Here is a 115,343-nt window from a genome sequence, read left to right as displayed (position 1 = left end):
ATAGATCACCTTTAAAGATAAATAAAAATTATAAAGCTAAAATAGGTAATGAAATTATAGCCATAGGAAGTCCTTTTGGCCTAGAAAATACTATAACTACAGGAATTATAAGTGCTGTAGATAGAAACTTTACCATAGGACAATATGAATATAAAAATATGTATCAAATAACTGCTCCTATTGACAATGGAAGTAGTGGTGGTCCTTTATTAGACAAACATACTGGTGATATAATTGGGGTTAATTCCGCTAAAGCTGGTGATTCTAGTATAGGCTTTAGTATTCCAATAAATCAAGTTATAGAATACGTTGAAACTTGGTCTCAAAACCCTGCTGTAAATGTTACTAAGGATACTAGTCCTAAAGCAAGTATAGATGATATAAAAGAAAAAAAATATACTTCTGAGTATTTAGTTAGATACTTTTATGAATGTATAAATGCTGAAAACTATTTAGAAGCATACACTATTTTAGGTAGCGATTTACAATCAAAACTAACTTATGAAAACTTCAAAAAAAATTATGAAGAAATAAAAACTATAGAAGTCAAAAATATTTTCTCTAAAGTAAATAAAGATAAAAGTATATCTATAACTGCTATAATTAAAAATTCCTATGATAAAGTTACTAAAGAAATAAAAATAAATTATATTTTAGATTTTGAAAATAATACTTTAAAAATAATAAATTATAAAGAAATAAAATAAAAAACTGCAATGCAGTTTTTTATTTTATTAGATAATGCTAAATTAGAACTAACTATACAAAATATAACATATTTGTACAAAACATATTCTATTTCATGTTATAATTATTATAAAATAGATTTTTTAAATTACTTTTTTAAAGGGGAGTGTTTTTAATGCAAATGGGATTTGTTCTATCTTTAATTTTTGCTACATTAGTTGCAATATTTGCTATACAAAATTCTGCAGTTATTTACGTTAAATTCTTTTTTACTTCTTTTCAAGTTTCTCAAGCTTTAATTATATTTATATCTGCAGTACTTGGTGCAGTAATAGTCATGTTTTTAGGTCTTAGACGTGAATATGCTTTAAGAAAAAAACTTAAGCAAACTGAAAAAAATCTTTCCCAAAAGGATGAAGAAATAACCTCCTTAACCACAGAAATCAATAATTTAAAAGAACAACTTAATTTCCCCCATAATAAAAAACAAACTGATGACATCGAAGCAAAAGAAAATCAAACCATATAAATAGTGGCTGTCACACTGAAGAATTTAATATAATATTGCGGTATTATTCTTTAATGCGACAGCTCTCGTTTATACAAAATTTTAAGATTGTATTTTATAAAGCTTTATTTTAAATCTTGCTCCTTTGTCAATATCACTTATAAGTTTTATTTCTCCTTTATGCTTTTCTACTATGGCCTTAGTTATTGCTAACCCTAAACCTGTTCCTCCTTGTTTCGAATTTCTAGAAGTATCCACCCTTATAAAAGGATTAAAAATATCTTGTTTTAATTTTTTAGGAATTCCTATTCCATTATCCACTATTTCTATTTCTACACAATCTTTATGTTCTTTTAAAGATACTTGGATACTAGTACCTTCATTATTGTATTTTATGCTATTTTCTAAAATATTTGATATAGCTCTGTACAAACTTTTTTCATTTCCCATTATGAATACTTCATTTTCTGGCAAATAGAAATTGTAAATCATATCTTTTTGTTCCATTTGAGGTATATGGTTTGCTATTATTTCTCTAATTAATTCGCATATATCTATATTGTCAAAGTCTATAGAAAAGCCTATGCTTTCAAATTTAGATAATTCAAATAAATCTACTACAAGATCATTTACTCTAATACTGTTATTTTCTATTATCTTCAAATATTTATCTTTTTCTTCATTAGATATATCTTTATTCTCTATTAAATAATTTGAATACCCTCTAATGCTAGCTAGGGGATTTTTTAAATCATGAGAAATGTCTAACATCAATCTTTTCCTGTTTTCTTCAGATTTTTCTTTAAGTTTTCTCTCCTCTTCTATTTTTTCTACCATTAAATTAAAGGCATCTCTTAACTCTCCAAATTCATTTTGAGATTTTAAGTATATTCTAGTAGAATAATCACCTTGTATAATTTTTTTTACTCCTGCCATAAGTTCTTTTAGGGGTCTAGTTAAATTCTTAGATGTAAATTTTGCATACATTATCATCATAAGTACAAATATTATCATATACCCTAATATTGCTATTCTAAAAAAAGTTTTTGGCTTTATTTTTTGACCTTTTATTGTTGTAATAAAATAATTATCGTTAGGAAGATATACTAATAGAAAAAAATCTTTGTTTTCATTATACTCTATATTTGCTATATAGTTTTTATTTTCAAATAAACCATCGCTGTTATCTTTAATTAATTTATAAAATTCTTTTTTTGTATAACAATTTCTTTTATTTTTTTGTTCTCCTTTAACATTAATCACTTTTAAATCACTATCAATTATTTCAATCCAACCTTCTACTTTTAAAACTTCTGAGGCATCTATTTTTTTATAATCATCTACCATTATATTTTCTGCTAATAATTTTGATTTATCTTCACTAAGTAGATTGTTTATTGGTAAAAACAAAATAATCCACATAACCAACGTAATAACAAAAAATATAATCAATGTTATAAACATCATTATATTGGATACAATATAGTTTCTTAAAAGTAAATTTGATATTTTTTTCTTATTCTTCATTCTATTTCTCATATCATTCTACCTTTTCCAATTTATATCCTATTCCTCTGATAGTTTTTAAATATACAGGTTCCTTAGGATTATCTTCTATCTTGTCTCTTATATGGCTTATATGTACCATTATTGTATTAGCATCACCATAATATTCATATCCCCATACCCTTTCATATATTTGTTTTTTAGTATGTACTCTTCCTTTATTCTCCATCAAAAACTCTATTATTTTGTATTCCTTTGCATTCAATTCAATTGACTTTCCATTTTTATAAAGAGTGCAGGCATCTTTATCTAACAATAATTTTCCATTTTTTATTTTATTATTTTTCTCAATATCAATATCATTTTGAGAATAAGCTTCAATTCTCCTAAATATAGCCTTTACCCTTGCTACCACCTCCATAGGGCTAAATGGCTTTACTATATAATCGTCTGCTCCAAGTCCTAATCCTAATATTTTATTTTCATCTTCTCCTCTAGCTGTTATAAATATTACTGGTATATTACTTTTTTCTCTAATCTTTTTTAAAACTTTAAATCCATCTAATCCTGGCATCATTATGTCTAATATTGCTAAATCTATATCATTTTTATTAAAAACATCCAAAGCTTCTATGCCATTACTTGCCTCATATACAATATAGTCTTCTTTTATTAAATGTAGCCCTAAAAGTTCTCTTATGTCCTGTTCATCTTCTGCTATTAATATATTCATATTAATAAACTCCTTTTCTAAATAATAATTAATTTATTTGATTTTAATTATATCATAGCTTTTAATATAATAATTATGTAAATATTATCTATCTTAATTTTCTTGTATTTTTAAAATATATAAACTTATAAAAAACGATAATGCTCCTCCTGATAATTTAGATACTATAAATGCCGTTATCATACTAGGTTCAATTCCTGAAATAAAGGCAAGTTGTCCTCCAAATACAAAAGCTACACTTACAGTTAAAGATGAATTTATTATTTTACCTCTATAGTCCATTTCCTTAAAAGATTTAAATACCAATATATTATTAGCAAGGTTTGCTAATATTCCTGTAACTGAAAATGCATTTGTTCTAACTTTATTGCCTATTCTTTGTAAAACTTTATAAAAAAGTTTATTTATAACTGATATCATTGGATATGCTCCACCTAATATGAAAGCTATTTTTCCTACCACTTCTATAGCTTCAGAAAAAGATATTATATTTTCAAATATTTTTATATTAAAAATCATATAAATACCTTGAGCTAATAAACCTATACTACTTAAAATCAAAATAAGCTTCCCAATAAAATTAAAAATATTAATAAGTTTATTAGGAATTTTTATAATACTTATAGATAGCAAAAAAGAAAAGAAAATAATAGGCAGCATATTGTACAACATGTATCCCTTGTTTACATCACAAAATAGTCCTCCTACAATGCATCCAAAAGGTGTTGCCATTATCCCTACTATCACTCCTTTAAAAAAATCTTTTAACTCATCCTTTTCTATTATTCCTAAAGCTAATGGAATTGAAAAGCTAAAAGTAGCTCCTATATTAGAAGCTAATACGATTCCTGAAAATAATCCCATACCCTTATCTAGTGCTAAAATCTTAGATAAATTATATCCTCCCATATCAACTGCCAGTATAATTCCTGAAAATATAGAAGGATCTAATTTAAAAATTTTACATATAGGAACTATAAATTTTGATATATACTGAGCTATTACAGGTGTTAAAGAATATATCCCCATCATGCTTAATGCTAACGTTCCCATGGATTTTATTCCCTCTTCAAATTTTTCACCTAGTTTAAATTTATTTCCCAGTAAGTAATCTATACCTCCTATTATGAAAAATACTCCAATTAAATACATTACTAGTTTGTTCAATATTGCTTTATCCTCCATTTATTTATATTATTAGCATTACAATGTTTACAACTCAAATTACAATAGTATGTTAAAATTATTGTACCTAATATAGGCTTTTTCTCTTTAAATATAATTATTTTCATACCAAATAGAGCCAACTTTAAAAAACCTCTTTTTTTCATATGGGCCTCCTTAGTCTATAAACTTATTTCATCTATCCAAGCTTTTTTCATAGAATTTTCCCACAAATTATTTAGATAATATATGGAATACTGTTTTTCTACATAATGATATGCAAATCTCCCCAATTCTGTTAAATAAATTTTATCTTCTTCTTCTTTGGACATACCAAATATTTTTAAAAGATTAAAAAGTAATCTAAATTCTTTTTTCATATCTTTATTAAATAGTGTATAAAATCTATTCTTATCTATAATTCCATCATAGCATCTCCAAAATATCCAGAATATCATCTTTTCTCTATTAGTCATAGTGTTTACTATATTTATAGGTAGTTTGTCTTCATTTAAAGCCTTTATATATTCCTCAACATTAAAGGTATTTAAGTAAAAATAATTTGAAAAAAGAGAACTAGCTCCTGCTCCTATACCTATGAAACTTTCTCTTGTAACAGATGTATATCTATTATCCTCTGATTTTCCATAGGTCCATATAGAACTTCTCTCATAACCACACTCTTTTGATACTTTATCAATTAAATTAAGTATTTTTCTCTCCTCTAATTCACTAAATCTCTTTAATTTATTTTCTCTTATAATTTTATCCATAGGTGTCATAGGAAACACTATCAACGGATATATAGAAAGTTGATTAATATTATAAGAATAGACTTTTCTTAAATCCTGTTCTATATCTTCTATAGTTTGTCCAGGTAAATTAGTCATAATATCTATATCTACACACTTAAAGTTAAATTTGTCTATTTTTTCTAAAGCATTTTCTATATCTTTAACTGTATATCTTCTTCCTAAAAACTTTAACTTATCATCATCAAAAGTTTGTACACCTAAACTTAAAAGATTTACTCCTAAGGATTTTAATTTTGTTAAAAGTTCTTCTGAAACTTCTGTTGGATAAACTTCTATACCTATATCCCCATTAAATTCAAATTCATCTTTTATATAATTAATTACCTCATTTAGTTCATCAACTAAAAGGGTTGGCGTACCTCCCCCTATATATATAGATGTGATATTTTTGTTTTTTAGATATTTTTTATACATTTTAATTTCTTTCATTAAGGAATTTTTATAATCTCTAGCTTTTTCTTTTTCATAAAGCACTTTGTTATAAGGACAATATGGACATATACTTTTACAAAATGGTATATGTATATATATACCTGTATCTTCATCTATTTCTCTAAAATCTACCATATCTTGACTATATCCCTTAAATATAAATTTATCTTTTTTGCCAAGTATTACTCTTCTAAATATATCTGTAATCATTTTTTTCTCCTTATTCACATAATTCTTTTAATCTTTTATAAAAAACATCGTAGAATGATACTATTTTCATTCTACGATGTTTTTATTTGCTCTAAATTATTCTACCACATTTTCTGGATTTCCTTCTATCCATTTTTCTATATTTCTAAATACTATTTCCGCTCTTCTCTCCATTGCCTCTTTTGTAGCAAATCCTATATGAGGAGTTAAAACTGAATTTTTAGTTTTTAATAATTCATATTCCTGTGGTATCGGTGGTTCCATATCAAATACATCTATTCCTGCTCCACCTAATTGTCCTTTATTTAAGGCCTCAGCTAATACTTTATTATCTACAATAGGACCTCTTGCAGTATTTATTAACAGTGCATTTTTCTTCATCATTGCTAATTTCTCACTATTTATAAGTCCTTTTGTTTCACTATTTGAAGGTATGTGAAGAGTAACTATATCACTATTTTTTAAAACTTCATCCAATGTAGTTTGCTTTGCTCCTAATTCTTTAATATGTTGTTTTTCACTTCTATTATATACTAAAACATTGCATCTAAAGGCTTTTCCTATTCTAATAACTTCTGTACCTATATTTCCTGCTCCTATAACCCCTAAAGTTTTTCCGGCTAAATCATATTGAGCATATCCTTGTTTTGTATTTCCCTCTCTAACTTCATCATTTAGCGGAACTATATTTCTTAGTAATGATAAAATTAAACCAAATGTTAGTTCTGCAACAGATGATGTACTATATCCTGCTGCATTACAAACCATAATGTTGTTTTTCTTACAAGTTTCCATATCTATATGGTCTACCCCTGTAAAAGCAACTGAAATCATTTTTAAGTTTTTAGCTGCCTCTATTACTTCCTTTTTTAATGGCATATTAGCTAAAATTAATATATCCGCTTTTTCAACTCTTTTCTTTAGTACTTCTACATCTTCACTTTTTTCATTGTGTAGTATTAATTCATGACCTTTATCTGTTAATTTTGATGCTATATTTTTTATCTTATCTTCACTTACACCCAAAGGTTCTAATACAACTATTTTCATAAAAACATCCTCCTCATACACTATTATCCTACTATTATGATATAAGTTGTATTAAAATATTTCAAGCTATATCAAAAATACCTTATCTAATTTATCTATATTTCCCAACTCAGTCAACACATCTACTATTCTTATAGTTCTAGGTACTAATATTGTATAAACACTTGATACATGATTATTTTTTTTATAATGTTCTTCATTATAGTCTTCTTCATCCTCTATTAAATACTCTATATTTTTTACTTTAATATTATTTTCTAAAAAATATTTTTGTAGTTCATCTCCTATTAATGCACTTTGATCATCATAATCTATTCTCATTCTATATAAATTACTCTTTTCTAAAAATCTATTTTCAAATTTTTTAAGACTAACCAATGTTATAACAACACATACTGCTGCCATTATACTTAAGCTATAAAATCCCCATCCTACTGCAAGTCCAATACAGGCTACTACCCATAAACTTGCAGCAGTAGTTAGTCCTTTTACTGATCCTTTTTCTCTTATTATAGTACCTGCTCCTAAAAAACCTATCCCGCTAATTACTTGAGCACCTAATCTACCTAAATCTGTTTTAATACCTGCTACTGAATTTGGATTTTTTGTACTTAATTCTAATATATTATTCATTAAATTTGCCTGTATCATAGATATAACAGTTGCTCCTACACATACCAATATATGTGTTCTAAATCCTGCTGGTCTATTATTATATTTTCTCTCATACCCAACAGCTCCCCCAATTGCTATGGCAGTCAATAATCTTATGGCTATTACTTCTGTGCTCAAAACAATCTCCCCTTTTTTAGTAATTCATCTATTGTTTAAAACAAGTATATCAAAACAAAAGCTTTTTAGGCAATAGTCCTATAAATTTACAACTTTAAATACAGAAATAAAAGAAGAACTATAAATACGAGGGCACTAAAAAACTTTAAGTTTTTCAGTACCCTCGCAAATACATATACTCTTTTATTTTTGTAGCGCTTTATCTATAGCAATTCTATTAAATCCAATTATAATTTCACCATTAATATCTATTACAGGTACAGATTGTTGCCTTGATTTTTCTATCATTTCTTCTTTTCCATTTTTATCTTCTGATACATTGATATCTTTATACTCTATATCTTTTGAGTCAAAATAAGCTTTTGCCTTATTACAATAAGGACATGTTGGTATTGAATATATTTTAATCATTGTTTTCCCTCCTTTTTTGAGATATATATTTTTCTGCAGATAATGCTGCTATAGCTCCATCTGAATTAGCTGTTACTAACTGTCTAAATTGCTTTGTTCTCACATCACCTGCTGCAAAAACTCCCTCTACATTTGTCTTTGTATTTTCATCAGCTATGATATATCCTCTTTCATCTAAATTTATATAACTTTTATATAAATCTGTGTTAGGAACCATGCCTATATAAACAAATATACCATCAACATTTATCTTATATTGTTCCTTTGTCTTTAGATTTTCTACTAAAACCTGTTCTAATTTATTTTCACCAAAAGCATTCCTAATTTCTGCATTCCAAATCACTTTTATTTTATTATTATTAAATACTTCTTGTTGAAGAGATTTTTCCCCTTGGAAATAGTCAAATTGATGCACCATAGTTATATTCTTTGCATATCTTGATAAAAATATTGCACCTTCTAAAGCTGAATTTCCACCTCCTACTACTATTATATCCTTGTCTTGATAAAATTCTCCATCACACAATTCACAATGATGAATTCCGTTTCCATGATATTTTTTTTCTTCTGGAATAGGAAGTGGTCTATATTTAGCACCTGCAGCTATTATAACTGCTTTAGGTTTATATACGTAATCATAAGTTTCTATTATTTTTTCTTCATCTGTTAGTTTTATATATTGTATTTCATCAAATTCATCTATTTTCGCTCCTAAATCTTTAGCATGATCATATATTTTATTTACTAATTCTTCCCCAGATATACTTCTAAAACCTGGGTAATTTTCTATGGAATAGGTAGATCTTATTTGTCCACCAATTAATTCATTTTCTAATACTATAAAATCTAATCTCATTCTAGCTGCATATATAGCTGCCGTTAATCCTGCAGGTCCAGTTCCAATAATAATTAAGTCTATCATCTTTTCTTCTTTATTCATTTAATCACCTACTAATGAATATTTTGTATCAATTAATATAAATTATTAATTGATATTATAGTTTATATTCTAATTTATGTCAATATTTTTATATTATAGATTTTATAAATTTCCCTATTTTAATATCCTATTATATTATTTGTAAAAAGTGATTTTTTTATTTGCTATTTTTTTTATAAACTATTGATTAATTAATATTTATACATTATAATGTGTGATGTTGTATAAATATTAATTAAAAGGAGTTTGATTAAATGGAAAATGAAGTTAAAGTTCAATATTCTTTAAAAGAATTTTTACAATTTTTTGTACCTTCTTTAATAGGAATATTACTTTTTATGATACCCATATCACATAATAATGAAATTACTATACCTATAGCTGTATTATCCAAATCTCTACAATCTTTATTAGAAAATTTCTTACCAGCTATAATGGTATTACTAATAAGTATAACTTTTGTTTTTAGTACAGTTGCAAAACTTATAAGACCTAAATTTATTCTAAATAATAAGTTTTTAAATTCCTTATTTAATGTTTCTCCATTATGGTTTTTTATTAGAATATTTGGTTTTATATTTGCAATAGCAACTTATTTTAAAATAGGTCCAAGCTGGATTGGAAGTGAAGCTACAGGTGGACTTTTACTATATGATCTTCTTCCAGTTCTGTTTTCTATCTTTTTATTTGCAGGTATGCTTTTACCACTACTGCTAAACTTTGGTTTATTAGAATTTTTTGGTGTTATTTTAAATAAAGTAATGCGTCCTATTTTTACATTGCCCGGTAGATCTTCTATAGATTGTATAGCTTCATGGCTTGGTGATGGCTCCATAGGTGTTTTACTAACTAGTAAACAATATGAAGATGGATATTATAGTAAAAGAGAAGCTGCGGTAATTGGCACAACCTTTTCAGCTGTATCTATAACCTTTAGTCTAGTAGTTATATCTCAAGTAAATCTTTCTCATTTATTTGTACCATTTTATTTGGCAGTCACCTTAGCTGGTGTAGTAGCCGCTATAATTATACCAAGAATTCCACCCCTTTCTAGAAAACCAGATACCTACTATAACAATGCAAAAGTAGATAATTCTGAACTAGTTCCTAAAGGATATAGTTCTTTTCAATGGGGTATAATAAAAGCTGTTGATAAAGCTAAAACTAACACCAGTACTTCTAATTTTTTAAAAGATGGAATGGAAAATATATTAGATATGTGGTTAGGTGTAACTCCTGTAGTTATGGCCATGGGAACTTTTGCTCTAATTTTAGCAGAATTCACACCTATTTTTAAATGGTTAGGAATGCCTTTTATTCCTGTATTAAATCTTTTAAGAGTGCCTGAAGCTGCGGCCGCTTCTCAAACACTCGTAGTTGGATTTGCTGACATGTTTTTACCTTCTGTAATAGGTGCTACTATAGCTAATGAAATGACTAGATTTATTATAGCTTGCGTTTCTGTTACTCAATTAATATATATGTCTGAAGTTGGTGGACTCCTATTAGGATCAAAAATCCCTGTATCTTTAAAAGATTTAATAATAATATTCATTCAACGTACTTTAATTACTCTACCAGTAGTTTCTTTAGTAGCCCATATTATATTTTGATAAAAAGCTGAATGCAAATTTGCATTCAGCTTTTTATTTTTTGTTATAATGATATAATAAATACATATAATTTATTATATAAAAGGAGGAATTTATGAATTATTACGGAATAATTATAGGATTCACTTTTTTGTTTTTAACTGGAATAGGACATGTCATAGTTATTAAATCAGAATATTATTTTGGAACTAAAGTTTGGCCTGTGTTTTTAATGCTTGCTATTATCTCTTTACTTTTCTCTTTAAAAGTAGATAATAATATTCTATCTGGAATATTAGGTATAAATGGTTTTGTGTTTTTATGGGCAATATTAGAATTATTTCAACAAAAAGAAAGAGTTAAAAAAGGATGGTTTCCTGATAATCCAAAAAAATTGCTATAAAACTATATAGTTTTATAGCAATTTTTTATTATTTATTTTCTCATAGCTCTAGCTTTTCCTTGCACTTCAGTAGGATTTCCTTGATTTTTATATCCCGTTTTAGAGTTTAAACTATCCATATCATGAGATATCATAGATTTAATTTTTTCTTTTTCATTTACAGTATCAATTTTATCTCTACCCATAAGTGATCTCTCCTAAAACTATTATATTAATAATAGTTTCCCCTATGCTTATCTTTTTATTCTATTTATCTCTTTAGAAATAATATTAAATCTATTCTCATCTTTATTATCTATTGAGTCATTTAATAGAATATATAAAGTTTCTAAATATAATTCTTTTTTCTCTTCTTTTTTCATATAATCTATTTTTGTGTTTTTTAAATTATTAAGTATTTTTCTTTCCCTATATACTACATCTAAAGATAATATATATTCTCTAAACTCCTCTTTATTTAATAAAAAAAACACTCTATTTTCATCCTTTACAGAAGAAATTTTTATATGTTCATCATTTAAAATAGTTAATATTATTTTTTTGTTATCTATATCAAATTCTTCTTCTTTTTTTTCACTCCATGTACCTTTATAAAAATTATTTAAAAAATCTATGAAATTTTTAAACTTATCTTTAGTAAAGGTAAAATTATTAAAACCTGTGCTCTTTTTAAAGCACATATTATAAAATTCTTTATTTCTAAAGTTCTTTTTTATAACAACTAGCATATAATCAGAATATTTATTCAAAACCCTTTCTGGGGTAAATTTCAGTCCATACTTAAATTTGCTATTTAAAATATTTCTTGACACAACAAAATTATCTATTTTCACAACTTATTCTCCTTTTTTTATTTTATAGCATGACTTATATATTATAACCTAAATAGCTAATTTTCATACCTTTGGCGAAATATTAAAATAATTCAATTTTGATAAGCTTTTCATTTTTATGAATTTTATTATAAAAATTGAATTTTTATAATAATTAAAATATAATTAAAATATAATTATATTTTAATAAGGTGGGGATAAAATTGTCGTATTCTATTGAAGTAATAAAAAAAGAAGAACAAAAAACTAGCACTTGGTCTGGAGGAACTACTACCCAATTATTTATATATCCTAAAAATGCTGAATATAAAAAATTAAATTTTGGATGGAGATTAAGTTCTGCAAAAGTAATTGATGAAGAGTCTACTTTCTCTCATCTTCCCAATATTTGGAGATATATAATGGTTTTGCATGGTAATTTAAAACTTATTCATGAAGATCATCATAGTGTAGACTTGTCACCCTTTGAAGTAGATAGTTTCAGTGGTAATTGGACAACTAAAAGCTATGGAAAAGTAACAGACTTTAACTTAATGTTATCTAAAGACTTTACTGGAAATATAAATGCCATAAGTTTAGAAAAAAGCACTACATTTTCTATAGATAAAAATCTTTACCATGTAGAAGCTTTTTATTCTCTAGCTAAAGACACTTATATTTCTATAAATAAAAAAGATCCTATTAAATTAAATGAAAACGATTTGCTAATTATAACTTTTGATAAAAATAATTCTACAGATAATATTTCTGTATATAATAATCTAAAAGACACCAAAATAATAAGAGCATCTATAAATAATAAATAATTTAAAAATTAAAGAATATGCTTAAAATAATTTAAAGCATATTCTTATATCCATTATATATTAAGCTGATTTTGAATAAGTTAATGCAGTTAATACAATCTTAAAAAGTAAAAAAGATACACAAGCATTAATTAAAGTAGCAGGTAAAACAACGGATAATACTAATGTTTTAAAAGAAGTTGGAAGTCCAACTATATAAAAAGCTGATCCTAAAAATATAGATCCACTTATAAAAGTTCCTATCATAGATACTAATACTATATTTATATTATTTCTAAATTTATTATCTAATATTTTAAACAATATATATACAATCTGACAAGTTATTATTTTGTCTATAAAATTAGGTAACTGTCCTCCTGGAAAAGTAGTAGTCATAGCTGTTAGAACCCCTGAACATAATCCTATTACCATGGCAGTTTTATAATTATCTACTAAATATATAGATATAAACATCATTATTAATAAAAAGTCTGGTTTCATTCCTAAAAATAAAGGTGGAGTAACTTGGTGCAATATAAATCCAATCGCTAAAAATACAGAAGTTAATACTAAATCTTTTAATTTCATTTTACATAACATCCTTTCCAAATTGCATTTTATTTTAAAATTCCAATATAGATTTTTCATCTTTAGCTTTCACAACATAATTACTCCCCCCCTTCTTAAAATTATCAAATAAAAAAACCTTCATCCTAAAAGCTAGGACGAAGGTATTATTCGCGGTACCACCTAAATTGTGCAAAATGCACCTCTTTTACAGGATACTAACATATCCTTCCCTTTTTAACGGTAGGTTTCCGGTAACTACTACTCTCTTTAATTAAAGATTTCGTTTTACTTCTACAAGGCCCATTCATTAAAATCTATATTATTGAGTTCCCACCATCCTCAACTCTCTTTAAATAATCAATTTTAACTACTCTTCCTTGTCAATGAATTTTTTATAATTTTATTATTCTTAATTATATCACTTTCTATATTTTTTTCAAGCCTTATTTTTTTATAAAATCTACTTTCCATACTTTCATTTTATCATATCTTCCTCCAAATTCACCTATATAAGAAAAATTCCTTTTTTTATATACAAAATCTTTATGATATTTTTCTTTCCACAAATCACTCCAAGGAACTTTATATCCTATTTCTGGATCTTCTCCATCTAATATTAAAATAGCCCCATCTACTAATTTATCCAATATAGCATCAAAAGCTATTGGTGATAACCAATTGAAGGGAGATACATCTAATGTATCATCATATATTTGATATGTTCTATAATAAAATATAGCTATCTTATCTATTGAATATAAAGAAATAAATCCTTCAAATTTATGAGAATACACTTCTATTTTAGGATTCTTAGAAAACTTAGTTTTCCATATTTCTTTAGTATTTATATCATCTATTTTAATAAATTTAAAAGGTGTAAAATATTCATCCTCTAATTGTTTTATTATATCATAATTTCTCTTATTTTTTATAGACATAGCAAAGGGAATTGTTTCTATAGAAAATACATCTTCTTTATTATAATACTTATTTCTAAAATTATCACTATTTTTTACTCCACATTCTAATCTAGGTAACATTACACCTTCTCCCTGAGCAAAATGAAACTCTTTTATACTATTGATAAACAACGCTAATGGTTTATATGAATCTGAACCACAGCAAGGATAAAAAAGCGCCCCTTCCTTTATAGGAATATTAAATATTTGATTAAATCTTGTGGTTATATTGTCTGTACTATAATCATCGTCAAAAATTCCATAACAGCATTTTATATATTTGCTTCTATTTATACTAAATTCAAATCCTTGTTCCTCTAATTCATCCAAAATATACTTGTCCAATAAATACAAACCATGTTTTTGAAGTCTCTCAATATGTTTTTTGCTTATTATTATTTCAAATTCTCCCATGAAAAACTTACATACTTCCGTATGTATACTTATATGAGTTGGTAAATTAAATTCTTTACCAATAATATAAGCTACATGTTTAAAAAATTCTTCAGGGCTAAATTGTTTGTTCACAATGGATCTAACCCATATAGATGTATCCATATATTTCTCCTTTTCATACAAATGATTTTACACTAATTAGATTATATAGTATAGTTGAGTAAAGTCAAATTCTATAAAAAAATTTAATTATGGAATATTTTTTTCTTATCTGTTACAATAATAAACATAAATAAACTATTTAAAGGAGGCTTTTTAATGAACATAGTTACCATGAGCGATATCGCTTATGACGAGTTCTTAGACTTTTTAAAAGAAAATGGTGTTAAAGATAATATTCTTAGAATACACTTAGCAGGTATGGGATGTAGCGGTCCTGTATTTAATCTTGTCATAGATGAAGAAAAACCAAACGATGAGGTAGTTAAAATTCATGACGTAACTTTTTTAATAGATAAAAATCTTGTTAGTCAATTCGTTGGATTTGTTATTGAATGCTCTGAGGAAAATGGATTAGGTGGATTTTCTTTAGAACCTATTGTAAAACCTGATACCGGTGGATGTTCTACTTGTGGTGGATGCCACTAATAAAAAAAGTGTGTCGTAGTTTTAAAAAACTGCAACACACTTTTTTTAACAGAGGACAGAGGACAATTGACATAGGACAATGAAGGAAGATTTTCTTCCGCTTTGCTATAGAAAACCTTAAATTTTATAATATAATTGAAAATGGAAAGTGGAGAATGGAGAGTTAAGGATATTTTAGATTTGTCTAATATAAAAAAGGTTTAGCTTTAGCTAAACCTAAGGATCTTATAAAATTAAAAACTTTTAGTAATGTTAATGGAAAAAAGTTGTCAATCATTTTCCACTTTCCATTCTCCATTTTCAATTCTAACTAATAAGATTAAAGATTTTCTGACATAAGGAAGGAAAATCCTCCTAAATTGTTCATTATTCATTGTTAGTTGTTCATTAAAAATTGTTCTTTGTCCTCTGTCAATTGTCCTCTATAAAAATTTTGTCACACAAAATTTTTATTTATCATCGTTTCTTAATATATTTATATCTTTTCCTTGCATAACCTTATTCATATTTCTAACAGCACACATTTTTCCACACATAGTACAACTATCGTTAACTTCTGGGGTAGAACTCTTTCTATATTTTCTTGCTTTCTCATCATCTATAGCTAAATCAAACATTTTTTCCCAATCTAATTCTTTTCTTGCAGCTGACATTTGATTATCCCACTCTCTTGCTCCTTTTATTCCTTTAGCAATATCTGCTGCATGAGCTGCTATTTTAGTTGCTATTATTCCTTCCTTCATATCATCTAAATCTGGAAGTCTTAGATGTTCTGCAGGTGTTACATAACATAAAAAGTCTGCTCCATAGGTTGCTGCAATAGCTCCTCCTATAGCACTTGTAATATGATCATATCCAGGAGCTATATCTGTAACTATAGGTCCTAATACATAAAAAGGTGCATTATGACATAATTTTTTTTCTAATTTCATGTTTGTTTCTATTTCATCTAGGGACATATGTCCAGGTCCTTCTATTATAATTTGAACATTTCTTTTCCATGCTCTTTTAGTTAATTCTCCTAAAGTCATAAGTTCTTTTATTTGACTTGCATCTGTAGAATCATGTATTGAACCAGGTCTACAAGCATCTCCTAAACTTATTGTAACATCATATTTCTCACATATATCAAGAACTTTATCAAAGTACTCATAAAAAGGATTTTCTCTATTATTAAGCTCCATCCATGCATAAAGAAGAGATCCACCTCTAGATACTATATTAGTAAGTCTTTCATTTCTTTTAAATATCTCCACAGATTCCTTGTTAACTCCTGCATGTATAGTCATAAAGTCTACTCCATCTTTTGCATGAGTTTCTATTACATCTAATAATTCTTCTGCAGTGATATCTTTTAATTCTTTATCATAAAATCCAATAGCATCATACATAGGAACAGTTCCTATCATAGCTGGAGACATTTCTACTAATCTTCTTCTAAATTCTTGTGTTTTTCCAAAACAACTTAAATCCATTATAGCTTCTGCTTTCATATCTATAGCTTTTTTTACTTTTTCAAGTTCTCTCTCCACATTACAACAATCTTTTGATATTCCTAAGTTTACATTTATCTTAGTTCTTAATCCTTGTCCTACTCCTTCAGCGCTTAAATTTTTGTGATTTTTATTTGCTGGTATAGCAACACTACCTTTTGCCACACGCTCCATTAATTCTTTTATATCTATACCTTCTTTTTCAGCTACAGCTTCCATTTCCTTTGTAACTATTCCTTTTTTAGCAGCATCCATCTGAGTTGTGTAATTCATTTTATTCCTCTCCTTTTTTATTAAAATAAAAAGGGAAAGTTTTAAACTTTCCCTCAAAATACATATGTATATATATGCTATAGAATTTCACCATAACTACAATACACAATGTTCCCTACGTTGGTATTAACCAAATCAGGTTATGAGGGTCAGAGATAACATCTCTTTCTCAGCCTATTTTATAAGCTCCCCTAAATTTATTTAATTGTTTACATATTCATGGTATCATAGTTATTTTTTATAGTCAATGATTTTAATTATTTAAATCCAGTTCTTAATCTTTTAGCACAAATTTTTTAATAGCATAAGCTGCTCCATCCTCTTCATTGCTTTTTGTTATAAAATCAGCCACTTTTTTAAGTCTTGATGAACCATTTCCCATTGCAACACCTAATCCTGCATATTCTATCATTGTTATGTCATTATCCCAATCCCCTACTGCCATAATTTTCTCTTTAGGTATTTCATATTTTTCACATACTCTCTTTAAAGCAATTCCTTTATTTACTTCTCCGTTAAATATCTCTAAAAATTGGGGTAATGAAAATTGTGTATTTATTCTACTGCCATATTTAAAATCTAATTTTTCTTTAATAGGTTTAAGCTTCTCTTCTTTATGTGTTAAAAGGATTTTTGTTACATTTTCATCTTTATAAAATTTTGAAACTTGTCCAACTTCTATAGAATTAAATACATAATTATCTATCCCCATAAAATCTGAAATTTCATCTACATAGGTATTATTACCTATAAAAAGAACAATATATATGTCTTCTTTTTCACATATTTCTATTATATCTTCTACTATGTCTCTATCTAAATATTCACTATGAATAATGTTCCCTTTATTATCATATATTGTAGCCCCATTTAATCCTAAAAACAAATCTTTTGTTTCTAATTTTTTTATATAAGGTTCAGCAGCAGAATAATCTCTACCAGATACTAAAATTACTCTTATACCTCTATCCATTGATTTCCTTATTACATTCACAGTTTTACTTGAAATTTCATGATCTCTATTTAAAAGAGTGCCATCTATATCTAGTGCTATTAATTTATACATATAATCCCCTCCCTCTATACATTATACTTTACATTATAACTTATATTTGTAATATTTAAAATTATACATTTTCTACAAATTATTTATTATATAAAACAAAAGAACGACTTAACTAAGTCGTTCTTTGTGTCTATTTTTTATAATATTTTATTTAAAATATCTATCTAATAAACCTTTAAATGCCTTACCATGTCTTGCTTCATCTTTACACATTTCATGAACTGTATCGTGTATTGCATCTAAATTTAATTTTTTAGCAAGAGTTGCTAATTCTTTCTTACCACTACAAGCTCCATATTCAGCTTCTACTCTCATTTCTAAGTTTTTCTTAGTAGAATCTGTTACAACCTCTCCTAATAATTCCGCAAATTTAGCAGCATGTTCTGCTTCTTCAAAAGCGATTCTTTTATATGCTTCTGCAACTTCTGGTAACCCTTCTCTATCTGCTTGCCTACTCATTGCAAGATACATTCCAACCTCAGTACATTCTCCTACAAAATTAGCTCTTAATCCTTCTATTACTTCTTCATCTACTCCCTTAGCAACTCCTATTACATGCTCGTCTGCCCAAGCAAGTTCTCCCTCAACTTGTTCTACAAATTTATCTGATGGAACATTACATTGCGGACATCTTTCTGGTGCCGCATCCCCTTCATAAACATATCCACATACTGTACATACAAATTTTTTCATTTTCAATTCCTCCTGTTATATCTCTTATTTACAATTATTATTATATAATAATTATTATTATTTTGCAACTACTTTTCAAAATTATTTATTTTATTCACAGTTTGTTAACATTTTCCATAGCCATACATATTCTATCTAAAGCTTCTTTTAGAATTGTTCTAGAACAAGCTAAATTTATTCTCTGAAAACCTTCCCCTTCTTTTCCAAATACATATCCTTCATCAAAAAGTACTCTTGCTTCATTTATCATAAATTCTCTTAACTGTTCACAATTCATGGATAAACCCCTAAAATCTATCCAAGCTAAATAAGTTCCTTCTGATTTAGTTACTTTTAATTGTGGAATTTTTTCTTCTATATAATTACATAGAAAATTATAATTATCTTCTACATATTTAAGCATATCTCTATACCAACCTTCTCCATGCTTATAAGCTGCTTTCATAGCCTCTATTCCAAGCACATTTATGCCTTCTACTGCATTTTTATATACTGTATTTAAATATTTATCTCTTAAGTCTTTATTAGGAATAATAACATTTGAAACATGAAGTGCTGCTAAATTAAAAGTTTTTGTAGGGGAAATACATATCAAAGATATGTCCTCAAATTTTTTATCTACATTAATTATAGGTATATGTTTATACCCCTTAAATATCAAATCACAATGTATTTCATCAGATAACATTAATATATTATGCTTTAGGCATATATCACCTAATTTTTTTAACTCCTCTTGTTTCCAAACTCTTCCCCCTGGATTATGTGGATTACATAAAATCATCATTTTTACCTTTGAATCTATTTTACTTTCTAAGTCTTCAAAATCCATAAAATATTTATTATTTTCATATTTTAAAGGATTATTTACTATAATACGATTATTACTCTCTATACATCTTTTAAATTGATGATATACAGGAGGTTGTATTATTATCTTATCTCCTTCTTCTGTATAGCTTTGAATCATCCAACTTATAGCTGCAACTATTGTAGGTGCAGTGCATACCCATTCCTCTTCTACTTTAAAATTATGTATTCTATCCAGCCAATTTATTAAGGAATTATAATACTCTTCATCTAAATAGGAATATCCAAAGACTCCATGTTCTGTTCTATTTTTTATTGCTTCTATTATTTCAGGAGCAGTTCTAAAATCCATGTCAGCTATTCCCATAGGAATTATATCGCTCCTATTATATAGTATTTGGGGTTTATCCCATTTAACCGCTGACGTATTTTTTCTTTCAACTATTTCATTAAAATTATACATTTTTTACCTCCTTTTATGTTTTAATATATTAAAATTTTATCATTTAACAAATAAAAAGTCTGCAAGTTTGCAGACTTCTTATAATTATTTTATTTTTTCAAAAGTTCTTTACCTGATATACCTGGTTCAGTCATTCCAAATGGATCAAGTATTGTATCTAACTCTTTTTCTGATAATAGATTTTCTTTTAGTACAAGTTCTTTTACAGATTCTCCAGTCTGTATAGCAGTTTTTGCTACTTTAGCAGCTTTTTTATATCCTACATGAGGACATATTGCTGTAATTATTCCAACACTATTATCAACTAATTTTTTACATCTTTCTTCATTAGCTGTTATATCTTTTATACAATTATCAATAAATGTATCTACACCATTTTTTAATGTTTCAATAGACTCAAACAATTTATAATAAAGCACTGGCTCAAAAGCATTTAATTCTAGCTGTCCAGCTTCAACAGCCATAGTAATGGTTACATCATTTCCTACAATGCTAAATGCAACTTGATTTACCACTTCAGCTATTACAGGATTTACTTTTCCAGGCATTATAGATGATCCATTTTGTTTTGCTGGTAAATTTATTTCTCCAAAACCAGTTCTAGGTCCTGATGACATAAGTCTTAAATCATTAGCTATCTTAGATAAACTTAAAGCACAAACTTTTAAATTTGATGATACTGAAGCAAAACAATCTAAGTTTTGAGTTCCATCTACTAAATCCTCACATTGAATTAAATCCAATGCTGTTACTTTTGATAAATTCGGAGTAATATTTTCCACATACTGCTCATCAGCATTTATACCTGTACCTATAGCAGTAGCTCCAATATTTACATGGTATAACTCTTCTTTTGCTCTCTTAATTCTAACTAGGTCTCTTTTTATAGCATTTGAATATGCTCTAAATTCTTGTCCTAATCTAATTGGAACAGCATCTTGCATTTGAGTTCTTCCCATTTTTATAACATGATCAAATTCCTTAGATTTATCTGTAAGTGCATCTACTAAATTTTGCAATGATACTAATGCTCTATCTAACAATCTTATGGTTGCTATTTTCCCACCTGTAGGAATAACATCATTGGTAGATTGTCCCATATTTACATGATCATTAGGATGAACTATACTGTAATCTCCTTTTTCTCCACCTAATATTTCTATTGCTCTGTTTGCAATTACTTCATTTAAATTCATATTCATAGATGTACCTGCGCCACCTTGTATAGGATCAGTTATAAACTGTTCTTCTAACTTTCCTTCAACTATTTCATCACAAGCTTTTACAATAGCATTACCTATTTTTTTACTTAAAAGTTCTATTTGCATATTTGTCATAGCTGCTGCTTTTTTTACTTCAGCTAACGCTTTTATCATTTCTTTATGAACTTTTCTGCCTGTTATCATAAAATTTTCATGGGCTCTAAGGCTTTGAACACCATAATAAGCATCCTTTGGTATTCTTTTTTCACCTACTGAATCACTTTCTAATCTGTATTGCATATAAATTCCTCCCTTATTTTATTTTAATAAATAAAGTCCGAATAAATAGCTATTTTTTCACCCTCTTTATTGTTTGCTTAGCTAAAATATCTGTAGAAGATATAAACTCAAATTCTTTTAGTTCATTTTCTAACGGTTGAAATATTAAAGGTAGTTCAGTGCAACCTAATATAATTACATTTATATGTTTTTCCTTAAACTCTTTTAACATGTCCATTGCAAATTCCTTTGTAAACTCTCTTTGCCCACCTTTTACTATATATACTGCATTTGATACCTTTTCCCTTATTTCTTTACTTGGTGCAACTATATCTAACCCTAATCTATTACAATACTTTTCATATACCTTGCCTTCATAGGTTCCAAGTGTTGCTAAAAGGCCAACTTTTATTTTTCCATGTTTGTCTAAAATATATTTTCCAACTTCTTCTATCATATTAATAAATGGCACATTAAGTTTTTCATATAATTCATCATAAAAATAATGAGCTGTATTACAGGGCATTATTAAAAAATCTGCTCCTGCATTTTTGAGTCTTTCTCCAGTTTTTATAAGTTCCCCTAAAGGATTTTCTCCTTTCCCCAATATATAGTTTGTTCTATCAGGTATTTTAGCATTCCCTTCGATTATAACATGCAAGTGATCTTGATCTACTTTTGCATCTGTATAATCTACAATTTTATTATAAAGGTCGGCTGTGGCTTTTGGCCCCATTCCCCCAATTATGCCTACTATTTTACTCATAAGCCTTGCCCCCTTTTTTAACTAGTTAAAGTTTTTTTTATACTGGCATTTTCATAACTTATTTCATTTTCACTAGCTCCTACTACAATTGAAGCTGCTACATTTCCTGTAACATTAATAGCAGTTCTTCCCATGTCTAAAACTCTATCTATACCTGCAATTAAAGCTGCTCCTTCTAATGGTAATCCAACTGAACTTAACACCATCATAAGCATCATAAAGCCTGCGCCTGGCACGCCTGCTGTACCTATAGATGCTAACACTGCTGTCAAAAGTATTGTTAATTGTTGAGCTATTGTCAAATTCATTCCATAAGCTTGAGCTATAAACACTGCACATACTCCTTGATATATTGCAGTACCATCCATATTAATAGTAGTACCTAATGGCAAAACAAAGCTTGCAATTCCTTCAGATACTCCAAAAACCTCTCTAACAGTTTTTATAGTAACTGGCAATGTACCTGAACTACTGCTAGTACTAAAAGCTATCATTGTAGGTGCTGATGTACCTTTAAAAAATTCTAAAGGTGATATCTTAGAAAATGCCGCAACTGAAAAAGAATAAGCAATTATACCATGAAGTATGAATCCCAAATAGCAAACAGCTATTAATTTTAATAACGGAAGTAAAACATCTGGACCGTTAACTGCAACTACTGGCACCATAAGAGCAAAAACTCCATAAGGAGCTAGTCCCATTATTACTTCAGTTAGTTTATACATTATTTCTGCTAAACTATCAAAGAACTTTAAATACGCATCTCCTTTTTCTCCTATATAGGTTGCTCCAACTCCTGTAAATATTGCAAAGAATATTATTTGTAACATATTTCCCTTAGCTAAAGAGTCTATCGGATTTGTTGGTACTATATCTAACAAAGTTTGTATTAAAGAAGGTGCTTCTGTCGCTTTTACCTGTGCATCTACCGCTAAAGTTACTCCAACTCCTGGTTTAAATATGTTAGCAGCAACCAATCCTATAACTATAGCAATAGCTGTAGTTATAAAAAAGTAAATCATAGTTTTTCCACCAATTCTTCCTAGCTTTTTCACATCCCCTATACTAGCTGCCCCAACTACCAAAGATGAAAAAACCAACGGAACTATAGTCATTTTTATGAGATTTAAAAATAATGTTCCAACGGGTTTTATATAGTTTACTGCAAAGTCAGGTGACGAATTAAAAAATAAACCAACAATAACTCCAAGTATTAAGCCAAACATAATTTTTGTCACAAGATTAAATTTCTTTTTACCCATAAATTGCCCCTCCTTTAATTTATTATATGAGTTATTTTCAAGATAAATCTTGCTATTCATTAAAAATTCTTACACTACTATAATAACTTATATTAATAAAATTATCTATATTAAGTATTTATTATAACTATTTTGTAAATATATTTTTTATTGTTAAGTTTATAACTAATTTTACAAATATTTCGACTATTCGAATATTATGCTAATATATTTTTAAATTAACTTATATTTTATTCTTGGTCTTCCTATGTCCCCATATTGAACATCTCTTTTAACTTTACCTATTTTGTTCATGTATTCCAAATATCTTCTTACAGTTACTCTAGAAAGTTTCATTTTATCTGCTATTTCTTCAGAAGTATAATATTCATTCTTACTATTTTTCAAATATGTTTTTACTCTTTCTAATGTCCTTTCATTTATGCCCTTTTCCAATTCACCATTTACATAAGAGTTTTTTACAGTTATATTATCTATATCTTCTTGTTTTAAAATTGATTTATTTTTAAAAAACTCATTCATTTTTTTGAATTTATTTAATGCTTCTTTAAATCTTTCATATTCAAAGGGCTTAATTAAATAATCTATAACTCCTAAATTTAATATTTCCTTAAGTTTTTCCCCTTCATCTACTGCTGTAACTATTATAACATCTAATTTAGAATTAAACTTCCTAAGTTCTTTTAAAAATTCAATACCATTTAATTTAGGCATGTATATGTCCAATATTATTAAATCCAATGAACTATTTTTTAAATAATTTATGGCATCCTTTCCATTATCACATATTTTTTTTACTTTAAATCCATTTATACTTTCTGTATATTTTTTATTTATCTCTGCTACCATAGGATCATCCTCAACTATTAAAACTTTAACCATGTAAATCCTCCTTTGGGACCAAAACTATAAATTTACTGCCTAATCCTATATTTGTAGAAAGTTCTATATTTCCATTTAAATTTTCTACAGATTCCTTTACTATATGTAATCCTCTACCTCTTCCTTCTCCTTTGGTAGAAAAGCCTCTATTAAATATATACTGTCTATATTTCTCTTCTATTCCACCTCCTGTATCTTCTATTTCTATAATAATTTTATGTTTTTCATCTTTTATAAATATTTTTACTATTTTCTCATCACTATCGCAAATGGAAACCGCTTCTATTGCATTTTCTAAAAGATTACCTATTACTGTAACTAAAAAATGTGCACTTATATTTTTATTATCTTTACCTAAATTACTATTTTCATCAATTATAAGGTTTACACCCATCTCTTTAGCTCTACTTATTTTTCCAAGCATAAGAGCTGCTATAGTCGGTTCATGTATTCTATTCATCACAATACTTATTTTTTTTTGATATACTTTAGTTTGATTTAATATATATTTTTTAGCTTTATCTAACTCATTTATTTGTATAAGTCCCAGTATAACATGAAGTTTATTAGAAAACTCATGATTATTTGCTCTCAAGGCCTCTACCACTTGTCTTACTCCTGTTATCTCCTCTGCTAATTTTGTTACTTCTGTTTTATCTTTAAGTATTATAACTAGCCCTACAAAATTTTCTCCTTCCATTATAGGTATTTTGTTTACAAGAGCTATAGTATCTTCTATATGAAGTTCCTTATTATATCCAATTTCTTTATTTATATTTGGAATTATATCACTAATATTATAACCTATTATCTCTTTATCATCTTTGTTCAATATATTTTTTGCAGATTTATTTAAAAAATTTATATTCATATCCTTATCTACTGCAATTATTCCATCTTCTAAAGTATCTATTACCTCTTGTTTTTGAAGAAATAATTTAGATATCTGTTCTGCATCATATCCTAAAAGAGAATCTTTTATGCTCCGAGAGATTATCAATGCACCTACAGTTCCAATCAATAATCCAGACAATATAACTAAAAATAATACCATTGCAACTTCATATTTTGATTTTTCTATGTGTTTTATTTTTAAAGTACTTATTACAAAACCAATAGGATCTTCTTTTTCATCTTTAACAACTACAAAAGAAATAATGACTTTCCCAAAACTTTGTATATTATCTTTTATGTCATCTTTATTTTTTTTAATTGCCAACTCTCCCATATTAGCATTATCTATAAAATTAAGTTTCCCTTCCATATTAGATTTTGCATAGGTTGTACCATTTAAATCCATAATCACTATATTATCTATATTCCTTGAAATTATCACAATATCTTTTATATATTCTTGAAGTTGTTTAGTAGTTTTATGCTGCTGTAATGACCCTTTCACTAAAGGTGACTTAGATATAATCTTGCTTACACTCATAAGATTTTCTTCCATATCCTGCCTAAGCCAAGAAAGTCTTAATTGTACCATGTAAATTACAGTTACTATAAGACACACTAATGTTATTACTATATTAAATATAATTATTTTCTTTTTTAATGTAATATCTTTTTTCATATCTATTCATTCCTTTATTTTCTAGATATACTTTTATCTTAATAATAAATGAATACTATTCCATTTTCAAGAAAAAAGAACTAGGAGACTTTTTATTTCCTCCTAGTTCTTTTTCTTACTACTTCCCGCAGTATAACTTCCAGGTTCTACATTAAATTTTATATTTTTACCGTCACTTATTAACACAATATCACCATTTTCATCTGTCCTATAAAGTTTTATATTTTTATCTTTTAATTTTTGCATTATTTCCCTATGGGGATGTCCATAAGTATTTCCCTTTTCGCACATTGCAATTGCATATTCAGGATTTACCTTTTGTAAAAAATTGTTTGAAGTAGATGTACTACTTCCATGATGTCCTAATTTCAAAACATCTGCTTTAACATCTAATCCTTTATTCAATATATTATTTTCTACTAATTGTTCTGCATCACCAGTAAACAAGAAAGTATTTTTACCATATTGTCCTTTTAAAACTATAGAATAGTTATTTGTATTGCTCTGATCTTTTTCATCTGGCCATAATATAGTAAACTTAGCATCTCCTAAATTTAGCTCATCTCCTATATGAGGTACTTTAGCTTTTAAGTTCTTCTTCTTCATGGACTCTACCATGTTTTTAAATGTTTTAGTAGTAGCAACTTTTTTAGGCATATATACATTATCTACTTTAAAATTATTTATAACTTTACTCATTCCACCTATATGATCTTCATGTGGATGTGTAGCTACTAAATATTTTATATCTTTAATATTATTTTGTTTTAAATAATCTACTACTTTTTCTGATGAAGAATTTGGTCCTGCATCTATTAACATATTTTCATTTCCTTGCTGTATTAATATACTATCGCCTTGTCCAACATTTATATAATGTACTTTTAAATTTCCATTATTAGATTTTCCTATGGTATTTTGTTCAGTTATTTCTGAGCAAGCTACCATTGAAAAGATCATAGTTAATATTACAAATATAAAACTTATCTTTCTTATACTTAATCTTATTTTTTTCATAATACACCACCCTATTGTTTTATCTATAAAATCACTATATACATTATATAAATTAATTCTACTTTTGTATACATTAAATGACCAATTTCGCATTTAATATGATTTTTACATAAAAAACTGCCACACTAATTATTTAGTGCGACAGCTCATGATTTTTATTTATAAAATTATTTTTCTTTCTTTATTTCCATCTTTAAACTCTATTTCTCCATAATCTATACATTGTATTGGACACACATTAGAACATAAATGACATCCTACACATTTTTCCTTGTTTACTTCTACTTTTCTCTCTTCTGAATCCCATTCTATAGCCTGATGTCCTCCATCATAACAAGATATATAACATCTCCCGCATCCTATACATTTTTCCTCATCAATTTTAGGATAAATTATATATCCTCTATCTAAATCTTCTGCTGAAATCAAATTATCTAATGCTATACCAACAATTTGTTCTAAATTATTAAATCCTTTTTCTGTCATATAATAAGATATTCCACTTATCATATCTTCTACTATTCTATATCCATATTGCATAACCGCTGTAGTAACTTGAATATTTCTAGCTCCCAACATTATAAATTCTAGGGCGTCTTCCCAAGTTTCTATTCCTCCTATACCACTAATTGGAACATTCTTCAAAACCTCATTTTGCTTCATTTGCGCTATAAATCTTAAAGCTATTGGTTTTATAGCTTTACCTGAATATCCTGATATAGAAGACTTTCCATTTACTATTGGAAGTGATATTTGATTATCTAAGTTTATGCCTGTGATGCATTTTATGGTATTTATTGCTGCAATTCCTGTAGCTCCACCTTGAACGGAAGCAATAGCTGGTATCTCCATATGGCCAATATTAGGAGTCATTTTGGCAAGTATCGGAAGTTTACTGCCTTTTCTTGTGGCTTGTGAGTATTTCTTTACTAACTCTGGACTTTGTCCAACATCAGATCCCATAGTGTCACTAGCCATTTGTGGACAAGAAAAATTACACTCTATAATATCAGCTCCTGCTTCTGTTACCATTTTAGCAAGTTCTGTCCACTCTCTTTCATTTTCTCCCATTATAGATGCTACAAGAACTTTTTGCGGATATTTTTCTTTTATCTTTCTAATCTGTTCTAAGTTATACTCTAATGGATATTCAGCTATTTGCTCCATATTTTTAAATCCTAAGAAAGGTGTACTCTCTTTTCTTAAATTATCAAATCTTGGTGATACCTCTTCTGGCAAATAAAATCCTATAGTTTTAAATACTATTCCTCCCCAGCCAGTTTCCAATGCCTTAGAACACATTTCATAGTTATGTCCAACAGGAGAAGATGATAGAAAAAATGGATTCTCACATTTTATTCCACAAAACTCAATAGATAAATCTACTTTTTTCATTATCTCACACCTTTCTTTCTTTTTATATATTCTTCTATTTCTACAGCAACTTTTTTACCCATTGCAACTGCGTCTACTACTGTTTTATTTCCCCTTACAATATCCCCACAGGCAAATATTCCTTCTATGTTAGTATTTAATTTTTCATCTACTAATACCTCATTATTTTCAATTTTTAATCCATCTATATATGAAATATCCTCTGCTTCCTGTCCTATAGCAAATATAACCGCATCTGCCTCTAATTCTAGATCGGAATTGTCAAACATACCTATACCTTTAAAACCAGTAACTTTTCCGCTAGTTCCTATTAATCTATTTGGCTTTATTCCAGTAAATATAGGTATATTTAAACTATGAGCATATATTCTCTCATTTTTATTTGAAGGCATTTTTTCTATATTTCTTCTATATACAATCTTTACATCTTCTGCTCCAAGCAATTTAGCTGTTACTGCAGAATCTATGGCTACATCTCCACCACCTATAACTATAACTTTTTGTCCTATTTCTAAATTCCCATTACTTAATTTAGCTTCACATAAAAATTCTGTTCCTTTTAATACCCCTTTTAAATTTATTCCATCTATATCTAGTTCTTTACTTATTTGCTGTCCACAAGCTAGTACAATAGCTTCAAATCCTCTTTCTTGTAAATTTTCTACAGTAACATCTTTTCCTACATCGCAGTTAGATTTAAATTTCACCCCTAATTTTTTTATAATATCAATCTCATAATCCACTAAATTTTGTGGTAATCTATATTCTGGTATTCCATAAGTTAACCAACCACCAAATTTTTCTTTCTTTTCAAAAATAGTAACATCATATCCTTTTTGAGCTAGGGATGCTGCTGCTGATAATCCTCCAGGACCTGACCCTATAATAGCTATCTTTTCCTTGTTAATTTCAACTTTATTTAATATATCTAAATCTATACTTTTCTCAAACTCTATTAAATATCTTTGAATGGCTCCTATTTCTATAGGTTTATCAATTTTAGCTCTTGTACAATTTTTTTGACAATACTTGTCCTGTGGGCAGAGTCTTGAACAAACACCACCTAATATATTGTTTTTCCTAATTGTTTCTACTGCTCCTTTTAAATTTTTAAATCTTAAAGATCTTATAAATTCATCTGGCTTTGTATCTGCAGGACAATTTTTACTACAAGGTGCATCATAACACAAAAGACATCTTGAAGCTTCTTCTATAGCTAATAATGGAGTATAGCTTTTTTTAGCTTCTTTAAAATAATTATTTTTTCCCATTTGTTCCCCTCCAAATCCTTGTTAAAAATTAGATTATATTAGAAATTTTTACCTCATGTTCCATATATACTTATACATATAAATTAATATTACTTATATTTTTTATAAAATTAATTTTCTAGGAACATATTTCTTCGCAAACTTTATAGCATAATGTAAATATATAATCTATTTTTCCTTCATATTTTTTTAATCCATTTTTTAAGGCAGTTTTGTATATCTCTATAAGTACCTTTTCATTTTCATTACAAACGAATTTTAATTCATCTAATTTTTTATAATACTTACCATATCTTCCTGCATATTTATATCTTATACACCACATTAAAGGTTTTAATATTCTTCTTTTTATCTTTCTTTTTAATAATTTTTGTTCATCTTCTCCTATAGCTATATAGTGTCTTATTCCCATAATAACGTAATTGGATAAATATCTACTCTCTTCTATAAATTCCTCTTTTTTAGGATATGGAAGCTGAAGTTTACCATGTAATACAATTCCATCTGTTCTATACTGTAATGGACTATATTCCTTTGCAAAATATCTATCTAAACTTTCTTCAAAAGTTGTACATTTAGGTGTTAATTTAGGTATTGGGGGAAGCTTTTTTAATATATTAGCTATAGATTTTAATATATCAAAGTCTATAGATTTAAAAAATAACCACATATCTATATCACTACTTTTACAAACTTCATCTCTAGCATAACTACCAGTAAGCAATATACACTGAATTTCATCTTCAAATTGTAAAATTACTTCTTTTGTAAATTTTCTTATCTTTTCCTCTCCTGTCAAAACCCTCATACCTTTCCTCAATTACTCTTTAAATATTATATGAATTTAATAATATAAAATTTATTAAAATTTAATAGTTTTATAAATTAATTTTAATATTTAGCCAGTATAATATAACCATACAAGAAGATAAATAGATAAAATAAGTTAATACATTTGTTTGTATTAAACCTCCCCCTTTACTGATATACGGAAGTAAATTCTTCCGTATATTTTTTTATTCTTAGTTGCCCCCTTTTCTTATTTTATAATTTATAATATAATATACTTTATTGGTTAACATTGTATTTAACTAAAAGGAGTGTTTTTATGTTACATTTTAAACCTCTAGAACTAGAGGATAAAAAAATTTTTGATAAATATATAAAGCCATATAATTTTAAAACAAGTGAATACTCTTTCACTAATCAATATTTATGGCGAAAAGGTTCAAATGTAACCTATGCAATTGTAAATGATATTTTAATAATAAAGAAAGTTGACTATGATGGTACCACTCAATTTACACAACCTATAGGTTATAAAAAAGAAAATCTAAAAGAATTGTTAGATGAACTTATAAAATATAAAACAGAACATAATATGGACTATCTTTTTAAAGATGCTGAAGAAGAATTTGTAAAAGATTTTAAAGAAATATACGGAGATAAATTTACAATTGAAGAAGATAGAGATAATGCAGACTATATATATTTAAAAGAAGATTTAAAAAATCTTTCTGGAAAAAAGTTTCATGGGAAGAGAAACCATTATAATGCCTTTTTAAAAAATTATGAATATAGAACTGCTAAAATCACAAAACATATAGCAGATGAATGTCTTAATACTGCTATAGAATGGTGTCGTCAAAATGATTGTAAAGGCTATCTTTTACACGAATTTTGTGGAATAGAAGATGTACTAAAAAACTTTGATAAATTAGATGTTATTGGAATGGCTGTTTATGTAAATGATAAATTATCTGCATTTACTCTAGGAGAAAAAGTAAATAAAGACATGGCAATAATTCACATAGAAAAGGCTGATGTAAATATAAGAGGTTTATATCCTTTTATAAACAAAACTTTTGTAGAACAATATCTAGATGATGTCACTTATATAAATCGTGAACAAGACTTAGGTATAGAAGGACTTAGAAAATCTAAACTCTCTTATAACCCCTATAAACTTGAAATGAAATATTGTATAAGATAAAATTTTAGGGCTTATTTTCAAGTAAGCCCTAAAAATTTACATATGTCTATTTAACCAAATTATCATATCTTCTATAACTTCTTCTTTATTTTTTTCATTTAATATCTCATGTCTTCCATTTTCATATATCTTACAAGTCAAACTTTTAATACCTATATTTTTATACATATTATATAAATTTATAAGACCTGTTCCATTCTTTCCAATAGGATCTTTTGACCCTCCAAATATATATATTGGTAAATTTTTTGGTATCTTATTCATCACACTTTTTTTATGTATGTCTTTTAGACCTTTGAAAAAATAATAGTAAAATAAATTATCATAATAAAATCCTAAGAAGTCATCTTCTATAAATTTATCCACTTCTTCTGTATCTCTAGTCAACCAATCAAACTTAGTTCTATTAGGTATAAAAGCTAAATGACAATTTAAAAAACATATTTTATTTAAATTTTTACTTTTATGTTTCCTTCCATGTTTTTTTATTTCTTTTTTAGAAAGTGCAATACCTATATCTAAGATTTTTCCTTTTTTCCCATCTGTACCTGTAAGCATTACCCCACTTAATTTTTTCCCAAAAAGTGAAATATATTTTTGACATAAAAATGACCCCATACTATGTCCTAATAAAAATATAGATATTTCTCCCAAATGGTTTTTTATTATATCAGTAACTTCTTTCATGTCATATACCATTTTTATAAATACATCACCATCACCCAAATGTCCTAAATTTTCTTTTAGTTCTGCTGTCTTACCATGCCCTCTATGATCATGCATATATACTCCATATCCATTTTCAACTAACTTCATAGCTACATGTTCATATCTACCGCTATTTTCTCCCATACCATGGACTATTTGAACTACTCCTTTTAATTGGCTATTAGGGATATATTTAATACAATATATTTTGGTATTATCTCTGCTATAAAAAAAGAACTCTTCTTTCATATATTTAAATCATCTCCCTGTCTATAAGTATGATAAAAGCCCTCAATTGAGGGCTTTTATCATGTCTATTTTAAATTACTTTTCATTAACAGCATTTTCTCCTGCTATTTTACCAAAAACAATTGTATCTGGCAATGCATTTCCACCTAATCTATTTCCACCATGAATTCCACCAGTAACTTCTCCTGCTGCATATAATCCTGGAATTACCTTTCCTGACTTATCTAAAACTTGAGTTTTTTCATTTATCTTTAATCCACCCATGGTATGGTGTACTGCTGGGTATCTTAGTGTAGCATAAAAAGGACCTTTCTCTATTTTATCTTTCCACATTTTTCTTCCAAAACTATCGCTCTTTTTGTCTACTGATTTATTAAACTCTTCTACTGATTTTTTTAAATTTTCAGCAGGTACTTCTATAACTTTTGCAAGTTCATCTAAAGTATCAGCTTTTTTAACTACTCCCTTTTCTATTAAGTCAGAGATTTTATCTCCTAATTCATTAGTTTCTTTTACAATTTGAGAATCATTTATCATATAGTATTGTCCATCTTTTTGTTTTAATATAGCTTCGCATAGTTTATCCCTTCTATTATCTTCATTTATAAATCTATTTCCTTCTTTATTTATGAATATTGAATTTTCTACGTTTATTGTAGGGCCTGTAAGTTGTATAGCCATAGGAAGAAGTTGAATATACTCCATTCCAACCAAATCTGCACCTACTTTTTCTCCCATAACTATTCCATCTCCTGTTGCTCCAGGATGATTAGTAGTTTCCATATCTTTAGTTAAACTTGGTACATATTTTGTTCTCATTTCTACATTAGCTGCAAATCCTCCTGATGCCATTACAACAGCTTTTTTACTTTTTATTTCATATAAATTCTTTTCTCCCTCAGCTTTAACTCCTACAACTTTTCCATTATCCATTATTAATTCTGTAGCTTTAGTATTTAATAGTATTTCAATCTTATGTTTATCTGCTGCTCTTTTTAAAGCATTTATATATCCTGTTCCTGCTGGCTCAGATGCTTGATGTGTTCTTGGCCATAATGAACCTACAACGGATCCTATTTTATCATTAAACTTCATATCATAGGATTCTAACCACTTCTTACCAGACAATGAGTTCTCTACAAGAATTTTTACTAATTTAGGATCTCCTTTTTTGTCTCCTCCTTCATAAGTTTGAGTATAGTGTTTATCTATAGAATCTTCTATTCCTTGAGATTTTTGTCTTTCTACATCTACAGCATTATACGCTCCACCTGATCTTATAGTATTTCCACCAATCATAGGCATTTTTTCAAGAACTATTACTTTAGCTCCTTTTTCTGCTGCTGATACTGCTGCTGACATACCAGCTCCACCTGCTCCAATAACTATAATATCAGTTTCTTTAGTAATTTGTTCTTTTTTTACATCTTCCTTCTTACCTTTTTTCTTTAATTCTTCTATATTTCCACCTGCTTGTTTTAAGGCTTCAGTTATAGCTCCTATAACTGCATTGCTTGTTACAGTAGCACCTGTAATTGTATCTACTGCAAGTGTCTGTCCATCTATTATGTTTTTAGGTATATCTTTTAACGCAGCATCGCTTATTCCAGGTGTTTCCTTATGTTCTAATATTTTTATTCCTTTAATAGATGAATCATCAACTTCAACTTCTACTTTTAATGGAGCATTATGTCCTTTTGCTTCAGCGGTATATTTACCTGCTTTGAATTTTTTCTCTGTACCTGAAGTCCCTTTACTACATCCTAAGATACTAAATGAAAAAACAAGTAACATTAAAAAAATTAATGTTTTTTTTAATTTCATAAAACTTGCCCCCCTTTAAATTTTAGATTTAATTTTTACTTTGTTATTTTTTGACTAATCACATTATTCTTACTACTTTTAAGATCATTTTATCAATATTGACCATTTATTTCAAGTATTTTATTATATTTTTCTTAATATTTAGACTAATATATGCATTAGAAAACACTATCCTGTTAACAGGATAGTGTTTTCAATGATTACATATATATCATTATTCAAAAACATTTAAAGTACTATTAAACACTACTTTATTTTCCCTTATTTTTTCTTCACTTCCAAGCACACAAATATAATTTTTACTCATACAATCATTAACTACTTTTGAAAGTGATCTTATATCATCTTTTTTTACATTTAATATTTCTTCTCTTTCTTTTTGTAAATCTTCATAGCTTATATTGCTAAAATAATTAGCTGCTGCCCTTTCTCCTTTCATTGATGGAGTTAAAGGAGTATCTATATCACTTATGGTGCCTATTATATATTTTGTTATTTCTCTTTCATCCCCTGAGAAGTTCTCTATATACTTACTAATTTCATCATATGCAAATAAAGTATTTTTTAATGCTGGATCTCTATAGGATGTAAAGAACATATTTCCGTTTCTATTAAAAACTCCAAAACATCCATAGGCTCCTCCCTGCACTCTAACTTTATTCCATAGATAATCATAACTCACTATAGATTTTAATACCCTCATTGCACCAGAATACTCATATCCTAACTTTTTAAAATTATATCCCTTTGCATTATATTGTACTTTACCTGAAGTCATCAATCCTTCATTTAACTGTTGTTCTTTAAATTCATATTTACAATTTACCATTTTATTATTTCCTAATTCATTGTATAATATATGAAAATTATTTTTGAATTCTTTATAATCCTCTTCTTCTATTGTTACACTAACAATTAAATTTTCCTTGTTAAATATAATATTACATAAGTCTTTTAGTTTATTCTCTATTTCATTTCCATCAAAATCCCTCTCTAACTGACAAATAAAGTGGTATAATTCCAATCCTGATACTTTTTCAGAATAATCTGCTGATGCTGAAAAATATGCTCCTAATCTACCGGCAGCTATTAAATGACCTTTGTCAAATATAACCATTTCCATTCTAGACTTCATTTCAGATATTAATTCCTTAATTCGATTATGATTATTAAATTTACTATACATTAATTCTTCTTTTAAAAGTTCAAAAAGCTTTGGTAATTTGTCAATCATAGATTTTGATCTCACCTTAAACATAGGTGTAAAATCATCTACTTTTTTACTGTTTGAATATATGTCCACTGAAGAACTTATTCCACCTGTATAAATATTTATTTCCTTTGAAAGTTCTTCATAACTATAGTTTTCGGTATCAATTTTTCCTATTATTCCAGATAAAAGTCCAACATAAGATATATATTCTTGGGGAACATTACAAATATTAAAATATAAGTTTACATATGCTATTTTATTAGTGAATATATTATGCTTTAATATTTTCACACCTTTTTCCTCATTAATTTCTATTGGAAGTTTTTCAGTATCTTTATCTATATCTTCTATAGATAATAGAGGTATTTTCTTTAAATTCTCTTGGCTATCTTCAGTTATTTGCCTTTCTTTTAAAACCTTAGTTTCTTTTATAAGGTTATCTAATTCTTCCTCTGTTAGGCTTTCCTTATATTTTCTTAAATCTTCTCTAATTTTTTCATTTTTCTTTTCTGCAATTCCTTTTGCTGGAGAAACTATTAAAAGAGAACTATGAGAATTATTTAATAAATACTTTTCTATTAGATTTTCAAAATAATTATTATTTAAAGCATTTGTTTTTATTTTATTTAATTGTTTCTCATATCTTAAATGCATTAAAGGCTCTTCATCATACAACCAACTGTCCATACACTTTATGCCATATATAAGCCCTGTTGGATAACCACCAAAATCAGCCTCTCTTAAGGCAAATTCTTTTATATTAATGGAAGCTTCCACTAGTTTTTTATCTATTCCTTCTTTAACTAATTTATTTAAAGTACCCTTTACTATACTTATAAATTCTTGTTTTTTATCATCATTAGAATTTTTTACTATTATACTAAAAAATGGCTGAAATATACTATTTTCATAACTTCCAAATACATCTTTTCCTATACCTGATTCTATTAACGCCCTTTTTAGTGGTGCTGCTTGTGTTTCTAATAAAAGATGTTCTAATATATCGAAAGCTAAATAAAGTTCCTTGTCTGTAGATTTTTCTATAGATAAATTTAAGCTTAAAAATGTTTTATCCTCTTCTTTTTCATCTGGTAGTATAGGATATTCAACTTTTATCTCTTTCATACTATCAAATGGCTTTTGCTCTTCTATTTTAGAATTAATTTTTAATTTTGAGAAATTCCTTAAATAATTTTCTTCTATAAATTCCAGCTCTTCTAATATGTCTCCATCTCCATATAAATATATATAACTATTTGATGGATGATAATATCTTTTGTGAAATTCTATAAATTTATCATAAGTTAATTCTGGTATATGATCAGGATCTCCTCCAGATTCTACACCATAAGCTGTATCTGGATACAATGTTTCCATTATTTTTCTTGATAAAATAGACTCTGGTGAAGAAAAAGCTCCTTTCATTTCATTGTATACTACACCTTTATATTCTATGTCTTCATTTTTATTTTCTATTTCATAATGCCAACCTTCTTGCATGAATATTTCAGGTTGCTCATATATATTAGGATAAAATACCGCATCTAAATATACATCCATTAAATTAAAGAAATCTTGCTTATTTCTACTAGCTATAGGATACATAGTTTTATCTGGAAATGTCATTGCATTTAAAAAAGTATTTAAAGATCCCTTAATTAGCTCCACAAATGGTTCTTTTAATGGGAATTTTTTAGATCCGCACAAAACTGAATGCTCTAATATATGTGCAACTCCTGTACTATCCTCTGGTGGAGTTCTAAAAGATATAGCAAATACTTTATTATCATCTTTATTTACAAGCTTTAAAAGCTTTGCTTCTGTGTTTACATGTTCAAATATCAAGGCTTCTGAATTTATTTCTTCTACTTTTGATTTCTCTATAAGCTTAAATCCACTATATATTTTCCCGATTTCTAACATAAAACTAATTCCTCCTTTTAATTCTAATATTATATAATTATAACATATATCTATTATTGGTAATTACTTTATAAATTAATCCTTTTCTAATATTATTATAGTAATTTATTAAATTTCCCTTAAGTTGTAAAAAAATCATTGACTTTTTATGTTATTTTTGCTATTATTTAATTAAATAAAGTCGAATTTTGTATAAAGGAGGTCGGGATAGATGAAATCAACAGGAATAGTAAGAAAAGTAGATGAGTTAGGAAGAATAGTAATTCCAATAGAATTAAGAAGAAACCTTGATATCGAAATAAAAGATTCCCTTGAAATATTTGTCGATGGAGAACATATAATATTAAAAAAATATAATCCATCATGTATATTTTGTGGAAATGCAAAAGATGTAGTTCATTATAAAAATAAAAATATATGTCAAGGATGTTTAGATGAATTAAAATCAGATAACAAATAATCTAAAAAATAAAGAATGCTTTTTAATGCATTCTTTATTTTTTATTTAACGGAAATCATTACATATATATTAATCTACTCCTTTGCAAATAATATATAAGAATTTGAAATATTATTTATTTTTTTATTGTTTTTTTGATTGTTAATTGCTATACTAATAGTTGTAATAGCAATTATTAGTATAAAAATTTAAGGAGTGATTTTATATGTTACAAACTTTAAAAGCTACTACTAAAAAATTACCTGATGGACTTCAAGTAGAAACAAATTCAAGAGGATTTAAAGTTTTATTAGATGAACCAGAAGAATTAGGTGGTACAAATAAAGGAATGAACCCTATGGAATTAGTTTTATGTGCTCTTGGAGCATGTCAAACTATAGTTGCTTTCGCTTTTGCTGAAAATAATGGAATAGCCCTTGAAGATTTCTGGGTTGATTTAGAAGGTGATTTTGACTCAGATGGCTTCTTAGGATTATCTGATGTAAGACCTGGATATTCAGAAATCAGATACAAAATGCATTTTAAGAGCACTGCTTCTGAAGAAGAATTAAATAAATTCGCAGAATTTATAGAAAAAACTTGCCCTGTAGGAGACAGTGTTGGAAATGGAGTTAAACTTGTACATTCAGGAATAGTTATTGAAAAATAAAAAAACTGTGTCTCAGTTTTAAAAAACTGCGACACAGTTTTTTTAATGAACAACTAACAATGAACAATGAATAATTTAGGTGGATTTTGTTCATTAATAAAAATTTTGATTCACAAAATTTTTATTTAGTTTCTTTTCTTCATATAGTTATAAGCAATATAAGAAGAGCCTATTATCAATACATATCCTATAAAACTATATACATCTGGTATCTCCTGCCAAATAATAAAAGCTATTATTTGAGAAAAAATAACATTACTATAGTTATATATAGATATTTCAGATGCTGGTACAATTTTATATGCATAAGTCAATGAAAATTGAGCAATAGAAGCAAAAACCCCTGACATTAATAAAATTAGTAACTGAAACATATTTAAAGGTTTATATATAAAAATCATAAACGGTAATATTGAAATTACCGATATAAAAGAAAAATAAAATACTATAGTATAATTTTTTTCCTTATTTCCTAAAAATCTTACAAGAGTATAAGCAGCTCCTGAAAAAGCTGCTGAAGCTACTCCCACCAAAGCCGGTATAACACTCATGTCAAATTTAGGTTTTATTATAAATAATGCTCCTATAAAAGATAATATTAAAGAAAAAATTTGTATTGGTGATATATCTTCTTTTAAGAATGATACTGCAAATATTATAGTGAAAAAAGGATGCATCTTATTTAACATAGAAGAATCTGCAAGTATCATATTATCTATACAATAAAAATAACATACTAATCCTATGGTTCCTATAACTCCTCTTAGTATAAGATATTTTCTATTCTCCTTTTTTCCCCAAGGTTTTTGTTTATTTTTAAAAATCATGTATGATGCTACTACTAAACTTACAGAATTTCTAAAAAAAGCTTTTTCTATAGATGGAATATCTCCAGACAGTTTTACTAAAGCTGCCATAATTGCAAAACAAAAGGATGATAGTAGCATAAAAAACACTGCTCTTCTTTTACTTTTTTTTAAATTAATCTGTTCTATTTCAATCTCCTCCTTTTTTCTTAGTTTTCTTCACTTATTTTTAATTTTACGTAAAACGTTATTTCTTCTCCTTCACAGCTACCCCATATTTCTCCACCATGAAGTGAAACTATACTTTTAGATATGGCAAGTCCTAATCCGGTTCCTCCTGTAGTTTCAGCTCTAGATTTTTCCACTCTATAAAATCTATCAAATAATTTATTCACTTCTTCTTTACTTAAACTCTTTCCTTTATTAGTTATAGAAAATTTAGCATATCCATTTTCATCAATTAAATTTATTTTTATTATTCCAGGTTTATAGCTATACCTTATGGCATTCATAAATAGATTCTCAAAAACCCTTACTAACTTATCCCCATCTGCATCTATATTAATACTATGTTCTATACTCTTTTTAATCTCTATTGTGCTTTCTGCAAAAATAGGTATAAATTCTTCTACAAGTTGTTCTATAAGTTCATCTAAAGCTATTTTTTCTCTAACTATTTTAATACCCTCACTAGATAGCCTAGTATATTCAAATAGTTCATCTATTAATACCTTTAGTTTTTCAGATTTGTTATAGGCTATTTTAATAAAATCCATCATTTCCTCTTCACTACTGTATTTCCCATCCTTTATTAAGTTTAAATATCCCAGTATTGAGGTTAATGGTGTCCTTAGATCATGAGATACATTAGTTATAAGTTCACTTTTAGTTTTTTCTATTTGTCTTTCTTTTTCTATCCTTTTATTTAGTTCACTGGTCATAATATTTATATTATCTGCTAGCTTTGAAAGTTCATCATTCCCTTTTTGTTGAACTCTATATTTTAGGTTTCCATTAGAAACTTCTTTAACCGCATCAGCAATTTCTTGTATATAATGAACTTTTTTACCTGTTAAATAAAAAAATAAACCTAGAAAAAACATGGTTGATATAACTAATGATAAAAATGGTTTCCCTCCATTGGTATACTCATGAGTTTTTACCACACCTTCTGGAAAAGCCTTAATTATAACGTATCCTCTTACATCCGTAAATTCTATAGGATAAAAAGTTACAACTTCTTTATTAGTATTTAATTCTTCGTGTTCATTTCTTTCTCCAATAGACATGGCATTTTTTATAACTGTATATATATCTACTTGTGTTTCATAAGTATTTTTTGTTTTATAGATAACTGTTCCTTTTAAATCTGTTATTAATATTTTATATCTATTACCATAATTTCCATCTATTAATTTATTTATTTTTTCACTATCCTTTGAAGAAAATTTACTTTTATCTAAAGTTTCTCCAATTCTAAAAGCATTTTCAGATATCCTTTTTATATCCCCATTATAATCTATAGTTGTATAAACATTTTTATCAGAAAAATGTGACCTTAACATGGTAAAAAGTATAAATGAAAGAAATAGACACACTCCAAAAGTTACTATTAATTGAAATCTTATATTTTTATTTATTTTCTCCATTAAATTTTCATAAACTATATATAATTTATTATATATTCTCTTCACTATAATATATATTTTAGAAAATATATATCTAAATGGTTTGGTAATAACTCTCCATATAAATCTTATCAGTTTTCCTATCATATTTTTACCTCTTTAATTTACAAGTTTTCTACCTTGTAGCCTACTCCCCATACAGTTTTTACGTACTTAGGTTTTCTTGGATTTTCTTCTACTTTTTCTCTTAGTTTTCTTATGTGTACCATAACTGTATTATCAGATTTTAAAAACTCTTCCTTCCACACTCTTTCATATATTTTTTCTATGCTGAATACTATACCTTTATTTCTAGCCAACAATTCCAATATATCGAATTCCCTAGGGGTAAGTCTAACTTCCTTCTCCCCAACTTTTACTTCATGTGTAGCTGTATTAATTATAAGCTCATCTATCTCTATCACATTTTCATTAATATAAGCATTTTGAACATTAAACTTTTTATATCTTCTTAATTGAGATTTTACTCTGGCTATAAGTTCTAAAGGATTAAATGGTTTTGTCATATAATCATCTGCTCCTGCAGTAAGTCCCCATATTTTATCCATATCCTCTGTTTTAGCTGATAACATTATTATAGGCATGTTTTTTTCTTCTCTAATTTTAGTACATGCTTCAATACCATCCATATCAGGCATCATTATATCTAATATTATTAAATCTATTTTTTCTTTTTCTAATATTTCCAAAGCTTTTATGCCATTTTCCGCTTTAATTACTTTATACCCTTCATTTTCTAAATATATGCCTATTAAATCTCGTATTTCCTTTTCATCATCTACTACAATGATAGTGCTTTTATTCACTGATATCTCCTCCTAGAATATTGCCTACAATCTTTATAATATCATAAACCCATAATCTTTTACTAATTTAATTCTTAAAGTTTTCTTAATCAATTGACAATATAGATATTCTTGTATATACTGTTAATATACGATATATACAGTATATACGCAAGGGGATTTTAAAATGAAAATAATTATATCAAATTCTTCGAAAGAACCTATTTATCAACAAATTGTAAATCAAATTAAAAATTTAATATTGTCTGAGAAACTAAAGGAAGGTGAAATTCTACCATCTATAAGAAACCTTGCCAAAGAGTTGTCTATAAGTGTTATAACCACTAAAAGGGCTTATGATGAACTTGAAAAAGAAGGTTTTATAGAAACTACTCCTGGTAAGGGTTCTTTTGTAGCAGGGCAAAATAAAGAACTATTTATAGAAAGAAAGCTTAGAATTATAGAAGAAAAATTAACAGAAGTAATTAATGATTGCAAACTTATGAACTTAAGTTTAGAGGAAATTATAGAAATGATAAAAATAATTTATTAAGGAGGACTATTAAGATGGACAATATTTTAGAAGTTATTAATTTAAAAAAAGAGTTTACAGATTGGTCAAATCACAAAGAAAGTTTTTGCTTAAATAATATAAGCTTTTCTGTTCCTAAAGGATATATAATGGGATTTATTGGTCCAAATGGTTCTGGTAAAAGCACTACTATAAAACTTATAATGAATCTTTTTAAAAAAGATGAAGGTGAAATAAAAATATTTGGAAAAGATAATGTGAAATTTGAAAAGGAAATAAAAGAAAAAATAGGTTTTGTATATGATGAAAATTATTATTATGAAAATTTCACCATGAAAGAAATCAAAAAAATAATAGCTCCTTTTTATAAGTATTGGGATGAAGAGACTTTTCAAAATTATTTAGAAAGATTTGATTTAAAAAATACCAATAAAAAAATTAAAGCACTTTCTAAAGGTATGAAAATAAAATTCTCATTAGCTATAGCCCTTTCTCATAATGCAGATTTAATTATAATGGATGAACCAACTTCAGGGTTAGATCCTGTGTTTAGAAGAGAAATCTTAGATATTTTATTAGAATTAATTCAAAATGAAAATAAAAGTGTATTCTTTTCCACCCATATAACTACTGACCTTGAAAAGATTGCTGATTATATAACTTATATAAATAAAGGTAATATAGTTTTTTCTAAAAGTAAAGAAGAAATATTGGACAACTACGCTATAGTTAAAGGAGATAAAAATATATTAAATACGCATTTAAAAGAAAAATTTATAGGAATAAAAGAAAATGCCTTTGGATTTGAGGCTCTAACAGATGATGTTAATGAGATACAAAATTTATTTGGAGATTCTATTTTAATAGATAGTGCTTCCCTAGATGATATTATGGTATTTACTTCCAAAAATAGTTAAGAGGTGATTTTTGTGAAAAATCTTATTTTGAAGGATTTATATATAATGAAAAGATGGATATTTATAATTCCTATTTATTTAATTATGACATTAATCTTAAATAATGGTATTGAAGCCCTTGGCTATTTTATTCCTTTAGCTTTAGTCCTTGGAATATCAATCATCGTTACGTGTAACGATGATGAAAAGAAAGGTAGCTTTATTATTAATAGCTTACCTGTAACTAGAAAGGAAATAATAATAAGTAAATATATAGTATTAAACTTAATTATTATATTTATAGCTTTTTCCATAATTTTAATCCACTATACAACTCATTTTAAATTTTCTAATTTATGTACTATAAATTTAAGCTTAAAAGATATACTTTCCTTTATATTTTTGTCTAATATAATATGTGCGATAATTATACCTTTATATTATTCAATAAATAATATTAATATCTTACTTATACTACTACTCCCATTACTTTTTTCATTAAATGCAATAAGCTCTAATTTACTACCAAAGTTAAACTTTCTAAATCCTATTAGTATAGTTTTATTTTTATTAATTATGTATTCGTCTATGTATTCCTCTATTAGATTGTTTGAAAATAAGGACATAGAATAATAAGGAGGTGGCTTTCTTGAAAATACTTATATTAAAAGATTTTAAACTTATATTACCAGAAATACTTATATGCTCAACACTATCATTTTTTATGTTTGGTGGTGCTTTTAACCTATCCGCTTTTCATATAACTTTTACTATATTTGTATTGTTTCCTTCTATTATTTGTAATATTTCTATGAATTCAAAAGAAGATAGAAATGATTCCATTAAATTATTCTTAAGTATGCCAATAGATAAAAAAACCATTATTATTTCTAAATATTTATCCTCAATATTAATATTTTTTTATTATTTTTTACTATTTTCAATAATAGTATTTTCAGGCACAAATGTATCTGATGCTATTTTTATATCCATGAATTACTTTTGTTTAACCACATTGATATCATTAACATGGTGCTCTGTGTATTTTTCTATATATTTTATTTCTGGAAGAATAATTAATATAATTTCACCCTTTTTAATATTTATAGGTAGTATGCTTTTAATAAAGTTTTCAAAATGCTTTTTAAACTTCAATTTCTACAGCTATTTTAAATATCTAATTATTGTTTTATGTTTAACAGCTTTATCTATTTCAATATGTATATTGGTATTAAAAAATAAAAACTTTAAACGAAGGTGAGATAAAATGAAAAACCTTATTATAAGAAATTTATATTTAATTAAAAAGCAAATATTATTTCTAATATCAATCTATATACCTATAATATTTATAAGATTATTTCATAATAATGATTTGGATGTATCCTATTATTATAAAATTATATTAACTTTAATACTCATATTATCACTTTTATCCATAGAAAAATCTGATTGTATTTTAATTAGTTTGCCCACAACTCGAAAGGAAATAATTATAAGTAAATATATATTATTAAATATTATTTCTGTTTTTGTTATAAGTTTTACATGGACAATTTGTCATTTTATAAATTATATAAATGTTAATTCCATACCTTTAATTTTTAGTATTAAAGATATGTTTTCATTGATATTATTAGCAAATATTATATTTGGAACACTTATAACACTATACTATTTGGAACCTATGTTCTTCACTTTCTCACTTACTCTTTTATTTTTTATTATGTTTTCAAAATTATATTCTTTATCTAATTTAATGACAAATTTAAATTCAATAAGTCCTTTTGGATTATGCTTCTTTTTATTATTTATGTTCTTATCTATACATTCATCTATTAAATTATTTGAAGATAAAGATATATAAATAACTCTAGTTTAGATAAAATATTTTCTAAACTAGAGTTATTTATTTTATATCATCCCACCATCTATTGTTAAAATTTGACCTGTTATATACCTTGCGTTATCACTGCATAAAAATACCACAGCTTTACCTATATCCTCACATTCTCCAAACCTACATAGGGGTATTTCATCTTTCAAGCTATCCTTTTCTTCACAACTCAGCCATTTATTCATAGAAGTGTTTATAACCCCTGGTGAAATTGCATTTACTCTTATATTTGATGGTCCTACTTCTTTTGCTAAAGCTTTAGTAAAAGAATTCACTCCACCCTTTGAAGCAGAATAAATTACTTCGCAAGAAGCTCCAACATTTCCCCACATTGAGGATATATTTATTATTACTCCACTTTTTGCACTAAACATATGTGGTAATATATTTCTACAGCAATTGAAAACACCTTTTAAATTTGTATTTATTATGCTATCCCAATCACCTTCGTCCATATCTATAAACAATCCAACCTTAGATACCCCTGCATTATTTATAAGAATATCTACTTTACCAAAATCTTTAATTATACTTTCAGTCATTAATTTGGTATCTTCATATGAACTTACATCCCATTTAATTATTCTACAATATCCATTTTCCTCTTCTATTATCCTCTTTGTTTCTTCCGCTCCTTTTAAATCCTTTCTATAATTTACAATAACACTAGCTCCTGCCTTTGCTAATTCAATTGCAATGCCTCTTCCTATGCCTCTAGAGGCCCCTGTTACTAATGCTACTTTTCCATTTAAAAATTTATCTTTCATATGTATACACCCCTTTTAACTTGCAAACAATATAATTATACACAAGTATTAACTTTTTGAATATTTTTTTGTAAAATAATTTGATTTTATAATTTTTATATGGTAATATATACATATAATTAGTGGATAATAACTATTAGTTAATATAAAGTTTAAATTAAGGAGGAAATATTATGAATATAACATTTAAAGGAAACCCTGTTACTCTTGTAGGTACTCAATTAAAAATAGGAGATAAAGCTCCAGATTTTACTGTAGTAGATAATAATATGGAGGACTTCTCATTAAAAAATACAAAAGGAGTAAGAATAATATCTGCTGTTCCATCTTTAGATACTCCTGTATGTGATTTAGAAACAAAAACTTTCAATAAAGAAGCAAGTAATATACCAAATGTAAGTATATATACTATATCAATGGATTTACCCTTCGCACAAATTAGATGGTGCGGCGATAATGGAATAGATAATCTAACTACATTATCAGATTTTAAAGATCGATTATTTGGCAAAAACTATGGAACCTATGTTAAGGAATTAGGACTTCTTGCAAGAGCAGTATTTGTAATAGATAGTAATGACAATATAGTTTATGCAGAATACGTAGAAGAAATAGGTAACCAACCTAATTTTGAAAAAGTATTAGAAGCTGCTAGAAATGCTAAATAAAATTAACCATATAAGAGGCTTGTATTTAGAAATGCAAGCCTTTCTTATTTACAAAATTAAAGTATTTTAAGCTTTTTACGATAACCTTTAAATAGTGAATAACTAATAATGAATAATTAATGAAGGCAGATAGTTGCACTATGGAAAGCTCGTTTAGCGTTACTGAACATCAAAGGGTGATTAAATGTATGTAAACAATGGAAAAAATCTTAATAATAAAATAATATTAACTAAAGAAGAAATTTTAAAAATCAGACAAACTATAAATAATGAAAATATAGATAAAAGTGCTAAAGAAAAAGCTAATATCCTTTCAGAAACCATCCATTGTATTTTAGAAGAACATCTTATAGGTATTAAAAATTGTAATAAAAAGCAAATAAAAATATCTTTACTAAAAAACACTTTTTTTAATAACAAAGATAGTATTTCTTATTCAGATATATATAATACTATTACATCAGATGCATTTAAAGATATAGTTTCTAGTGAAGAAATTTCTATTTGGGAAAATTCCATTATTAAAAATAATAATGGAAGAAATGTGTCCAAGCCTCATTATAATAAATTAATAATATTTTTTATATGCACCTTTTTTATTCTAATTTTAACTCACCGATATAAGTCAATGTCTTCCTATGTTTTTTCTAATAGAATAAAGCATGTAGAAAAAATTAATTATGAATTATTAGTATGTAAAGTTGAAAATAATAATTCTTCTAGTATTCCTAGTTATTTTAAGTATATAGAAATAGATAAGGAAAAGCTTAGGACTTTTTTAATAAATAGAAATTCTCTTTTATCCGAAGAACCGTATTTTTCTTCTATAATAAATTCTGCAAAAGAATTTGATTTAAATCCTTTGATTTTATTTGCTATAACTGGACAAGAACAAAGTTTTGTACCTAAAACAGATAAACATTCTAAAAAAATTGCCAATAATCCCTTCAATGTTTTTCATAGTTGGATGGAGTATAATACTGATATTGTTGACTCTTCAAAAATAGCCTGTAGAACTGTAATCAACTTATGCCAAGATAGACCACAGGGTGAAGATCCTTTTAAATGGATAAATAGAAAATATGCTGAAGATAAAAATTGGCATAAAGGTGTTAAATCTATATATAATGAGTTAATAAATAACCTAAAAGAAAATTAAAAGTGGCAGTTTAAAATCCAAACTGCCACTTAATTATTACTTAAATTTTGCTATTAAAAACATGGTCTTCATCCCCATATTTGTAAATTTACTTTCATATTCTGTCATTATATTATGTTTAAAATCTGATTTATGCAAATCATAGGTTATATATTCTATTGAAAATCCACTTTCTTTAAAATATTCTTGGGAATCTTCAAATAGACCTATATCATCTGTTTTAAACCATATTTCGCCTTTAATTTTTAAAAATTTCTTATATTCATCTAAAAATTTATTATGAGTAAGTCTTCTTTTATTATGTCTTAATTTAGGCCATGGATTACAAAAATTTATATATATTTTTTCTACTTCATCCTTTTCAAATATTTCACTTATAAAAGCTATATTTAATGGTACAATTCTCACATTTTCTATTTCTTTTTCTTTTATTTTTCTTAAAACATAAATTAAAATTTCATCTTTTAAATCTACAGCTACGTAATTTATATTTGGATTTTGAAGGGCTTTTTCTTGTATAAATCCCCCTCTTCCACATCCTAATTCTAAATGAATAGTATTATTATTTTTAAATTCTTCTTTCCACTTTCCTTTATATTCTATTGGATTAGTTATTACTAAAGGTGAAGCCTCCATCTCTGGCCTAGCCCACCATTTTTTTCTAAGCCTCATAATTTCCTCCTTTATTTTAACTAAATAGTCTAAGTATTAATCCATAAGTTATATTAGCAGGTTTCCAAACTAAATATGTAGATAATGGAGTCAATATAAAAATTACAAGTATAACTATTTGATATCTATATATTTGATCTGCATATTTATAAAATTTACTTGGAAATAAATCTCTTAATATATGAAATCCATCTAAACCTGGCAAAGGCATTAAATTAAAAAAAGCTAACATACAATTAATACGTATGGTAAAATCCACTATTAAATATAATATACCAAACACTTGCCCACCATATGCAGGATTAATTTTCTCCATAAGAAACATAATTCCGCCAAATATAAAAGCTATAATTAGATTAGATATAGGTCCTGCTATGGAAACTTTCAAATCGTCTTTATAATAATTTTTAAAAGCTGATGGATTTACTTGTACTGGTTTAGCCCATCCAAATCCAAATAATAATATCATAATAAATCCTATAGGATCAACATGAACAATTGGATTTAAAGATAGTCTTCCCTGAAACTTTGGTGTTTTATCGCCTAATCTATCAGCAACTACAGCATGAGCAAATTCATGAAATGTAAATCCTATTAAAATTGCTGGTATAGTTAAAATCTTACTTAATAATTTTAATGTCAAAAAATCACCTTCTCTTAAATTTATTATATTATTTTAAAAAACTCACTGCAACTTACTTACAGTGAGTTTTTTATTAATCAAATTTAGTTTTTATTAATTTATTTTCACTTATAGAAGCAACTCCACCTTCGTACAATTGAAGAAATTTACCTATATATTTAGTTTCTTTACCTGTTGCTAGCTCTTTTACTATTCCATTTAAATTATCATTTATTATAACTTTACCTTCCTTTGTTATATGAATGTCTTGTTCTTCTATAGGTTGATCAAAAGGAATTGACTTCCACTCATTGGTAGGAGTTTCTAAATTCCCATAATAAACTTTTGTTATCTTGTCATTTTCTCCTTTTCCTATATATACATTGTCATCTATATCTACTCCCAATAATCTAGGTTTCTGCACTTCTTCTATCTCCAAAGCACTATCCATACCAGTAACATATATTTTATCATAAGTTGTACTTTCATATAAAAGCTTATCTTCATGATAAATTAATGCTGTATCTCCTATCATTTGAACTTTAGTAGGTACTCTTTTCATTTCTGCCATTATATTAATCCAATATAATCTACTATTTCCTCCACCTCTAGAAACTTTTATATACATTACATTTGTTATTGTGGATTCTTGAATATCTTCTACAATAGAGTCTTCGTCTCCCCATGTTAAATCTTTAAATTCTTCTTTGGTATCTTTATCCACGTCATAGTATGATAACTTAAATCTATATCCACCATTTTCATTTTGATGTTTTTCTGCAATCAACATTCTATTTCTATCAGATAACCACTTGTAGTAAGATAGATCTACATCTTCATCAAAGGTTATTTCCCTTTTTTCACCAGTTTTAGTATCTGATACTTTCAAAGTATCTCCATCATAGTATGCAGTATATTTTCCATCAAAGGACATAGTAACATTCTTAACATTATCAGGCAATTTTATTTCTAAATCTGATTTCTCATCTTTATTCTTCTTTTCCACTTTAGTTGCTTTTAATTTAGTATTATTAGTTAAATAATATTTATCTATATAAAAATACATAGAAGTCTGAATTATTAAAGATAACATTATCCATACAAATATTTTTCTGAATCTTTTCATTGCTACTCTCCCTTATTGTTCAACATATACAACTGAAGGTATTGATCTTTCACCTAATGGATCACAAGGATTATTAATTACCTCACCATCATAATACATCGTTGTAGAAGATCCTCCATCTAAATTTGTCGCATTATAAGCTCCATATTCTAGCATAATATCCTGTACATCTTTTAATGTAGCTCCAATACTTCTAACTTGTCTTCCATCTACAACTAAGAAAAGAATAGCCCCATCCTTTCTTTGTCCTATAGCCGTTCTTGGAGCAATTCCCCAACCTCCATCACCAGACTTAATAGTAGGTTGTCCATTAACAACTAGTGCTGGACCAAAAGTTATAGCTTCTTTTACATCTAATTCTTTCATTTCATTTAAACTATACTTTCCAACTAACAGTACTCCCTTTGAAGTAATGGCCATTACATCACCCTTTTTGTCTAAGTCTTTAATATCATTATGTATGAATTCACCATTACTCATTAGTATTCCAACAGGCTGTCCTCCAGTACCTGTCCAGTTTCCATCATCGTTCTTATCTGTAAATCCTCCGCCATTTATAGCTGCGATAGCTTTATTATCTTTGGCTATCTTACTTGTTAACTCTCCGGATTTTGGGATTTTACTACTATATCCAACTTTTACTCTGCTAGCATCATGAATAACCAACATATATCCTTTAAATTTTCCACCATCTATATCATATCTTTCAATGTTCTTATCATGTTTATTGGTAAATTCTAAATCTTTTATTGAATTTCCTTGTTCTAAAACTTCCACAACATCTTCTTGTAAAATTTCTTGAATCTTTTTATCTGAAAGAAATGCTGTAGCTATATATTGATGGCTTAATGTACTCATAGCTGCTCCTACTAAAGTTTTTCTTAAGTTTTTAAAAGGTCCATAGTAAATTAAAAAAGGGGCACTTGCTGCAGTAAATACAAATTCAAATAATAAAAAACATGCAAATATTTTAAATGAAAATCTTTTCTTTTTCTTTCTTACCTTCCTATTTTTCACCATATTATTTCTTTCCTTTCACATATACTACATACATCTTATAGCAAATCAACTAATTTTAAAATAGAAATATTTATTATATTCTCCCTAATAATAGTTATATCATATTATTGTCAACTATATTATTAATTTTTTTTGAATTAATACATTATCCCATTAAATTATTATATAGTTATATAAAAGGACTTAGGATTTTTTCCTAAGTCCCACCTACTAGATAAAACTAGCTTTACTCTATCATTTTACATTAAAACTGCTTTTAAATCAATAACTTAATTAATTTAATTCATAAAATAAAATTCCGTCCTTCATAGTTTTGGAAGCTTCTCCATTAAAAAATAAATACTCTAAATGAGCCATGGCTTCTTCTGTGGCAAACCATTTTTGAGCATTAGGAAAGTCATTCCAATGGTCGTATCTTAATTCCCAATCCATCTTAGATGCTGTATCTCTAACTGAATGTTTACAATGTTTTATAATATTTCTTACTTCATTAAGTCTTTTTTCATGGTGTTTAAAAAGTTCTTTTATTCTTTTTCTATAATCTTCAACTGGTCCCCTATGTGCTGTAAATATTTTTTCTATGTCATATTCATATATTTTCTTTAAACTTTCAAAATAAATAGATAGCATATCTTTTTCATAAGTCCAAAAAGCTATATTAGGAGTTATTCTATCTAATATGTGATCACCACAAAAGAATAATTTATGTTCTTTCTCATATAATCCAACCTGACCTGGCGTATGTCCATGTATTTCTGTAACTTCAAAACAATAATCTCCTACATTAATGATATCACCTTGCTTAACTTCATGGAAATTTATGATTTCCTTTGATGAAAATTTATATCCCGGATGATCTTTTAAAGATACATTGTCTTTTTCTAAATCAAAAACTTTTTTAAATTCCTCTAACCTATTCCAATACTCCCAACTGGTCATACTATTAATTACTTCTCCATCATATTTGCTTGCATATACCTTTAATACATCTTTACTAATTTCTGATGCAAGACCTGAATGGTCTGAATGTAAATGAGTTATAAATAATTCTGTTTTTGAAAGGTCAATATTTAATTTTTTAATATTCTCCATAAAAACTTCTTTACATTCTTTTCTATTAAATCCTGTATCAATGATTAAATTCTTATTTTGAGATATAATTATATAACTATTTAAAACTTTTAGTGGATTATTAGGTAGTGTTATCTCCTGTCTATAAATGTTAGGATAAATTTTATTAATCATTTTCATCACCTTCTTTATTATTATAACTGTATTTTATACTATTACCAATATTAAACATTTATGATTGTTTTATAATTTTTATAAGAAAAAAAGCCTATCTTCTTTTGTTTATGATAAAAAAGATAGACTTTTTATTTTATGCATCTTTGTATGAAAAATTATTTTTCCTTCTATAATTTAGTATTGTTCCACAAGTTCCCCCTAATAAAGATGGAACTATCCAAAAGAATCCTTCTTTAGATAAAGGAAATTGATATATTACATCTACTATAAATGGTATTTTTAACCCAATAGATTCTAGTGACATAAATACACTTACAATTAATGCCCCATATACTGCTCCTATATAAGTTCCTCTATTAGGTATAATTTTATTAAATAAGTTTAATAAAATTAATATAATAACCACAGGATAAAGTGTAACTAATACTGGTACCGCTAAATTAATTATAGTTTCAACTCCATAATTGGATATTATACAACTAAATATACTTATAATTAAAACAACAGTTTTATATCTTATTTTATTATTAGATAGTTTATTAAAATAATTACCACAGGTAGCTGTTAAACCTACTGAAGTTGTAAGACAAGCAATTGATATAGCTCCTCCAAATATATACTTACTATATGACCCTAGTATACTTTGAGTTATTTCTATAAGTAAAGTTGTTCTTGACATATTAGCTGGGAAAACTGACTTTGAAGTTGCACCTATATATGCAAGTCCGCCATATACCAATCCTAAACATATAGCTGCTACTACTCCTGCTTTGGATGTTATATTCACTTGTTGTTCTTTGCTTTTATACCCTTTAACTATTAAATTTGCTATAACCATTTGAGCTACAATCATAGAACCAATAGCATCCATAGTTTGATATCCTTCTGTAAATCCTATTGAAAAAGGATTTTGCAAATCTGATGATATAGGTACTCCTATAGGGTTAATAATACCTTTTATTATTATTAATCCTAAACTTCCTAATAAAATAGGTGTAAGTACAATACCTATTTTATCTACTACTTTTGATTCATTGGCTGAGAATATATAACTTATACCAAAAAATATTATAGAAAAAATTATTGGATTTGAATTAGGAAACATAGGCAAAACACCTAATTCAAAAGTTGTTGCTCCAGTTCTAGGTATACAAAATAATGGACCTATTGCCAACATTATTACTGTAAAAAGTATCTTTCCAAAATTTTTACCAACTTTATTTGTAAATTTTTCGATGGTTCCTCCTACCATGGCTATAGATATAATACCTAAAATAGGAAGACTTATACAAGTTATTAAAAAACCAAATGTTGCAACAATCCAACTTTCCCCTGCCATATATCCAAGTGTTGGTGGAAATATTAAATTTCCTGCTCCAAAGAACATAGAAAATAGAGCAAATCCTGTTATTACTATTTCTTTTAAGTTCTTTTTCAAAATAAATCCCCCTTTTCTTATTTTTATATTTAAATTTAAAAAGAGCATCTATCCCTTAAAGGGACGATGCTCCGTGTTACCACCCTAATTGATTTGTATAAAACAAATGAAGGAAATACCTAATAATAAAAAAACGCCCCAGTAAGGGACGATTATTATTCGCGGTACCACCCAATTTGATTAGCACAAATCCTCTTTATGCCCTTATAACGTTAGGGAAACCGGCTCGGCCTACTAAAAAAGTTCGTTCAGCTTGCAATTCAGGAATGAATGTTTCATTGTACTCCTTAAACGATTTTCACCCACCATCGTCTCTCTTTATAATTCATACAATTACTGCTTTCCATCATAATTTTTATCGTATTATTAAGTAATGTTATTACATATACCCTTATATTGCAAATCAATATTTTGTCATTATTCCACTTCACATCATTTATGCTTTTATTTTCATTTATTATGTCCACTTTTCTAAAGATTTTACTTTATATATTTTAACCCCTTTTAATATATTAATATATTTATTAAGTATATCTTTTTTTAGTTCCCCTTCATATATTATACCTAAAGCATCTCCACTATGTGCTCCTATTATCCCCCAAGCTCCTATTTCCCTTTGAATTTTAAGTACAATAGGCAATATTGTATAGTCTAGCCTTTTAGTATTTCTTACTATACTTTCTGTAGAACAATAAGCTATTTTATTTATATCTTTATATTTTATACTTTCTTTTAATATAGGTACTAAATCTTCTATATTGCTTAACGGTGTAAGAACTTTTTTATTAAATTCCACAGTATTAACAATCTTTTCTCCTTCAAAAACTAATATATTAAATTGTGGACATTTTCCAATACCTTCACTATAATCACCTTTTTTATAATCAAATAAAGTTAATTCTTCAAAAATAATACTATCTGTTGGTTCTATTTTTACACAATTGTCTATTAATTCTTTTTGATTGTACGGCCTTTTAAACAAATCTATTAGGCAATTATATACTGCCGCTAAATCAGCTGTGCTACTTGCAAATCCTTTTCCTTTAGGAATTTTTGATTGTATGTCTATATGTAAATCTGAAAAATAATTATAATACCCCCACTCCTTTAATACATTTTCCATAAATTTATAGGACTTATAATGTCTATTCATATTTTTTTCTTCTATACTTTCATAAATTTTAACTTTTGTATATAAGTTTATGGGACATGAACATAATATATCTTTATCTTCAAATCTTCCTTGAATTATTTCTCCAAAACTTCCTGGATAAAATATAACCTTTTCCATTTCCTATTCCCCTTATTTTTTCTTATGCTATGTTTAAAGCTATATTTTATTTTATCAGTATACAATAAAGGTGTAAATACAATACTCTTCAAAATTCAAGATATATTGACACATATATTTTAAAATGTTAAACTCAATTCAAAGTTATGTTTAATAACATATAGACTTATTCCTTTATCTTATCATGGATTTAGGTAATAGATTTTTGTATTTAAAAATTTTATTTTTAGGAGGGCTTCAATGAAAAAGTTAAAAAAAGGTTTAGTATTATTAATTTCAGTATTTTTAACATTTTCAATAGTCGCATGTTCAAATAATAAAAATGACAATATCAAGGAAAGTAAAAACTCTTCTAATATTTCTGAAAAAACTACATATCCTTTAAATTTAAAGGATTCCTTTGGAAGAGAAGTAACTATTGAAAAAGAACCATCTAAAATAATATCTCTAGGACCAAATGTAACCGAAATCATTTTTGCTTTAAATAAAGGTGAAAACCTTATAGGTAGAACTGAATTTTGTGATTTCCCAAAAGAAGTAGAAAAAATAGACACTATTGGAACCCTACAAACTCCAAACATAGAAAAAATAGTAGAATTAAAACCTGATATAGTAATTGCTTCTACTCACGCTACAGAAGAATACTTAAATAAATTAGAACAATTAGGAATTAAATCAGTAGCTTTTTACGGTTCTGAAGATTTTGAAGGTGCCTACGATGTAATTTCAAATATAGGTAAAGTTTTGAATGCTAATAAAGAAGCACATACTATAGTAGATAATATGAAGAAGAAAGTTAATTCTGTTGAAGAAAAAATTAAAGGAAAAGATACTCCTTCTGTTTATTATGTAATAGATTTTGGTAAAAGTGGAGATTATACTCCAGGAAAAGATACTTTTCTACACAAATTAATAAATTTAGCTGGTGCTAAAAATGCAGGTGAAGATGCAGTTCAATGGAAATATAGTTTAGAAAAAATCATAGAAAAAAAACCAGACATAATTATATGTTCTAAATATTATGATTCAAAGAAAAGATTACAACAAACAGAAGGATATAAAGATTTAGAAGCTATAAAAAATGGTAAACTTTTTGAAATAGATAATAATATGCTAGATAGACAAGGCCCAAGACTTGCAGATGGATTAGAAGAACTTGCTAAGATAATTCATCCAGATGCTTTTAAATAATACCTTAGAGAGGACTTTATAAATGAACTCCATAAAAAAAAATAGTTATTATTCCATTACTTTTATCATAATGGCTTGTATACTTTTTATTTCTATAATTTTATCTAGTACTTTAGGCGTTGCTAATATAACTTTTAGTAATAGCATGCAAATTCTTATGGGTAAAATTCCATTTATAAATAAATTAATAAATGTAGATAATATATCTGAAACTCATAAACTTATAATTATTAATATAAGGCTTCCTAGAATAATATTATCAGCTCTTATTGGCGCAGGTTTATCCGTAGTTGGCTGTGTATTTCAAGCAATATTCAAAAATCCTATGGCAGATCCTTATGTACTTGGAATATCTTCTGGATCTGCTCTAGGAGCATCTATATCAATAGTTATGGGCATTAGTAGTATGGCATTTGGTATAGCCGGTACTACCCTTTTTGCCTTTATAGGAGCAATTTTTACAACAGTTTTAGTATATTTTATAGCTAAAACTGGAACTAAATTACCTACTAATACCTTGTTACTTGCAGGAGTATCGGTTAGTTTTTTGTTTTCTTCTATTAATTCTTTAATTATGATATTTAATAGGGATAGAGTTGAACAGATAGTATTTTGGACTATGGGAAGCTTAGCTTCAGCTACGTGGAAACAAGTAATTTCTTTATTTTTATTTGTAATTATAGGATTTATACTAATTATTATATACTCTAGAGACTTAAACCTAATGCTTATGGGAGATGAAACGGCTTGTAACTTAGGAATAGAAGTTAATTTTGTTAAAAAATTTTTACTAATTGTATCTTCTATTATTATAGCATCTTGTGTATCTGTAAGTGGTGTTATTGGTTTTGTTGGACTTATTGTACCTCATATTACTAGAATGATTGTAGGTCCTAATCATAAAGTCCTTCTTCCTTTCTCCACTTTAGGTGGTGCAATCTTTATGATAATATGTGATACATTATCAAGGATTCTAGCACCACCTGCTGAAATACCAGTAGGTGCAATTACTGCTCTTTTTGGTGCTCCTTATTTTATATATTTATTAATTAAAAATAAAAAAAGGTGATATGATATGTGTAATAAAGACTCTAATCCCATTATTTTAAATAATCTAAATTTCTCATATAATGAAAAACATATACTTAAAAACATAAATATATCTTTTGAAAGAAATAAATTTTATAGTATTTTAGGACCAAATGGCTCTGGAAAGACAACACTTTTAAAGAACATTCTAAAGGCCTTACCTACAACTGATAAAACCATATATATAGATGCTTTTGATATAAATAATTATAAAAATAAAGATTTAGCTAAGAAAATGTCTTCCGTTCCTCAAAATACTAATTTGGAATTTGATTTTACTTCTTTTGATGTAGTTTTAATGGGCCGCTCACCTCATTTAAAAAGATTTGAAAGAGAAACTAATAAAGACTATGAAATAGTTAGAGAAGCTATGGAAATTACAAATACTTGGCATTTAAAAGACAAGTACATAAATCAATTAAGTGGTGGTGAACGTCAAAAAATAATTATAGCTAGAGCATTAGCTCAAGAAAGTAGTATTATATTATTAGATGAACCAATTTCTAATTTAGATATACAAAATCAAATAGAAATAATGGATACTTTAAAATTTCTCAATAGAGATGTAACTATAATTTCCGTACTGCATGATTTAAATTTAGCTGCTCAATATAGTGATTATATTCTTTTGTTAAAAAATGGCGAGATTTTCTTTAAAGGAACTCCTGAAAAAGTTTTAAGCGTAAATAATTTAAAATATGTTTATGACGTTAATACATATATAATAAAAAATCCAGTTACAGGAAAGCCTCATATAATACCTATAAGTAAAAATTTTCTTTACAATAACTTAAATATAAATAAAGCATTCTAAAAAACCTTGTTAAAAAAGGTTTTTTGTTTATTATAAATAAATTCTAATACTATTAGTCTAGCTTCATCATATTCTCTAAAAATATTTTTAGCTTCTTCTATATTATTATAAGCTTTCCAATATCCATTTAATAAGTAATCATCTTTAGGATTATTTATAAATCCTTTTATATCCTCTAATGGAATCCCTAAAAACACGCCTAATTCATATGGACACTGAACCTTATATCTAAATTTTAGCGTATCTAAATATCCTTCAATTTTATTGCTTTCTTTATATCCAATATCTTTTAAAAAATTAATATTTTCTTTTTTATATACATGATTCTCTAAAGATTTCTTTCTATAAAATAATTTTATCTTAAAATCTTTTGTATTCTTAAGAGGATAAGTTTCTAAAGAAAAATATCTTTTAAATTCTTCTCCATATTTTCCCCACAACATATATAAATTTCTATTATTTCTAGATAAATTTACAATAGTGGAAGGTTTATTCTTTAAAATAGTAGGTGCAATATTATAAGCTAGTATAGAAAACATATATTCTTTATCATCTAAGTTTTTTATAATATTAAAACTTTGTACTATTTCTTTTTTATTCATAATATTCACCTTTTAAAATAATATTTTTATACAATCCATTAATCCTTATTTTATAGTATGCATATTTAGAAAATTTTCTATACAAAAAAGTCCCTCTTTAGTATAAGAGAGACTTTAGTGTTATAATAACATGATTCCTTTTTCTTTACAGAATTTTATCATTTCTTCTGGCCATATGGATGATTGAACTTCACCTATATGAGCTTTTTTTAAGAAAAGCATACACATTCTAGATTGACCTATTCCACCACCTATAGTATATGGTAACTTTTTCTCTAAAAGCATTTTATGAAATTCTAATTCCTTTCTTTCTTCACAATTAGCTAATTTTAACTGTCTTAAAAGAGCTTCTTCATCTACTCTTATTCCCATAGAGGATAGTTCAAATGCTTTATTTAAAACTGGATTCCAAAAAAGTATATCTCCATTTAGTTCCCAGTCATCATAGTCTGGAGCTCTTCCATCATGTTTTTCTCCTGATTCTAATGTTTTTCCTATTTTCATTAAAAATACTGCTTTCTTTTCTTTAGTTATAGCATCTTCTCTTTCTTTAGGCGTAAGATCAGGAAACATATCTTCTAATTCTTGAGTAGTCATGAAAAATATTTCCTCTGGTAAAACCTTACCTAAAAATGGATATAATTTATTTATGTGTTCTTCTGTTTCTTTAAAGGCTTTAAATATTTTTCTAACTATATCTTTTAAATATTCTTCATTTCTATCTTCTTTTCTTATTATTCTTTCCCAATCCCATTGGTCAACATATATAGAATGAGTATTGTCTAAATCCTCATCCCTTCTTATGGCATCCATATCTGTATATAATCCTTCATTTACATTAAAATTATATCTATAAAGAGCCATTCTCTTCCACTTTGCTAAAGAATGAACAATTTCTACTGCTTCTTCATTATCATCTTTAACAGTAAACTTTACTGGTCTTTCTACTCCATTTAAGTTATCATTTAATCCTTTATCACATCTTACAAAAAGAGGTGCAGATACTCTTATAAGGTTTAATTGTTTTGCTAAAGCTCTTTCAAAATAATCCTTTACTTCTTTAATTGCTATAGCAGTTTCTTTTAAATCTAATTCTGTTTTATAATCCTTTGGTATTATTAATCTTTCTTCAAACTTAGTTTCCATAAAATTACCTCCTAAAATTATCTACTATAATAAATTACTTGTTTCCATGGATTTTAGTAAATAGTTTTTTAATTTAAAAAAGCTCTTCATCCCAAATAAGGGACGAAAAGCTTAAACTCTCGCGGTACCACCCTGGTTAGTCTATAAAAGACTCTCCTCTTTAAGAACATCTAACAATGTTCTCCAGCTTTAACGATCTGGATTCGTCTAAGTCTACTCTCAATATATTGATTTCGGTTAGAGACTCAAGGATGTTCTTCGGTACAAAATTCCTATCGATCTTTCACCACCATCGACTCGCTATAATTACCTTTTATACTTACTCTTCCTATCACAGTCTTTTTTATTTATATTAAAACTATTGACTAATATTATATATTCTATATTTTCCAATGTCAATAGCTTTATGCATTATTAATCCAATCTATCATTTTGTCATACTGATTTTCTGCATCTTTATATCCCATTGTATAGAGTTCTTCTAGTTTTTTTGTATTTTTTTCTATCCTTTTTACTTTTATTTTATCTGTAGGTCTTAAAATAAAAACTTTATTTTCTTTTTCTAATTTCTCTATATAATCTAAAGTTTTATTGTATACTCTATATCTATGTTCGACTGCTTTTATTAGATTTTCATAACCTGAATAAAATCTTCTTAATAATCTTTTTTTCTTAAAAGGCTCTTTTCTATATCCTTTAGGTCTAGTTAATATAATAATATTTTTAGTATTGCCATCTTTTATAGATTTTCCTATAGGAATAGAATCTGTTATACCTCCATCCAAAAGTTCCATACCATTATATTTAACTATTGGACTGATAAATGGTAAACTACTTGAAGCTCTTACTATAGTAAGTATATCATCATCTTTATCTTTATCAAAGTATACTGCTTTACCTGTTTTACAGTCTGTGGCAACTATAATAAATTTTTGTTGAGAATTATAAAAGTTTTTAAAATCAAAAGGTTCCAATGTATTAGGTATTTCATTATAAATAAAATCTATTCCTAATAAACTTTTACATGTAAACATATTTTTAATACTCAAATATCTAGGATCATTTACATAATTTATCGTTACAGCCTTATTTCTCTTTTTTTGTTTTGAAACATAAGATGTAGCATTACACGCACCCATAGATACCCCTATTACATATGGAGTATAGAAGTCTTTTTCCATAAAATAATCCAATATTCCTGCAGTGTAGAGACCTCTCATTCCCCCACCTTCTAATATTAATCCCACTTTATCCATGTAGTATCCTCCTATAACTGCAATTTGTAAAATGAAAAAACTTTATAGATATTAGATTAATATCTTAATTTCTATTATTCTACTGAATTAAGTTTTTCCATAATAGTTTTTTCCATTATTTTTAATTTGTTTTCTGAATCTTTTAAAGTACTTCCTTTAGAATATAAGTATATTTTTATTTTAGGTTCTGTTCCAGATGGTCTAACTGCATACCAAGATCCATCTTCTAATATAAATTTAAGTACATTGGATTTAGGAAATTCTATTGGCTTTTCTTCACCGCTTATAAGATTAATTTCTTTTCCTTCATTTATATCTATATATTTTACAAGTTTCACATCCCCTATAACTTTAGGAAATTCTTTTCTATATACATCCATCATTCTTCCTATTCTCTTTTGTCCTTCTACACCTTCTAATATAAGTGATATTAATTTTTCTCTATAATATCCAAACTCTTTATATATTTCATTTAATACATCTATTAAAGTTTTTCCTTGTGTTTTATAATAAGCTGCCGCTTCACATAAAAACATTGCTGCAATAACTGCGTCCTTATCTTTAACAAAATCTCCAGCGGTATATCCTATACTTTCTTCATATCCAAAAATAAAATTATATCCTTTTTTATTCATTTCCATTTCTTTACCACAGATATTTTTAAATCCTGTAAGAGATTCAAAGGTTGTAACTCCATACTTTTCCCCTATAACCTTTCCCATATCACCAGTAACTACTGATTTTATTATCATTGGTTTTTCAGGTAAAGTTCCTTTTTCCACTTTACTTTCTACAAGATACTTAATTAAAACAGCTCCTGTTTGATTGCCATTTAATGCTGTGAATTCCCCTTCTTTATTTCTAGCCATTACTGCCAATCTATCACAATCAGGATCTGTTGCTAATAATAAATCTGCTCCTTCTTTTTCCCCTAGTCTTTTAGCATATTCAAAAGCCTTTATATCCTCTGGGTTCGGATATCCTACCGTAGTAAAATCTGGATCTGGATTTTCCTGTTCTGGTACTACTACTACATTAGTAAATCCTCTTTCTTTTAAAACTCTTCTTACTGGAATGTTTCCTGTTCCATTTAATGGCGTATACACTATTTTAATATTCTTATCTATGTCATCCCTTATAGACAAGGATTTAACTTTTTCTATATATTCATCATCTATTTCTTTACCTATGATATTTAAAAGTCCTTTTTCTAAAGCTTCTTCTTCAGATATAAACTTTATTTCTTTAAAATCTTTAATATTGTTTATCTCTTCTGTTATAGGTATTGCTATTTTATCTAGTATTTGTGCTCCATCCTCCCAATATACTTTATATCCATTGTAATCCTTAGGATTATGACTAGCAGTTACCACTATGCCTGATATTGTGTTTAATTTCCTTACAGTATAAGATAGTTCTGGAGTTGGTCTTAAATCTTCAAATAAATATGCTTTAATACCATTTGCAGCTAAAACCAACGCTGCAGTTTTTGCAAAAACATCTGAATAATGTCTACAATCATATGCTATAGCTACTCCTCTATCCATTGCCTCTTTACCTTGTTTTATTATAAACTTTGCAAGGCCTTGAGTTACTTTAGCTATTATATATTTATTCATTCTATTTGTGCCTGCTGCAATTTTCCCTCTAAGTCCAGCTGTTCCAAACTCTAAATTTTTATAAAATCTATCTTCTATTTCTTTAGGATTATCCTCTATACTCCTTAATTCTTCTCTTGTAGCATTATCAAAATAATCATTATTTAACCATTCATTATAAACTTTCATATAATCCATAAATGTCTCTCCTCTCTTTTGTTCTATACTCATATTTTATCAGATTTTTATATATTTTATTAGTATATTCTATAATTATTTCCTATAAATAGATATAAAAAACCTTAAGCTTTTACATTTTATAAAAGCTTAAGGTTTTTACAATGTATTTATAATTTATAAATGAAAATTTTTAAAAATTGGACAGGCTAGATTCTAATCTCATCTTTTATATTAGGTCTATCTTTCAAAGTTACTTTTATAACAACGGTATCTGATCCTAATTTTGTAAATTTATTAATAATATTTTCATCCATTTTGCCTAACTCCTCATTATTTACTGTAAATACTAAATTATCCACAGGTATTTGTTGACCTAATTCATCTTGTACCTCAAATTGTATTTCATCTCCGGGTTCAATTCCTTCTAAGTTATTCACTATTCTTATAGAGCTTATTCCTATATTTTCACTTTGTATTTTATTTATTATGTCTCTAATTTCTTTTAAAGATAGTATATTATTTTCATTTAAATTTTCTTCTGAATTTACTTCTATCGTATCATCTTTTTTATTAGTTTTTGCAAATACTGTTCCCATTTCTAATATACCAACATCTCCAATAGTCAAAAGCATTAACACTACAACCAACACACAGATAAAATTTTTGTACTGTCTTTTTTTATACATATTTTAATCCCCTCTTTAATTGAAATAATTTGTCTTTACATATATTCTTTTAATCAGTATAAGACTTATCTCAACCCCCTTTATAAAATTAATATTTTTATAATAAAAAAACCTTATATCCCACAAAATTCCATGAGAGTATAAGGTATTATACTAATCCTTAAAACTTAATATAATTTTCAATACCCAACTTTCTCCGGAAGTTGTATATTCACACTACTATAAAGCAGGTCTCCTGACTTATGATTCATCATTTATTTCCGCCTTCTCAAGAATATCTCAATGGCTTATGGAATAAACTCACCAATTACAGTGGCCGGACCGTGGAGGATTTTCACCTCCTTCCCTTTTAATTCTTTTTTACAAGAAACTTTATAAACAAATATTTAATTTTTAATAGTTTATTAATATTTACCATTTATTTTATCAATTTATTAATTTCATATACATTATAACATATTTTTATAAAAATTACACCTGGTATTGTTAATAATTATAAATAAAATATTAATATGTTTATTTATAATATATATAATTATCATATTTTTATTATTTAAGCTATTTTTTATTATTTTGTTATTTTACTGTTGACATATTAATTTTGAGATGATATACTTTATTCATAAGTTAATAACAAATGAAATTTAGGTGCTCATTTTGTTGTATATAATGGGTGAAAAGGGAATGTGGTTAAATTCCACAGCAGCCCCCGCTACTGTAATAGATGACGAGCCTTTAATAACCACTTCTAAAAAGAAGGAAGGTAAAGGTTAGAATGATTCTTAAGCCAGGAGACCTGCCTAAATTATTAAAAACCTCTTTCGGTGGGAAAGTTGTGGTAGTTTTGTGTGCTATAAGATTATTAATTTCAAAATAATTATCTTATTGTGATAAAAAGCAACCTTTTCCATGGGTTGCTTTTTTTAATAATTTAATATTGCAAATCTCAACTCTTTTCTTACTGTTAAATGATGAGTAATATTCCAAGCACTATAGTCTTTTAATATCGTAAGAATAAGAGTCAATTTTGAAAAATAAGCTGTATGCAATAAAAATAGTTTTAAATAGAAACCGCCTTTCTATTATTTATTATTCTACAGCTTATTTTTTTATTGTATTTTTAAAACATAAGTATAATATATTATATTTATTATTTGAAAAAATACCAATATGGCTACAAATAAATTTAATAAATTATTTTTATACATTTTATTTTTTACTAATATATAAAAATATGGTATGGAAATTATAATACTAATAGCTAATAGTATTATTCTATAAATAGAACCCACTTCAAAGCTTCTACTTATAATCGTTATTACAGTAACTAATATGAATAACACATTTAAAATTGATTGATTATTTTTCATAGTAGACTCCTTTTATAACTATTTTAAAAAGCCTTTTAATATAGTATCTTCAGCTTCTTTTTCAGTAAGTCCTAAGGACATTAATTTTATAAGTTGATCATTTGCAATTTTCCCAATAGCTGCTTCATGTATAAGCTCTGCTTCATTGTGCTTTGCCGCTATAGCAGGAATTGATTCAACTTTAGAATTTCCCATTATAATAGAGTCACATTGTACATGGGCTCTACATTTATTTTTACCTACAACATTAAAATTAAATTTTTGATTTGAATCATCTTTTGCTACAGAACGTGAAATTACCTGTGCTGTTGAATCTTCTCCTTTTAATTCTATTTGTATATCAGATTTTGCCTTCTGCTTTCCTTCTGTCATCATTCTTTCTGTAATAACTAAACTAGCTTCCTTTTGTAAATAGATTTCTGTTTCTCTTTCCGTATCATCTACTCCCTTAATTTGTATTATTTCCATTTCAACCTTTCCACCTTCTTCTACATGAAGAATGGTTTTTGAATTGAAAACTTTTTTTCCCTTTCCCTCTCCTTCTGCGTAATGTTTTTCACTATACTTTAATTTTGCACCTTTTCTTACAAAAAATTCATGAACTCCATCATGCTGCGTTTTTGAATGTCCTGGATTATGTATTCCACATCCTGCAACTACCTCAACTTCTGAATTTTCACCTATTTCAAAAGTATTATATACCTTATCACTAAGGCCTTCTTGAGTTAAAATAACTGGTATATGTACACTTTCTCCTTTAGTGCCAGGTTTTACAATAACATCTATTCCGCTTTTATCTTCCTTATTTTTTATATGTATATTGTTAGAAATACTTCTTTCTAATTTTTCTCCATCTTTTCTTATATTATGTGCTCCAGAAAATATATCTTTAACATTATCTATGACATTTAATATTCTCTCTTCTACTGATCCTAACATATTAATTTCTCCTTTCACAGACAGCATTACAGCCACATTCTACCCCAAAAGTTACTTTAGATAGTATTTCATCTTTTGAAGTTTTCTTTTCTATTTTACCTTCGGATATTATAATCACTTCATCTGCTAATTGAATTATTCTCTCTTGATGAGAAATTATAACTAGAGTTAATTTTTTTTCTCGATTAAGATTTTTAAAAGTTTCCACTAGTTTTTGAAAACTCCATAAATCAATTCCCGCTTCCGGTTCATCAAAAACTGCTAACTTTAAATCTCTAACTAGAATTGTAGCTATTTCTATTCTCTTTAACTCTCCTCCAGAAAGACTATTATTTATTTCTCTATTTAAATAATCCTGTGGACAAAGTCCTACATCTAAAAGAACTTTACAAAGATCTAAGTCTTTTTTCTCATCTGCTTTTGCAGCTATTTCTAAAAGTTCTTTTACCTTTATGCCTTTAAATCGTGCTGGTTGTTGAAAAGCATATCCTATTCCTAACTTTGCTCTTTCATTTATATCTAAATTAGTTATATTTTCTCCATTAAAAATTATTTTACCTGATGAAGGTTTTCTTATACCCATAAGTAACTTTGAAAGAGTAGTTTTACCACCTCCATTAGGACCTGTTATTACATAAATTTTACCCTCTTCAATGTTTAGGTTTATATTGTCTAATATTGTAATTTCTTCTCCATTTTCTTCTACCTTTAAACCTACATTTTGAATATCTAACATACTCTCTATCCCTTCTTATTAAAATTATTGCAATCAATTAAAATTTTAACATATTTGCCTTATTAAAAAAAGATTAAAAGCATATATAAGATAAAACATTAAAAATTCTATCCTAATATATGCTTTTTATATTAGTTATTTTGACTTATTATGCCAAATTCAAAACCTTGACCTTTAAGATATTCTATTAACTCTGGTAAGGATTCTACTGTAGTTTTTTTAGTGGCTGAGTCATGCATTAGTATTACTAAATGATTGTGATTTACCATGTCCCTTTTCACATTATTTAACAACTCTTCTTTAGGTACATTTAATCTTCTTGCATCGCCATTTTCTATATTCCAATCTATATGTTTAAAACCGGCATTTAAAAGTTCATTTTCATAACTTTTATGATTAAAAGATCCCCCCGGAAATCTTACTAAATTAGTTTTAAAATCTTGTCCCAAAACTGACTTAATAGCATTATCACACTTTTTTACATCTTGTACAAAGCCTTGTGGAGTATAATTGCCAAAATACTTTATATTATGACTATAAGTGTGATTACCTATAGCATGTCCTTCTTCCACTTCTCTTTTTAAGTACTCAGGATTTGATTCTACAGAAGTCCCTAGTACAAAAAAAGTAGCTTTTACATTATATTTTTTTAATATATCTAATATTTGTGGAGTATACATGCTTGGACCATCATCAAATGTTAAAAACGCAATTTTCTTTTTATCTGCATTACCCCATATTTCATCAACAGTCATAACAATAGTATTATTTTTATCTCTTTTAAGACCATCTTGTCCAACTAAAAGACCCTTGTCCTCTTTTTTATCATTATCGGTTTTATCCTCTTCTGCATTATCTTTTATTTCTTTATTTTTCTCATTTTCTTGAAGTTTTTCATCATCATTTTTCTCTTTATTTTCTATAATTTCTTGTTGTTTTTCATTATTGGATAAAACTTTTTTCTTATTAATAGAACTTTTAATCCATATGCCTCCTGCAAATACAATTAAAACAGCAAGCAGAAATATAGTTCGTCTTCTTCTTCTTTTTCTATTTTTCCTATTTCTTCTTTTATTTTCCGAGTACAAATTCATTCCATAATCTTTATCTTGCTTCATATTACATCACCCTTGCCTTTAATACTTTTTCATAACCTACTATTATTCTACTACATTCTATACTAAAAAAAATTACAAATCTATAACAAAAACTTTAATTAATGAATAATTATTAAATAACTTTTTTATATTTTAATTTTCTATACCTTTTCTACATTTAACACCTTTATAATAATAGTGTTTTATTTCTGCCATCTCTGTAACTAAATCTGCTCTATCTATTATTTCTTGTGGTGCATATCTTCCTGTTAAAATAATTTCTGTTTTTTCAGGTTTTTTATCTAAAATTTTTATAACATCCTCTGGTGAAAATAAATTATAAAACAAGGCTATATTTACTTCATCTAAAATTACTACATCATATTCCTCAGAATTTATTACTTCTTCAATCCTTTTTAAGCCCTTGACTGCTCTGTTTATATCATCTTCAGTGGGGTCATTATATATGAAACAATTCTTTCCAAACCTTTCTATAACAAAATAGGGTAAATAGTTTATAGCATTTAATTCACTATATTTCATTCCCTTGACAAATTGCCCCATAAAAACTTTTTTTCCTGCACAAGTTGCTCTTAATGCTAGACCTAATGCTGCTGTAGTCTTTCCTTTACCATTCCCTGTATAAACTTGAATATATCCTTTCTCCTCCATGATTTCTCCTCCAAATCATTATTATTCTATATAGAAATAGTCTAACATATCTTTTCTATTTGGTAAATCTATAGCATCCTGCTTGCATACATTTTGACAATCTTTACATAATAATTCACAATTTTCACCTTTTATTTCCACTCTATTTTTTTCATTGTTAAAATAATATACTTTACTACAAACTTCTATACATTTTTTACATTTATCACATCTACTGTAATTTATAATTGGTTTCCAATATCGTTTGCTTTCTATTGAAACAAATTTTATTTTATGTTCTACTAAATTCATGAGTTGAGCAGTCTTTTCTTTATCTTTTTCTGCTATATTAAATAATTTTTCTATATTTGCTCTCATATCATCTGTCATAGCTTGGAATAAAGTTTCCATAGTAGACAAATCCTTTGTCAAATTAATTCCCCCTTTTGCATTGAAAAAACATCTTTCCCTAGGAAAAGATGTTTTAGCTTCACAAAACTACCACATCTCCTATCCTCGTAGGAATGCTTACTTTAATAAAAAGGCAGGTATCCTGACTTACAGTTCATAGTTTTAATAAACTTTACCTTCCCATTATTCAACAGTGGTAAAATCTAACTCCCTGATTACAGTGGCGGGACCGTGATGGATTTTCACCATACTTCCCTTTTAAGAAATAACTATTTCACCTTTTTATTCATATTATTTTATTTTAACTATTAATTTTCTATTCCTTTTCTACAAGGAACTCCTTGAGTATAGTAATGTTTTATTTCTCTCATTTCTGTAACTAAATCTGCTCTGTCTATTATCTCTTGTGGTGCATATCTTCCTGTTAATATTACTTCAGTATGTTCTGCTTTTTTATCTAATAAATCTAAAACTTCTTGAACTGAAAATAATTCATAAAATAAAGCTATATTTATTTCATCAAAAACTACAACATCATATTCACCTGATGTTAGAACTTCCTCTGCTCTTTTTAACCCTTTTTTCGCTTCCTCTATATCAGCTTTTGAAGGTGTACCAAATATGAAAGCATTTCTTCCAAACTGTTCTAATGTGAAATTTGGAAGTATTTCTGGAGCTTTTAATTCACTATAATTCATTCCCTTTGTAAATTGACCAAAAAATACTTTTTTACCAGCACAAGTAGCTCTTAAAGATAAACCTAAAGCCGCTGTAGTTTTACCTTTACCATTGCCAGTATATACTTGAACATATCCTTTATTTGACATATAAATCCCTTCTTTCATATAGTTAAATTTATTTATTCCTTATTTAATAATATAACACAAATAAATACTTATATCTATATTTGTTCTTTTAATGGATTATTATCTATACAATCTTGAACATATTGAGTATAGATATCTTGTATTCCCCTATTTTCTCCTAATCCATGAAGATATATATTTACTTTAAAACCTTCTTTTTCTAATATATTCTTCCATGAATCCTCATCTTCCCCCGCCATATCATTTGTTGCATGATCTCCTGCTACTATCATAAAAGGCATTAATGTTACTTCTTTTATATTTCTTTCTTTTAGCTTACGAACAACTACATCTATTTCTGGAAATCCTTCTACATTAGCTACAAAAATATTTTTCAAACCGCTTTGTTTTAATACATATTGAAATTGTGAATAACATGAATTAGAATGATGTACACTTCCATGTCCCATAAATAGCACTGCAGAATCTTCTCTAATTTCAGGTATTTGTGGTTTTAAAGCTTCTACTACATTAAAATAATCTTCTATTCTATAAAGTAGAGGTCTTCCTAGTGTAAGTTTTTTAAATGCTTTTTTATTTCTAAATCTATGAACAGCTATTTTTATTTCATCGTATTCATCTCCTGGAATTATATGTAGAGATTGTACTATAACCTCTTCAAATCCATCCCTAGCCATTTTTTCTAAAGCCTCTTCTGGATTATCTATGTGTATATTATCTCTATTCTTTAATTTATTAATTATCATTCCAGAAGTAAATGCTCTTCTAACTTCATAATCTTTATAGGTTTCTCTTATTTTATTTTCTATAGCTTCAATTGTAGCCTTTCTTGTTTCCTCATAACTTGTCCCAAAACTTACTACTAAGATACCCTTTTTTGACATAAAAACATCTTTCCTTTCTTTTCACTTTATAATATTTAGGTTTCTTTTTTTATTTCACCTAAAAGATTTATATTTTCTATATTCTTTACCTTTTCATATACTTTTTTTGAAACTGCTGCAATTATAACCGTAGCAGGCCCTGCAGTTTTTCTTATATCCTCATTAATCTTATTTTCTCTTAAATAAAATTTACAATTATTATTTTTAGCTAACTCTTCTGCCTCAAACAATATACCTTTAGATCCTACTGGAACTATTTCATAAGCCTCTTCCTCTTTTAATAAGCTATATATATGATTATAGTTTGCTATTTCTTCATCATAACCTTCTATATTTATTTCTTTTCCTACTTTAGGAGTTCCTATAGAGATAAGCAAACAATCTTTTTTTATATTATTAACTCTCATTTTTCCATCATCTACAATTCCAATCACAGTAATTCCAAGACCTGTGGCCTTAGTAGGAAAATTTTCTTCTGTACTTCCATTTAAGGTTATGTTATTTATATTAGCTTCTTTTAGTTCTTGTTTTATACCTCTTATTATTTCACTACCTGTAGGCTCCATTTCATTGCAAACAGCATCTGTTATAGAAACTATTTCTGCTCCTGTACATAGAACTTCCATTAATGCTACCCTTGCTGTAAATTTTCCTACAATAAATGCTGGTACTTTTAAGGTATCCTCAAGTTTGTTTCCAATACCTCCACAACTGTCACAAGCAACTATTAAATTTTTATCCTCTGTTAACTTAATTAACGTAAGATCCCTAACTTTACTTATTTTCATAGTTTTTTAAGCTCCTTGGTAAAAATTTATAAATTAATACTGCAACTATTGCATTTATGGCAGCTACTGCTGAAAGTACAGGAACTAATGCAAGTATTCCTGCCTTACCCATTATTGGCATTAAAAGAGGTGATAAAACTAATAAATTAATTGGTCCATTTACAGTTACACCTACTATTACTGCTAAAATAATTGCCAATACTTTATTTTTATTTACCAGTAACTTATAAACTAAAGCGAATATAGCCATAGTAACTGCCATAATTACAGTTATTACTAAGTGCACTGGCAAGGAAAGAGGAAAACCACTAGTTAATGCAGTTAAAAAATGTCCTACTCCTCCAATTATTCCACCATACACTGGCCCTAAAAGAAGTGCTCCTAAAAATCCTGGCATGGCATCAAAAGCTATAGTACCCATAATTTTTATATTTGCCCCTATAAAAGATAAAGCTATAAAAAGGGCTGTTATTACTATTTTATTTATTTTCATAATATTATCCTCTCCTAATTACTAATATTTATTTTGATTAATTAGGAGAGTTATTACACTGAATTACCACACATATTTTATTGATACTCCCTTTTATATGTATTGTAACTTTTTTAAATACTTAATAACTTCTTCCTTATTATTAAATTTATTCTTATAATCTAAACTTTTTCTATCTACTACAATAGCATATATATTTTCATCTATGGCAGCTCTTATTTTTTCTTCTGTTCCACCTTCTTTGCCGCTATCTTTAAGTAATATAGCTTTAGCATTGTATTCTCTTATAAAAGCTCTGTTTAAATCATAAGTAATAGGTCCTTTAATAGCTATGATATTGTGTAATTCTACACCTAAATCAAAACATTCTTTTATAACTTTTAAAGATGGCAGAACTCTATGAATTATTCTATTTTCCAAATTTAATTTTATTATTTTATCCATATTTCTACTACCTGTAGTATTTAGTATATTTCCTTTTATATATTTTAATTTAGAATACAAATCCTCGTAATTTTCTACTACTAATATCTTTTCTTCTCCTAAAAATTTTTCAATAATTTTTTCTCTTTCAAATCTAATATATTCTATCCCTATACAATTACAAACTTCCATGGCATTTTTACTTACTTCCAACGCATAGGGATGAGAAGCATCTATTAAAACTTCTACCTTTTTTTCTTTAAAAAGTTTTATCATATTTTCCTTATCCAATGGAGTTGTATTTAAGTATTTGTATTTATAGTCCTTTAATAATTCTCCACCATAGGATGTAGCCGTAGATACTAATATATTATCTGTATACCTATTTAAATTTGAAAGAAGTTCTTTTCCTTCAGATGTTCCACTAATTAAACCAATCATAAAAAATCCTCCAGGTTTTTACAAAGAATATCCTCTTGGTGTTATAAATTTTCCTTCTTTTATATAACTTTGGCTATTACCTATAATTACAATAGAAAACATATCTACAATTTCCTCATTAAAGCTATCTAAATCAGTTACAGTAATTTCTTGTCCCTCTCTTAGAGCATTTTTCACTACTCCAATTGGAGTATTTCCTTTTCTATGCTTTTTTATTATATCTAAACATTCTTTTAAATAGTGAGGTCTTCCCTTACTTCTAGGATTATATAGTGAAATTACAAAATCTCCTTTGGCTGCAAGTTCTATTCTATTTTTTATTAATTCATAAGGTGTCATTAAGTCACTTAAACTTATATTACAATTATCATGCATAATTGGGGAACCTAATACAGATGCTGCAGAAGATGATGCTGTAACTCCTGGAATTATCTCTACATTCTCATCCTTTTTTAATTCTAGTATTAATCCTGCCATACCATATATACCTGCATCCCCAGTACTTATTATAGATACAGTTTTATCCTTTGAAAGTTCTAATGCCTTTTTACATCTTTCTACTTCACCTTTCATACCAGTAGAAACTACTTCCTTATTTTCTATTAAACTTTTTACCATATCTATATACTTTGTATATCCAACAATTATTTCACTTTCTTCTATAGCCTTCACAGCCTTTAATGTCATATGATCAAGTCCTCCTGGACCAATTCCTATTACATATAGTTTTCCCAAAATAATCACCTTTCCTTATGGATTGTGTTCTGTCCAATGCACAACGTCATTCCATTTAATTTTAATTTACCACTTATATTATTCCCACCTTGTAATTTAACACAGGGTTCTGCAACAGACCTAACCCCTATGGTCTTTTCCACAAAGTCACTTCCTTCAAAATCCTTATGAACTTCCTTTATTTCATCTATAGTAAATATTTTCATGGGAGCTTGAAGCTTTTGTGATAAATTAATAATAGCCTCTTCTTCTTTTTTAATTTCTACTGTTCCTATAGATTCTATGGCTCTTTTGTCTATGTTATATTCCCTTAATGTATTAGCAACATTATTCTCCATAGCTTCCTTTGAATAATCTTTTCTACACCCTATACCAAGTACTATATTTTTTCTTATAAGTTTTAACTTTTTCATATTTGATAGTTCATCTGGTAGTTTATAATCAATTTTATTAGTGACATAAACCACTCCCTTACTATCTTTAAAATCCTTTGTATATCCCTTAGGGGTAGATATTATATTTTCTTCATCTAAAAATGCAACTTTCTCTTCCCCTACAAGAAGGGATGCTATATCTTTTGCATCTTTTAAACTATCTATTATAAGGTTATTTTCTTTAGCAATCATATCTGGAGCAGTAATTCCTAAATTATCTGTAGCAGTAGTAATAACAGGTGTAGCCTTTATTGTTTCCGCTATTTTTAAACTTATTTCATTTGCTCCTCCTAAGTGACCACTTAAAAGACTAATAACATAATTTCCTGAATTATCTATAACTATCACTGCTGGATCCTTATCCTTAGATTTTATATAATGCGCTATGGATCTTACTGCTATTCCCGTAGAAGTTATAAAAACTATAGCTTCAAATTCTTCAAAAGCTTTTTTAACTACATCTTTAAAAACAAAGTTTTCACTATTATTTTTAGAAAATATAGTTACATCACCCTTTAAAAGTTTTTCTATGGTAGTTGCAATTTTATCTCCATTTTGGGTAATAGTTATAATAGCCATTTTCATATATTATTTTTCTGCCTTTCTGTACATGTGTGAAAAGCTTTTATCATATAGAAGACTTTTATCATAATCACAATCTATAAAATCTCCAACTAGTATTTGGGCACACTTAGTTATATTAGCTTCTTTAACTTTATCAGCTATATCATCTAAAGTACCAATAATAGCTCTTTCATCTTCCCAAGTAGCTCTTTCCACTACAGCAATAGGTACATTTCTTCCATAACCTTTTCTCAATTTTTCTACTACCTTATCTATCATACTAATAGACAAGAAAATTGCCATAGATGCACCAACAGATGCTAATTTTTCTAAATCTTCTCCTTCTGGTACTGGAGTTCTTCCTTCCACTCTAGTAAGTATTAAAGTTTGAGTTACCTTAGGAAGTGTAAATTCTCTTTTTATAGCTGCTGCCGCTGCAAAACAGGAACTAACTCCTGGAACAACTTCATATTCCATATTAAGCTTATCTAATTCATCCATTTGTTCTTTTATAGCTCCATACATAGATGGATCTCCTGTATGAAGTCTAACTACTGATTTACCTTCATTATTAGCTTTTTTCATAACTTCTAGAACATCCTCTAGAGTCATGGAAGCTGAATTGTATTTTTCTACATCTTTTTTACAAAAATCTAAGTGTTCTTTGCTTACTAAAGAACCTGCATATATAACAACATCTGCTTTCGCTAATATATCTCTTCCTTTTACTGTAATTAAATCCACATCTCCTGGTCCCGCTCCTATGAAATATACCTTTGAAGTATTTTTACTCATAATAATCTTCCCCTTCTTACTCTCTATTTGCAATTATAAGAGACATATAATCTTTGTTATCTATTATCTCTTGTCTTTTTCTAAGTATTTGTTGCCCTTCTCTATAAGCTCTTCTTACACATACATATTTAAAATTTCTCTCCTCTAAGAAATTTAAAACTTTTTCTTCATTATTATATAATTTCATTATAACCACATATTTTTCATCTTTTATGCTATCTAATCTAGTAGATGGTAGTATTAATAATGGTTCATCTCCTATTACTAATTCCTGTCCTGCTAAACTTGCAGCAGCACAAAAAGAAGTTATTCCTGGAACTGTTTCTGTTTGATATCCCTTTGCATTTATGTGCTCTAAAAGATATATGTAAGTGCTATATACAAAAGGATCTCCTATAGTTAGGAAAACTACGTCTTCATTTTTTTGTAAGTAATCCTCTATAGTTTTAAAAGCATTATATATTTTTTCTTCTCTATCAGATTTTCCCATAGGGAAATGTTTTACTATTATTTGGGCATCTTTATTTATGTATTTCTTGCAAGCTTGTAGTGCTATGCTATCCCCTCCATTTTTTGAAGATGGAGCAATAACTACCTTTGCATTTTTTAATATATTTACAGCTTTTACTGTTAAAAGTTCTTCACTTCCTGGTCCTACACCTATTCCATATAATTTAGCCATTTTTCTTTTCTCCTTCTATTATAAATATTGGATTATACCCCATTAACATGTAAGTTTCACCTCTAGTTTTACTTATAGATACTTGAGTACATTTAACCTTAAAACCTAACTCTTTCAAAGTATTCATGGCCTTATATAAATTATTTATTGTTATAAAATTAAGTACAATTTTTCCATTATCTTTTAATTTTTTACTATATTCTTTTATTAAATCTTCTAGGTTTCCACCACTTCCACCTATGAATATAGAATTAAAGTTTTCTTGTATTTTATCTTTTAGGGATAAAGCTTCTCCCTCTATTATTTCTAAATTATGAGCATTAAATTTTTTCTTATTTTCTCTAATTACGCTTATTGCCTCTTCTTCTTTTTCTATTGCTATAACTTTTCCTAGGGGACATAATTTACAGGCTTGAATACTTACAGAGCCAGTTCCAGCTCCTATATCTAAAACTTTGTCTTCTTCTTTTATATCCATTTTAATAGCAGTAAGCATTCTCACTTCTTCTTTTGTCATAGGACAATCCCCTCTTATGAATTCATCATCCTTTATAAAATGAATATCTTCTTTAGTTACAAAATTATTATTTTCAATAATTACTACAGAAAGTTTTGAAAAAATTTCACCCTTTATTTTTTCTGCTTGCCCTTCCAATATTCTTTCATTTTCATAGGATAGTTCTTCTCCTACATACATATAAGGATTTAATCCATTTGTAAACAATAATTCAGCTAGTTTATCTGGACTATTTTTACTGTCTGTAAGCCATATAGATATAGGGTTTTTCTTTACTATTTTTATAAACTCATCTTCTCTTCCATGAAGACTACCTAAATAAGCATTATTCCAACTTTTATTTAATTTACCCATAAGATATTGAAAGGAACTAATGCCTGGTATTATCTCTATATCTTTTTTATATTCTCTTTTTATATACTCTGTAATTCCAAAAAACAGAGGATCTCCTGATGCCACTACCGCTATGTTTTTATCTGTATTTTCATTTAATATTTCCACTACTTCTTTTATTTTTCCCACTTTTATTTTCTTAGTAGGTAAAAAATCTACACTTTCCATAGCTCTACCAAAACCTACTATTATATCTACTTTTTTTAATACATCTATAGCTTTAGGCATTATATAGTCCCTATGACCAGGTCCTATGCCAACTATATATACCATGCTTATCGCCCCCTTTTATTCACTGAATAAGGTCTTTTCCATGGAGAACATTAAAATCTTTGGAGAGATTTCTCCATAGCTATATATTTCTATTCTTTTAGCTATTTTTTTAGCTATTCTTTCATAGAGTTTGTCATAGCCTTCTCCTAGGAATTTTACTGCTCCTTCAGTAGTCTTTTGGTTATATACACTTTTTACTAAATCTATATCGTAGCCCATTAATGCTAATTCTAGGGACAATACTTCTAATCTAACATCACATACCCTGCTATGAGTATTGAAACATCCCGCTGCTATTTTACACATTTTACCTATGTGTCCTATCAATGTTATATCCTTTATTCCATTTCCTCTACAACAATCTAGCGCAAATCCTACGAAATTAGATATAGATACCATTTTATTTGGATCTAAACCCAATTCTATTCCTTTTCTTTCACCTATATTTCCAAAAACCAATATTAAATCCTTATGACCACTGGCTATCTTTTGTTTTATTTCCAATTCTATAGATTGTTTTAAAGCCTCTTCAGACATTGGCATTACAATGCCTGAGGTTCCTAAAATAGATATTCCTCCAACTATATTTAATCTTGGATTAAAGGTTTTTTTAGCGATTTCCGTTCCTTCTGGAGCAAAAATTGTTATTTCCACTCCCTTATCTTTAGGTAATACAGATTTTACTTCACTTTCTATCATAGTTCTAGGAACGGGATTTATGGCAGGTTCTCCCTTAGCTACATAAAGCCCCTCTCCTTGTACTACTCCTACACCTTCTCCACCTTTTAGAGTGTATCCGCTATCTTTTTTCTCCGCTCTTGCCCATATTTCCATGCCATGAGTTGCATCTGGATCGTCCCCACCATCTTTAATAACACAACATTCTACATAGTCTTCTTTTCTATTTATCTTTTTTATATCTAAATGAAGTCTTACTCCTTTTGGAGTGTCTATATCTATAGTTTTTACTTCTTTTTCATTGTAAAGCATATATGTAGCAGCCTTTGCCGCTGCTGTAGCACAAGAACCCGTAGTATATCCGCATCTTAATTTTTTACCGTCTACCATTACATACATATCTAACATAGATTTCACCTACTTATTTTCTATCTACTATCATATACATAAGGGCATTTATAATAGCCGCAGCTACATTACTTCCTCCCTTTCTGCCTCTTACTGTAATCATAGGTACATCTAATGATTTTTCTAATTGTTCCTTTGATTCTGCTGCTCCTACAAATCCCACTGGGGAACCTACTATAAATTTAGGATTAGCTTTCCCTTCTTTAGTTAATTCTATAAGTTTAAATAATGCTGTTGGTGCATTACCAAAAACAAAGAATTCCACACCATCTTCTACTGCTTTCTCCACTCCTGCCATAGAACGAGTTATTCCTCTTTCTTTAGCTATTTTAGCTACTTCTTCATTGGAAACAAAACACTCTACTTTACAGTTTAATTTTTTTAATGCTGACTTGTTAATTCCAGCCTTAGCCATATTAGTATCTGTATAAATAGTTATTCCCTTTTTAAATAATTCTAAAGCTTCTTCTATTGCCCCTTCTTTTATATAAACTATATTTTCATAGTCAAAATCCCCTGTAGTATGTATGGTTCTTTTTATTATTTTTAATTCTTCTTCTGTAAAGTCTTTTCTTTTCATTTCGCTTCCTATTATTTCAAAACTCTTTTCTTCTATTTCCATAGGTTTTTTTACATATTCAATCACTTTAACCCCTTCTTTCATACGGACTTTTATTTTTTTAATAAAGCTTTTAAAAACTCTATATTTCCTAGGAAATTCACATGGGCATAAGCTGCTATGGTATTACCTTTTATGTATCCACAATGCCAATTTTTTGTTTCACCATTGTACATAGTTTTATTTATTTTAAATATTGTTTTTTCATCTAATTCCACAATGGATTTATGAAATTCATGACAGTTTATTGTAAGACCTTTAGGAAATATTTTATTTTCTTTACATACTTCTAACTGAGCATATCCAAAGTTTTGAAGTCTTTTTGTCATTTTAGAAGTTCCCTTAAAATATCCTACAGTATTTCCTTTTAAGCCTTCATTATTTTCTATAGCTTCTGTAAGATACATAAGACCTCCACATTCCGCATAGCATTTAAGTCCTTTATCTAATTCTTCTTTTATGCTTTTTAACATGGATTTATTTTTAGAAAGTTCTTCTATAAATACCTCAGGATATCCACCACCTATATAAAGAAAATCTATATCTTTTGGTAATTCCTTATCATTTAAAGGACTAAAATAAATAACTTCTCCTAGATCTTCTAAAAGTTCTATATTATCTCTATAATAAAAGGAAAAAGCTTTATCATAAGCCACTGCTATTTTTAAATCCTCATTTTCTAAGCGCAAATTATCATCATATACAGGTGTTTCTCTAAATATTTTTAAAAGTTCCTCCATGTCTACATTTTTTAATATATGTTCACTACATATATCTATCTTTTCCTCTAAATCCTCTATTTCACTACTTTGTATAAGTCCTAAATGTCTACTTCCTATTTTTAATCTTTCATCCTTTGGAATATATCCTAAAACTTTAACATTACAATTGTATTCTATAGCCGCTTTTAAAAGATTATAGTAGCTTTCTGATATATTATTTAGTATTATTCCACCTATTTTTATTTCTTCAAAGTTCATAAGTCCATTTATCTCTGCACATAATGTTGCACTTTGAGCTTTTGGAGACAATACTAAAACTACAGGTAGTCCTAATGTTTTAGCTACATGGGCTGTAGAGTATTTAGAATCTATTCCTTTGCCATCATATAGACCCATAACTCCTTCTACAACACCTAAGTCTCCTTTTCCCCTAGAATAAGAAGCTTTTATTCCTTCTTCTTCCATAAGGTATATATCTAAATTTCTAGAAGGTTTTCCTGTTATTTTGCTGTGAAAAGCTGGATCTATATAATCTGGTCCAACTTTATATCCTTGAACATCAAATCCCTTTTTCATTAAAGCTTTCATAATTCCAACAGAAATAGTGGTTTTACCTCCACCACTACTGTTAGATGATATAACTATACTTTTCATAATTTAACTCCTATTAAAATTTTCTCATAGCTTCTAAATATCTTTCAATTTCGTATACATCATGCTTAACCCCTATAAAAGTAGCTTCAAATTGTGATGGTGCTATATATATTCCGCTGTTTATCATATGTTCAAAAAATCTTCCGTAAAGCTTTGTATCACAGGACTTAGCATCTTCATAATCCACTACTTCTTCTCTTTTTGTAAAGAAAGGTGTTAACATAGCACCGCATCTATTTACAACTACAGGAAGTCCCTTTTCTTTAGCAACTGTTTCTATACCCTTTTGAAGTTCTGCCCCTACTTTTTCCATATGTTCATAATAAGAAGGGTTATCATAAAGTTTCTTTAAAGTAGTGTATCCCGCTGCCATAACTACTGGATTTCCTGACATAGTTCCTGCTTGATATACAGGTCCTATTGGTGAAAGTTTTTCCATAATGTCTCTCCTTCCTCCATAGGCACCACTTGGAAGTCCTCCTCCCATTATCTTTGCATAAGTTGTTAAATCTGGTTTAATACCATATCTGCTTTGAGCACCTTTATAAGCTACTCTAAATCCAGTCATAACTTCATCAAATATTAAAAGTGCTCCCTGCTTTGTGCAAACCTCTCTAAGTTTTTGTAAAAATTCAGGTTTAGCTGGAATTGTTCCCATATTTCCAGCAATAGGTTCTATTATTACCGCTGCTATTTCTTCTGGATACTTTTCAAAAAGTGCTTCCACTGTATCTATGTGATTGTATTGAGCGATTAATGTATTTTCTATACTACCTTTTGGTACTCCTGGTGATCCTGGTATTCTTTCTGTTAATACCCCAGATCCTGCCTCAACTAAAAATCCATCAAAGTGACCATGATAGCATCCAGCAAATTTTATTATTTTATCTCTTTTTGTATATCCTCTTGCCAATTTTATAGCACTCATAGTAGCTTCTGTACCAGAGTTAACCATTCTAACCATATCTATATTATCTAAAGTTTCTACCATATGCTTTGCTAATTTAAGTTCCAACTCAGTTGGTGCACCAAAGCTTATAGCATCTTTTACAGTATTTTGTATAGCTTCTACTACTTCTGGATCATTGTGTCCTAATATCATAGGTCCCCAAGAAGCAACAAAGTCTATGTATTCTTTTCCTTCTTCATCAACTATTCTGGAACCTAATCCTTTTTTTATTATTGGTGGATTTATAGATACATTGCTAAAAGCTCTTACAGGGCTATTAACTCCACCGGGCATATATTTTTCTGATTCCCTAAATATCTCTAAATTATTCACACTTATCCTCTCCTAACCATTTTGATGCTTGTAGAGCATAATAAGTTATTATCATATCTGCTCCTGCTCTTTTTATAGAAAGAAGCATTTCCATAGCTACTCTTTTTTCATCTATCCATCCCATTTTAGCTGCAGCTTTTACCATGGCATATTCTCCGCTTACATTATAAGCAGCTATTGGTACATTGGTTTTATCCTTCGCCCATCTTATAACATCTAAATAAGGTAGAGCTGGTTTAACCATTATAATGTCTGCTCCTTCTTCTATATCATTTTCAACTTCTATCATAGCTTCCCTTATATTAGCAGGATCCATTTGATAAGTTTTTCTATCTCCAAATTGTGGTGCTGAATCCGCAGCCTCTCTAAATGGTCCATAAAAAGCTGAACAATATTTTGCACTATAGCTCATTATTGGTATATCTTTATACCCATTTTTGTCTAATACATCTCTTATAAATGCAATTCTTCCATCCATCATGTCAGAAGGTGCTATCATATCCGCTCCTGCCTTTGCATGGGATAGGGCAATTTTTCCTAGGTATTCTAAAGTTTCATCATTATCCACATCATTTCCATGAATTATTCCACAGTGTCCGTGACTTGTATATTCACACATACACACATCTGTAATTACATAAAGTTTAGGAGATAATTCTTTTATTTTTCTTATAGCTTTTTGAATTATACCCTCATCACTAAATCCTTCACTACCTATTTCATCTTTTTTATTTGGTATTCCAAATAATATTATTCCTTTTATTTTTGCTTTTACAACTTCTTCAATAGCTTCATTTAATCTATCTATGGAATAGTGATAATTACCTGGTAGAGAACTTATTTCATTTTTTATATTTTCTCCTTCTGTTACAAATAAAGGATATATAAAATCATTTGTAGTTAATACAGTTTCTCTTACCATACTTCTTATGGCTTCATTTTTTCTAAGCCTTCTTTGCCTTCTAAAGTTCATAATTTTCACGTCTCCTTTATAAAGTTAAAAGTTTTTCTATCATTCCATCTGTAGTATATTCATCACATACAATATAATCTATGGCATTTTTATCTAATTCCTTAGCTGTTATAGGTCCTATAGCTATTGAAGTTTTTTCTTTAAGTTTTTCTAAACCTACTATACTTATCATGTTTCTAACTATACTTGGACTAGTATATAAAACTATATCCACATCCTCAAATATTTCTAAATTAGGAACATCTCCTTTAACCACTTCATAACTATAAACTTCTTCTACATTACATCCTCTTTCTTTTAAAGCTTCTACTAAATACTGTCTAGCTTGTTTGGAGTGAGGTACAAATATTTTATCATTGTCGTTTAAATAAGGTTTTAATTCATTAACTAAATCCTCTGCTACAAATTCTTTAGCAATTATGTCCGCTTTTATACCTCTTTTTAATAATGCTTTTTCTGTAGCAGGTCCTATTACTGCAAATTTTGCTTTTATATTTCTTATATCATATTCTTTTTTCATTAAATAATCGAAAAGTATATTTACTGCATTTACACTAGTTAAAACTATAAATTTATAATCTTTTAATCTACCTAAATACTTTTCTAATTCATCTTCTCTACTTTTTATTTTAATAGCATTTATTTCTGTAACTTGTGCACCTAAATCTGATAATTTTTCTCTTAATTCTTTTGCTTGACCTTTAGAACGAGTTACACATATATTTTTGCCAAAAAGTTTTTTCTTTTCATACCAATTAAATTTATCATTAAATTGTACTACATCTCCAATTAGTATTATACAAGGAGAACTTACACCTTTTTTTTCAGCTTTTTCTGAAATATCCTTTAAAGTTCCCACTACTTTTTTTTGTTTGGCAGTGGTTCCTCTCATTATAATTACACAAGGAGTATTCCCTCTCATTCCATTTTCCATTAATCTATTGCGAATTATATCTAAATTTCTGTATCCCATTAAAAATATTAATGTGCCACCTACATTAGCAACGGCTTTCCAATCTATATTCAATTTTTCTGCGGTCATACCTGTAAATACATGAAAACCTTGAGATATAGCCCTATGAGTTACTGGAATTCCTGCATAGTTTGGAACAGCTATGGCTGAAGTTATTCCTGGTATTACTTCAAACTCTATATTGTCTTCTAAAAGTCTTAATATTTCTTCTCCTCCACGACCAAATATAAAGGGATCTCCTCCCTTTACTCTTCCAACTATGTGTCCTTTTTTAGCTAGTTTTGCAAGCATTTCATTTATTTCATCTTGAGTTTTATAATGACAACCTGGTTCTTTACCACAGTAGTAAATTTCGCAATCTTTATTTAAATATTTTAAAAATCCTGGTCCTGCTAATCTATCATACATAACAGCAGTACACTTTTGTAACATTCTAATAGCCTTTACTGTTATAAGTTCTTCATCTCCTGGTCCTGCTCCTATTAGATATACTTTACCCATAATCTCCCTCCTTAGGCCTTTATTATCTTATCCGCTAGCATTTTTCCTAATTGTTTATAGTCCTCTTTATTACCTTCAATATCTTTCTTTACAATTTTTCCATTAACTTCAAATATACCTGTAATATGCATTAAATCATTTTCAACTATGGCATGAGCTCCTATAGTAGAGTGACAATCTCCATTTAAAGCTTCCATAAAGCTTCTCTCGCCCTCTACACATATTCTAGTTTCTTCATAATCTATATCCTTTATATAATCAATGACATCATCATATTTTTTTATTTCTATACCTAAAGCTCCTTGCCCTATAGCTGGTACCATTTCCTCTGGACTAAAATAATCTGTAATAACATCTTCCATGTTTAATCTCTTCAATCCAGATACAGCTAAAATGGTTCCTGCTAAATTCATTTCCTCTATTTTTCTTAATCTTGTTTGAACATTACCCCTTATAGGAACAACTTCTATATCTGGTCTTAAAAGTTTAAGTTGACTAGCTCTTCTTCTACTGCTAGTTCCTATTTTTGCTCCTGATGGTAAATCCATAAACTTTGTACCATCTCTAGATATAAAAGCATCTCTTACATCTTCTCTTTTAGGAATAGCTCCTATATAAAACATAGAAGGCACTTCGTAGGGAACATCTTTCATACTATGTACTGCCATATGAGCTTTTCCATCTAATAAAGCTTTTTCTATTTCCTTTATAAATAGACCCTTACCTCCTATTTTATCTAATGTTTTATCTAATATTTTATCTCCTAAAGTTTGAATTAAAAGTTTTTCACATTTTACTTCATTATTTTTTTCTATTTCCCTTATTACTAAATCCGTTTGAGTTTGTGCTAAAATACTCCTTCTTGTGGCTACTATTAACTTCAAAATAATTACCTCCAAAAAACATTTCTAATATAATTTCATGCTTACCTGTACTATAAAAAAAATAAAAATCCTCTGAGGCTACAAAATTCATTATTATAGACCTATCTTTAGATTCACTTATGCTATTTCTTAAGTCATAACTATATTCTATAAAAGAATCCTTATCTATTAGATTTTCTTTTATTTTATCTGCTAAATATCTAGCAGTTTTAGGGCTTCCTCCTTTAGTATTTATACCAAAGCTTGTTGTCTTAGTACTCCTTTGGCAAGGTACTACAAAAAGTCCTCTTTCAAAATGTGAACAATCTAAATATAATTTGCATTGTTCATCGCAATGCTTTCTTATAATTTCATTAATACTTTCATCTTCTACTGCAATTATTATTAAGTGATTTTCTTGTATATAATCTTTTTTATATTCACCTTCTATTAACTCCACATTTGATAGTTTTTTTATTTCTTTGAATTCTTTAGAAAAACTTTTACTTACAACTTTTACATTGCATCCATTTTTACTAAGAGTCTTAGCCTTTATAAAGCCTGCTCTTCCTCCTCCTACTATTAGTACTTTTGTTTTATTAGATAATAAGGATATAAAAGAATACTCTATTGGGCGGAGTAAAATATCTTCTCTATTATTTTTAAGCACTCCTCTCCCCTTCCCTTCAATTGCTCTTCTTTTAATACTTCAATGGCTTTATTTATGTATGCATTAGATGTGCTTTTAAGCATAGTCTCTGCTAATTTATCTAAGTCTTTTGTATTTTTTTTATTTCTAAAGGTTTTTAATCTTTTTTTATAAATTTCATCACCTTTTTTTTTCAAATTAACTATATGTGGAGATATCTCCGAAGTCTTTCTCCATTTTTCAAATTCTTTTTCATATTTTTCTATTATAAATAAATTATTGTTCATAATGTCCTCTCTCTTACTACAATTTTCATCATTAATACAACTTATACTATCTATATCATATAATTTTACATTTTTCATATATCTAACTTCCTCATCTACATCTCTTGGCACTGCTAAATCATATACTACCATACTCTTTGTTTTAGGAAGTTCAAATGCATCTACTACTACATGGGGAGCTGATGTACAACCTATTATACAGTCCACATCTTTGTAATATTTTCCTCTTTCATTAAAATTTATCACCTTTATTTTTTCATCCTTTAACTCCACAACAGAAGGATTTCTAACAACTATATATAATTTATCAAACTCACCAGACAATATGTATTTAACCGCTAAACTTCCAACTGCTCCATAGCCTAGTACCATAAATTTTTTTGCTCCATGCTTTCTTCCTTCATTCACTGCTATTGATGCAGAAGATACAGGTATTTTATATAATTTAGATTTATTTCTAAATTCTTTACCACAGGTTATAGCTATTTGAAATAATTTATTTAAATCTCTATTTATACTCTTACTACTTAAAGCTATTTCATAAGCTTCTTTAATTTGACTTAATATTTGATCCTCTCCTAATATTAAAGAATCAAAACCACAAATAACTCTCATAAGATGGTTTATAGCTTCATAACTTTTATAATGAAAAGTATATTTTATGTAATTTTCATCCCAATTTAAAGCTTTAAATATGTCCGAGACTATATTTTTATTACCTTTTTTACACCTATAATATATTTCTGTCCTATTACAAGTACTCAAAACCACAACTTCATCGCATTTTTCTTTCAATTTCGCTAGAGAATTTTCATATCTTTTAGGAATTATTGAAAGTTTTTCTCTTATGTCTAATTTCACTTCAGTTTTTACTCCTAAGACTCCTATCATAAAATTATCATCTCCATAAAATTACTCCATATTAAATAATACTCTATTTATAACCCATTGTTAAATAATAAAATGGAAATTATCAAAAATAGATTATATGAACATGCTAAAATTAAATTTTTCTTAGATAAAATAAAGTCTTGCCCAAAATAAGGCATATATCCTATATAACATCTGCTATTTATACATTCCTTTATACTTTTCCACCTTTCCATTGTATTTACAAATAAAAGTGCTGCTAATTTTCCAGTATCCTTTATTTTAGATGAAAAAGTTCCAAATCCGCCTCTTGATTTCATAGATAGGTACATTATATTATATTCTTCATTTATAAGGACCAAAAATCTTTCCATGGATTTTGCAATATCACACATGTCCTTTAAGTGTTGATTTTTAGAAATTAGATATAATATTTGATCTATAGGTGTGGTTAATGATAAAAAAGACAAGCATAATCCCGCAGATAAACTTTTAAGAAGTATTATACCCACATATTTAATGCCATAATCAAATACAAATGTAAGAGATGAAAATGCGGCAAAAACTGCTATATGTGATGTAAATTTCAATACTATTTTCATGTTATTTTCTGCCATTTTATGCATTATTACAAAAAAGATTATATTGCCAATAATAATAATTGGATTTTTTGTAAACCCAATCATTATTATTGGCATAATTGATATAATCACTTTTTCAATTGGATGTGTGTAGGTTAATTTATTCCTTTTGGACAGCGCCATTATTAATTTTAGCATTTTGTTTCTTTCCTACATAATATCCTATAAATCCAGCACCTATAGCTGCTTGAAGTGCAAATAATAAACTTTCTATTTCTCCAGATGGAGGTTCCCAAACACTTTCAAACCATGGTTCATATTCTTCATTTACTTCTGCTATTGTATCCTCTATTTGGTCATCTGCCCCACCAAATTCTCCATTCTTACTGCTTCCTACTAAATAGGAACCAACTACCAAAAGTATACAGACTAATAAAAGACTTATTGTTCTTTTCTTCATTTTCTAACACCACCTAATACTTCTATTTCTTTTGATGCGTATTTCATTACAAATTCAAATATTATAACAGTTAAAATTCCTTCCATTATAGCTAAAGGAACTTGTGTTATAGAAAATATTGAGAAGAATTTTGTAAAAGATGCTGCTATTCCACCTTGTTGAGCTGGAAATGCTAATGCAAGTTGTACTGATGTAATAAAATATGTAGCTAGGTCTCCTAAAGCTGCTGCTAAAAACACTGCTACTCTTTGGTTTTTATTTTTTAGTCCCTTATAAATTAAATATGATACTATCGGTCCTATAATACCCATTGATAATGTATTAGCACCTAAAGTTGTTATTCCACCATGAGCCAATAAAATAGCTTGAAAAAGTAATACTATAAGTCCTACAATTGCAGATATAAAAGGTCCAAAAATTATTGCTGAAAGACCTGTACCTGTTGGATGAGAGCAACTTCCACTTACTGATGGAATTTTCATAGCAGAAAGTATAAATGCATATGCTGCTACTAATCCTAAAAGCATTTTTAAATCTTTATTATCCTTTGTCCTTTCTTTTATTTGTTTAAGACCTATGATTACAAATGGTGCGGATATTACAAAATATACTCCACTCCACATAGGTGGTAAAAATCCTTCTGCTATATGCATAGCATGAACATTAGGGGTAATTGTAAAAAGTAATGCAATTACCATGAAAAAAGTTAAGTTTTTTTTCATTTAAAATCCCTCCATAATTTATTTAATTTATTTATTAAAATTTTATTAGTACACCTATCTTTTATTGCAACTCTTATAAAGGACTTATCTAATCCTTTATAATTATCACATTTTCTTATGACAACCCCCTCTTTTAAACAAAGGTTATATAATAATTCACAATCTATACCTTTTAATTTACAAAGTATAAAATTGCCATGGGTATCATAAGCTTTTTCTATAAATTCTATTTTTCTTATTTCTTCTAAAAAGATTTCTCTTTCTTTTGTTATCCACTTTAAAGATTTCTTAATATACTCTTCATCTTTTAACACATATTTTGCTGCCACTTCTGCAAAAGCATTTATATTCCAAGGATTTTGCATACTTTTAATCTTTTCTATAATTTTTTCATTTTGGCTAATTCCAAATCCAAATCGTATTCCTGGCATAGCATAAAATTTTGTTAAAGCTCTTATTATAAATAAGCATTTATATTTTCTTATTTTGTCTACAAAACTCTTATTTATATCTCCCACAAACTCTATAAAGGCTTCATCAATTATAACTAATTTATTATTTTGTTCACAATAATCTAATATAGTTTTAAATTCTTCCTCTTTTAAAATCCTTCCATCTGGATTATTGGGATTAGCTACAATAATTCCATCTACTTTGTTTAAATTATTAAATATTTCTTTGTAGTCATAATCCATATTTTCTGTAGAATTTATATAAACTATTTGGCAACCATGCTTTTTAGCATTTTCTTCGTATTCTCCAAAAGATGGGGTTATTATCATTACTTTTTTCAAAGTAGAAATTACTAAATCTATAATTTCCGCTGCTCCATTTCCCAAAACTATATGCTTTTGGTCTACTAACTTGCCATGCCCATCCTTTATAAATTTGGGATCTTTTTTAAATTTACCAAACAATACTTCTCCATTATTTACATACCCTGCTACATAACCTTTTAATCTTCTATATTTTATATCTGGATATTTATTTAAATTATCTATAGCTTCTTGAATATTGTCAGTAAAACTTTTAGGAACACCAAGAGGATTTATATTAGAACTAAAATCTATAAGTTCTTTTCCCTTTAATATCCCATCAGTATAAATATCTCCTCCATGCTTCATGCTATCACCTCAAACTATAAACTATAAGAGCATATATCATAACCATAAGTATTTCTGAGGCATACATAAGTTTTACACTATGATTTATCAATTCATAATGCAAATCTTTTACTTTATCACCAATAGTCGGTTTGTATACCACTTTGCCAAAATAAACATTAGTACCACCAATTTGTATGCCCATAGCACCTGCTGCCGCTGCCTCTGGATATGCACAATTAGGACTTTTATGATTTTTCCTATCCCTTAGCATTATTTTAAAGCTTCTTATTATACTCCCATCTACTACCGGCGCAGATAAGCATATCAAAACACCTGAAATCCTAGCTGGTATAAAATTAAATACATCGTCTACTTTAGCTGGAAAAAAACCTAAATGTATATATTTATCATTCATATATCCAAGCATAGAGTCCATAGTATTTACGCCTTTATACATCATAGCCAGAGGTGCTCCTCCTATCATTCCATAAAATAGTGGAGCTATTATACCATCTGCAGTATTTTCCATTATAGTTTCTATATCAGCTCTTATTATTTCTTCTTTTGTAAGCTCCCTTGTATCCCTTCCAACTATATAAGACAATTTTTCCCTAGCTTCTTGAATATTTTCATTTTTTAATGCATAATAAACCCTTTTTCCCTCTATTTTTAGAGATTTTGCTGCCAAAGTAGTCCAAAGTATAAATATATTTAAAATATGATATATCCAAAAGCTGTCTCTTACTATCCAAAGAATCAAGAATGGTATTCCAAAAGACACAGTAATTATAGAAAGAACAATTAGTCCTCCTAAAATTTTAAGCCCTTTACTACTTTTAAAATATTTTCTTCCCTTTTCTTCTAAATAGCTTATAAGTTTTCCTATATATATTACAGGATGAGGAAACCAATAAGGATCTCCTATTGAAAAATCTAATAAAACCGCAACTATTATATCAATTAATCCCATTAAAATTGAAGTTTTAATGGAAACCACCTCTTTCTTACATGCCCATTATTTTATATATATAATCCATATCTACATTTTTTCTAACTAAATCAGCTAGCATATCTAAGTTCTTTTCTCTTAGATTTTCATATTGGATGGCTTTCTTCTCCTCTATCCCTTTAATTTTTCTTATATTATTTAATACTTTCTCTCTAAATTCTACCCCATCAAATACTCCATGTATGTATGTTCCCATAACATTTTCTTTTTCATTAATAGCACCATCTTGTCTATTAACCTTTTTACCATTCTCATCATATATACTAAATAAAGGTTTGGCTCCTTCTTTATAAGTACATATTCCCATATGTATTTCATATCCATACACTTCTGTATCCTTTGATTTAGCTTTTACTCTAGTAGTTATTTTTTCTTTTTCAAAAACTGTATCTACATTTAAAAGTCCCATACCTTCTGTTTCTAACTCATCTGATTCAACTTTATAAGGGTCCTTTAGAGTTTTACCAAGCATTTGATATCCTCCGCAAATTCCTATAACAGTTCCTGTTTTACTATATTCCTTTATCTTATCTTCCAATCCACATTTTCTCAATTCTAATAAATCTTCTATGGTATTCTTAGTTCCTGGTATTATTAATAAATCTGGATTTCCAAAATCTTCTTTTGTAGTTATATATCTAATTGAAACATCCTCTTCTATTTTCAATGCATCAAAATCTGTAAAATTAGATATACGTGGAAGTTTTATTACTGCTATATCTATAGGTGCATTAATATTTCTATTAAATTCTACTGCTCCATCTTCATCTTCTAATTGAAGTTTTAAATATGGAACTACACCTACAGTAGGTCTTTTTATAATATCCTCCAACATCTTTAATCCTGGTTTTAATATTTCTATATCTCCTCTAAATTTATTTATTAGAGTTCCTTTAACTCTCTTTTTTTCTTCTTCAGTTAAAAGAAGCATAGTTCCAGCTAATGAAGCAAAAACCCCACCTCTGTCTATATCTCCTGCCAATAATACTGGTGCATCTACCATTTCTGCAAATCCCATATTTACAATATCTTTATCTCTTAAATTTATTTCCGCTGGGCTTCCTGCACCTTCTATTACCACTATGTCAAATTTTTCTTCTATATCTTTAAATTGTTCTTTTAATTTCTTACCAAATTTAGTTTTCATATTATGATATTCCATAGCTGTACTATTTCCATAAACTTCGCCATTGAATATTATTTGAGACTTTTTGTCTCCTGTAGGTTTTAAAAGTATAGGATTCATATATGCCTCTGGTTCTAATCCAGCAGCATATGCTTGTAGCACTTGAGCTCTTCCCATTTCTTTTCCATCATGAGTTATATATGAATTTAAAGCCATATTTTGTGACTTATATGGACATACAGTATATCCGTCTTGCTTAAATATTCTACATAATGCTGTTACTAAAATACTTTTACCTACTGAGGATCCTGTCCCCTGTATCATTATTTTTGCCAATTTAAACACCTCTTTATTAATCTTTAGTAAAAAAACTGCTGTGCCCTTGAGTTTGATAGAAGGTTGTCTTCTAGGAGGTTGACAATTCATTCTCTGGACTTTTTAGAAGAACACAGCTTTTAAATAAAATAAGCAGGCCTTTCAGCCTGCTTTATAAACATTATAAATAAAACCGGTACAAAGACCGGATTCTAACGTATTTACTAAAGACTTTCCCGCCGAAAGTATATCTTTCATATTCAGGCAGGTCTCCTGGCTCATGATTCACTCTCCTCTTCCCCTTCCCCTTCCCTTTTTTGAAAGAGTGGTTTGTGGAAGATTCGTCCTCAATTACAGTAGCGGGGGCTGCTGTGGAATTAAACCACATTCCCTTTTAAACCTAAAATGGTGCCTGAATATTTTCGTATTCACTTTTCATGTATAAGTCTAATATATGTATTCTATTTTGTCAACATTTTTTTGTTTAATTTATATATAATAAAGCAACTAAAACTAGCATAGAAAACATTTCCACAATTTCATTATTAGCTCCCAAACAGTCTCCAGTAATTCCACCTATTTTTTTGTTACATAGATTTAAAAATACTAAAGTCACTATAAAACTTACGGCAATTATTATAGCAGAATATTTATATCCTATTAACAATACACATGGAACTATCATAAAGATAAAACTAACAATAAATTCTTTAAGCGATATGTTTTGTATGAATAAATTTCCAGTACCATTTTTTTTAGCATTCTTTCCTATTAAGAAAAGTAAAACCAAAGTACATCTACTTATTACAGGTACAATTATTATGGCATAGGACATATTGTTTTCTATTATAAAACTTAGGGCTGAATATTTTATTAGTATATCAAATATTAATGCTAATACAGCAAAAGTTCCAACTCTACTATCTTTCATAATTTCGATTATCTTTTCTTTATCACCTTTAAATGAAAAAAATCCATCAAATATGTCTCCTAATCCATCTTGGTGAAGACCTCCTATTAACACCATTCCTATCAATATTACAAATATAGCTGTTATATTAGCTGGGAATATCTTAGATAGGATATAAAATCCTCCCCACTGAATAAAACCTACAATTAGTCCTATTAATGGAAGCATAGCTGCTCCCCTTCTGAAATCTTCTTTTTCACATGGTAAACTTCTTTTTACAGGAATCCTTGTTAAAAATTGTATCATTAATAAAAAATTATATATGTATTTCACAATGTCATCTCCCTATTTTATTTTCATTGGTTGTCCACAGCACACTAAATAAATTTCATCTGCTTTTTTACCTATATGTTGATTTACAAAACCTGCAGTGTCCCTAAAAATTCTACCTATTTTATAAGCAGGAACTACTCCAAGCCCTACTTCATTAGTAACCATTACAATGGTTTTATCTTCTTCTCTTACTTTAGATATTAATTTATCGAATTCATGTTTTATGCTTTCGGCTATTTTATCCACTTCCTCCATAGATATTTCTTCTAAATCCTTTTCATCTTTAAACATTATATTTGTTGTCATAATAGTAACACAATCTAACAGAATATATTTTTTATTACTATTTTCTACAGCTTTATCTAAATCTAAATATCCTTCGTAGGTTTCCCACAGTGGATTTCTTCTTTCTCTGTGCTTTTTTACCCTATCTTCCATTTCTTCATCTGTTACTATAGAAGTTGCTATATACAAAACATCATCTTCATCTTTTAAAAGTTCTTCAGCAAAAGAACTTTTCCCACTTCTAGAACCTCCAGTTACCAATATAACTCTACCTGAACCCATTATATTATCCTCCTTAAATCATTATTTTCATTTAAAATTCTATAGGAACTTTAAACTCTAAATATAAATTTCCATACTCGTATTTTATCAAAGATAATTCCCCATTTCTACTGGATACCTTCCAAAAAATATCAAAATCTCCTCCCAATATATAAGTATATATACTTTTTATAACTCCTCCATGAGCTACAATTAGTACATTTTCAACCTCTTCTTTTAAAACTTCCTCCATAAATTCTTTTACTCTTAAATAAAATTCTTTGTAACTTTCACCTTTAGGTGGAGAACACTCTTTCCAGTCTTCACACCAAGTTTTCCATTCTTTTGGATATAATTTTTCTAATTCTTTATAATCTTTTCCTTCAAATTCTCCCATATTCATTTCATTTAATCTATAATCTTTTACTATAGATTTTTTTCTATCTTTAAGTATTATATCTGCTGTTTCTATAGCTCTTTTCATTTTACTTGTATAAACTTTATTAAACTCTATATTTCTTAGTTTTTCTCTTAAATGCTCACATTGCATTTTTCCATTTTCATTAAGACCAACATCTAAATTTCCGTAATACTTTCCTAAAGTATTTTTTTCAGTTTCTCCATGTCTCACCAAATATATATTCATTTTTATCCTCCTTCTATCTAATTATTTATAATATCATAAAATTTAATATGATAAAATTTTTATTTTACAAATTAAATTCTATTCCATTTTTATGGGAATACTGCAATAATAGAAGGAATTTTCATAATTTTATAGAATATTACATATATTAACTAGTTTAAATAAAAAAATAATCTAGGGGGTAAAATAAAAATGCATTTCACGAGTTTTCTTGAACTTCATGAAGATTTATACGATGAAAATGATTACTTTAATAATTTTTATAGAAATTCTCTTTTATTCAAAAATATAATCGATAATACGTTAGATTTAAACAAATTGGAGTTTTCTTATTGCTCTATAAATTTATCAAATATCGATATAATTTCTTCTGTAAAAAGCGTCATAGATTATTTTGAAGATATTATTTGTAGTAAAGAAATTCAGCTAGAGTTTATTAATGACATGGATAAAAATATTGTAGCCTGCGATGAAGAAAAATTACAAAGAATAGTTTTTAATTTAATACATAATTCCATAAAATATACTAATAAAAATGATAAAATAATAGTTTCCACAAAGGAAAAGGATAACAAAGTATATATATCTGTAGAAGATACTGGAATAGGAGTACCATCAAATGAACTTCGTAAAATTTTCAACAAATTCTTTCAAGGATCTTTTTCTAAATCTAATATGGATGGCGGCATGGGAGTAGGACTCTTTATAGTAAATAAATTTGTGAAATTTTTAGATGGCAAAATATATGTTTATAGTAAACCAAATAAAGGAACAAAAATAATGATTGAATTGCCCTTCTTTCTCGTAGAAAAACCTACTAAAAAATTAGTTGCTATTTGATTAATAATGTCTAAGGCTATAAAAAAATATTAACAGTAATAACATATATTCATATAATATATTATACTCAACAAAAGATAATAAAATAATTTACATGCCTTTAGGGGGTGAGATAATGTTTAGTTGTTGTTTTATATGGCCTTGGATATCATGGATTATATGTATTCTAGTTGCATTTTGTGTACTTTGCACTATTATAAGATGTCTATCTAATTGCTGTTTCCATCATTGTTGGTGTTAATATTAGAATCTATTCCCTGTGCTACCCATGCACAGGGTTCTAAATAAGTTCTAAATAATATAATTTTATAAAATATAAAAACAAAAATCCCTGGCTTTTTTATTTTGCTCAGGGATTTTTATAATAGACTTATCTTTTGTACATTACATCCTTCATCCATAAAAACTTTAGGCACAGAAAAGTATTCCATGCACTTTTTTCACTCCTTTTCCTTATTAGCTTTATACTAAAGCTATATAATTCTTATTTGAGTTACATTCTTTGTTTTCCTTCTTAGGTGCTTCAATACTTTCTTTTAGACACTCTTCTATTACATCTTCAGTTATTTTAAATACTTTTTCATTATTCAATACATTTCACCTCCTTATAATATATCCTATTCAAAACTTCAGCTTTTGACCTACTAATTAGTATATCAGTAAATTAAATAAATGCAAGTTTTTTTCATCAACTTGCATTTTTGTAATCCTTTTCTTTACACTCTTCTTTGTTAAGTTTTCATTAACTTTTTATAAAACCACTTATTTCAAACATTTACATTCTGAACAATTATGCTTAATTTTTATGTAATATTTTCTTTTCCTCCATTTTTTGCAGGTATTTTTATAATAAATTCACTTCCTTTTCCAATATCACTATTTACAATAATATCTCCATTATGCATATCTACTATTGTTTTAACTATATATAGTCCTATTCCACTACCTTCAATTTCTTTACAATAATTATCTAATCGTATGGATCTTTGAAATATTTTATCTATCTTATCTTTAGGTATTCCTATTCCCGTATCTCTTACAACAATTTCTACAAAATCAACCTTATCATATACATTTACCTGTATTTTGCCATACTTTGGAGTAAACTTTATAGCATTAGAAATCAAATTAAATATAACACTTTCTATTTTATCCACATCGCATTCAATAATTTTTTCTTCTGTACTAGTATCAAAAATTAATTGTATATTTTTATTTTTTAAATAATCAGCAAAATATAGCGTACTTTCTTCAACTACATTAACAATATTACACTCTTCAATATTTATTTCATTAAAATCTTCTATATTAGTATTATTAATAAAATCATTTATTATTTTTATTAATTTTGTGGAGCTATTTTTTAATATTTTTATTTGTTCGTTTAAGACAAATTCTTCATCTATTATTTTTCCTTCTTTTAGTTTAAGTTCAATAAGTTGAATACTACTATTGATAATATTTAAAGGAGTTTTTATGTCATGGGCTATATTCATAAATGGAAGTACGTTTTCTGTATAATTCAACATTTTACCACCTCTCTTACATTATTGACCAAATTAGGACAAATTAAACTGCATAGCTTTATATAAACATATGCAGTTTAATTTAAAATATTACCTTCTATATTAAATTATTTCTAGCCTATCTATATTAAACAAATATAGATACTTTTCTTTTACTTTTTTCCCTGTTATTTTTTCTAAAGCTTTTTTATAATATTCTATTTGTAAATAATATTTATCTTTGGTCTTTTCTATATCTTCTATGTAATCTGTTTTATAGTCTAATATTATTAAATCTTCTCCATCTTGAAAATATAAATCTATTACACCTTGTATTAATATTTTTTCATCCTTATATACATCTGATATATTTGGCATTAATTCTTTGCTACTCATTTCTATATAAAATGGTTGTTCTCTTTTAACATTATGTGATTTTTTTATTCTATCTACTATAGGATTTTGTGTAAACTTAAATATTTTTTTTATATTAATTACTTTTGCCTGTTCCTTTGTTAAAAATTCTTTTTTTATAAGCTCCTCTATTTGATCTTCTATATCCTTTATAGAATTTGTCCTTTGAAAATCTATATGCTGCATAACCAAATGTGTAAAAGTTCCAATTTCTGCTGATGAAAATTTTTTAAATTTCTCTAAAAATTGCGGTTTTCTTAAAAAAATATTTTCTTCTATTAAAGCCTCCGAATTTTCCATATCTAATATTTCAAATCTGCTTTTTATTTCTGATACAGATAATTTTGCAGGTATTTCTGAAGCCTTTATATATTTATACTTCCAATTTAACCTTCTATTTACTTCATCTTTATATAAATCATCATAATTTTTTTCCTTATTTAGTTCTATTTCTTTTATTATGTCTCTTTCTTTTGGATCTTCTAATTTATTCTCTAATAATTGCTTTTTGTTCCAAAATCGTAAGCTCCACGAAGAATCATCTTCTATGCCATTTTCCATTTCTATTTCAGGTAATTCTTTTTCTATATACTTTTGAAAATCTTTATGTCTTGCTAATGCTGGCATAATCCAATCAAGGTAATTTTTACTTTTAATGATCTCATATTCTGGAATCCTTTGTTCTGATTGTTGTCCTATAGAACACCATTCTCTCATAGATTTTTCTATATCTTTCACAGCTCCGCTTATTATAAGCTTTTCTTTTGCCCTAGTAAAAGCTACATATAATATTCTCATTTCCTCTGATAGGGTTTCTAATTTTATCTTTTGGGATATTATTTTTTTCATAATGGTAGGATACTTTATTTTTTTATTTAAATCTACATATTCTGGTCCAAAGCCTAGTTCATGATGAAATAATATATCCTTTCTTATATCTTGGAAATTAAAGCCTCTACCTGCTCCTGCCATTATAACTACAGGAAATTCTAACCCCTTACTTTTATGTATACTCATAATTCTTACTACATTTTCATTTTCTCCTAATATTTTAGCACTTCCCATATCTCCACTAGTATTTTTCAACTTATTTATAAAGCTAATAAAATTAAAAAATCCTTTATAACTGGTATTTTCATATTGCTTTGCTCTCTCAAATAACAATCTTAAATTAGCCTGTCTTTGTATGCCACCTGGCATAGCTCCTACATATCCATAATAACCGGTTTCCGTATATAGATACCAAATAAATTGATCTATACTCATATGAATAGAATTATCTCTCCATAAATTTAATTTTTGTAAGAAACTTATAATTCTTTCCTTTAAATCATTATTTATTTCATCTACATATAATTTTTCTTCTTCTAAACAAAGCTCTGTATTTGCTATTTTTTCTAAACACTCATATATACTTATATCTCTATTTATAAGCCTTACATCTATAATATCTTCTGGTGAAAAAGAAAATATAGGACACCTTAATACAGATAACATAGGTATATCCTGTCTTGGATTATCTACTATTTGTAATAATGACATTATAGTTTTTATTTCAATGGTTTCAAAGTACCCAGAAGAAGTATCAGCAAACACAGGTATTCCTACATTATTCAACTCTTCTGTAAATATATTTGCCATAGCTGATGTAGCTCTCATAAGTATTACAATATCTCTATATTGCACTTTTCTATATTCTTTAGTAGCTTTATCTTGCACCATAAAAGAATTATCATTTTCATCTTTTATGAGATTATTTATTATCTTTCCTACCATTCTAGCTTCTAGCTGAATATTATCTATATTTTCTTCCTCATCTAGCCCTAGTTCTTCACTATAGACTTCTATATTTTCTTCCTTATCCATAAGATGTATTTCTATACTTCTTTCTACCTCTTTATCTTCTTCTACTTCTTTGAAATCCGCTCCATAATTTAATTTTTCTCCTTCTCCATACTCAAGTTCTCCTACATTTTTACTCATTATCTGTTTAAATATAAAATTCACGCCTTCTATTATATTTTTCCTACTTCTAAAATTTTTAAATAACTTAATCTTTCTATATTTATTACCTTCTTCTTCTGAATAATTGTCATATTTTTCTAAAAACAATTCAGGCTTTGCCTGTCTAAATCTGTATATACTTTGTTTTATATCCCCAACCATAAACAAATTAGGAATAATTAATTTTTCATCTTCAATTGTTTCTTCAAGATTATCCTGTCTTGATATGGAATTTAATATGGCCTCTTGAACAAAGTTACTATCTTGATATTCATCCACTAATACCTCTTCGAATTTATTTCTATATTCTAATGCCACAGATGAAGGGATTACTTTTTCTTCTTTATCAAAATCTGTTAGTATCTCTAAGGCAAAATGTTCTATATCATTGAAATCTATTATATTTTTCTCTCTTTTCCTTTTATCATATTCCATAGTAAATTTCATAACCAAATCTATTAAACATTTCATTCTAGGATATAATTCTTTCATATTTTTTTCTACATTTTCATATCCTAAATTTATATCTTCTTTTAATTTATTTATACTTTCTTTGGCTTTATCCCTTAATTTTATTGCTCTATCTTTAGTATCCTTTACTTCTCCTTTTAATCTCTTTCCAGGAAGTCTACCTAAATCAAAGTATAATAATCCTTTTATAATGTCAGTTTCTTCACCTTCCAACAATTCTTTTACATATTTTAATTCATTCTCCACTACTTCTATATAATCTATTAATTCCTCGTTATATTCTCCTAATATATTTAAAGAACTTTTAAGTTGATTTTTTACACCATTTAACTCTATTTTTATATTTTCTTTTAATGTAGTTGCCCAAATAGATTTACTAAAATCATAATTCTTTCCTATGTTAAAACTTTCAATTTTTTCATTTAACCATTTAAAAGGCCAAGAAAGACTTTGAGAAAAGTTATATAGGCTTTCAACTACTTCTAAAAGTTTCCTGTCACTTTTCCCTCCAAATGAATCAAGTAATTCTTTGAATTCTTTTGTACAATTTTCCTCATAGTAAATATTTTCAAAAACCTCTTCTAATGCTTCTTGCTTTAATAATATACTCTCGGTTTCATCTGCTACTCTAAAAGTAGGATCTATATCTATAAGATGAAAATTATTCTTTATTACTTTTAGACAAAATGAATGTATTGTAGTTATATTAGCTCTATTTAGCAATGTCAATTGCCTTTGCAGAATTTTTGAATCTGGATTTTTATCTAATTCTTCTGATATTGCAGCTCCTATTCTTTCCTTCATTTCAGATGCTGCTGCCTTTGTAAATGTAACAATTAAAAGTCTATCTATATCTACTGGATTTTCTTTATCCATTATTTTTTCTATTATTCTTTGCACTAACACAGCTGTTTTCCCTGAACCTGCTGCTGCAGCTACTAAAAGGTTGCAATCTTTAGTTTCTATAGCTTTTCTCTGTTCATTTGTCCATTTCATCTCTCTCAATACTCCTTTAAAACATTTTAATTATATTTATTTTATCACAATTAATAATATATATAAAAAAATGTCCATACTGAGAGTTTTAATCTCAATATGGTCTATTTTAAAATTAATAACATATTCTATTTTTCCCTGCTCTTTTAGCCCTATAAAGAAAATCATCTGCAGACTCTATAATTTCTCTACAACTTTCATTTTTGTATTCTTTTACACCACCACTTATAGTTACTTTTAAATATGGTAAAATTTCTAACCCTTCTATGGATTTTCTTATCCTTTCTGCTATAGTAACAGCCTCATCTAACTTTGTATTATTAAATATTACTATAAATTCCTCTCCTCCATACCTTCCAACGTAATCATCTTTTCTTACATTTTTATTAATTTCATTACATATTTTCACAAGTATTTCATCTCCAAAAACATGTCCAAACTTGTCATTAATACTTTTAAAATCATCTATATCTATCATTAGTATAGAAAAAACTTCTTCTCTGTCCTTAGAATATTTAGTTTGATTTTCTATTATACCCATTATTGTTCTATAATTATATACTTTTGTAAGACAATCATACATACTTATTTCTTGTAAAAATTTATTTTTTTCAATTAAATTTCTTTCCATATCCTTTAAATTTTTTATTAGTTTTTCTAATTCATTAATTCTTTTAACTAATTGTTGTTTTGACCAAGTATTATAACATTCCATATTAATTAAATTTTCGTTGTCAACCACAATTTTCACCCTCTTTTAAATGCTTTTTAATTTTATAAAAACATTTAGAGCATAATTAACTATATATATCTAACATATCTTTTATTATATTTTTTATTTCATTTCTTACTTCCAAAGGTTTTATTACTTCCAAATAATTTTTTTGACTTAATAGCCACATAATAATACCCTTACCAAAAACCTCTGCCTCTATTAAATATTCCCCATTTTTTTTATCTGTAATCTTTGCTGTAGGAAGCCTGTCTAAAATAGCTTCCAATGAAGGCCCCCAATATCTAAATTCTATATTTATAAGTTCCCCTGCACTCATAAATTGTATTTTTTTCCTAAAATCACCTTCTTCAAATCTATTCTTCTCTGGTATATAAAAATGTTCATCTAAAATTTTATATTGATTTATTCTGTCCACCCTATATGTAGCTGGAAATCTTTCCTCCTTACCATCAATATATGCAATTAAATAAAAATAGAACTCATTAAATATAACTCCTACAGGTTTTAATTTTCTATTTACTGATGATTTATCCATTCTTGTATATTTTACATTCATATACTTTCTTTTTCTAATGCATTCTCCTACATCCCAGAGAATATCAATTAAATTTTTTCCATGCTGTAATTCTACATAATGATATCTCTCATTTTTTAATATATTGTTTATATTTTCTCTCTCCTCTGGAATACATTGTTGAATCATTTTATTTAACAGTAAAGACATTTCCTCTTTTATAAAAGCTCTACTATCCAATAATATTTTTGTTATAGCTGTTATTTCCTTATAATTTAAGTATCCTAGTCTGCCTTTTTCTAATATATAACCTTTTCTAGATCTACAATATTTTAATTTCATATCTCCTCCCTTGTAGCAATCCTGAAAATAAGCTCTTAAATCATTAATGTCTCTCTGAATAGATTTTTCATCTACTCCAAATTCATCTGCCAATTGTTTTTTATTTATTATTTCACCCTTATTTAATCTTTCATATAATATAAGTATCCTCATAACTTTAGAGCATCTAACTTTAATAAAATTCATGCAAATCACCAATTCTTTATTAATTAACATTTATATATATTATATTGTACTTACTATTATAACTTTTTTCATAGACATATGCTGTCCATCTACTTTAATTATTTGGAAAATTAATGTATTTAGGTTTTTTATTAGAAATTTCACATAAATAAAATAGAGATTAACCCAATTTAGGATTAATCTCTGTATACATATTTCTATTTAACTTTTTATTACATAGTTATACCTAATATCTCATCTCTTATACTAGCTATATTTTTCTCAACATTTTCAATACCTTCTACTTGTTCTTTACTTTTAGCTAGATTTACATCTACTATATTAGATATTTTTAATATGACTTCTTTTATTTCTTTTAAAGTATCCTCTATGTCTTTTAATGAATCTGAAGAATTTGAAGATAATTTCCTTATCTCACCAGCTACTACAGAAAATCCTTTTCCATTTTCTCCTGCTCTTGCAGCTTCTATAGCCGCATTAAGTCCTAAAAGATTAGTTTGTTTAGCTACATTCTTTATAAAATCTAAGACCTTATTTATATTGCTTATTTCCTCTTCTAAATTATAAGTTATACTTTGCACTTCTTTACTTATATTAGTTATATCTTCTGCTGAACACCCTATTTGTTCCATTACTGATGAAACTTCTTGAATTTCAGCAGATAACTTATTAATAGTTTCTTGTTTTCTTTCTTCTTCCATTCTTTTTAAAATTTCTTCTTCTATTATTTTTGATGCCATTTGTTGAAGTGGTTTTACCATTTCTGGATTACCTGTAAGCCCAATGCAACCTATTATCTCATCATTTACCTTTATTGCCCCATTATATCCTGGAAGAACTCCTTGTAATTGCCTTGCTTCTTCCTCTGTAGTAGAAGAACACTCTATTTCACCTTTCATTATTCTACTTGCAACTTCATGAATATTACCAAGTCTCTCCTTTTGAATTGTAGCTATAATTTCTCCATTTTCCCCCATAACATTTACATTCTTTCCTGTAATATCGTGGAGTAATTTTACGGTTTTTTCCGATATATCTTTTGGTATTTTATGTTTCCAAGTCAAAATTATTCCCCCTACCCTTTTGTTGCTAAATCTACTTAAATTACATTAATAATAATAATTTCTATATAATTACATAGTTCATATTAGAATAGCATATTTATTTTGTCAATGTGTTTTAATAAATTTTGTAACTTTTTATGTATTTTTGTTATAATGAACTAAAATTAACCTATTATAATTGATTGTTTAAATAATGATTATTAGAGCATACTATTATATAATGTGATAAATGTATGAATTTTCATGCATATTTTTTTAGAAAGGATGTAGTAAAATATATGAAATTTGTATTAGCTCCAGACTCATTTAAAGAGAGCATGACTGCAAAAGAAGTGGCAAATTCCATGGAAAATGGACTAAAAAAAATTTTTCCTAACGCCGACTATGTAAAGGTACCCATGGCTGATGGTGGAGAAGGCACTCTTCAGGCTTTAATCGATGCTACTAATGGTGAAATATTTAAAGTAGAGGTTTTAGGTCCATTAGGTAATCCAATAACAGCAGAGTTTGGAATATTAGGTGATGGAACTACTGCTGTGATAGAAATGGCTAGTGCTAGTGGATTACAGCACATAGCACCAGAAGATAGAAATCCTTTAATAACTACAACCTTTGGTACTGGTGAACTTATAAAACATGCTTTAGATAAAAATGTTCAACAAATATTTATAGGTATAGGTGGCAGTGCTACTAACGATGGTGGCGCTGGCATGATTCAAGCTTTAGGAGGAAAACTTTTAACTAAATCCGGGGAAAACATTGCTTTTGGTGGTGGTGCTTTAAATACACTTCACAGCATTGATTTAAGCGGCTTAGATCCACGACTTTCAAAAGTATCCATTGATGTTGCCTGTGATGTAAATAACCCATTAACAGGTGAAAATGGAGCCTCTTATATATTTGGTCCACAGAAGGGTGCAACTCCTGAAATAGTAGAACTCTTAGATGAAAATTTAAAACATTATGCTAAAATAATAAAAAAAGATTTACAAAAAGATATAGAAAGCATCCCTGGATCCGGTGCTGCTGGTGGTCTTGGTGCAGGGCTAATGGCCTTTTTATCTGCTAAATTAAAAACAGGAGTAGATCTTGTAATAGAATATACTCATTTAGAAGAAATATTAAAAGATGCAGATTTTGTTTTTACTGGTGAAGGTGCTATTGATTATCAAACTAAATTTGGTAAAACTCCTTATGGTGTAGCATCCGTTGCTAAAAAATATAATATACCAGTAATAGTCTTATCAGGTAAAATTGGACATGGATGTGAAGTACTATATGAAGGTGGAATAACATCCATATTGGGTATATTACCTGGTGCAGTAGATATAAAAGAAGCTTTAAAAAATGGTATGGAAAATGTAGAAAGGACTTCTGAAAATATAGGTAGATTAATAAAGTCTATTGTAAAATAATTTAAACTAAAAGGGGTATCATTATGAAATTAACAAAAGAGCTTGCTCAAAATATATCCAATAGAATGATGGAAATAATACCTTACAATATAAACATAATGAATGAAAAAGGTATTATTATAGGCAGTGGTGACGTGAAAAGACTAAATACTGTACACCAAGGTGCCATAGAAGCTCTTTCACAAAAAAAAATGATTGAAATAAATAAACCTTACAAAGGAGTAAAGCCTGGAGTTAACACTCCCATATTTTGGAGAGATACTCCCATAGGGGTTATTGGTATAACAGGAACTCCTAAAGAGGTAAAACCCTTTAGTGAATTAGTAAGAGTAACTGCTGAACTTCTTATAAACCAGCAGTATACTTTTAATCAAAGAAAAACAAAAGAAAAACTTAAAGAAGAACTTTTATATGAATTAGCTTATAATACTTCAAAGTATTCTAATAGCTTAATTGCAAGAAGCAGTTCCTTAGGAATAGACTTATCCATTCCTAGAATAGCTGTAATACTTAATTTCGAAGAAATTCATGCTAAAAATATAAAAAGTGTAGTTTTAGATTTTTTAGATAAAAACGAATATAGTATAACTTTAAGCGGTACAAATATACTTTTATTCATGCAGTATAATGTTTTTCTAAAAGAAAGAATACAAAGTCTTTTCAAACTTATAAAATTCAATGTATTTATAGGTATAGGGTTACAAGAAATTATATTAGGTAAATCTGTTAAGCAAGCTTTTGATGCTATTAAAATAGGTAAAAAATTATCTTTTAACACAAATATATTTGATTATAAAAATTTATCCTTTATATCTACTCTTTCAAATTTCAAAGGAAACAGTGAATATATAAATTTAATAAATAAACTAGAAAAACAAGGTAAACAAACAGATTTAATTAAAACTCTTTTAGTTTATGTACATTTTAATGGGGAACTTCAAACTACAGCAGAAGCACTCCATATACACAGAAACACATTAAATTATAGATTAGATAAGATATATGAAATTACAAATAAAAATCCTAAAAATTTATTAGATCTTTTAGAACTCTATACTGCTTATATAGTATCAAAATTATAAAATGGGAGGGATTTTAATGCAAATAACTGCATTAGGGGCTATAATTGGTCTCATTATCGCTATTTTTCTTATATTAAAAAAGGTTCATCCTGCATATAGCCTTATATTAGGCTCTTTTGTAGGTGGAATTGTAGGTGGAGCAGGTTTAGTACAAACTGTAAACTTTATGATTGATGGTGCTAAAGGTATAATGCCTGCTATATTAAGAATATTAACTGCTGGTGTACTAGCTGGTATTTTGATTGAATCTGGTGCTGCTGCAAAAATTGCAGAAACTATAGTAGAAAAAATAGGTGAGTCTAGATCTTTAATTGCTCTTATTATAGCTACTTATGTTCTAACAGCTGTAGGTGTATTTATAGATGTTGCTGTAATAACTGTATCACCTATTGCCCTTGCAATTGCTTATAAAGCAAAACTTTCAAAATCGGCAATATTGCTTGCTATGGTTGGTGGAGGAAAAGCTGGCAACATAATTTCTCCAAATCCAAATACCATAGCAGCTGCTAATAATCTTAATGTTCCTTTAACATCACTTATGGGAGCAGGATTAATACCTTCAATATTTGGAATAATTGTAGCTATTATTTTATCCAAGAGGTTAATAAATAAGGGTTCTTTTGTTAAAGAAGAAGAACTTTCTATATCCTCAGAAGAAAAACCAAGCTTTTTTGCTTCTATAATAGGGCCTTTAGTTGCTATATTACTTTTAGCTCTAAGACCTTTATTAGACATAGCTATTGACCCCTTGATTGCTCTTCCTGTTGGCGGAATAGTTGGTATAATTGTTATGGGTAAATTTAATAAAGTTAATGAATACACTATATCTGGATTAAATAAAATGAGTGGCGTTGCAATACTACTTATTGGTACAGGTACTATTGCTGGAATTGTTTCTAATTCAGCACTAAAAGATTTAATTATATCTGGTCTTCAAGCTTCAGGACTTCCAGCTTATGCTCTAGCCCCTATTTCAGGTGTACTAATGTCAGCTGTTACAGCTTCTACAACTTCTGGTACAGCTGTAGCTAGTTCAGTTTTTGGAGAAACTATTTTATCACTTGGAGTACCCGCTTTATCTGGCGCTGCTATGATTCATGCTGGTGCAACAGTTTTAGACCATTTACCACACGGCAGCTTCTTCCATGCTACTGGTGGAAGTGTATTCTTAGGTATGAAAGAAAGATTAAAACTTATACCTTACGAATCCTTAGTTGGACTTACTTTAACTATTGCATCCACTATAATATATGGTGTAATATTATAATTTATTTAGTTTTTAACAAAAATGCACAGTTTAAAAATTATAAACTGTGCATTTTTATATGCAATATAAATATCTAAATTATATTTATATCTAAACTTTTTAATTCTTCTATATTTTAGCACATGTTATGTACAGATGTATATACACATATCATGCAAAAGAGTTTTTTTAATTACATAACATTATATATAAATACAGCTTTAAACATAGTATCATCAGAGGATAATATTATCTGTAAATCTTTATCTGGTTCTTCAAAGAATACTCCTACAATATTGTTATCTTGTAAAAGTTCAAATTTAGTATGAACTTGTTCTCCCATTTCTTCTTTATATACCCTTATTTTATTACAAAGCACCATTCCCTCATTATTTCCTACAAAAAATATAACTCCTGATGGAAAAGATAACTCTAAATTCTCACCTGCTTTATACTGTATAAATTGCTCTACATCTCCATAATTAAATTCTATATGCTTTTCTTCTGCCATTTAAATTTCCACCTTCCTAATTTATAATATTCTTTATATTCATCATATCATAATTTTACATAAATTTGTGGTAAAATTTGATTAGTAACAAGTTTAATTAGTGAATGAGGAGGAGTACAAATGAAAAAAACATTGATTTTAGTTCTTACAATTGCCATATCATTGAGTAGCTTTACTAAGACTTATGCTAGTAATGCAACTAATATCAAAAGAATATACGGAAAGGACAGATATAAAACCTCTATAAATATTTCTAATAATTTTAAAAATGGAAGTTTGCAAAATATCATAGTTACTAGTGGCAAAAACTTTCCAGATGCCCTAGCTGGAAGTGTACTTTCTAAAAAACTAGATGCTCCAATAGTTCTAGCTGGGAGCACTATAAAAGAAAGTGCAGACTGCATAGAATACATAGATAATAATTTAAGTAAAAGTGGCACTATTTATTTATTAGGTGGACAAGGTTCTATAAATAGTTCTTTTGAAAATCACATAAAAAACAAAGGTTTTAAAAATATAGTAAGGCTTGGTGGCAAAGATAGATTTGAAACCAATATGTCTATTGTAAACTTTATGAATGTGAAAAAAAATACTCCTATATTTATAGTAAATGCCTTTGGATTTGCTGATGCGCTGAGTATATCAAGTATAGCTTCTATAAAAAGCTATCCTATAATAATGACTTCTGACTCAAAACTTTCTTTACAAGCTAAAGAAATGATTGAAAAAATTCAACCTAAAGAAATTTATATTATAGGTGGACAAGGTTCTGTAAAAGATATTATCAAAAATGAAATTAAAACTATTTTACCTTGGCTTAAAGAAAACAATATAAATAGAATAGAAGGACAAGATAGATATGCCACTTCCCTTAACATATGCAAATATTTTAATTTAGATGCAGATAATGCAGTAATTGCCAATGGTTCGAATTTCCCAGATGCTCTATCTGGAAGTGCCTTAGCCTCTAAATTAAATTCACCTATAATCCTTACAAATGGCAGTGATATATCTAATCAAAAATCCTTTATAGACAGCAAAAAATTTAAAACTGTATATCTTCTTGGTGGACTTTCATCTATAAATTTGAAAATAGAATATTCTCTAAAAGGTTCTGATAATATTACAGAAAAGGAAAGGGACTATATTAATTCTTTGATAAGTTACTGTTCTAAATTTTATTATGAGAGCAATAAAGCCTCTCTTTATATCTTGGAAACTTTTGGAGACATTTTTTCAAATAAGACCATAGAAAATTTATCTCAAGAGGATAAAAACAAGGAATTGTTAGATAATATAATAAAGGGTTATGATGACTTAGAAATTTATTTTAAAACTCACAGAAAAAATTTAATATCTTTAAGAAATGATGTTTATAATTTACAAGGTCCTGAAAATATGATATCTTTAAAAGAAAATTATATTAAAAATATAGATAACTATATTGATAATGTAGACAAAATAACTGAAGTATGTAATTCTTATAAAAAGGCTTTAACTAATATAAAATTTAATTCCAAAATAAATACTTTTCAAGATCTAAAAAATGAATTAAAAAAAATTTCCACAACAGAAAAAGCTTTTCTAAATATTAATAAAGAACTAGAAAAATCTGAGCAATCTATAGGAAAATTAATGGAGGACCTATCCAATATAAGAAGTTCTATAGAATAATTTATAATATTTTATTTGAAATATTATAAAAAAGTGCTTGCATTATTAAAACAAATGTCTTATAATAAAATACAATTATTTAAAAAACAAAGAAAGGTAGCAGTAAACAATCCTTTATTTAAGAGAGTCGATGGTAGGTGTAAATCGATAATAAAGCTTGTTGAATCCGACCTAGAGTTGTATAGGAGTAACAACCTATACCGGATTAATTCCGTTATAATTTTAAAGTCTACTTTTATTAGTAGAAAATTAAGGTGGTACCACGTGATTATGTAAATCTCGTCCTTAGCTTAAAGCTAAGGACTTTTTTATTACCAAAAATTATTAAGGAGGATTTTAACATGAATAAACTTTTAATGACTCCTGGACCTACAAATGTACCCAAAAGAGTACTTAAAAAAATGTCAGAAACCATGCTTCATCACAGAACAGATCAATACAGTGCAATTTTTGAAGAATTTAACGAAAGATTAAAATATGTATTTCAAACTAAAAATCCTGTTTTAACTTTCCCTGCTTCCGGTACTGGAGGATTAGAAAGTGCCATAGTAAATCCATTTTCTAAAGGAGATAAAATATTAGCAATATCTATAGGGGACTTTGGAAATAGATTTATTAATATAGCTAAAATTCATGGTCTTGAAGTAGATGAAATAATTGTACCTTGGGGAAAGGCGGTAACTTTAGATGAGATAAAAAACAATTTAAAACCTGAGCATAAAGGTTTAATAATAACTCACAATGAAACCTCCACAGCTGTAGTAAATCCAATAGAGGAAATAGGAAAATTCCTAAAAGATAGAGACATATTATATATAGTAGATGCAGTAAGCTCACTAGGCGGAATTGATATTAAAATGGATGAATGGAATATAGATATTTTAATAACTGCTTCCCAAAAGGCATTAATGAGCCCTCCTGGTCTTGCATTTATAGGGGTTAGTGAGAAGGCTCTTAATAGCTGTAAAAGTTCCAATATTCCTAAGTATTATTTTGACTACCTATTAGCTAAAAAATACATGGATAAAGAGCAGGCTCAAAATCCATATACTCCAGCAATATCATTAATACTTGCTACCAATGAAGCCTTAAAGATGATTGAAGAAGAAGGTCTGCAAAATGTATTTTTAAGACATGAAAAATTAGCAAATAAATTTAGAGAAGGAATAAAATCTATGAATTTAGAACTATATGCACAAAATCACTGTTATTCTAATACAGTTACCGCAGTATCCTTTAAAGAAGAAGGATTAGCTTCTAAGATAAAAAATAAACTTGACGAAGAATACAATATAATAATATCTGGTGGCCAAGGTTCTACTAAGGGAAAACTAATAAGAATAGGTCATATGGGTTGTATAAATGAAGAAATGATAGATAAAACTCTTTATGCTATAAGAAAATCACTTTAATACGTTATTGCGTTACTAAATAAAAGGGGGAAATTTTTATGAATAAAGCTAAAATATTAATTGTAGATAAAATAGATAAAAAAGGAATAGAACTTTTAGAAAAGGAACCTAATTTTGAAGTAGATATACAAATGGGAATAGAAAGAGAAAAACTTTTAAATATAATAGAAGACTATGATGGTCTTATTATAAGAAGTGATACCAATGTAGACGTAGAACTTATGGATAAAGCCAAAAAGCTTAAAGTAGTAGGTCGTGCTGGAAATGGTGTAGATAATATTGATATACCCGAAGCTACTAAAAGGGGCATAATAGTAGCTAATACTCCAGACAGTAACAGTATATCCGCATGCGAACTTACCATAGGACTTTTACTTGCTCAATCAAGAAATATAGCAAAAGCAGATAGATTCTTAAAAGAAGGAAATTGGGATCGTGATTCATTTATGGGAACAGAACTTTTTAATAAAACCTTAGGTATCATTGGACTTGGAAGAATAGGTGGACTAATAGCTACTAGAATGAATGCCTTTGGCATGAAAGTTATAGCTTATGACCCTTATATATCCGATGAAAGATTTAAAAGATTTAATGCGGAAAAGAAAGATACTTTAGAAGATCTTTTAAAAGAAGCAGATTTTATAACAATTCACACTCCAAGAACAGAAGAAACCATTAATATAATATCAGAAAAAGAAGTAGAATTAATGAAAGATGGCGTTAGAATTGTAAATGCAGCTAGAGGAAAATTAATAAATGAAAAAGCACTTTGCAAAGGCCTTAAGAGTGGTAAAATTGCAAGTGTAGGTATAGATGTTCACGAAAAAGAACCTAGATATAGTGCAGGACTTTATGAATATGAAAATGTGGTAGTTACCCCTCACATAGGTGCAACCACTGCTGAAGCACAACAAAATGTAGGTGTAACCATAGCAAAACAAGTAATAAATGGAATTAAAGGAGATATAGTTCCAAATGCTGTTAACCTTCCTACCATTCATAGAGATGAATTAAAAGAAATAAAACCTTATATTGATTTAGCTGAAAAATTAGGTAAAATATACTATCAAATAAATAAGGGGGCAGTTAAATTAGTTGACATTACCTATTGGGGCGATATAGGTTGTCAAGATACAGAAATGGTAACCATAGCTTTTGTAAAAGGACTTTTAGATCCTGTAATGGCTGATAAAGTAAACTATATAAATGCTATGATTAAAGCTGAAGAAGCTGGAATTGGGGTTAATCATACAAATATTTGTAAACACCATAATAATTATTCAAATTTAATAACAATAAAAATAACCAATAGTGCTGGAAATACCTTTACTCTATCAGGAACTATATCCAATAGAAATGAAGGAAAATTAGTAGAAATTATGGGCTATGAAGTAGACGTTAAACCAACAGAATGCATGGTATTCCTTCAAAACTATGACGTACCAGGTGTTATAGGCCATGTGGGTACCTTCTTAGGAACTCAAGGCGTCAACGTTGCAACTATGCAAGTTGGTAGAAAACTAAAAGGTGACAAAGCTCTAATGTTATTAAATGTAGATGATAAAGTTACCCAAGACACTTTGCTAGGACTTCAAAAATATGATGATATACTTTGGGCAAAGTTTGTTCAACTTTAATATAAAGGAGATATGTATATGTTCAAATATATAGGCTATGCTGCTTCTGTTGGGGAAAAATCTATATATGATTCCATAGACTTTGCTAACAAAAATGGTATGACCGCTGTGGAAATAAACGCAAATGTACCAATATATTTCCCAGAAAATTTTTCTCTAGAAGAAAGAAAAAAAATTAAAGAATATGCTAAAAATAAAAATGTATTATTAACTATCCATGCACCAGAAGATATAACTCTACTACAACTACACAAAACTGTACGTGAAGCTGGAATTTGTAGGCTTAAAGAAATTATAAACTTTGGTAAAGATATTGGGGCACGAAGTCTAACCCTTCATGTGGGACCTGCTGTAACCTTTACTCTTGTGGATAGTAAAAGTTATATGGATGAGTTTTACGAAGATGACTTTAAAAAAATTCTAGAAGATACTCTTTTAGAACTTATAAAAGAGGCTGATAGTAAAATAAAAATTGCAGTAGAAAACTCTGGTAGGTTTCCTAAAAAAGTTGTTCAAGAAACTCTTCAAAAACTTTTAGATAGAAATGAAGATATTTATTTAACCTGGGATATAGGACACTCCTATGAAAATAAATATGGTGAAGTAGAATTTTTTATAAAAAATATAGATAAAATAAGAACTTGCCATATTCACGATAACAACGGAAAAAGTGATCATCAAATTATTGGTGAAGGCAACGTGGATTTCAATAAACACTTTGACCTTATGAAAGATAAAGATATTGTTTATATAATAGAAGTAAGACCTAGAGAAAATGCTGTTAAATCCTTCAAAGTATTAAAAACTTTATATTCTTAAAATAGTAGTATAATTAACTTATTCACATTTTTTAATTCTAATTCTCAAGCATCTATGTTTATTAAGTTAAAATGGCCTTAATTTTCCAAGTTCATAAAATTCTCCAAGTAGTGTATAATAATAATATGATTAATTTTTTAGGAGCTGATGCAATGGAAAATACTAAAATTGAATCCCTATTAATACAGATACTTGAAAATCAAACTTCAATGAAATCTAATATTTCCACCTTATCAAGCAAAGTTGATAAAAACTCTTTAATGCTTGAAAAAATTCAAACTGATATAAAAACATTAGCTGAAGTTCAACAATCCTTTTCTGAACAACTAGATAGAACTAAAGATAAAGATGGTAAAACTTTAGGTGAAAGATTAGATATTATTGAACTTGCTATTTCCAATACTTCTAAATCTGTTAATAATGTTGTAGATGCTATTGACGTTATTAAAGAAACTACCGGCTCCCATGAAATGGACATTAAAATTCTTAAAAAAATTAGAAACAACCATTCTTTTTAGACACTTGAAAAACGAGTGTCTTTTTTTTATTCTACTCCCTTCTGTTTATAATGCGTGAAAAGTGTGGGAAAACAAAAATGCAAGAACCTCAAACTCCTTTGAAATCCTTGCATTTACTATATTGGCAGCCTCTAGGAGGATCGAACTCCCGATTCCACCTTGAGAGGGTGGCGTCTTAACCACTTGACCAAGAGGCCATATTTTATTCAACTCTAATATTATATAATACATATCTTATTTAGTCAAGCTATGACCATAGGTTTGTGGTAAAAATTCTAATATAAATATACTCATGAATAATTTTGTCAATAAATGTTATAATAACTATTGATTTGTCGTTTATTATATGATAAATTGTTGCTGTTATTTATTATTATGGAGGTGAATTAGTATAATGAAAAAAGAAAAAATTAATAGAGAAAGTTTTTCTGGTGCAATTGCTGTTTTTTTGCTACCTTAGGCTCTGCTGTTGGCTTGGGTAACATTTGGAAATTTCCTTATGTTGTAGGCGAAAATGGTGGTGGTGCATTTTTATTAATTTATCTTATATGTATAGCATTTGTAGGAATACCTGTTATGGTAAGTGAATTTTATATAGGTAGAAAAACTCATAAAAATATTATGGGATCTATAAAAGAATTATTCCCTAACTCTTCTTGGAGAATAATAGGTGTTTTTGGAATACTTGGTTCATACTTTATTATGTTCTTTTATTCCTGTGTAGCTGGTTGGGTTTATTCTTACGTATTTAAAGCCTTAAAAGGAGATTTTAGAAATGTAAATGTTGAATCTACTAATGCACTATTTAGTAAAACAGTAGTTGGCCCATTACCTCCACTAATATGGCAATTTATTGCTATGGCAGTTGTTTCGTTAATTCTTATTAAAGGTGTAGAAAAAGGAATTGAAAGGATTACTAAAACTCTTATTCCTCTATTATTTGTACTAATAATTGTATGTGGTATTAGAGCATTAACTCTTCCTGGTGCTTCTGAAGGGTTATTATTTTTATTTAAAGTTGATTTTTCAAAAATTACTCCTAAAGTAATCTTAGCTGCAATGGGACTATCCTTTTTTAAACTTTCTTTAGGTATGGGAACTATGATTACATATGGAAGTTACTTTACAGATGATACTAATTTAATTACTACATCCGCTAAAGTAGCCATTGCTGATACTATAGTATCTTTACT

The 115,343-nt window shown here is 27.6% G+C and carries 114 protein-coding genes, 1 tRNA gene, 2 pseudogenes, 5 riboswitches and 4 other annotated features (2 of these 126 running past the window's edge); of the genes and pseudogenes, 29 read left to right on the top strand and 88 right to left on the bottom strand.

The window, feature by feature from the left end; all coding sequences use genetic code 11:
* Together CKV72_RS03355 and CKV72_RS03350 are read left to right on the top strand one after the other, a co-directional pair.
* Window positions 1–707: the 3' portion of a S1C family serine protease gene (locus CKV72_RS03355; RefSeq protein WP_089863053.1), read on the top strand. 424 nt of this gene lie to the left of the window's left edge; only the last 707 of its 1,131 coding nucleotides appear in the window; the start codon falls outside the window, past its left edge; the stop codon is at window positions 705–707.
* 155 nt (window positions 708–862) lie between these two features.
* A complete protein-coding gene (locus CKV72_RS03350) occupies window positions 863–1,216 on the top strand; it encodes a LapA family protein (RefSeq protein ID WP_089863054.1) in 354 nt (117 codons plus the stop codon).
* A gap of 81 nt (window positions 1,217–1,297) precedes the next feature.
* Here the strand turns inward: CKV72_RS03350 and CKV72_RS03345 are convergent, their stop codons facing one another.
* The 9 genes from CKV72_RS03345 to trxB form a co-directional block, all read right to left on the bottom strand.
* Window positions 1,298–2,734, bottom strand: coding sequence for a HAMP domain-containing sensor histidine kinase (locus tag CKV72_RS03345; protein ID WP_095177495.1), 1,437 nt, complete (start codon window positions 2,732–2,734; stop codon window positions 1,298–1,300).
* Window position 2,735: 1 nt separating this feature from the next.
* Window positions 2,736–3,434: a response regulator transcription factor gene (locus tag CKV72_RS03340; protein WP_089863056.1), complete on the bottom strand. Its 699-nt coding sequence runs from the start codon at window positions 3,432–3,434 to the stop codon at window positions 2,736–2,738.
* Between the two features lie 93 nt (window positions 3,435–3,527).
* Window positions 3,528–4,601: an ethanolamine utilization protein EutH gene (gene eutH, locus CKV72_RS03335; RefSeq protein WP_095177494.1), complete on the bottom strand. Its 1,074-nt coding sequence runs from the start codon at window positions 4,599–4,601 to the stop codon at window positions 3,528–3,530.
* Complete coding sequence (locus CKV72_RS03330; protein ID WP_181814537.1) at window positions 4,598–4,765, bottom strand: hypothetical protein; 168 nt, start codon at window positions 4,763–4,765, stop codon at window positions 4,598–4,600. The genes eutH and CKV72_RS03330 overlap by 4 nt, the downstream gene beginning before the upstream one ends.
* A gap of 15 nt (window positions 4,766–4,780) precedes the next feature.
* Entirely contained in the window at window positions 4,781–6,055 is a 1,275-nt protein-coding gene (locus CKV72_RS03325; RefSeq protein ID WP_095177493.1) for a coproporphyrinogen-III oxidase family protein, read from the bottom strand.
* 96 nt (window positions 6,056–6,151) lie between these two features.
* Window positions 6,152–7,105 carry a 2-hydroxyacid dehydrogenase gene (locus CKV72_RS03320; protein WP_095177492.1) on the bottom strand — a complete coding sequence of 318 codons (954 nt, stop codon included), beginning with the start codon at window positions 7,103–7,105 and terminating at the stop codon, window positions 6,152–6,154.
* Window positions 7,106–7,171: 66 nt separating this feature from the next.
* Window positions 7,172–7,897, bottom strand: coding sequence for an MgtC/SapB family protein (locus CKV72_RS03315; RefSeq protein ID WP_095177491.1), 726 nt, complete (start codon window positions 7,895–7,897; stop codon window positions 7,172–7,174).
* Window positions 7,898–8,080: 183 nt separating this feature from the next.
* On the bottom strand, window positions 8,081–8,308 hold the full coding sequence (locus CKV72_RS03310) for a glutaredoxin family protein (RefSeq protein ID WP_089863061.1): 228 nt from the start codon (window positions 8,306–8,308) through the stop codon (window positions 8,081–8,083).
* Window positions 8,301–9,248, bottom strand: a complete 948-nt coding sequence (trxB, locus tag CKV72_RS03305; protein WP_089863062.1) for a thioredoxin-disulfide reductase — start codon at window positions 9,246–9,248, stop codon at window positions 8,301–8,303. Before trxB ends, CKV72_RS03310 begins: the two co-directional genes overlap by 8 nt.
* Window positions 9,249–9,502: 254 nt before the next feature.
* Between trxB and CKV72_RS03300 the strand changes: the two genes are divergently transcribed.
* Together CKV72_RS03300 and CKV72_RS03295 are read left to right on the top strand one after the other, a co-directional pair.
* Window positions 9,503–10,861 (top strand): YjiH family protein, encoded by a 1,359-nt coding sequence (locus CKV72_RS03300; RefSeq protein WP_095177490.1) that lies wholly within the window; start codon window positions 9,503–9,505, stop codon window positions 10,859–10,861.
* Window positions 10,862–10,955: 94 nt separating this feature from the next.
* On the top strand, window positions 10,956–11,243 hold the full coding sequence (locus tag CKV72_RS03295; RefSeq protein ID WP_089863064.1) for a DUF4491 family protein: 288 nt from the start codon (window positions 10,956–10,958) through the stop codon (window positions 11,241–11,243).
* Window positions 11,244–11,275: 32 nt separating this feature from the next.
* Here CKV72_RS03295 and CKV72_RS12085 read toward each other — a convergent pair whose 3' ends face one another.
* Both CKV72_RS12085 and CKV72_RS03290 read right to left on the bottom strand, forming a co-directional pair.
* Complete coding sequence (locus CKV72_RS12085; protein WP_157726526.1) at window positions 11,276–11,428, bottom strand: hypothetical protein; 153 nt, start codon at window positions 11,426–11,428, stop codon at window positions 11,276–11,278.
* A 48-nt stretch (window positions 11,429–11,476) separates the two neighbouring features.
* The gene (locus CKV72_RS03290) at window positions 11,477–12,076 is read right to left on the bottom strand and encodes a hypothetical protein (protein WP_095177489.1); all 600 of its coding nucleotides are present in this window, start codon (window positions 12,074–12,076) and stop codon (window positions 11,477–11,479) included.
* A 203-nt stretch (window positions 12,077–12,279) separates the two neighbouring features.
* On the opposite strand from CKV72_RS03290, the gene CKV72_RS03285 reads away from it, so the two are divergent.
* Window positions 12,280–12,882: a HutD family protein gene (locus CKV72_RS03285; protein WP_202192205.1), complete on the top strand. Its 603-nt coding sequence runs from the start codon at window positions 12,280–12,282 to the stop codon at window positions 12,880–12,882.
* 60 nt (window positions 12,883–12,942) lie between these two features.
* Here CKV72_RS03285 and CKV72_RS03280 read toward each other — a convergent pair whose 3' ends face one another.
* Entirely contained in the window at window positions 12,943–13,452 is a 510-nt protein-coding gene (locus CKV72_RS03280; protein WP_089863283.1) for a tryptophan transporter, read from the bottom strand.
* A gap of 130 nt (window positions 13,453–13,582) precedes the next feature.
* Window positions 13,583–13,827: a binding site (T-box leader), on the bottom strand.
* A gap of 50 nt (window positions 13,828–13,877) precedes the next feature.
* Window positions 13,878–14,951, bottom strand: a complete 1,074-nt coding sequence (locus CKV72_RS03275; RefSeq protein ID WP_095177488.1) for a hypothetical protein — start codon at window positions 14,949–14,951, stop codon at window positions 13,878–13,880.
* 156 nt (window positions 14,952–15,107) lie between these two features.
* Between CKV72_RS03275 and CKV72_RS03270 the strand changes: the two genes are divergently transcribed.
* The gene (locus tag CKV72_RS03270; protein WP_089863067.1) at window positions 15,108–15,437 is read left to right on the top strand and encodes a HesB-like protein; all 330 of its coding nucleotides are present in this window, start codon (window positions 15,108–15,110) and stop codon (window positions 15,435–15,437) included.
* 449 nt (window positions 15,438–15,886) lie between these two features.
* Here CKV72_RS03270 and thiC read toward each other — a convergent pair whose 3' ends face one another.
* The 13 genes from thiC to CKV72_RS03205 all read right to left on the bottom strand — a co-directional run bounded on the left by thiC (window position 15,887) and on the right by CKV72_RS03205 (window position 30,690).
* On the bottom strand, window positions 15,887–17,203 hold the full coding sequence (gene thiC, locus CKV72_RS03265; protein WP_089863068.1) for a phosphomethylpyrimidine synthase ThiC: 1,317 nt from the start codon (window positions 17,201–17,203) through the stop codon (window positions 15,887–15,889).
* Between the two features lie 95 nt (window positions 17,204–17,298).
* A riboswitch (TPP riboswitch) is annotated at window positions 17,299–17,406 on the bottom strand.
* 71 nt (window positions 17,407–17,477) lie between these two features.
* Entirely contained in the window at window positions 17,478–18,269 is a 792-nt protein-coding gene (locus tag CKV72_RS03260) for an HAD family hydrolase (protein ID WP_095177487.1), read from the bottom strand.
* Window positions 18,270–18,416: 147 nt separating this feature from the next.
* Window positions 18,417–18,962 (bottom strand): NADH peroxidase, encoded by a 546-nt coding sequence (locus tag CKV72_RS03255; protein WP_089863070.1) that lies wholly within the window; start codon window positions 18,960–18,962, stop codon window positions 18,417–18,419.
* 94 nt (window positions 18,963–19,056) lie between these two features.
* Window positions 19,057–20,235, bottom strand: coding sequence for a MalY/PatB family protein (locus tag CKV72_RS03250; protein ID WP_095177486.1), 1,179 nt, complete (start codon window positions 20,233–20,235; stop codon window positions 19,057–19,059).
* 89 nt (window positions 20,236–20,324) lie between these two features.
* The gene (locus CKV72_RS03245) at window positions 20,325–21,737 is read right to left on the bottom strand and encodes an aspartate ammonia-lyase (RefSeq protein WP_095177485.1); all 1,413 of its coding nucleotides are present in this window, start codon (window positions 21,735–21,737) and stop codon (window positions 20,325–20,327) included.
* A 49-nt stretch (window positions 21,738–21,786) separates the two neighbouring features.
* Window positions 21,787–22,482 (bottom strand): cysteate racemase, encoded by a 696-nt coding sequence (gene cuyB, locus CKV72_RS03240; protein WP_089863073.1) that lies wholly within the window; start codon window positions 22,480–22,482, stop codon window positions 21,787–21,789.
* Between the two features lie 17 nt (window positions 22,483–22,499).
* On the bottom strand, window positions 22,500–23,744 hold the full coding sequence (locus tag CKV72_RS03235; RefSeq protein WP_171303942.1) for a dicarboxylate/amino acid:cation symporter: 1,245 nt from the start codon (window positions 23,742–23,744) through the stop codon (window positions 22,500–22,502).
* A 213-nt stretch (window positions 23,745–23,957) separates the two neighbouring features.
* A complete protein-coding gene (locus CKV72_RS03230) occupies window positions 23,958–24,626 on the bottom strand; it encodes a response regulator (RefSeq protein ID WP_095177484.1) in 669 nt (222 codons plus the stop codon).
* Window positions 24,619–26,199 carry an ATP-binding protein gene (locus CKV72_RS03225; RefSeq protein ID WP_095177483.1) on the bottom strand — a complete coding sequence of 527 codons (1,581 nt, stop codon included), beginning with the start codon at window positions 26,197–26,199 and terminating at the stop codon, window positions 24,619–24,621. The genes CKV72_RS03230 and CKV72_RS03225 overlap by 8 nt, the downstream gene beginning before the upstream one ends.
* 102 nt (window positions 26,200–26,301) lie before the next feature.
* Entirely contained in the window at window positions 26,302–27,216 is a 915-nt protein-coding gene (locus CKV72_RS03220) for a ComEC/Rec2 family competence protein (RefSeq protein WP_095177482.1), read from the bottom strand.
* Between the two features lie 159 nt (window positions 27,217–27,375).
* Window positions 27,376–28,611 carry an NAD-dependent dihydropyrimidine dehydrogenase subunit PreA gene (preA, locus tag CKV72_RS03215; RefSeq protein WP_095177481.1) on the bottom strand — a complete coding sequence of 412 codons (1,236 nt, stop codon included), beginning with the start codon at window positions 28,609–28,611 and terminating at the stop codon, window positions 27,376–27,378.
* Entirely contained in the window at window positions 28,611–29,882 is a 1,272-nt protein-coding gene (locus CKV72_RS03210) for an NAD(P)-dependent oxidoreductase (RefSeq protein WP_095177480.1), read from the bottom strand. Before CKV72_RS03210 ends, preA begins: the two co-directional genes overlap by 1 nt.
* 118 nt (window positions 29,883–30,000) lie before the next feature.
* Window positions 30,001–30,690, bottom strand: a complete 690-nt coding sequence (locus tag CKV72_RS03205) for a nucleotidyltransferase domain-containing protein (protein WP_095177479.1) — start codon at window positions 30,688–30,690, stop codon at window positions 30,001–30,003.
* Between the two features lie 300 nt (window positions 30,691–30,990).
* On the opposite strand from CKV72_RS03205, the gene CKV72_RS03200 reads away from it, so the two are divergent.
* On the top strand, window positions 30,991–31,875 hold the full coding sequence (locus CKV72_RS03200; protein WP_089863078.1) for a DUF2156 domain-containing protein: 885 nt from the start codon (window positions 30,991–30,993) through the stop codon (window positions 31,873–31,875).
* A 36-nt stretch (window positions 31,876–31,911) separates the two neighbouring features.
* Here the strand turns inward: CKV72_RS03200 and CKV72_RS03195 are convergent, their stop codons facing one another.
* The 3 genes from CKV72_RS03195 to CKV72_RS03185 all read right to left on the bottom strand — a co-directional run bounded on the left by CKV72_RS03195 (window position 31,912) and on the right by CKV72_RS03185 (window position 37,792).
* Entirely contained in the window at window positions 31,912–32,832 is a 921-nt protein-coding gene (locus CKV72_RS03195) for an alpha/beta fold hydrolase (RefSeq protein WP_095177478.1), read from the bottom strand.
* A gap of 75 nt (window positions 32,833–32,907) precedes the next feature.
* Entirely contained in the window at window positions 32,908–34,656 is a 1,749-nt protein-coding gene (locus CKV72_RS03190) for a flavocytochrome c (RefSeq protein ID WP_095177477.1), read from the bottom strand.
* 214 nt (window positions 34,657–34,870) lie between these two features.
* On the bottom strand, window positions 34,871–37,792 hold the full coding sequence (locus tag CKV72_RS03185; protein ID WP_095177476.1) for an insulinase family protein: 2,922 nt from the start codon (window positions 37,790–37,792) through the stop codon (window positions 34,871–34,873).
* Window positions 37,793–38,003: 211 nt separating this feature from the next.
* Here CKV72_RS03185 and CKV72_RS03180 point away from each other — a divergent pair, with 211 nt between their 5' ends.
* Both CKV72_RS03180 and CKV72_RS03175 read left to right on the top strand, forming a co-directional pair.
* Window positions 38,004–38,252, top strand: coding sequence for an AbrB/MazE/SpoVT family DNA-binding domain-containing protein (locus CKV72_RS03180; RefSeq protein ID WP_089863082.1), 249 nt, complete (start codon window positions 38,004–38,006; stop codon window positions 38,250–38,252).
* A gap of 205 nt (window positions 38,253–38,457) precedes the next feature.
* The gene (locus tag CKV72_RS03175; protein ID WP_089863083.1) at window positions 38,458–38,901 is read left to right on the top strand and encodes an OsmC family protein; all 444 of its coding nucleotides are present in this window, start codon (window positions 38,458–38,460) and stop codon (window positions 38,899–38,901) included.
* 125 nt (window positions 38,902–39,026) lie between these two features.
* On the opposite strand, the gene CKV72_RS03170 is transcribed toward CKV72_RS03175, so the two are convergent.
* The 3 genes from CKV72_RS03170 to CKV72_RS03160 all read right to left on the bottom strand — a co-directional run bounded on the left by CKV72_RS03170 (window position 39,027) and on the right by CKV72_RS03160 (window position 42,201).
* A complete protein-coding gene (locus CKV72_RS03170) occupies window positions 39,027–39,848 on the bottom strand; it encodes a DMT family transporter (RefSeq protein WP_095177475.1) in 822 nt (273 codons plus the stop codon).
* A 68-nt stretch (window positions 39,849–39,916) separates the two neighbouring features.
* A complete protein-coding gene (locus tag CKV72_RS03165; RefSeq protein ID WP_095177474.1) occupies window positions 39,917–41,482 on the bottom strand; it encodes a HAMP domain-containing sensor histidine kinase in 1,566 nt (521 codons plus the stop codon).
* A gap of 17 nt (window positions 41,483–41,499) precedes the next feature.
* Window positions 41,500–42,201 (bottom strand): response regulator transcription factor, encoded by a 702-nt coding sequence (locus CKV72_RS03160; RefSeq protein WP_089863086.1) that lies wholly within the window; start codon window positions 42,199–42,201, stop codon window positions 41,500–41,502.
* A 166-nt stretch (window positions 42,202–42,367) separates the two neighbouring features.
* Here CKV72_RS03160 and CKV72_RS03155 point away from each other — a divergent pair, with 166 nt between their 5' ends.
* The 5 genes from CKV72_RS03155 to CKV72_RS03135 are packed head-to-tail and all read left to right on the top strand — an operon-like array spanning window position 42,368 to window position 45,475.
* Window positions 42,368–42,733, top strand: a complete 366-nt coding sequence (locus CKV72_RS03155; RefSeq protein ID WP_089863087.1) for a GntR family transcriptional regulator — start codon at window positions 42,368–42,370, stop codon at window positions 42,731–42,733.
* A gap of 14 nt (window positions 42,734–42,747) precedes the next feature.
* Window positions 42,748–43,629: an ABC transporter ATP-binding protein gene (locus CKV72_RS03150; protein WP_095177473.1), complete on the top strand. Its 882-nt coding sequence runs from the start codon at window positions 42,748–42,750 to the stop codon at window positions 43,627–43,629.
* A gap of 45 nt (window positions 43,630–43,674) precedes the next feature.
* Entirely contained in the window at window positions 43,675–44,241 is a 567-nt protein-coding gene (locus CKV72_RS12590; protein WP_420896637.1) for an ABC-2 transporter permease, read from the top strand.
* 16 nt (window positions 44,242–44,257) lie between these two features.
* Window positions 44,258–44,869, top strand: coding sequence for an ABC-2 transporter permease (locus CKV72_RS03140; RefSeq protein ID WP_157726525.1), 612 nt, complete (start codon window positions 44,258–44,260; stop codon window positions 44,867–44,869).
* A gap of 6 nt (window positions 44,870–44,875) precedes the next feature.
* Window positions 44,876–45,475 carry an ABC-2 transporter permease gene (locus tag CKV72_RS03135; RefSeq protein WP_095177470.1) on the top strand — a complete coding sequence of 200 codons (600 nt, stop codon included), beginning with the start codon at window positions 44,876–44,878 and terminating at the stop codon, window positions 45,473–45,475.
* A 47-nt stretch (window positions 45,476–45,522) separates the two neighbouring features.
* Here CKV72_RS03135 and ymfI read toward each other — a convergent pair whose 3' ends face one another.
* Window positions 45,523–46,272 carry an elongation factor P 5-aminopentanone reductase gene (gene ymfI / locus CKV72_RS03130; protein WP_095177469.1) on the bottom strand — a complete coding sequence of 250 codons (750 nt, stop codon included), beginning with the start codon at window positions 46,270–46,272 and terminating at the stop codon, window positions 45,523–45,525.
* Between the two features lie 173 nt (window positions 46,273–46,445).
* Between ymfI and tpx the strand changes: the two genes are divergently transcribed.
* Both tpx and CKV72_RS03120 read left to right on the top strand, forming a co-directional pair.
* On the top strand, window positions 46,446–46,940 hold the full coding sequence (gene tpx, locus CKV72_RS03125) for a thiol peroxidase (RefSeq protein ID WP_095177468.1): 495 nt from the start codon (window positions 46,446–46,448) through the stop codon (window positions 46,938–46,940).
* A gap of 184 nt (window positions 46,941–47,124) precedes the next feature.
* Window positions 47,125–48,099 carry a hypothetical protein gene (locus CKV72_RS03120; protein ID WP_095177467.1) on the top strand — a complete coding sequence of 325 codons (975 nt, stop codon included), beginning with the start codon at window positions 47,125–47,127 and terminating at the stop codon, window positions 48,097–48,099.
* Window positions 48,100–48,135: 36 nt separating this feature from the next.
* Here the strand turns inward: CKV72_RS03120 and trmB are convergent, their stop codons facing one another.
* The 7 genes from trmB to CKV72_RS03085 all read right to left on the bottom strand — a co-directional run bounded on the left by trmB (window position 48,136) and on the right by CKV72_RS03085 (window position 55,516).
* Window positions 48,136–48,771: a tRNA (guanosine(46)-N7)-methyltransferase TrmB gene (gene trmB, locus CKV72_RS03115; RefSeq protein ID WP_095177466.1), complete on the bottom strand. Its 636-nt coding sequence runs from the start codon at window positions 48,769–48,771 to the stop codon at window positions 48,136–48,138.
* Between the two features lie 16 nt (window positions 48,772–48,787).
* Complete coding sequence (locus CKV72_RS03110) at window positions 48,788–49,414, bottom strand: site-2 protease family protein (RefSeq protein ID WP_095177465.1); 627 nt, start codon at window positions 49,412–49,414, stop codon at window positions 48,788–48,790.
* A 73-nt stretch (window positions 49,415–49,487) separates the two neighbouring features.
* A complete protein-coding gene (locus tag CKV72_RS03105; RefSeq protein ID WP_095177464.1) occupies window positions 49,488–50,519 on the bottom strand; it encodes a hypothetical protein in 1,032 nt (343 codons plus the stop codon).
* 12 nt (window positions 50,520–50,531) lie between these two features.
* Complete coding sequence (locus CKV72_RS03100) at window positions 50,532–51,536, bottom strand: phosphodiester glycosidase family protein (RefSeq protein WP_168943903.1); 1,005 nt, start codon at window positions 51,534–51,536, stop codon at window positions 50,532–50,534.
* A 276-nt stretch (window positions 51,537–51,812) separates the two neighbouring features.
* A complete protein-coding gene (locus CKV72_RS03095; RefSeq protein ID WP_095177463.1) occupies window positions 51,813–52,784 on the bottom strand; it encodes an MBL fold metallo-hydrolase in 972 nt (323 codons plus the stop codon).
* 136 nt (window positions 52,785–52,920) lie between these two features.
* On the bottom strand, window positions 52,921–54,225 hold the full coding sequence (gene brnQ, locus CKV72_RS03090) for a branched-chain amino acid transport system II carrier protein (RefSeq protein ID WP_095177462.1): 1,305 nt from the start codon (window positions 54,223–54,225) through the stop codon (window positions 52,921–52,923).
* 141 nt (window positions 54,226–54,366) lie between these two features.
* Window positions 54,367–54,584 (bottom strand) — a binding site (T-box leader).
* A gap of 98 nt (window positions 54,585–54,682) precedes the next feature.
* A complete protein-coding gene (locus CKV72_RS03085; RefSeq protein WP_095177461.1) occupies window positions 54,683–55,516 on the bottom strand; it encodes a GHMP family kinase ATP-binding protein in 834 nt (277 codons plus the stop codon).
* A 240-nt stretch (window positions 55,517–55,756) separates the two neighbouring features.
* Here CKV72_RS03085 and CKV72_RS03080 point away from each other — a divergent pair, with 240 nt between their 5' ends.
* The 3 genes from CKV72_RS03080 to CKV72_RS03070 are packed head-to-tail and all read left to right on the top strand — an operon-like array spanning window position 55,757 to window position 58,610.
* A complete protein-coding gene (locus CKV72_RS03080) occupies window positions 55,757–56,707 on the top strand; it encodes an ABC transporter substrate-binding protein (RefSeq protein WP_095177460.1) in 951 nt (316 codons plus the stop codon).
* A gap of 22 nt (window positions 56,708–56,729) precedes the next feature.
* Window positions 56,730–57,776 (top strand): FecCD family ABC transporter permease, encoded by a 1,047-nt coding sequence (locus CKV72_RS03075; RefSeq protein WP_095177459.1) that lies wholly within the window; start codon window positions 56,730–56,732, stop codon window positions 57,774–57,776.
* 6 nt (window positions 57,777–57,782) lie between these two features.
* Window positions 57,783–58,610 carry an ABC transporter ATP-binding protein gene (locus CKV72_RS03070; protein ID WP_095177458.1) on the top strand — a complete coding sequence of 276 codons (828 nt, stop codon included), beginning with the start codon at window positions 57,783–57,785 and terminating at the stop codon, window positions 58,608–58,610.
* Here CKV72_RS03070 and CKV72_RS03065 read toward each other — a convergent pair.
* The 40 genes and pseudogenes from CKV72_RS03065 to cobC all read right to left on the bottom strand — a co-directional run bounded on the left by CKV72_RS03065 (window position 58,607) and on the right by cobC (window position 94,764).
* Window positions 58,607–59,212 carry a DUF3793 family protein gene (locus tag CKV72_RS03065; RefSeq protein ID WP_095177457.1) on the bottom strand — a complete coding sequence of 202 codons (606 nt, stop codon included), beginning with the start codon at window positions 59,210–59,212 and terminating at the stop codon, window positions 58,607–58,609. The two genes, CKV72_RS03070 and CKV72_RS03065, sit on opposite strands and share 4 nt — an antisense overlap.
* Window positions 59,213–59,332: 120 nt before the next feature.
* Window positions 59,333–60,358: an aspartate--ammonia ligase gene (asnA, locus tag CKV72_RS03060; protein WP_095177456.1), complete on the bottom strand. Its 1,026-nt coding sequence runs from the start codon at window positions 60,356–60,358 to the stop codon at window positions 59,333–59,335.
* A gap of 95 nt (window positions 60,359–60,453) precedes the next feature.
* Window positions 60,454–60,702 (bottom strand) — a binding site (T-box leader).
* 60 nt (window positions 60,703–60,762) lie between these two features.
* A complete protein-coding gene (locus tag CKV72_RS03055) occupies window positions 60,763–61,614 on the bottom strand; it encodes a patatin-like phospholipase family protein (RefSeq protein WP_095177455.1) in 852 nt (283 codons plus the stop codon).
* 74 nt (window positions 61,615–61,688) lie between these two features.
* Window positions 61,689–63,410 (bottom strand): phospho-sugar mutase, encoded by a 1,722-nt coding sequence (locus tag CKV72_RS03050; protein ID WP_095177454.1) that lies wholly within the window; start codon window positions 63,408–63,410, stop codon window positions 61,689–61,691.
* A 188-nt stretch (window positions 63,411–63,598) separates the two neighbouring features.
* On the bottom strand, window positions 63,599–64,078 hold the full coding sequence (locus tag CKV72_RS03045) for a hypothetical protein (RefSeq protein ID WP_095177453.1): 480 nt from the start codon (window positions 64,076–64,078) through the stop codon (window positions 63,599–63,601).
* A 208-nt stretch (window positions 64,079–64,286) separates the two neighbouring features.
* A riboswitch (cobalamin riboswitch) is annotated at window positions 64,287–64,468 on the bottom strand.
* Between the two features lie 239 nt (window positions 64,469–64,707).
* Window positions 64,708–64,896, top strand: a riboswitch (cobalamin riboswitch).
* 291 nt (window positions 64,897–65,187) lie between these two features.
* Entirely contained in the window at window positions 65,188–65,448 is a 261-nt protein-coding gene (locus CKV72_RS03040; protein ID WP_089863128.1) for a hypothetical protein, read from the bottom strand.
* A gap of 18 nt (window positions 65,449–65,466) precedes the next feature.
* Window positions 65,467–66,387, bottom strand: a complete 921-nt coding sequence (locus CKV72_RS03035; protein ID WP_089863129.1) for a SufB/SufD family protein — start codon at window positions 66,385–66,387, stop codon at window positions 65,467–65,469.
* 1 nt (window position 66,388) lies between these two features.
* Window positions 66,389–67,123, bottom strand: coding sequence for an ABC transporter ATP-binding protein (locus tag CKV72_RS03030; RefSeq protein ID WP_089863131.1), 735 nt, complete (start codon window positions 67,121–67,123; stop codon window positions 66,389–66,391).
* 131 nt (window positions 67,124–67,254) lie between these two features.
* Window positions 67,255–68,241, bottom strand: a complete 987-nt coding sequence (locus tag CKV72_RS03025) for a polysaccharide deacetylase family protein (protein ID WP_089863133.1) — start codon at window positions 68,239–68,241, stop codon at window positions 67,255–67,257.
* A 132-nt stretch (window positions 68,242–68,373) separates the two neighbouring features.
* Window positions 68,374–68,892 carry a cob(I)yrinic acid a,c-diamide adenosyltransferase gene (gene cobO, locus CKV72_RS03020; protein WP_095177452.1) on the bottom strand — a complete coding sequence of 173 codons (519 nt, stop codon included), beginning with the start codon at window positions 68,890–68,892 and terminating at the stop codon, window positions 68,374–68,376.
* Between the two features lie 21 nt (window positions 68,893–68,913).
* Window positions 68,914–69,303, bottom strand: a complete 390-nt coding sequence (locus tag CKV72_RS03015) for an ATP-binding protein (RefSeq protein WP_095177451.1) — start codon at window positions 69,301–69,303, stop codon at window positions 68,914–68,916.
* A 94-nt stretch (window positions 69,304–69,397) separates the two neighbouring features.
* Window positions 69,398–69,579: riboswitch (cobalamin riboswitch) on the bottom strand.
* 11 nt (window positions 69,580–69,590) lie between these two features.
* Window positions 69,591–70,109, bottom strand: a complete 519-nt coding sequence (cobO, locus tag CKV72_RS03010) for a cob(I)yrinic acid a,c-diamide adenosyltransferase (protein WP_169712342.1) — start codon at window positions 70,107–70,109, stop codon at window positions 69,591–69,593.
* Between the two features lie 74 nt (window positions 70,110–70,183).
* Window positions 70,184–70,993, bottom strand: a complete 810-nt coding sequence (locus tag CKV72_RS03005) for a sirohydrochlorin cobaltochelatase (RefSeq protein ID WP_095177450.1) — start codon at window positions 70,991–70,993, stop codon at window positions 70,184–70,186.
* A gap of 35 nt (window positions 70,994–71,028) precedes the next feature.
* Complete coding sequence (locus tag CKV72_RS03000; protein WP_095177449.1) at window positions 71,029–71,781, bottom strand: AIR synthase related protein; 753 nt, start codon at window positions 71,779–71,781, stop codon at window positions 71,029–71,031.
* Window positions 71,768–72,274: an ECF transporter S component gene (locus tag CKV72_RS02995; RefSeq protein WP_095177448.1), complete on the bottom strand. Its 507-nt coding sequence runs from the start codon at window positions 72,272–72,274 to the stop codon at window positions 71,768–71,770. Before CKV72_RS02995 ends, CKV72_RS03000 begins: the two co-directional genes overlap by 14 nt.
* A gap of 93 nt (window positions 72,275–72,367) precedes the next feature.
* A complete protein-coding gene (locus tag CKV72_RS02990; protein ID WP_095177447.1) occupies window positions 72,368–73,138 on the bottom strand; it encodes a cobalt-precorrin-6A reductase in 771 nt (256 codons plus the stop codon).
* A gap of 18 nt (window positions 73,139–73,156) precedes the next feature.
* The gene (gene cobJ / locus CKV72_RS02985) at window positions 73,157–73,873 is read right to left on the bottom strand and encodes a precorrin-3B C(17)-methyltransferase (RefSeq protein WP_095177446.1); all 717 of its coding nucleotides are present in this window, start codon (window positions 73,871–73,873) and stop codon (window positions 73,157–73,159) included.
* Between the two features lie 5 nt (window positions 73,874–73,878).
* Complete coding sequence (gene cbiG, locus CKV72_RS02980; protein WP_095177445.1) at window positions 73,879–74,892, bottom strand: cobalt-precorrin 5A hydrolase; 1,014 nt, start codon at window positions 74,890–74,892, stop codon at window positions 73,879–73,881.
* A gap of 3 nt (window positions 74,893–74,895) precedes the next feature.
* The gene (cobM, locus tag CKV72_RS02975; protein WP_095177444.1) at window positions 74,896–75,666 is read right to left on the bottom strand and encodes a precorrin-4 C(11)-methyltransferase; all 771 of its coding nucleotides are present in this window, start codon (window positions 75,664–75,666) and stop codon (window positions 74,896–74,898) included.
* A 16-nt stretch (window positions 75,667–75,682) separates the two neighbouring features.
* A complete protein-coding gene (locus CKV72_RS02970) occupies window positions 75,683–76,348 on the bottom strand; it encodes a cobalt-factor II C(20)-methyltransferase (protein ID WP_095177443.1) in 666 nt (221 codons plus the stop codon).
* Window positions 76,341–76,910, bottom strand: a complete 570-nt coding sequence (cbiT, locus tag CKV72_RS02965; RefSeq protein ID WP_095178355.1) for a precorrin-6Y C5,15-methyltransferase (decarboxylating) subunit CbiT — start codon at window positions 76,908–76,910, stop codon at window positions 76,341–76,343. Before cbiT ends, CKV72_RS02970 begins: the two co-directional genes overlap by 8 nt.
* A 96-nt stretch (window positions 76,911–77,006) precedes the next feature.
* A pseudogene (gene cbiE / locus CKV72_RS02960) lies at window positions 77,007–77,486 on the bottom strand (precorrin-6y C5,15-methyltransferase (decarboxylating) subunit CbiE); the annotation flags it as partial.
* Window positions 77,487–77,546: 60 nt separating this feature from the next.
* On the bottom strand, window positions 77,547–78,617 hold the full coding sequence (cbiD, locus tag CKV72_RS02955) for a cobalt-precorrin-5B (C(1))-methyltransferase CbiD (RefSeq protein ID WP_095177442.1): 1,071 nt from the start codon (window positions 78,615–78,617) through the stop codon (window positions 77,547–77,549).
* Between the two features lie 13 nt (window positions 78,618–78,630).
* Entirely contained in the window at window positions 78,631–79,263 is a 633-nt protein-coding gene (locus tag CKV72_RS02950) for a precorrin-8X methylmutase (RefSeq protein ID WP_169712341.1), read from the bottom strand.
* Window positions 79,264–79,289: 26 nt separating this feature from the next.
* Entirely contained in the window at window positions 79,290–80,612 is a 1,323-nt protein-coding gene (locus tag CKV72_RS02945; RefSeq protein ID WP_095177440.1) for a cobyrinic acid a,c-diamide synthase CobB, read from the bottom strand.
* A gap of 13 nt (window positions 80,613–80,625) precedes the next feature.
* Window positions 80,626–81,894 carry a glutamate-1-semialdehyde 2,1-aminomutase gene (gene hemL, locus CKV72_RS02940; protein WP_089863165.1) on the bottom strand — a complete coding sequence of 423 codons (1,269 nt, stop codon included), beginning with the start codon at window positions 81,892–81,894 and terminating at the stop codon, window positions 80,626–80,628.
* Window positions 81,887–82,867, bottom strand: a complete 981-nt coding sequence (gene hemB, locus CKV72_RS02935; protein ID WP_089863166.1) for a porphobilinogen synthase — start codon at window positions 82,865–82,867, stop codon at window positions 81,887–81,889. Before hemB ends, hemL begins: the two co-directional genes overlap by 8 nt.
* 16 nt (window positions 82,868–82,883) lie before the next feature.
* Window positions 82,884–84,341, bottom strand: coding sequence for a uroporphyrinogen-III C-methyltransferase (gene cobA, locus CKV72_RS02930; protein ID WP_095177439.1), 1,458 nt, complete (start codon window positions 84,339–84,341; stop codon window positions 82,884–82,886).
* 11 nt (window positions 84,342–84,352) lie between these two features.
* Window positions 84,353–85,225, bottom strand: coding sequence for a hydroxymethylbilane synthase (gene hemC, locus CKV72_RS02925; protein WP_095177438.1), 873 nt, complete (start codon window positions 85,223–85,225; stop codon window positions 84,353–84,355).
* Window positions 85,143–85,874 carry an NAD(P)-dependent oxidoreductase gene (locus CKV72_RS02920; RefSeq protein ID WP_095177437.1) on the bottom strand — a complete coding sequence of 244 codons (732 nt, stop codon included), beginning with the start codon at window positions 85,872–85,874 and terminating at the stop codon, window positions 85,143–85,145. The genes hemC and CKV72_RS02920 overlap by 83 nt, the downstream gene beginning before the upstream one ends.
* Entirely contained in the window at window positions 85,832–87,031 is a 1,200-nt protein-coding gene (hemA, locus tag CKV72_RS02915) for a glutamyl-tRNA reductase (protein ID WP_095177436.1), read from the bottom strand. The genes CKV72_RS02920 and hemA overlap by 43 nt, the downstream gene beginning before the upstream one ends.
* Window positions 87,032–87,078: 47 nt before the next feature.
* Window positions 87,079–87,789: a cobalt ECF transporter T component CbiQ gene (gene cbiQ, locus CKV72_RS02910; RefSeq protein ID WP_095178354.1), complete on the bottom strand. Its 711-nt coding sequence runs from the start codon at window positions 87,787–87,789 to the stop codon at window positions 87,079–87,081.
* Window positions 87,752–88,051, bottom strand: coding sequence for an energy-coupling factor ABC transporter substrate-binding protein (locus CKV72_RS02905; protein ID WP_095177435.1), 300 nt, complete (start codon window positions 88,049–88,051; stop codon window positions 87,752–87,754). The genes cbiQ and CKV72_RS02905 overlap by 38 nt, the downstream gene beginning before the upstream one ends.
* A complete protein-coding gene (locus CKV72_RS02900) occupies window positions 88,048–88,773 on the bottom strand; it encodes an energy-coupling factor ABC transporter permease (RefSeq protein ID WP_095177434.1) in 726 nt (241 codons plus the stop codon). The genes CKV72_RS02905 and CKV72_RS02900 overlap by 4 nt, the downstream gene beginning before the upstream one ends.
* Window positions 88,770–89,897, bottom strand: a complete 1,128-nt coding sequence (locus CKV72_RS02895; RefSeq protein ID WP_095177433.1) for a pyridoxal phosphate-dependent aminotransferase — start codon at window positions 89,895–89,897, stop codon at window positions 88,770–88,772. The genes CKV72_RS02900 and CKV72_RS02895 overlap by 4 nt, the downstream gene beginning before the upstream one ends.
* Window positions 89,898–89,901: 4 nt before the next feature.
* Window positions 89,902–90,849, bottom strand: coding sequence for an adenosylcobinamide-phosphate synthase CbiB (gene cbiB, locus CKV72_RS02890; protein ID WP_095177432.1), 948 nt, complete (start codon window positions 90,847–90,849; stop codon window positions 89,902–89,904).
* A 34-nt stretch (window positions 90,850–90,883) separates the two neighbouring features.
* Window positions 90,884–92,350 carry a cobyric acid synthase gene (locus CKV72_RS02885; RefSeq protein ID WP_089863185.1) on the bottom strand — a complete coding sequence of 489 codons (1,467 nt, stop codon included), beginning with the start codon at window positions 92,348–92,350 and terminating at the stop codon, window positions 90,884–90,886.
* 225 nt (window positions 92,351–92,575) lie between these two features.
* A riboswitch (cobalamin riboswitch) is annotated at window positions 92,576–92,760 on the bottom strand.
* Window positions 92,761–92,813: 53 nt separating this feature from the next.
* The gene (gene cobS, locus CKV72_RS02880; protein ID WP_095177431.1) at window positions 92,814–93,572 is read right to left on the bottom strand and encodes an adenosylcobinamide-GDP ribazoletransferase; all 759 of its coding nucleotides are present in this window, start codon (window positions 93,570–93,572) and stop codon (window positions 92,814–92,816) included.
* 12 nt (window positions 93,573–93,584) lie between these two features.
* Window positions 93,585–94,139 (bottom strand): bifunctional adenosylcobinamide kinase/adenosylcobinamide-phosphate guanylyltransferase, encoded by a 555-nt coding sequence (gene cobU / locus CKV72_RS02875; RefSeq protein ID WP_095177430.1) that lies wholly within the window; start codon window positions 94,137–94,139, stop codon window positions 93,585–93,587.
* 31 nt (window positions 94,140–94,170) lie between these two features.
* Window positions 94,171–94,764, bottom strand: a complete 594-nt coding sequence (cobC, locus tag CKV72_RS02870) for an alpha-ribazole phosphatase (protein WP_095177429.1) — start codon at window positions 94,762–94,764, stop codon at window positions 94,171–94,173.
* A 192-nt stretch (window positions 94,765–94,956) separates the two neighbouring features.
* Here cobC and CKV72_RS02865 point away from each other — a divergent pair, with 192 nt between their 5' ends.
* Entirely contained in the window at window positions 94,957–95,604 is a 648-nt protein-coding gene (locus CKV72_RS02865; protein ID WP_095177428.1) for a sensor histidine kinase, read from the top strand.
* A 462-nt stretch (window positions 95,605–96,066) separates the two neighbouring features.
* Here CKV72_RS02865 and CKV72_RS12495 read toward each other — a convergent pair whose 3' ends face one another.
* The 6 genes from CKV72_RS12495 to CKV72_RS12245 form a co-directional block, all read right to left on the bottom strand.
* Window positions 96,067–96,195 carry a hypothetical protein gene (locus CKV72_RS12495; RefSeq protein ID WP_257451705.1) on the bottom strand — a complete coding sequence of 43 codons (129 nt, stop codon included), beginning with the start codon at window positions 96,193–96,195 and terminating at the stop codon, window positions 96,067–96,069.
* A 212-nt stretch (window positions 96,196–96,407) separates the two neighbouring features.
* Window positions 96,408–97,130: a sensor histidine kinase gene (locus CKV72_RS02860; RefSeq protein ID WP_207652119.1), complete on the bottom strand. Its 723-nt coding sequence runs from the start codon at window positions 97,128–97,130 to the stop codon at window positions 96,408–96,410.
* Between the two features lie 102 nt (window positions 97,131–97,232).
* Window positions 97,233–101,003 carry a helicase-exonuclease AddAB subunit AddA gene (addA, locus tag CKV72_RS02855; RefSeq protein ID WP_181814535.1) on the bottom strand — a complete coding sequence of 1,257 codons (3,771 nt, stop codon included), beginning with the start codon at window positions 101,001–101,003 and terminating at the stop codon, window positions 97,233–97,235.
* A 106-nt stretch (window positions 101,004–101,109) separates the two neighbouring features.
* On the bottom strand, window positions 101,110–101,709 hold the full coding sequence (locus CKV72_RS02850) for a GGDEF domain-containing protein (RefSeq protein ID WP_169712340.1): 600 nt from the start codon (window positions 101,707–101,709) through the stop codon (window positions 101,110–101,112).
* A gap of 82 nt (window positions 101,710–101,791) precedes the next feature.
* Window positions 101,792–102,772 carry a helix-turn-helix transcriptional regulator gene (locus tag CKV72_RS02845; RefSeq protein WP_168943878.1) on the bottom strand — a complete coding sequence of 327 codons (981 nt, stop codon included), beginning with the start codon at window positions 102,770–102,772 and terminating at the stop codon, window positions 101,792–101,794.
* A 212-nt stretch (window positions 102,773–102,984) separates the two neighbouring features.
* Entirely contained in the window at window positions 102,985–103,836 is an 852-nt protein-coding gene (locus CKV72_RS12245; protein ID WP_089863204.1) for a methyl-accepting chemotaxis protein, read from the bottom strand.
* A gap of 278 nt (window positions 103,837–104,114) precedes the next feature.
* Here CKV72_RS12245 and CKV72_RS02835 point away from each other — a divergent pair, with 278 nt between their 5' ends.
* From CKV72_RS02835 to CKV72_RS02825, 3 genes are read left to right on the top strand one after another with little or no spacing between them, the layout of a single operon-like run.
* Window positions 104,115–105,251, top strand: a complete 1,137-nt coding sequence (locus CKV72_RS02835) for a glycerate kinase family protein (protein ID WP_089863289.1) — start codon at window positions 104,115–104,117, stop codon at window positions 105,249–105,251.
* A gap of 23 nt (window positions 105,252–105,274) precedes the next feature.
* On the top strand, window positions 105,275–106,333 hold the full coding sequence (locus CKV72_RS02830) for a CdaR family transcriptional regulator (protein WP_095177423.1): 1,059 nt from the start codon (window positions 105,275–105,277) through the stop codon (window positions 106,331–106,333).
* A 16-nt stretch (window positions 106,334–106,349) separates the two neighbouring features.
* A complete protein-coding gene (locus CKV72_RS02825) occupies window positions 106,350–107,600 on the top strand; it encodes a GntP family permease (RefSeq protein ID WP_207713281.1) in 1,251 nt (416 codons plus the stop codon).
* A 172-nt stretch (window positions 107,601–107,772) separates the two neighbouring features.
* On the opposite strand, the gene CKV72_RS02820 is transcribed toward CKV72_RS02825, so the two are convergent.
* A complete protein-coding gene (locus tag CKV72_RS02820; protein ID WP_089863209.1) occupies window positions 107,773–108,090 on the bottom strand; it encodes a hypothetical protein in 318 nt (105 codons plus the stop codon).
* 120 nt (window positions 108,091–108,210) lie between these two features.
* Between CKV72_RS02820 and CKV72_RS02815 the strand changes: the two genes are divergently transcribed.
* From CKV72_RS02815 to CKV72_RS02795, 5 genes are all read left to right on the top strand, one after another.
* Window positions 108,211–109,764, top strand: a complete 1,554-nt coding sequence (locus tag CKV72_RS02815; RefSeq protein WP_089863211.1) for a cell wall-binding repeat-containing protein — start codon at window positions 108,211–108,213, stop codon at window positions 109,762–109,764.
* Between the two features lie 80 nt (window positions 109,765–109,844).
* Window positions 109,845–110,054, top strand: a binding site (T-box leader).
* A 51-nt stretch (window positions 110,055–110,105) separates the two neighbouring features.
* Window positions 110,106–111,176, top strand: coding sequence for a pyridoxal-phosphate-dependent aminotransferase family protein (locus tag CKV72_RS02810; protein WP_089863213.1), 1,071 nt, complete (start codon window positions 110,106–110,108; stop codon window positions 111,174–111,176).
* Window positions 111,177–111,214: 38 nt separating this feature from the next.
* Window positions 111,215–112,813 (top strand): phosphoglycerate dehydrogenase, encoded by a 1,599-nt coding sequence (gene serA, locus CKV72_RS02805; RefSeq protein WP_095177422.1) that lies wholly within the window; start codon window positions 111,215–111,217, stop codon window positions 112,811–112,813.
* An 18-nt stretch (window positions 112,814–112,831) separates the two neighbouring features.
* Window positions 112,832–113,632, top strand: a complete 801-nt coding sequence (locus tag CKV72_RS02800; protein WP_095177421.1) for a sugar phosphate isomerase/epimerase family protein — start codon at window positions 112,832–112,834, stop codon at window positions 113,630–113,632.
* A gap of 152 nt (window positions 113,633–113,784) precedes the next feature.
* Window positions 113,785–114,150 carry a hypothetical protein gene (locus tag CKV72_RS02795; protein WP_095177420.1) on the top strand — a complete coding sequence of 122 codons (366 nt, stop codon included), beginning with the start codon at window positions 113,785–113,787 and terminating at the stop codon, window positions 114,148–114,150.
* Between the two features lie 122 nt (window positions 114,151–114,272).
* Here CKV72_RS02795 and CKV72_RS02790 read toward each other — a convergent pair.
* Window positions 114,273–114,347: transfer RNA gene (locus CKV72_RS02790), tRNA-Glu, on the bottom strand.
* A gap of 197 nt (window positions 114,348–114,544) precedes the next feature.
* On the opposite strand from CKV72_RS02790, the pseudogene CKV72_RS02785 reads away from it, so the two are divergent.
* Window positions 114,545–115,343: pseudogene (locus CKV72_RS02785) on the top strand (sodium-dependent transporter); it runs 577 nt beyond the window's last position.

It is taken from the genome of Clostridium cochlearium (genome assembly GCF_900187165.1).
GTDB classification, from domain to species: Bacteria; Bacillota; Clostridia; order Clostridiales; family Clostridiaceae; genus Clostridium_G; species Clostridium_G cochlearium.
This window is presented reverse-complemented; position numbering and strand designations above follow the sequence as displayed.

Excerpts from the sequence above, each read along its gene's own strand:
- CKV72_RS03350 (WP_089863054.1), top strand. The coding sequence starts at position 863 with ATGCAAATGGGATTTGTTCTATCTTTAATTTTTGCTACATTAGTTGCA.
- CKV72_RS03345 (WP_095177495.1), bottom strand. The coding sequence starts at position 2,734 with ATGAGAAATAGAATGAAGAATAAGAAAAAAATATCAAATTTACTTTTA.
- CKV72_RS03340 (WP_089863056.1), bottom strand. The coding sequence starts at position 3,434 with ATGAATATATTAATAGCAGAAGATGAACAGGACATAAGAGAACTTTTA.
- CKV72_RS03330 (WP_181814537.1), bottom strand. The coding sequence starts at position 4,765 with ATGAAAAAAAGAGGTTTTTTAAAGTTGGCTCTATTTGGTATGAAAATA.
- CKV72_RS03325 (WP_095177493.1), bottom strand. The coding sequence starts at position 6,055 with ATGATTACAGATATATTTAGAAGAGTAATACTTGGCAAAAAAGATAAA.
- CKV72_RS03320 (WP_095177492.1), bottom strand. The coding sequence starts at position 7,105 with ATGAAAATAGTTGTATTAGAACCTTTGGGTGTAAGTGAAGATAAGATA.
- CKV72_RS03310 (WP_089863061.1), bottom strand. The coding sequence starts at position 8,308 with ATGATTAAAATATATTCAATACCAACATGTCCTTATTGTAATAAGGCA.
- trxB (WP_089863062.1), bottom strand. The coding sequence starts at position 9,248 with ATGAATAAAGAAGAAAAGATGATAGACTTAATTATTATTGGAACTGGA.
- CKV72_RS03300 (WP_095177490.1), top strand. The coding sequence starts at position 9,503 with ATGGAAAATGAAGTTAAAGTTCAATATTCTTTAAAAGAATTTTTACAA.
- CKV72_RS03295 (WP_089863064.1), top strand. The coding sequence starts at position 10,956 with ATGAATTATTACGGAATAATTATAGGATTCACTTTTTTGTTTTTAACT.
- CKV72_RS12085 (WP_157726526.1), bottom strand. The coding sequence starts at position 11,428 with ATGGGTAGAGATAAAATTGATACTGTAAATGAAAAAGAAAAAATTAAA.
- CKV72_RS03280 (WP_089863283.1), bottom strand. The coding sequence starts at position 13,452 with ATGAAATTAAAAGATTTAGTATTAACTTCTGTATTTTTAGCGATTGGA.
- CKV72_RS03275 (WP_095177488.1), bottom strand. The coding sequence starts at position 14,951 with ATGGATACATCTATATGGGTTAGATCCATTGTGAACAAACAATTTAGC.
- CKV72_RS03270 (WP_089863067.1), top strand. The coding sequence starts at position 15,108 with ATGAACATAGTTACCATGAGCGATATCGCTTATGACGAGTTCTTAGAC.
- thiC (WP_089863068.1), bottom strand. The coding sequence starts at position 17,203 with ATGAATTACACAACTCAGATGGATGCTGCTAAAAAAGGAATAGTTACA.
- CKV72_RS03260 (WP_095177487.1), bottom strand. The coding sequence starts at position 18,269 with ATGTATAAATTAATAGCACTAGATATAGATGGCACTCTTTTAAATAGA.
- CKV72_RS03255 (WP_089863070.1), bottom strand. The coding sequence starts at position 18,962 with ATGAAAAAATTTGTATGTACAGTATGTGGATATGTTTATGAAGGGGAT.
- CKV72_RS03250 (WP_095177486.1), bottom strand. The coding sequence starts at position 20,235 with ATGTATAATTTTAATGAAATAGTTGAAAGAAAAAATACGTCAGCGGTT.
- CKV72_RS03245 (WP_095177485.1), bottom strand. The coding sequence starts at position 21,737 with ATGCAATACAGATTAGAAAGTGATTCAGTAGGTGAAAAAAGAATACCA.
- cuyB (WP_089863073.1), bottom strand. The coding sequence starts at position 22,482 with ATGAGTAAAATAGTAGGCATAATTGGGGGAATGGGGCCAAAAGCCACA.
- CKV72_RS03235 (WP_171303942.1), bottom strand. The coding sequence starts at position 23,744 with ATGGGTAAAAAGAAATTTAATCTTGTGACAAAAATTATGTTTGGCTTA.
- CKV72_RS03230 (WP_095177484.1), bottom strand. The coding sequence starts at position 24,626 with ATGGTTAAAGTTTTAATAGTTGAGGATGATCCTATGGTAGCAGAGATA.
- CKV72_RS03225 (WP_095177483.1), bottom strand. The coding sequence starts at position 26,199 with ATGAAAAAAGATATTACATTAAAAAAGAAAATAATTATATTTAATATA.
- CKV72_RS03220 (WP_095177482.1), bottom strand. The coding sequence starts at position 27,216 with ATGAAAAAAATAAGATTAAGTATAAGAAAGATAAGTTTTATATTTGTA.
- preA (WP_095177481.1), bottom strand. The coding sequence starts at position 28,611 with ATGAAAAAAGTAGATTTATCTATTGAGTTTTGTGGAATAAAATGTGAG.
- CKV72_RS03210 (WP_095177480.1), bottom strand. The coding sequence starts at position 29,882 with ATGGGAAAAAATAATTATTTTAAAGAAGCTAAAAAAAGCTATACTCCA.
- CKV72_RS03205 (WP_095177479.1), bottom strand. The coding sequence starts at position 30,690 with ATGAGGGTTTTGACAGGAGAGGAAAAGATAAGAAAATTTACAAAAGAA.
- CKV72_RS03200 (WP_089863078.1), top strand. The coding sequence starts at position 30,991 with ATGTTACATTTTAAACCTCTAGAACTAGAGGATAAAAAAATTTTTGAT.
- CKV72_RS03195 (WP_095177478.1), bottom strand. The coding sequence starts at position 32,832 with ATGAAAGAAGAGTTCTTTTTTTATAGCAGAGATAATACCAAAATATAT.
- CKV72_RS03190 (WP_095177477.1), bottom strand. The coding sequence starts at position 34,656 with ATGAAATTAAAAAAAACATTAATTTTTTTAATGTTACTTGTTTTTTCA.
- CKV72_RS03185 (WP_095177476.1), bottom strand. The coding sequence starts at position 37,792 with ATGTTAGAAATCGGGAAAATATATAGTGGATTTAAGCTTATAGAGAAA.
- CKV72_RS03180 (WP_089863082.1), top strand. The coding sequence starts at position 38,004 with ATGAAATCAACAGGAATAGTAAGAAAAGTAGATGAGTTAGGAAGAATA.
- CKV72_RS03175 (WP_089863083.1), top strand. The coding sequence starts at position 38,458 with ATGTTACAAACTTTAAAAGCTACTACTAAAAAATTACCTGATGGACTT.
- CKV72_RS03170 (WP_095177475.1), bottom strand. The coding sequence starts at position 39,848 with ATGCTACTATCATCCTTTTGTTTTGCAATTATGGCAGCTTTAGTAAAA.
- CKV72_RS03165 (WP_095177474.1), bottom strand. The coding sequence starts at position 41,482 with ATGATAGGAAAACTGATAAGATTTATATGGAGAGTTATTACCAAACCA.
- CKV72_RS03155 (WP_089863087.1), top strand. The coding sequence starts at position 42,368 with ATGAAAATAATTATATCAAATTCTTCGAAAGAACCTATTTATCAACAA.
- CKV72_RS03150 (WP_095177473.1), top strand. The coding sequence starts at position 42,748 with ATGGACAATATTTTAGAAGTTATTAATTTAAAAAAAGAGTTTACAGAT.
- CKV72_RS12590 (WP_420896637.1), top strand. The coding sequence starts at position 43,675 with ATGAAAAGATGGATATTTATAATTCCTATTTATTTAATTATGACATTA.
- CKV72_RS03135 (WP_095177470.1), top strand. The coding sequence starts at position 44,876 with ATGAAAAACCTTATTATAAGAAATTTATATTTAATTAAAAAGCAAATA.
- ymfI (WP_095177469.1), bottom strand. The coding sequence starts at position 46,272 with ATGAAAGATAAATTTTTAAATGGAAAAGTAGCATTAGTAACAGGGGCC.
- tpx (WP_095177468.1), top strand. The coding sequence starts at position 46,446 with ATGAATATAACATTTAAAGGAAACCCTGTTACTCTTGTAGGTACTCAA.
- CKV72_RS03120 (WP_095177467.1), top strand. The coding sequence starts at position 47,125 with ATGTATGTAAACAATGGAAAAAATCTTAATAATAAAATAATATTAACT.
- trmB (WP_095177466.1), bottom strand. The coding sequence starts at position 48,771 with ATGAGGCTTAGAAAAAAATGGTGGGCTAGGCCAGAGATGGAGGCTTCA.
- CKV72_RS03105 (WP_095177464.1), bottom strand. The coding sequence starts at position 50,519 with ATGAAAAGATTCAGAAAAATATTTGTATGGATAATGTTATCTTTAATA.
- CKV72_RS03095 (WP_095177463.1), bottom strand. The coding sequence starts at position 52,784 with ATGATTAATAAAATTTATCCTAACATTTATAGACAGGAGATAACACTA.
- CKV72_RS03085 (WP_095177461.1), bottom strand. The coding sequence starts at position 55,516 with ATGGAAAAGGTTATATTTTATCCAGGAAGTTTTGGAGAAATAATTCAA.
- CKV72_RS03080 (WP_095177460.1), top strand. The coding sequence starts at position 55,757 with ATGAAAAAGTTAAAAAAAGGTTTAGTATTATTAATTTCAGTATTTTTA.
- CKV72_RS03075 (WP_095177459.1), top strand. The coding sequence starts at position 56,730 with ATGAACTCCATAAAAAAAAATAGTTATTATTCCATTACTTTTATCATA.
- CKV72_RS03070 (WP_095177458.1), top strand. The coding sequence starts at position 57,783 with ATGTGTAATAAAGACTCTAATCCCATTATTTTAAATAATCTAAATTTC.
- CKV72_RS03065 (WP_095177457.1), bottom strand. The coding sequence starts at position 59,212 with ATGAATAAAAAAGAAATAGTACAAAGTTTTAATATTATAAAAAACTTA.
- asnA (WP_095177456.1), bottom strand. The coding sequence starts at position 60,358 with ATGGAAACTAAGTTTGAAGAAAGATTAATAATACCAAAGGATTATAAA.
- CKV72_RS03055 (WP_095177455.1), bottom strand. The coding sequence starts at position 61,614 with ATGGATAAAGTGGGATTAATATTAGAAGGTGGGGGAATGAGAGGTCTC.
- CKV72_RS03050 (WP_095177454.1), bottom strand. The coding sequence starts at position 63,410 with ATGGATTATATGAAAGTTTATAATGAATGGTTAAATAATGATTATTTT.
- CKV72_RS03045 (WP_095177453.1), bottom strand. The coding sequence starts at position 64,078 with ATGTATAAAAAAAGACAGTACAAAAATTTTATCTGTGTGTTGGTTGTA.
- CKV72_RS03040 (WP_089863128.1), bottom strand. The coding sequence starts at position 65,448 with ATGAAAAATAATCAATCAATTTTAAATGTGTTATTCATATTAGTTACT.
- CKV72_RS03035 (WP_089863129.1), bottom strand. The coding sequence starts at position 66,387 with ATGTTAGGATCAGTAGAAGAGAGAATATTAAATGTCATAGATAATGTT.
- CKV72_RS03030 (WP_089863131.1), bottom strand. The coding sequence starts at position 67,123 with ATGTTAGATATTCAAAATGTAGGTTTAAAGGTAGAAGAAAATGGAGAA.
- CKV72_RS03025 (WP_089863133.1), bottom strand. The coding sequence starts at position 68,241 with ATGAAGCAAGATAAAGATTATGGAATGAATTTGTACTCGGAAAATAAA.
- cobO (WP_095177452.1), bottom strand. The coding sequence starts at position 68,892 with ATGGAGGAGAAAGGATATATTCAAGTTTATACAGGGAATGGTAAAGGA.
- cobO (WP_169712342.1), bottom strand. The coding sequence starts at position 70,109 with ATGTCAAATAAAGGATATGTTCAAGTATATACTGGCAATGGTAAAGGT.
- CKV72_RS03005 (WP_095177450.1), bottom strand. The coding sequence starts at position 70,993 with ATGTCAAAAAAGGGTATCTTAGTAGTAAGTTTTGGGACAAGTTATGAG.
- CKV72_RS03000 (WP_095177449.1), bottom strand. The coding sequence starts at position 71,781 with ATGAAAATAAGTAAAGTTAGGGATCTTACGTTAATTAAGTTAACAGAG.
- CKV72_RS02995 (WP_095177448.1), bottom strand. The coding sequence starts at position 72,274 with ATGAAAATAAATAAAATAGTAATAACAGCCCTTTTTATAGCTTTATCT.
- CKV72_RS02990 (WP_095177447.1), bottom strand. The coding sequence starts at position 73,138 with ATGATTGGTTTAATTAGTGGAACATCTGAAGGAAAAGAACTTCTTTCA.
- cbiG (WP_095177445.1), bottom strand. The coding sequence starts at position 74,892 with ATGAAAATGGCTATTATAACTATTACCCAAAATGGAGATAAAATTGCA.
- cobM (WP_095177444.1), bottom strand. The coding sequence starts at position 75,666 with ATGAGTAAAAATACTTCAAAGGTATATTTCATAGGAGCGGGACCAGGA.
- CKV72_RS02970 (WP_095177443.1), bottom strand. The coding sequence starts at position 76,348 with ATGGCTAAATTATATGGAATAGGTGTAGGACCAGGAAGTGAAGAACTT.
- cbiD (WP_095177442.1), bottom strand. The coding sequence starts at position 78,617 with ATGTTAGATATGTATGTAATGGTAGACGGTAAAAAATTAAGATGCGGA.
- CKV72_RS02945 (WP_095177440.1), bottom strand. The coding sequence starts at position 80,612 with ATGAAAAGTATAGTTATATCATCTAACAGTAGTGGTGGAGGTAAAACC.
- hemB (WP_089863166.1), bottom strand. The coding sequence starts at position 82,867 with ATGAACTTTAGAAGGCAAAGAAGGCTTAGAAAAAATGAAGCCATAAGA.
- cobA (WP_095177439.1), bottom strand. The coding sequence starts at position 84,341 with ATGGGTAAAGTATATCTAATAGGAGCAGGACCAGGAGATGAAGAACTT.
- hemA (WP_095177436.1), bottom strand. The coding sequence starts at position 87,031 with ATGATAGGAGTCTTAGGAGTAAAAACTGAAGTGAAATTAGACATAAGA.
- cbiQ (WP_095178354.1), bottom strand. The coding sequence starts at position 87,789 with ATGCTAAAATTAATAATGGCGCTGTCCAAAAGGAATAAATTAACCTAC.
- CKV72_RS02905 (WP_095177435.1), bottom strand. The coding sequence starts at position 88,051 with ATGAAGAAAAGAACAATAAGTCTTTTATTAGTCTGTATACTTTTGGTA.
- CKV72_RS02900 (WP_095177434.1), bottom strand. The coding sequence starts at position 88,773 with ATGAAAAAAAACTTAACTTTTTTCATGGTAATTGCATTACTTTTTACA.
- CKV72_RS02895 (WP_095177433.1), bottom strand. The coding sequence starts at position 89,897 with ATGAAGCATGGAGGAGATATTTATACTGATGGGATATTAAAGGGAAAA.
- cbiB (WP_095177432.1), bottom strand. The coding sequence starts at position 90,849 with ATGGGATTAATTGATATAATAGTTGCGGTTTTATTAGATTTTTCAATA.
- cobU (WP_095177430.1), bottom strand. The coding sequence starts at position 94,139 with ATGGGTTCAGGTAGAGTTATATTGGTAACTGGAGGTTCTAGAAGTGGG.
- cobC (WP_095177429.1), bottom strand. The coding sequence starts at position 94,764 with ATGAATATATATTTGGTGAGACATGGAGAAACTGAAAAAAATACTTTA.
- CKV72_RS02865 (WP_095177428.1), top strand. The coding sequence starts at position 94,957 with ATGCATTTCACGAGTTTTCTTGAACTTCATGAAGATTTATACGATGAA.
- CKV72_RS02850 (WP_169712340.1), bottom strand. The coding sequence starts at position 101,709 with ATGGAATGTTATAATACTTGGTCAAAACAACAATTAGTTAAAAGAATT.
- CKV72_RS02845 (WP_168943878.1), bottom strand. The coding sequence starts at position 102,772 with ATGAATTTTATTAAAGTTAGATGCTCTAAAGTTATGAGGATACTTATA.
- CKV72_RS02835 (WP_089863289.1), top strand. The coding sequence starts at position 104,115 with ATGAAATTTGTATTAGCTCCAGACTCATTTAAAGAGAGCATGACTGCA.
- CKV72_RS02830 (WP_095177423.1), top strand. The coding sequence starts at position 105,275 with ATGAAATTAACAAAAGAGCTTGCTCAAAATATATCCAATAGAATGATG.
- CKV72_RS02825 (WP_207713281.1), top strand. The coding sequence starts at position 106,350 with ATGCAAATAACTGCATTAGGGGCTATAATTGGTCTCATTATCGCTATT.
- CKV72_RS02820 (WP_089863209.1), bottom strand. The coding sequence starts at position 108,090 with ATGGCAGAAGAAAAGCATATAGAATTTAATTATGGAGATGTAGAGCAA.
- CKV72_RS02815 (WP_089863211.1), top strand. The coding sequence starts at position 108,211 with ATGAAAAAAACATTGATTTTAGTTCTTACAATTGCCATATCATTGAGT.
- CKV72_RS02810 (WP_089863213.1), top strand. The coding sequence starts at position 110,106 with ATGAATAAACTTTTAATGACTCCTGGACCTACAAATGTACCCAAAAGA.
- serA (WP_095177422.1), top strand. The coding sequence starts at position 111,215 with ATGAATAAAGCTAAAATATTAATTGTAGATAAAATAGATAAAAAAGGA.
- CKV72_RS02800 (WP_095177421.1), top strand. The coding sequence starts at position 112,832 with ATGTTCAAATATATAGGCTATGCTGCTTCTGTTGGGGAAAAATCTATA.
- CKV72_RS02795 (WP_095177420.1), top strand. The coding sequence starts at position 113,785 with ATGGAAAATACTAAAATTGAATCCCTATTAATACAGATACTTGAAAAT.